This window comes from Mucilaginibacter rubeus (assembly GCF_014643835.1).
Lineage (GTDB): Bacteria > Bacteroidota > Bacteroidia > Sphingobacteriales > Sphingobacteriaceae > Mucilaginibacter > Mucilaginibacter rubeus.
The window spans coordinates 57,672-173,014 of record NZ_BMKD01000006.1; the positions used below are offsets into that span (position 1 = coordinate 57,672).

89 protein-coding genes and 1 tRNA gene (2 of these 90 cut by a window edge) are annotated in these 115,343 nt (G+C 42.5%); 37 read left to right on the plus strand and 53 right to left on the minus strand.

What is annotated here, in order from left to right:
- Positions 1–443: the start of an RICIN domain-containing protein gene (locus IEX80_RS19260; protein ID WP_090533168.1), read on the minus strand. It extends 1,030 nt beyond the left edge of the window; 443 of the gene's 1,473 nt are visible here — the first part of the coding sequence; the start codon lies at positions 441–443; its stop codon lies beyond the left edge, outside the window.
- 846 nt (positions 444–1,289) lie between these two features.
- Here IEX80_RS19260 and IEX80_RS19265 point away from each other — a divergent pair.
- Positions 1,290–5,405 (plus strand): hybrid sensor histidine kinase/response regulator transcription factor, encoded by a 4,116-nt coding sequence (locus IEX80_RS19265; protein ID WP_188833823.1) that lies wholly within the window; start codon positions 1,290–1,292, stop codon positions 5,403–5,405.
- Between the two features lie 454 nt (positions 5,406–5,859).
- Here the strand turns inward: IEX80_RS19265 and IEX80_RS19270 are convergent, their stop codons facing one another.
- From IEX80_RS19270 to IEX80_RS19290, 5 genes are all read right to left on the minus strand, one after another.
- Entirely contained in the window at positions 5,860–7,458 is a 1,599-nt protein-coding gene (locus IEX80_RS19270; protein WP_188833824.1) for a RagB/SusD family nutrient uptake outer membrane protein, read from the minus strand.
- Positions 7,459–7,482: 24 nt separating this feature from the next.
- Positions 7,483–10,635, minus strand: coding sequence for a SusC/RagA family TonB-linked outer membrane protein (locus IEX80_RS19275; RefSeq protein ID WP_188833825.1), 3,153 nt, complete (start codon positions 10,633–10,635; stop codon positions 7,483–7,485).
- A gap of 795 nt (positions 10,636–11,430) precedes the next feature.
- Positions 11,431–13,809 (minus strand): glycoside hydrolase family 127 protein, encoded by a 2,379-nt coding sequence (locus IEX80_RS19280; protein ID WP_229701682.1) that lies wholly within the window; start codon positions 13,807–13,809, stop codon positions 11,431–11,433.
- Between the two features lie 165 nt (positions 13,810–13,974).
- On the minus strand, positions 13,975–15,669 hold the full coding sequence (locus IEX80_RS19285; RefSeq protein WP_188833826.1) for a cellulase family glycosylhydrolase: 1,695 nt from the start codon (positions 15,667–15,669) through the stop codon (positions 13,975–13,977).
- Positions 15,670–16,447: 778 nt separating this feature from the next.
- Positions 16,448–18,031: a GH39 family glycosyl hydrolase gene (locus IEX80_RS19290; protein WP_176628655.1), complete on the minus strand. Its 1,584-nt coding sequence runs from the start codon at positions 18,029–18,031 to the stop codon at positions 16,448–16,450.
- Between the two features lie 817 nt (positions 18,032–18,848).
- Between IEX80_RS19290 and IEX80_RS19295 the strand changes: the two genes are divergently transcribed.
- The 4 genes from IEX80_RS19295 to IEX80_RS19310 all read left to right on the plus strand — a co-directional run bounded on the left by IEX80_RS19295 (position 18,849) and on the right by IEX80_RS19310 (position 26,724).
- On the plus strand, positions 18,849–22,010 hold the full coding sequence (locus IEX80_RS19295; RefSeq protein ID WP_188833827.1) for a SusC/RagA family TonB-linked outer membrane protein: 3,162 nt from the start codon (positions 18,849–18,851) through the stop codon (positions 22,008–22,010).
- An 11-nt stretch (positions 22,011–22,021) separates the two neighbouring features.
- The gene (locus tag IEX80_RS19300; RefSeq protein ID WP_188833828.1) at positions 22,022–23,638 is read left to right on the plus strand and encodes a RagB/SusD family nutrient uptake outer membrane protein; all 1,617 of its coding nucleotides are present in this window, start codon (positions 22,022–22,024) and stop codon (positions 23,636–23,638) included.
- Between the two features lie 34 nt (positions 23,639–23,672).
- Positions 23,673–24,881, plus strand: coding sequence for a glycan-binding surface protein (locus tag IEX80_RS19305; RefSeq protein WP_090533186.1), 1,209 nt, complete (start codon positions 23,673–23,675; stop codon positions 24,879–24,881).
- A 376-nt stretch (positions 24,882–25,257) separates the two neighbouring features.
- The gene (locus IEX80_RS19310; RefSeq protein ID WP_188833829.1) at positions 25,258–26,724 is read left to right on the plus strand and encodes a cellulase family glycosylhydrolase; all 1,467 of its coding nucleotides are present in this window, start codon (positions 25,258–25,260) and stop codon (positions 26,722–26,724) included.
- Positions 26,725–26,813: 89 nt separating this feature from the next.
- Here the strand turns inward: IEX80_RS19310 and IEX80_RS19315 are convergent, their stop codons facing one another.
- From IEX80_RS19315 to IEX80_RS19360, 10 genes are all read right to left on the minus strand, one after another.
- The gene (locus IEX80_RS19315; RefSeq protein WP_188833830.1) at positions 26,814–27,203 is read right to left on the minus strand and encodes a nuclear transport factor 2 family protein; all 390 of its coding nucleotides are present in this window, start codon (positions 27,201–27,203) and stop codon (positions 26,814–26,816) included.
- Positions 27,204–27,215: 12 nt separating this feature from the next.
- The gene (locus IEX80_RS19320) at positions 27,216–28,055 is read right to left on the minus strand and encodes an MBL fold metallo-hydrolase (protein ID WP_188833831.1); all 840 of its coding nucleotides are present in this window, start codon (positions 28,053–28,055) and stop codon (positions 27,216–27,218) included.
- A gap of 104 nt (positions 28,056–28,159) precedes the next feature.
- Positions 28,160–28,741, minus strand: coding sequence for a Crp/Fnr family transcriptional regulator (locus IEX80_RS19325; RefSeq protein WP_090533193.1), 582 nt, complete (start codon positions 28,739–28,741; stop codon positions 28,160–28,162).
- A gap of 334 nt (positions 28,742–29,075) precedes the next feature.
- Positions 29,076–30,587 carry an alpha-L-fucosidase gene (locus IEX80_RS19330; protein WP_229701683.1) on the minus strand — a complete coding sequence of 504 codons (1,512 nt, stop codon included), beginning with the start codon at positions 30,585–30,587 and terminating at the stop codon, positions 29,076–29,078.
- A gap of 32 nt (positions 30,588–30,619) precedes the next feature.
- Positions 30,620–32,656 (minus strand): beta-galactosidase, encoded by a 2,037-nt coding sequence (locus IEX80_RS19335; protein ID WP_229701684.1) that lies wholly within the window; start codon positions 32,654–32,656, stop codon positions 30,620–30,622.
- A gap of 85 nt (positions 32,657–32,741) precedes the next feature.
- On the minus strand, positions 32,742–35,150 hold the full coding sequence (locus IEX80_RS19340; RefSeq protein WP_188833832.1) for a glycoside hydrolase family 2 TIM barrel-domain containing protein: 2,409 nt from the start codon (positions 35,148–35,150) through the stop codon (positions 32,742–32,744).
- A 22-nt stretch (positions 35,151–35,172) separates the two neighbouring features.
- Positions 35,173–37,329, minus strand: a complete 2,157-nt coding sequence (locus tag IEX80_RS19345; RefSeq protein ID WP_188833833.1) for a glycoside hydrolase family 3 C-terminal domain-containing protein — start codon at positions 37,327–37,329, stop codon at positions 35,173–35,175.
- A 32-nt stretch (positions 37,330–37,361) separates the two neighbouring features.
- Entirely contained in the window at positions 37,362–40,229 is a 2,868-nt protein-coding gene (galA, locus tag IEX80_RS19350; RefSeq protein WP_188833834.1) for a beta-galactosidase GalA, read from the minus strand.
- Between the two features lie 70 nt (positions 40,230–40,299).
- Complete coding sequence (locus IEX80_RS19355; protein ID WP_188833835.1) at positions 40,300–41,505, minus strand: glycoside hydrolase family 5 protein; 1,206 nt, start codon at positions 41,503–41,505, stop codon at positions 40,300–40,302.
- Between the two features lie 427 nt (positions 41,506–41,932).
- Positions 41,933–46,087, minus strand: a complete 4,155-nt coding sequence (locus tag IEX80_RS19360) for a hybrid sensor histidine kinase/response regulator transcription factor (protein ID WP_188833836.1) — start codon at positions 46,085–46,087, stop codon at positions 41,933–41,935.
- A gap of 270 nt (positions 46,088–46,357) precedes the next feature.
- Between IEX80_RS19360 and IEX80_RS19365 the strand changes: the two genes are divergently transcribed.
- From IEX80_RS19365 to IEX80_RS19390, 6 genes are all read left to right on the plus strand, one after another.
- On the plus strand, positions 46,358–47,245 hold the full coding sequence (locus tag IEX80_RS19365; protein WP_090533203.1) for a helix-turn-helix domain-containing protein: 888 nt from the start codon (positions 46,358–46,360) through the stop codon (positions 47,243–47,245).
- Between the two features lie 489 nt (positions 47,246–47,734).
- Complete coding sequence (locus IEX80_RS19370; RefSeq protein WP_188833837.1) at positions 47,735–49,381, plus strand: alpha-L-fucosidase; 1,647 nt, start codon at positions 47,735–47,737, stop codon at positions 49,379–49,381.
- Positions 49,382–49,386: 5 nt separating this feature from the next.
- Complete coding sequence (locus tag IEX80_RS27830) at positions 49,387–51,339, plus strand: glycoside hydrolase family 97 protein (RefSeq protein ID WP_229701685.1); 1,953 nt, start codon at positions 49,387–49,389, stop codon at positions 51,337–51,339.
- A gap of 53 nt (positions 51,340–51,392) precedes the next feature.
- A complete protein-coding gene (fucP, locus tag IEX80_RS19380) occupies positions 51,393–52,661 on the plus strand; it encodes an L-fucose:H+ symporter permease (RefSeq protein WP_188833838.1) in 1,269 nt (422 codons plus the stop codon).
- A gap of 18 nt (positions 52,662–52,679) precedes the next feature.
- Complete coding sequence (locus IEX80_RS19385; protein WP_188833839.1) at positions 52,680–53,696, plus strand: aldo/keto reductase; 1,017 nt, start codon at positions 52,680–52,682, stop codon at positions 53,694–53,696.
- Positions 53,697–53,711: 15 nt separating this feature from the next.
- On the plus strand, positions 53,712–54,047 hold the full coding sequence (locus IEX80_RS19390; RefSeq protein ID WP_176628643.1) for an L-rhamnose mutarotase: 336 nt from the start codon (positions 53,712–53,714) through the stop codon (positions 54,045–54,047).
- Positions 54,048–54,290: 243 nt separating this feature from the next.
- On the opposite strand, the gene IEX80_RS19395 is transcribed toward IEX80_RS19390, so the two are convergent.
- The gene (locus IEX80_RS19395) at positions 54,291–55,268 is read right to left on the minus strand and encodes a glycoside hydrolase family 43 protein (RefSeq protein ID WP_188833840.1); all 978 of its coding nucleotides are present in this window, start codon (positions 55,266–55,268) and stop codon (positions 54,291–54,293) included.
- Between the two features lie 196 nt (positions 55,269–55,464).
- On the opposite strand from IEX80_RS19395, the gene IEX80_RS19400 reads away from it, so the two are divergent.
- From IEX80_RS19400 to hemN, 4 genes are all read left to right on the plus strand, one after another.
- Positions 55,465–56,652, plus strand: coding sequence for a PAS domain-containing sensor histidine kinase (locus IEX80_RS19400; protein ID WP_188833841.1), 1,188 nt, complete (start codon positions 55,465–55,467; stop codon positions 56,650–56,652).
- Positions 56,649–57,701, plus strand: coding sequence for a response regulator (locus IEX80_RS19405; RefSeq protein WP_188833842.1), 1,053 nt, complete (start codon positions 56,649–56,651; stop codon positions 57,699–57,701). Before IEX80_RS19400 ends, IEX80_RS19405 begins: the two co-directional genes overlap by 4 nt.
- A gap of 82 nt (positions 57,702–57,783) precedes the next feature.
- Positions 57,784–58,821, plus strand: a complete 1,038-nt coding sequence (locus IEX80_RS19410) for a 2-hydroxyacid dehydrogenase (RefSeq protein WP_188833843.1) — start codon at positions 57,784–57,786, stop codon at positions 58,819–58,821.
- Between the two features lie 5 nt (positions 58,822–58,826).
- Positions 58,827–60,194 carry an oxygen-independent coproporphyrinogen III oxidase gene (hemN, locus tag IEX80_RS19415; RefSeq protein WP_188833844.1) on the plus strand — a complete coding sequence of 456 codons (1,368 nt, stop codon included), beginning with the start codon at positions 58,827–58,829 and terminating at the stop codon, positions 60,192–60,194.
- 65 nt (positions 60,195–60,259) lie between these two features.
- Here the strand turns inward: hemN and IEX80_RS19420 are convergent, their stop codons facing one another.
- From IEX80_RS19420 to IEX80_RS19470, 11 genes are all read right to left on the minus strand, one after another.
- Positions 60,260–62,035 (minus strand): hypothetical protein, encoded by a 1,776-nt coding sequence (locus tag IEX80_RS19420; protein WP_188833845.1) that lies wholly within the window; start codon positions 62,033–62,035, stop codon positions 60,260–60,262.
- Between the two features lie 62 nt (positions 62,036–62,097).
- Positions 62,098–62,784, minus strand: a complete 687-nt coding sequence (locus tag IEX80_RS19425) for a sulfite exporter TauE/SafE family protein (protein ID WP_188833846.1) — start codon at positions 62,782–62,784, stop codon at positions 62,098–62,100.
- Positions 62,781–63,200: a FixH family protein gene (locus IEX80_RS19430; RefSeq protein WP_188833847.1), complete on the minus strand. Its 420-nt coding sequence runs from the start codon at positions 63,198–63,200 to the stop codon at positions 62,781–62,783. The genes IEX80_RS19425 and IEX80_RS19430 overlap by 4 nt, the downstream gene beginning before the upstream one ends.
- Positions 63,201–63,204: 4 nt before the next feature.
- A complete protein-coding gene (gene ccoG / locus IEX80_RS19435; RefSeq protein ID WP_188833848.1) occupies positions 63,205–64,578 on the minus strand; it encodes a cytochrome c oxidase accessory protein CcoG in 1,374 nt (457 codons plus the stop codon).
- Between the two features lie 5 nt (positions 64,579–64,583).
- Entirely contained in the window at positions 64,584–65,492 is a 909-nt protein-coding gene (locus IEX80_RS19440) for a cbb3-type cytochrome c oxidase N-terminal domain-containing protein (RefSeq protein WP_176628636.1), read from the minus strand.
- Positions 65,489–65,680, minus strand: coding sequence for a hypothetical protein (locus tag IEX80_RS19445; RefSeq protein ID WP_091170095.1), 192 nt, complete (start codon positions 65,678–65,680; stop codon positions 65,489–65,491). Before IEX80_RS19445 ends, IEX80_RS19440 begins: the two co-directional genes overlap by 4 nt.
- Before the next feature lie 8 nt (positions 65,681–65,688).
- A complete protein-coding gene (gene ccoN, locus IEX80_RS19450; protein WP_188833849.1) occupies positions 65,689–67,815 on the minus strand; it encodes a cytochrome-c oxidase, cbb3-type subunit I in 2,127 nt (708 codons plus the stop codon).
- 86 nt (positions 67,816–67,901) lie between these two features.
- A complete protein-coding gene (gene ccoS, locus IEX80_RS19455; protein WP_188833850.1) occupies positions 67,902–68,063 on the minus strand; it encodes a cbb3-type cytochrome oxidase assembly protein CcoS in 162 nt (53 codons plus the stop codon).
- Positions 68,060–70,444: a heavy metal translocating P-type ATPase gene (locus tag IEX80_RS19460; RefSeq protein WP_188833851.1), complete on the minus strand. Its 2,385-nt coding sequence runs from the start codon at positions 70,442–70,444 to the stop codon at positions 68,060–68,062. The genes ccoS and IEX80_RS19460 overlap by 4 nt, the downstream gene beginning before the upstream one ends.
- A gap of 158 nt (positions 70,445–70,602) precedes the next feature.
- Positions 70,603–71,481, minus strand: coding sequence for a universal stress protein (locus IEX80_RS19465; protein WP_188833852.1), 879 nt, complete (start codon positions 71,479–71,481; stop codon positions 70,603–70,605).
- 15 nt (positions 71,482–71,496) lie between these two features.
- A complete protein-coding gene (locus tag IEX80_RS19470; RefSeq protein WP_188833853.1) occupies positions 71,497–71,751 on the minus strand; it encodes a hypothetical protein in 255 nt (84 codons plus the stop codon).
- Positions 71,752–72,033: 282 nt separating this feature from the next.
- On the opposite strand from IEX80_RS19470, the gene queD reads away from it, so the two are divergent.
- The 3 genes from queD to IEX80_RS19485 all read left to right on the plus strand — a co-directional run bounded on the left by queD (position 72,034) and on the right by IEX80_RS19485 (position 74,555).
- Positions 72,034–72,390 (plus strand): 6-carboxytetrahydropterin synthase QueD, encoded by a 357-nt coding sequence (gene queD / locus IEX80_RS19475; protein WP_188833854.1) that lies wholly within the window; start codon positions 72,034–72,036, stop codon positions 72,388–72,390.
- 155 nt (positions 72,391–72,545) lie between these two features.
- Entirely contained in the window at positions 72,546–73,580 is a 1,035-nt protein-coding gene (adhP, locus tag IEX80_RS19480; RefSeq protein WP_188833855.1) for an alcohol dehydrogenase AdhP, read from the plus strand.
- A 285-nt stretch (positions 73,581–73,865) separates the two neighbouring features.
- Entirely contained in the window at positions 73,866–74,555 is a 690-nt protein-coding gene (locus IEX80_RS19485) for an OmpW/AlkL family protein (protein WP_090533247.1), read from the plus strand.
- A 108-nt stretch (positions 74,556–74,663) separates the two neighbouring features.
- Here IEX80_RS19485 and IEX80_RS19490 read toward each other — a convergent pair whose 3' ends face one another.
- From IEX80_RS19490 to IEX80_RS19500, 3 genes are read right to left on the minus strand one after another with little or no spacing between them, the layout of a single operon-like run.
- Complete coding sequence (locus IEX80_RS19490) at positions 74,664–74,867, minus strand: hypothetical protein (protein WP_139160044.1); 204 nt, start codon at positions 74,865–74,867, stop codon at positions 74,664–74,666.
- A complete protein-coding gene (locus tag IEX80_RS19495; RefSeq protein WP_090533251.1) occupies positions 74,845–75,159 on the minus strand; it encodes a hypothetical protein in 315 nt (104 codons plus the stop codon). The genes IEX80_RS19490 and IEX80_RS19495 overlap by 23 nt, the downstream gene beginning before the upstream one ends.
- 57 nt (positions 75,160–75,216) lie before the next feature.
- Positions 75,217–75,660, minus strand: coding sequence for an Hsp20/alpha crystallin family protein (locus tag IEX80_RS19500; protein ID WP_090533253.1), 444 nt, complete (start codon positions 75,658–75,660; stop codon positions 75,217–75,219).
- A 369-nt stretch (positions 75,661–76,029) separates the two neighbouring features.
- Between IEX80_RS19500 and IEX80_RS19505 the strand changes: the two genes are divergently transcribed.
- A complete protein-coding gene (locus tag IEX80_RS19505) occupies positions 76,030–76,515 on the plus strand; it encodes a hypothetical protein (protein ID WP_188833856.1) in 486 nt (161 codons plus the stop codon).
- Between the two features lie 36 nt (positions 76,516–76,551).
- On the opposite strand, the gene IEX80_RS19510 is transcribed toward IEX80_RS19505, so the two are convergent.
- A complete protein-coding gene (locus IEX80_RS19510; RefSeq protein ID WP_188833857.1) occupies positions 76,552–77,706 on the minus strand; it encodes an ankyrin repeat domain-containing protein in 1,155 nt (384 codons plus the stop codon).
- Between the two features lie 282 nt (positions 77,707–77,988).
- Between IEX80_RS19510 and IEX80_RS19515 the strand changes: the two genes are divergently transcribed.
- Together IEX80_RS19515 and IEX80_RS19520 are read left to right on the plus strand one after the other, a co-directional pair.
- Complete coding sequence (locus IEX80_RS19515; protein ID WP_188833858.1) at positions 77,989–79,287, plus strand: epoxide hydrolase family protein; 1,299 nt, start codon at positions 77,989–77,991, stop codon at positions 79,285–79,287.
- A gap of 74 nt (positions 79,288–79,361) precedes the next feature.
- Positions 79,362–79,772 carry a cupin domain-containing protein gene (locus IEX80_RS19520; RefSeq protein WP_176628627.1) on the plus strand — a complete coding sequence of 137 codons (411 nt, stop codon included), beginning with the start codon at positions 79,362–79,364 and terminating at the stop codon, positions 79,770–79,772.
- Between the two features lie 88 nt (positions 79,773–79,860).
- Here IEX80_RS19520 and IEX80_RS19525 read toward each other — a convergent pair whose 3' ends face one another.
- The 3 genes from IEX80_RS19525 to IEX80_RS19535 form a co-directional block, all read right to left on the minus strand.
- A complete protein-coding gene (locus tag IEX80_RS19525) occupies positions 79,861–83,499 on the minus strand; it encodes a family 78 glycoside hydrolase catalytic domain (protein WP_188833859.1) in 3,639 nt (1,212 codons plus the stop codon).
- A gap of 148 nt (positions 83,500–83,647) precedes the next feature.
- Complete coding sequence (locus IEX80_RS19530; RefSeq protein ID WP_229701686.1) at positions 83,648–84,724, minus strand: YncE family protein; 1,077 nt, start codon at positions 84,722–84,724, stop codon at positions 83,648–83,650.
- Between the two features lie 211 nt (positions 84,725–84,935).
- The gene (locus IEX80_RS19535; protein WP_188833860.1) at positions 84,936–85,583 is read right to left on the minus strand and encodes a sigma-70 family RNA polymerase sigma factor; all 648 of its coding nucleotides are present in this window, start codon (positions 85,581–85,583) and stop codon (positions 84,936–84,938) included.
- A gap of 118 nt (positions 85,584–85,701) precedes the next feature.
- Here IEX80_RS19535 and IEX80_RS19540 point away from each other — a divergent pair, with 118 nt between their 5' ends.
- From IEX80_RS19540 to IEX80_RS19550, 3 genes are all read left to right on the plus strand, one after another.
- Positions 85,702–86,073, plus strand: coding sequence for a hypothetical protein (locus IEX80_RS19540; RefSeq protein ID WP_188833861.1), 372 nt, complete (start codon positions 85,702–85,704; stop codon positions 86,071–86,073).
- 202 nt (positions 86,074–86,275) lie between these two features.
- Positions 86,276–86,662 (plus strand): VOC family protein, encoded by a 387-nt coding sequence (locus tag IEX80_RS19545; protein WP_188833862.1) that lies wholly within the window; start codon positions 86,276–86,278, stop codon positions 86,660–86,662.
- Positions 86,663–86,706: 44 nt separating this feature from the next.
- Complete coding sequence (locus tag IEX80_RS19550) at positions 86,707–86,952, plus strand: hypothetical protein (RefSeq protein WP_188833863.1); 246 nt, start codon at positions 86,707–86,709, stop codon at positions 86,950–86,952.
- A gap of 247 nt (positions 86,953–87,199) precedes the next feature.
- Here the strand turns inward: IEX80_RS19550 and IEX80_RS19555 are convergent.
- Positions 87,200–87,272: transfer RNA gene (locus IEX80_RS19555), tRNA-Gly, on the minus strand.
- Positions 87,273–87,585: 313 nt separating this feature from the next.
- On the opposite strand from IEX80_RS19555, the gene IEX80_RS19560 reads away from it, so the two are divergent.
- Positions 87,586–89,691, plus strand: coding sequence for an AAA family ATPase (locus IEX80_RS19560; RefSeq protein WP_188833864.1), 2,106 nt, complete (start codon positions 87,586–87,588; stop codon positions 89,689–89,691).
- Positions 89,692–89,700: 9 nt separating this feature from the next.
- Here the strand turns inward: IEX80_RS19560 and IEX80_RS19565 are convergent, their stop codons facing one another.
- Positions 89,701–89,922: a DUF6965 family protein gene (locus tag IEX80_RS19565; RefSeq protein WP_129570495.1), complete on the minus strand. Its 222-nt coding sequence runs from the start codon at positions 89,920–89,922 to the stop codon at positions 89,701–89,703.
- Positions 89,923–89,971: 49 nt separating this feature from the next.
- Positions 89,972–90,430: an SRPBCC family protein gene (locus IEX80_RS19570; RefSeq protein ID WP_218117307.1), complete on the minus strand. Its 459-nt coding sequence runs from the start codon at positions 90,428–90,430 to the stop codon at positions 89,972–89,974.
- A 218-nt stretch (positions 90,431–90,648) separates the two neighbouring features.
- Here IEX80_RS19570 and IEX80_RS19575 point away from each other — a divergent pair, with 218 nt between their 5' ends.
- Both IEX80_RS19575 and IEX80_RS19580 read left to right on the plus strand, forming a co-directional pair.
- A complete protein-coding gene (locus IEX80_RS19575) occupies positions 90,649–92,133 on the plus strand; it encodes a ligand-binding sensor domain-containing protein (protein ID WP_188833865.1) in 1,485 nt (494 codons plus the stop codon).
- A 328-nt stretch (positions 92,134–92,461) separates the two neighbouring features.
- Positions 92,462–93,262 (plus strand): SDR family NAD(P)-dependent oxidoreductase, encoded by an 801-nt coding sequence (locus IEX80_RS19580; protein WP_188833866.1) that lies wholly within the window; start codon positions 92,462–92,464, stop codon positions 93,260–93,262.
- Positions 93,263–93,340: 78 nt separating this feature from the next.
- Here IEX80_RS19580 and IEX80_RS19585 read toward each other — a convergent pair whose 3' ends face one another.
- The 3 genes from IEX80_RS19585 to IEX80_RS19595 form a co-directional block, all read right to left on the minus strand.
- Entirely contained in the window at positions 93,341–93,592 is a 252-nt protein-coding gene (locus IEX80_RS19585) for a hypothetical protein (RefSeq protein WP_188833867.1), read from the minus strand.
- Between the two features lie 45 nt (positions 93,593–93,637).
- Positions 93,638–93,814 (minus strand): hypothetical protein, encoded by a 177-nt coding sequence (locus IEX80_RS19590; RefSeq protein ID WP_188833868.1) that lies wholly within the window; start codon positions 93,812–93,814, stop codon positions 93,638–93,640.
- Between the two features lie 70 nt (positions 93,815–93,884).
- Entirely contained in the window at positions 93,885–94,823 is a 939-nt protein-coding gene (locus tag IEX80_RS19595; RefSeq protein ID WP_188833869.1) for a sugar phosphate isomerase/epimerase family protein, read from the minus strand.
- A 142-nt stretch (positions 94,824–94,965) separates the two neighbouring features.
- On the opposite strand from IEX80_RS19595, the gene IEX80_RS19600 reads away from it, so the two are divergent.
- Entirely contained in the window at positions 94,966–95,361 is a 396-nt protein-coding gene (locus tag IEX80_RS19600; RefSeq protein ID WP_188833870.1) for a hypothetical protein, read from the plus strand.
- 2 nt (positions 95,362–95,363) lie between these two features.
- On the opposite strand, the gene IEX80_RS19605 is transcribed toward IEX80_RS19600, so the two are convergent.
- The 3 genes from IEX80_RS19605 to IEX80_RS19615 are packed head-to-tail and all read right to left on the minus strand — an operon-like array spanning position 95,364 to position 96,272.
- Positions 95,364–95,603 (minus strand): VOC family protein, encoded by a 240-nt coding sequence (locus tag IEX80_RS19605; protein ID WP_188833871.1) that lies wholly within the window; start codon positions 95,601–95,603, stop codon positions 95,364–95,366.
- Complete coding sequence (locus IEX80_RS19610) at positions 95,603–95,779, minus strand: VOC family protein (protein ID WP_188833872.1); 177 nt, start codon at positions 95,777–95,779, stop codon at positions 95,603–95,605. The genes IEX80_RS19605 and IEX80_RS19610 overlap by 1 nt, the downstream gene beginning before the upstream one ends.
- Positions 95,769–96,272: a hypothetical protein gene (locus IEX80_RS19615; RefSeq protein WP_188833873.1), complete on the minus strand. Its 504-nt coding sequence runs from the start codon at positions 96,270–96,272 to the stop codon at positions 95,769–95,771. Before IEX80_RS19615 ends, IEX80_RS19610 begins: the two co-directional genes overlap by 11 nt.
- 204 nt (positions 96,273–96,476) lie before the next feature.
- Between IEX80_RS19615 and IEX80_RS19620 the strand changes: the two genes are divergently transcribed.
- Complete coding sequence (locus IEX80_RS19620; protein ID WP_188833874.1) at positions 96,477–96,794, plus strand: hypothetical protein; 318 nt, start codon at positions 96,477–96,479, stop codon at positions 96,792–96,794.
- A gap of 103 nt (positions 96,795–96,897) precedes the next feature.
- Positions 96,898–97,113 carry a YjbQ family protein gene (locus IEX80_RS19625; protein WP_188833875.1) on the plus strand — a complete coding sequence of 72 codons (216 nt, stop codon included), beginning with the start codon at positions 96,898–96,900 and terminating at the stop codon, positions 97,111–97,113.
- A gap of 47 nt (positions 97,114–97,160) precedes the next feature.
- On the opposite strand, the gene lysA is transcribed toward IEX80_RS19625, so the two are convergent.
- The 3 genes from lysA to IEX80_RS19640 form a co-directional block, all read right to left on the minus strand.
- Positions 97,161–98,330 carry a diaminopimelate decarboxylase gene (gene lysA / locus IEX80_RS19630; protein ID WP_188833876.1) on the minus strand — a complete coding sequence of 390 codons (1,170 nt, stop codon included), beginning with the start codon at positions 98,328–98,330 and terminating at the stop codon, positions 97,161–97,163.
- A 126-nt stretch (positions 98,331–98,456) separates the two neighbouring features.
- The gene (locus IEX80_RS19635; RefSeq protein WP_188833877.1) at positions 98,457–99,767 is read right to left on the minus strand and encodes an aspartate kinase; all 1,311 of its coding nucleotides are present in this window, start codon (positions 99,765–99,767) and stop codon (positions 98,457–98,459) included.
- A gap of 244 nt (positions 99,768–100,011) precedes the next feature.
- The gene (locus IEX80_RS19640; protein ID WP_090533299.1) at positions 100,012–101,142 is read right to left on the minus strand and encodes a glycosyltransferase family 2 protein; all 1,131 of its coding nucleotides are present in this window, start codon (positions 101,140–101,142) and stop codon (positions 100,012–100,014) included.
- Positions 101,143–101,227: 85 nt separating this feature from the next.
- On the opposite strand from IEX80_RS19640, the gene IEX80_RS19645 reads away from it, so the two are divergent.
- Both IEX80_RS19645 and IEX80_RS19650 read left to right on the plus strand, forming a co-directional pair.
- The gene (locus tag IEX80_RS19645; protein ID WP_090533301.1) at positions 101,228–102,211 is read left to right on the plus strand and encodes a sugar phosphate isomerase/epimerase family protein; all 984 of its coding nucleotides are present in this window, start codon (positions 101,228–101,230) and stop codon (positions 102,209–102,211) included.
- A gap of 181 nt (positions 102,212–102,392) precedes the next feature.
- Positions 102,393–102,830, plus strand: coding sequence for a DoxX family protein (locus IEX80_RS19650; protein ID WP_090533303.1), 438 nt, complete (start codon positions 102,393–102,395; stop codon positions 102,828–102,830).
- A gap of 113 nt (positions 102,831–102,943) precedes the next feature.
- On the opposite strand, the gene IEX80_RS19655 is transcribed toward IEX80_RS19650, so the two are convergent.
- The 5 genes from IEX80_RS19655 to IEX80_RS19675 form a co-directional block, all read right to left on the minus strand.
- Entirely contained in the window at positions 102,944–103,210 is a 267-nt protein-coding gene (locus tag IEX80_RS19655) for a UBP-type zinc finger domain-containing protein (protein WP_090533305.1), read from the minus strand.
- Between the two features lie 23 nt (positions 103,211–103,233).
- Positions 103,234–104,895, minus strand: coding sequence for a response regulator (locus IEX80_RS19660; RefSeq protein ID WP_188833878.1), 1,662 nt, complete (start codon positions 104,893–104,895; stop codon positions 103,234–103,236).
- Positions 104,896–104,948: 53 nt separating this feature from the next.
- The gene (locus tag IEX80_RS19665; protein WP_090533309.1) at positions 104,949–106,367 is read right to left on the minus strand and encodes an ATP-binding protein; all 1,419 of its coding nucleotides are present in this window, start codon (positions 106,365–106,367) and stop codon (positions 104,949–104,951) included.
- Positions 106,368–106,668: 301 nt separating this feature from the next.
- Positions 106,669–107,412 carry a LytR/AlgR family response regulator transcription factor gene (locus tag IEX80_RS19670; RefSeq protein ID WP_188833879.1) on the minus strand — a complete coding sequence of 248 codons (744 nt, stop codon included), beginning with the start codon at positions 107,410–107,412 and terminating at the stop codon, positions 106,669–106,671.
- A complete protein-coding gene (locus IEX80_RS19675) occupies positions 107,409–108,479 on the minus strand; it encodes a sensor histidine kinase (protein WP_188833880.1) in 1,071 nt (356 codons plus the stop codon). Before IEX80_RS19675 ends, IEX80_RS19670 begins: the two co-directional genes overlap by 4 nt.
- 284 nt (positions 108,480–108,763) lie before the next feature.
- Here IEX80_RS19675 and IEX80_RS19680 point away from each other — a divergent pair, with 284 nt between their 5' ends.
- From IEX80_RS19680 to IEX80_RS19700, 5 genes are all read left to right on the plus strand, one after another.
- On the plus strand, positions 108,764–111,613 hold the full coding sequence (locus IEX80_RS19680) for a TonB-dependent receptor (protein WP_090533314.1): 2,850 nt from the start codon (positions 108,764–108,766) through the stop codon (positions 111,611–111,613).
- A 446-nt stretch (positions 111,614–112,059) separates the two neighbouring features.
- A complete protein-coding gene (locus tag IEX80_RS19685) occupies positions 112,060–112,935 on the plus strand; it encodes an AraC family transcriptional regulator (protein WP_090533316.1) in 876 nt (291 codons plus the stop codon).
- Positions 112,936–113,150: 215 nt separating this feature from the next.
- The gene (locus IEX80_RS19690; RefSeq protein WP_090533318.1) at positions 113,151–113,702 is read left to right on the plus strand and encodes an RNA polymerase sigma factor; all 552 of its coding nucleotides are present in this window, start codon (positions 113,151–113,153) and stop codon (positions 113,700–113,702) included.
- A complete protein-coding gene (locus IEX80_RS19695; protein WP_188833881.1) occupies positions 113,683–113,955 on the plus strand; it encodes a hypothetical protein in 273 nt (90 codons plus the stop codon). Before IEX80_RS19690 ends, IEX80_RS19695 begins: the two co-directional genes overlap by 20 nt.
- 12 nt (positions 113,956–113,967) lie before the next feature.
- A complete protein-coding gene (locus IEX80_RS19700; RefSeq protein ID WP_188833882.1) occupies positions 113,968–114,663 on the plus strand; it encodes an ATP-dependent Clp protease proteolytic subunit in 696 nt (231 codons plus the stop codon).
- A gap of 55 nt (positions 114,664–114,718) precedes the next feature.
- Here the strand turns inward: IEX80_RS19700 and IEX80_RS19705 are convergent, their stop codons facing one another.
- Positions 114,719–115,343 carry the 3' portion of a creatininase family protein gene (locus IEX80_RS19705; RefSeq protein WP_188833883.1) on the minus strand. Its footprint extends 248 nt past the window's final position, so only the last 625 of its 873 coding nucleotides appear in the window; the start codon falls outside the window, past its right edge — the gene reads right to left on this strand; the stop codon is at positions 114,719–114,721.

Here is a 115,343-nt window from a genome sequence, read left to right on the forward strand (position 1 = left end):
TCAGGTACATGATGTACCCCAACCGGCCAGTAACAAAGTATTACTTTACAGCCGTTTGCCACAACCGCGTTAATTGCAGCCTGGTAAACCGGCCAATAAGTTGAGCTTGAGGCAGTCCAGGGGTTTATCGGCATCCTGATGGTGGTGCCGCCGCTTGTTTTAACGGCACTGGATATATTAGTGGCCAAAGTAGCAGCCTGCGTAGCGGTAAGCGATGTAGTCATACCACTGGGCAATACAACCCTCCCATCTCCCTCGTTTCCGTTAGGGTCGGCCCAGTTTATACCCCTGAAACCGTTTGTATTGGTGGTTGAAAGGGCAAATGATTGTTTTCCAAATTTTTGGCCTGATAGGTCAGCGCCTTTTTGAATAGGGTTTTTAGAACAGCCCATGGCCAGGGCTAACAGGCAGTATAGTGCCCCGGTAGTTAAGTTTTTTCTCATAATTTTATATCAGGTGTTAAATAAGTAGCTCTTTTGATCAATCGGTTTTAATTTTTAATTATGGCGGGGCCCTTCCCAGCGTTAATATGAAGTGAATTATATCGGTTACCAGTAACCTGACCGAATGCATGTTCGGGCACAAATCAAATATTATCATGGCAGATGTTTTGAACAATAGATTTTCTGCCGATAATTAACTGTCAATCACTGCGGCATGTAACCGTCAGTAATTTAATTAGCCATTAAAAATGGCTATACGTAATATCGGAGGATGAAAATCCGTGTTTATATGGTTGTCCTAAATTTCTTTTAAAAAGTAGGAATTGAAAAGGGGGTAAAGCCTCAATATTGGGGGGATAAAGTGGCATTTTATCAGGGTTTACTACAATAGCCCGGCTTTTAATTTGCTTTTTCGCCAATTCAACGAATGCCCTTTGCTCTTAATTATTGTTATAAATACAATTAATAATTATTTACATTTGGATGCCTTATAAACTTAGTGTTTCAGCATTATATGACAGGTTCTGCCAAAAGTTAAGCGAACTGACGAATCATTTTTCAATGAGTATTAAATGAGTTTTTGATGGTTACTGGCCCTGAGAGGAAAATTCATCAAATGAACATTTAATACCTGGATATTAGAAAATTATTTGCAGGCACATGCAGAACAGCCAACAAACTCTGTTTTTATATTGCTAAATTGTTGAAGGTTACAAGTGTATCAAGTACAATATTAAACGCATTAGCCTGCCTAAGCCAAGGCGGCGATAACTGGTTTATAGTGTAAAAAATGTTAGCGATGATACGGAGTGTTGTATTTGCCTAATTAAAAGTGATAACGGATCTATGCATAAAGTTGTCTTGTTTTTTCTGATTAATCTTCTGTTTGTCAGTGTTGTGAACGCGCAGGCTCCGGTAACTTTTCCAACTAACGATGCAAGGAATTTTGCATTAAAATCATATACCACTCATGATGGCCTGCCTTCTGAAAATGTAACAGTGGCACTTAAAGACAGCCGGGGGTATATGTGGATAGGGACGGATAACGGGCTTTGTAAGTTTGACGGCTACACTTTTGAAAGTTTAGTGAATATTCCCGGAAATACCGCGAGTATAAGTTCAAATTTTATCAGTGCGCTGGCCGAAGACAAGAACGGAAAGATATGGGTTGGCACCATGGACGGCTTAAACATTTTAGATCCCAATACCGAGAAGTTTGAACGATTTTATCATAGCGATAAGATCAAAGAGTCGGTAAGTAATAATAAGATTTTTTCGATCTGCTGCGACAAAGAAGGAACAATATGGATAGGTACGGATGATGGTTTTAATCAATACGTGTCAAATAAGCGATCTTTTGTTAGTTATAAACCCAATCAGAATGATCGATTTTCAATAAAAGGCAAGTCGGTAAATGCAATTGTTGAGGATGATAAAAAAAACTTGTGGCTGGGAAACTGGAATGGTGGATTAAATAAATTCGATAAGGTAAGTAAACATTTCAGCAATTATCCGCAGACTGAATCTCAGCTTAAAAAAAGCCCCAATGATATTTGGAGCCTTTTTTACGATCAAAAAAACGGTTGCATTTGGGTAGGTACTTATTGGAGCGGCCTTTTTTGTTTTAATCCTAAAAACCAGCAATATACCCGGTTTTCGAGTCACGATAATATCAACGTAGGAGCTTTTAGCATTGATAAGGCTAATGACTCCACTTTAGTTGTTGGAAGTAACGGCGGGTTCTATTTTATAAATAAGGGTAATGGTCAATGGCGAAAGATTGGCGATATTAATAGTACTGCGGATGGATATGTTTATAATGATGGGGCCGGTATTATGTGGCTTTGTGGCAAAGACGCCTTAACAAAAGTTGATTTTACACAATATAAATTCCGTTTCATCCCCTTATCAATCGCGCCCCGCGAAGCAAAAAGTATGTTATTGCAAGGCAATATGTTGTGGCTGGCTACCAACGAAGGGCTATATAAGTTTGATTTACCGAAAAAGACAACAAAGTTATTTCAACATACCAATGATCCCTCAAGTATCAGCAGTAACCAGGTTGGTAAAATATATTTGGATAATGAGGGGGTGCTATGGGCAGCAACCGAAAATGGGTTTGATAAATTTGACAGCAGCAATAATAGGTTTATCCATCATTTTCACCATTCGGCCCTGAGTAATTTTTTTAATGAAGATGTTTTCAGGGATATTCTTGAAGTAAGGCCTCTCGAATATTGGCTCGCCACAGATGCCGGTTTAAAGATTTACCATGAAGAAACACAGCAATTTAAACATTATTATAATGACGACAGGAACCCCAATTCAATTGCCAGTAACCATATTTATAATCTTTTAAAAGATAGCAAAGGCAATGTATGGATCGGAACAAGCGGAAACGGTGTTGATCGTTTTGATCCTAAAACCGGGATTTTTCACCACTATACTTATAATGATAAAATTGCAGGCAGCCTCAGTAATAATATTGTGCATTGCATATTTGAGGATAGCAAAAAGAACATCTGGATCTGCACAGCCGACGGATTAAACAAATATGCTCCGGAAACCGATTCTTTTATTGTTTATTCACGTAAAAACAGATTTGCAAGCAACGTTTTCAACAGTGTAGTTGAAGATGAGGTGGGAAATCTTTGGATCAATTCTGCCACGGGGGTATCAAAGTTTACACCCCAAACATTAGCCATAACTAACTTTGATGAGGGCGACGGCGTATTTTCGCATTCGCTTATTTACAAATCTGCAGATGGGCAAATTTATTTAGCGGGAAATTCAGGTGTCGTGGTATTCGATCCGTCAAAAATTAAATTGAACGATAAAATCCCACCGGTTTACTTTACCGATTTTCAGGTGTTTAATAAATCTGTAAAACCGGGTGCTGATTCACCGTTGAAAAGACCTGTTGGTACAGCAGATACTGCCTTTCTTAATTATGATCAAAATGTATTTTCAATTGAATTTGTTTCGCTGAATTATACTCATCCGGAAAAAAATAGTTATCGGTATAAACTGGAAGGCTTTGACGAAAAATGGAATTTTAACGGTAACCAGCGAAGGGCTACTTACACCAATCTTAATCCCGGAACTTATAAATTTAAAGTTATAGCAAGTAATAATGATGGTATCTGGAACAAGACACCCAAATCCCTAATCATCATTATTTCGCCGCCATGGTACCGTACCTGGTGGGCATATACAATTTATGCCATAATCATTGGCGGGGTAGTTTATCTGTATCTTTTATACCGGGACCGTCAGGCTAAATTAAAATATGAAATCCAGATAGCGCATTATGAAAGCGAAAAGGAAAAGGAGCTCAGCGAGCGAAAGCTCGCCTTCTTTACCAATATTTCGCATGAGTTCAGAACACCATTAACATTGATCATTAATCCTATTAAGGAACTTTTATATAATGAAAAGAAGACGGTAGATACCTCCAATTTAACCATCGTTTACAGGAACGCACGCCGGTTATTAGGTTTAGTAGATCAGTTGCTGCTTTTCAAAAAGGCCGAATCGGAATCTGATCAATTGAGGATAAGTAATGTTAATATAATCGATTTATGCAGGGAGGTTTATTTATGCTTTGTACATGAAGCAAAAAGAAAACACATTCAACTTGAATTCATATCACCAACCGATTGTTTGAATGTTTATATCGACCGGGAAAAAACAGAGATCGTGCTGTTTAATTTGCTCTCAAACGCGATGAAGTTCACTCCAAAACTCGGTATAATTCGCGTTTGTGCAGAGGAATTTGAACAGACAGTTTCAATAATCGTTGAGGATACCGGCTGCGGAATCCCACCTGAAGTTGGCGAAAGACTTTTTAGCCGGTTTTACCAGGTGTCTGATTTGGCCAGTACCTCAAACGGAGGGTTTGGCCTTGGGCTTTATCTTGTTAAAAATTTTGTAGAGCGCCAGGCCGGAACTGTTGAATATCACAGCGATGCAGGAAAAGGGACAGCTTTTACAATCACTTTAAAAAAAGGGAAAGCGCATTTAAAAGATCAGATCATCTCAGAACAGCCAACAGCTACTTCTGAGTTTTTAAAAGAGTTGATAGATTCTGAAACTACAGCCCATGATATAGTGCCCGCAGCAGAGCCGGGAGAGGAAGTAACAGCGTCTGACCTCAAAACACTGTTAATCATCGATGACCACGAGGATATGAGAGAGTATCTCCGTCAGATATTTAAAATTGAATATAATGTTCTTGTAGCGCCAAATGGTGAGGATGGAATCAAGATTATTAATGAGCAGTGGCCGGATATAGTCATATGCGATGTGATGATGCAGGGCATGACCGGGATAGAAGTTTGCGCCGCTATTAAAGAGAATATAACAACATCTCATGTTCCCGTGATCTTATTAACCGCCAGTGCATCAAATGAAATTAAATTAAAAGGTATTGAAGGGGGGGCCGACGATTATATTGGAAAACCTTTTGATAAAGATATCCTGAAAGCACGGGTTAGCGGGCTGCTTAAAACCCGAAATACACTTCAGCAATACTTTTATAATGAAATTACGCTGAACAATAACCCGCACACTATCTCTATCGAGTACAAAAGATTCCTGGATTCCTGTATCCGAATTGTGGAAGATCATATAACTGATCCCGATTTTAATCTGCAATCCTTAGCCTCCGAATTAAATATGTCTTATTCGGGGATCTACAAAAAAATCAAAATGATTTCAGGCCAGCCAGCTAATAGCTTCATAAGAGCTATCAGGTTAAGAAAAGCCGCGCAGCTATTTGTTCACAGCGATTTAAATATATTGGAAACCGCTTATGCTGTTGGAATAAAAGATATAAAATATTTTCGTGAGCAGTTTAAAAAGGTGTTTGATTTAAAACCATCTGAATACATCAAAAAATTCAGGAAGAATTTTAAAAACGCCATGGTTAATCAGGGGGCCGAAAGAAAAATAAACCTGTAATACCTGCCTTGTTTACCCTTTTTAAAAAAGTTAAACTTAATCTTAGCCAGTAGTTTATTGGCTATTTTAAACCTATCCCGGCTCATATGCGTTTGATTATACTTTACTTTTTTTGAAGAAGTATCGCGATAAAAGCCGCCCGGTAAACCGTTTCCCGACGGAAAAGCAAAACAATACTGCTTACTTAGTTCTATACGCTTTACAAGAAACGTGATGAATATTATGTGGTAAGGTTAGTGACAGGATTAGTGATGTTTTTGGCCTGTATCATGGTATTTATAAAAAGAGAAAGAAAAATTAAAGAAATCTTTCGCCAGGATTATGAAATAAGAGCAAGCTACAAAGCCTGCTCTTATTGGAATTTATGTTACTTAAAAGCTAAACCTATGGAAACGCCACCTATTAGTTCACGATCTGTATAGTTTAGTTGCAAACCAACTCCTTAATAGGCTTCTTAATTCCAGTCGCCTGAAATATCTTTTGCTATTGCAGAGTTGGCATTCTTTTCTGCCAACGGTATCGGGAACAACACATTTTTATCCTGGAAAGGTTGTGTGCCATCTTCAATTTGCCTTTCGGCGTTGATAGTTTGCTTGGCAATACCCCAGCGAATCAGGTCGAAATAACGAACTTGTTCTCCCGTTAGTTCCAATTGTCTTTCACGCATTAATATCCGCATTGCATCGGTTTGGCTGCCTAATGATGTATAAAGCGGCGCATTAACACTTGGCCTACTGCGTACCTGGTTAATTAAGGCCAAAGGTTTATCACCCGTATTGCCCTGCTGAATATAACTTTCGGCCAACATAAGCAATACATCAGCATAGCGGATCACCTGGCCGTTGATACCGCTTTGCGGGCCACCAAAGGTAGCTACCTTGTTATAATATTCGTACTTAAGCCATTCGTAACCTTTTGTAGCGAAAGGATAAGCTATCGGACCGGTTGCACATTGTTGGCAATACTGTGTCTGTCCGCCGCTTGCGGCATCGCCGTAAAAAGTAAAAGCAGCACGTGGGTCAACGTAATTAACCGATGGATTTTGCGGGTTAGGGTAAGTGAACGCTTTAACAGCTGTTGTAGTTACATAAACGTTGTTCCAATCATTAAAGCCATATGATTGAGCGCGAACGGTATGTGTTGCCTTACCGCCCCAGGTTTCCTGGCCCCCAAACATATAATACTGGTTACCAATCCCCCAATCTGTCCACTGCTGGTTCATCACCTGGAAAATAGTTTCAGGGTTCAAGGCAGGATTATCCTGGTTAGGATCGTCAAACAGGTTATTATAAACTGGCGCCAGTGCATAGGTGTAAGGTTGCTGCGTTAGCTTGGTAAGCTCAGTCTGTGCCTGGCCCCATTTTTTTTCATAAAGGTATGATTTACCCAGCAACGCCACTGCAGCGCCCTGCGTAGCACGGCCATAGCTGGTTGCAGGGTAAGATATTGGCAAACCCGCTTCGGCATCCTTCAAATCCTGTTCAATAAATGCCCATACATCTGCAACTGACGATCTCGGCATATTGATATCGGCAGGTGTTGGCAGGGGTAAATATTTAGTACGTAAAGGTACCCGTCCAAAACAATTAACCAGGTTAAAATAAGCATAAGCACGCAAAAATTTGGCTTCGGCAACATATTGCGCCTGGTCGGTCGTTTCTGCAGCATTAGCTGGCTTCCACACCTGTGCCCTGTCAATAACAACATTGGCCCGTGCAATTAACTGGTAAAATGCTGACCATGTGTTGTTCATTACGTCAAGGTCGGGGCCAAAATTATACTGGGCCACTTGCAAATAATCACCTAAAAGGGGTTGGTTGTTTTTAGCGTCATATCCAAGCAGGTCAAAAGTAGTATAATAATCACCAGACCAAAAACCTGTATGCAGCAAAGCGGCGTAAGTGGCTACAACAGCCTGGTTTATCGCAACATCGCTATTAAAATAAGTATCATAAGTGTATGCACTTTTGTTTGTCAGATTCAGATCTTTTTTGCAACCTATTGAGAACGCAAGAAGTGCTGTCATCAAAAGGAATTTTATATATTTTTTCATGTTTTTATTTTTAAAGAATGCCTTTTAAAATGCTACTTGTATCCCGAATAAAAATGTGCGCGGTTGCGGTACCTGGCCGTTATCAATATTGCGGTTAAAAATAGTATCGTTTGAATTGTTATCGCCATAAACTGTACTTAACTCAGGATCATATCCTTTATAACCGGTGATAGTAAAAAGATTTTCGGCGGCCACATATATACGCAGTTTGCTTAAAACAGAACCTGAAAACGATTGCAGTGCGGCTTTACTAAAGGAATAGCCAAGGGTTATGTTACGCGCACGCAAATAGGAGCCGTTATCGATAAAAAAGTCTGATGGCCTTAAATTTCCGGATCCGGTTGCATTTTGCCCGGCTCTTGGCAGGAGAGCGTTATCGCCAGGTTTCTCCCATCTGTTTAATATAGCTGTTGAGGCATTATGTCCTGTTCCGGCAAACTCCAAACTTGATCTTAAATTGTTTCCAATCTGAACTCCCTGTACGCCTGATAATACCACATTAAGATCAAAATTACGATAAGTGGCCCCAAGGTTAATACCATATATGAACTTTGGAATAGCACTTCCCAAAACTTGCTGGTCCTTGCTGTCAACAACTCCATCCCCATTCAAATCCTTGAATATAAAATCGCCCGGAAGCAACCCTGTTTGATAAACCGCGTTGGCATCGCCGGTTTTTTGCTGTGCCGTTTTATTCAGGGCGTCAATTTCGGCCTGGTTTTTAGCTACATGGCCAACCCTGTAACCATAAAATGAGCCGATAGGATAACCTGCCTGGGTTAGTGTGTAAATTGCTCCTGTTCCACCAACAATCGGTGTTGGCGATTGTGTACCTAATGATATTGTTTTGTTATTATTGTAAGCACCGTTTACACTTACATTATAACTAAAACCGTTTTGGGGCTTTGAACGGTAACCTAATTGAAATTCGAAACCTTTATTTTGGGCATCCGCCGCATTAACAATCTCGTTACTGTTTGATGTGTTTATACCCACACCCAAACTTGGCGGCAAAGGTATCGCTACTATAAGGCCGCTGCTTTTACGATTATAGTAATCGGCCGAGAAAGTTAACTGGTTATTCAGGAACGTAAGGTCGATACCCGCGTCGGTTTGGTCGGTTGTTTCCCAATGTAATAAAGGGTTGGCGATAGTTATTACAGTTGTACCGTTAACAAACTGTTCGGTCTGGCCAAACGAATAAACGAGGTTTCCCGGCGGCCCGTTAAAGGTAAATACGCTGGTATTTGTAAGGCCAAATCTGTTATTACCTGTGCGGCCCCATCCTACGCGCAGTTTACCATCATTGATAAATGGCAACGCCGACTTAACAAAATCCTCCTGGGCAAAACGCCACGCAAAACCGCCACCCGGAAAGTTACCATAACGGCTTAACGGGCCAAAGTTTGACGAACCATCGCGCCTGATACTACCCGAAAGAATGTACTTATCGTTAAACGAATAGATTAAACGGGCATAATAGGAAATAACGTTGCCAAATTGAGTGTAATAGCCCGATGAATTACCCTGCACGGTAAGCGTAGGCGCTACACCAATATCCCTTACAGCATCCGATAACATACCTGTGCCCAGCACGCTAAGGTATTTGGTACTCCCTGCATCAATATAACTGGTACCTGCAGTTAATGAAATATTATGTTTTCCGAAGCTGTGATTATATGACAAGTAATTTTCGATGGTATAATTAGAATAGTTATTTGACGCGCGACCTGCCTGCCTGGTGTATCCCAGGTTGTTGGAGGTAACATATGGTATCTGGTACGAATCGTTCACGCTGTTGCCATATACACCTGATACCTGCGAACGAAGAGTTAACCCGTTGATAATTTTCACCTCGCCAAATACCTGCGGAAATAAAACGAGGTCGTGGCTGCTTAAGGTTTGTACACCTAAAATCTGCAATGGGTTTACAGCATTGCTGTTATCATCAACGTTGGTAAGGATAGAGTAACCACCGGGGATAGACGCATCATAAACGGGCTGATACGGTGCATAACCAAGCGCGTTACCAATACTTGTTACCTGGCCTGCAGTTTTAGTATACCGTAAGTTCAAGGTTTGTCCAAAATGGAAACGACCCAGTTTTTCATCTAATACAAACCGGTTATTAAACCTTCTAAAATTATAATCTTTAACTACGGCTTGCTGCGTAACGTATCCTGCCGACATGTTATAAGTAACCTTGTCGCTCCCTCCGCTTACGCTCAGGTCGTTTTGAGTTGAAACGGATGTTTTAAAAATCTCTTTCTGCCAATTGGTCCTGTCAACTAATACATATGGCGTGTTTAGTTTTGCCGGCACCGGGTTGTTATTGGTCGCGTCTATATCTTTAAGGAGCTTCACGTAGTCGGCGGCACCCAGCAGATCAAGGTTTTTAGTGACGTTTGAAACACCCACCTGCGAATTAAATGTAATTTGAGTTGAACCCGCCTTACCTTTTTTGGTGGTGATGATCACAACGCCGTTTGCTGCAGCAACACCATATATTGCTGTGGAGGCAGCGTCTTTTAGTATGGTTATATTTTCAATATCCTGGGGGCTGATGGCGTTGAACAAATTGGCATCGCCCTGGATACCATCAATTACGTAAAGCGGACTAACATCGGTAAACGAGCCTGTACCGCGTACGATAATTTGAGCGCCCGAACCAGGCACACCGTTAGCCTGCATTACCTGAACCCCAGGTGCCTTGCCTATTAATAATTGAGCCGGACTTGTAGATGTGTTAGCCCCTGCGTCTTTAGCAGCTACCACATTTACCGAGCCTATCAGATCCTTTTTACGGGCGGTACCATAGCCAATTACTACTACTTCATTAAGGGCTTTACTATCACTTTGTAAATTTACATTCAGTACGGTTTTTCCATTTACTTTAATCTCTTGTTTTGTGTAACCAACAAAAGAAAATACAAGGGTAGCATCCCCTGTAACATTAAGCGAATAAGAGCCATCCGTCCGGGTAATAACTCCGTTTTCCTTTCCTTTCTCTGCAACTGTAACCCCGGGTAGCGGACTGTTATCATCGGCCGATTTTACGACGCCTTTAATGGTGACTGTTTGTGCCATTACGGGCAATGTGCTCATAAACACCAGCAGTAGCAGCAAGTGCCGTAATTTAGCTGCGCTTAGCAGCCTCGTAAAATTTGTAATTTTCATTTTCATAATTGGTTTTTGTTGTTAAGTAAAACTTTTATTTAACCACAATTAATTGTTAAATAAACACCAATATTAAAATACAATCGATTGCGAAAATATAGCAAGCATCTCCATCCTGATTGTAAGAAAATATTAAATGAGCTTTATGGTTTATATAATAAGTAATTCTGGCGTTCAAAAATACTTTGCGGAGTAGCGCCATTTGTTAAAAAATAGGTGTACAAATGTTTCAATTTGTATATTTTCATGTTCTTACCATGCATCGATAAGCGCATACCAATATTTGGTTGTTACCGGCATTTTGAATTATTGGTGTTCAAAAAACAATTGTTTGTATTAAGCGCTACTGGTTCCCAAGCTATGACGTTCGCATTGGAATAGTTTTGTTATTCAAGTTGTCATCATCCGAGTATGTTTATGCGGTAGAAAGGCAGCGTTCTAAGAATCGACAAGGTTGTTAAGGATTTGCTTAATGATACCTTATATGGTTGATTTGAGGTTCAACATTAATGACTATCATTTATCATTCATTGAAAATGAAGCGCGGTATTTGTTATCCCAAACCGATTCCACGGTTGCCTGGTAAAAGATTAAAAATTTTCTAAAAGTTTTACCAGACAGCCTGGTTTTAGAGGCAGGAATAATTTTGCGGTTAAACAGCGGTTTACTTCTGGAAAGGGCACAAAAAAGGGTCTTTTTGAGGCCCTGAATAGTATTTATATGTATCGAAAACATTTTACCACACAATAGTGAACCGATCCTGTTATTGCAACGACTTGGAATGGCTTTAAGCCCTCAATTATTCAAAAGTCGTATTTCATAAACAGGCCCGGCCATTGCACCCTTATCCGCCTGGAATTTTATCCGGAGACTTTGGTCTGCGTTGTATTTCAAATCTGCTGGCAAATCATATTCCACGGTATAGAAAGCGTCACGTTTACCATCCTTCAAGTCAACTCTGGCCAATTCCTGTTCATTGATAAGGATAGAAAACTTATGGTTCCTTTCAATTCCAAAATATGTGATACTAATTTTCTTTGCAGCTTTATTTTTATCGGTGAGCTTATAGCCGAACGAACCCGTTGCAGCCCTGAAGTGCCTATTGAAATTAACGCCGGCAAAAGAATTCTCTTTTTCCATGAAATGATCTGACTCAGGCTGTTGCTCACCCGGAGTTACCAAATCGATAGTATTGGCAGCCAGTTTTGCTTCCTTCATGTCCTCCTCCGCTAACTTAGCCTGCAATTCGTCAAAGCCTTTGGCCGATTCTTTTCGCCAGTACACTACATAACGGGCATCCTGTATCTTATAAAACGGCACCAGCTTCAGGTTTCGGTATTTAATCGGGTATATTAGTCGCCCGGCAGTAAAGGACATCGGTTTATTTTTATCACCAACTATCATGGGGGCATCATTAGCAGAATCGCTTACAAAAACCGGCATATCTGTAAGCTTATACAGGTTGCCCGCAGCAACATGGCCCATCCTGCTGTCATCGGCCTCACGGCCTTTTTGGGCAATTGTATCAATCACTGAAGCAAGCACGATCGGGCCATGCAATACGGCTTCATAATTGGAGCTGTCGGGAAGTTTCTCCGTCGTCGTCTGCATCGGTAATTGGACGGTGATGATATCTCCTTTCCGCCATTTTCTTTTTAACTGCGCATATGATGACGGCTGCGCTGTAACCTGAACAGGCCGGCCATTGATGTTAATTGAAAGTGCACCGGTTTTTACCCATGATGGATACCTGATGTTTATCCCGTATGCACTATTGCCAGTCTTCAAAATCTTCAGCGTAGTTGTTTCCTTGTCGGGGAACACGGTTTCCTGCTTAAGTTGCAAGCCCTTTTGCTTCCATATAAGCTGAGACGGAATAAACAGATTAACATATAGCTCGTTATCTGAATGGCTGTAGATCATTTCACCATACTTTGAATGATTTTCCATACCGGAGCCAACGCAACACCACATGCTTGTTTGTGGCTGGGAGTACACCCTGTAATGCCCGGGGCGCATCGGTGTAAAGTAAACAAAACCGCCCTTCTCCGGCCGCTGGGTTGTAAGGATATGATTATACAACGCCCGTTCGTAATAATCGATATAGGCAATATCCGGATCTGACCTGTACAGATCTTCGGTAAGCTTAAGCATGTTATAGGTATTGCATGTTTCGGGTCCTTCTACACTGGAGATCATGGTTGAGAAATCTGTAGCGGGGTTAAAATGTTCCCTTACGCTGTTACCACCTGTTGCTACCGACCGATGATGTACCACGGTTTGCCAAAAGAATACCGCAGCACAATTGTAGGCGGTATCACCGTTGTAATCAGCAATCCGCTTAAAACCTATCACTTTGGGGATCTGCGTATTTGCATGTAAATTATCCAGTTTATCCTGACCTTTTTCAAGCGGCTGAAGGAGAGCCTGGTGAGAGAAACTGTAGGCCGCGTCAAGGTATTTCTTTTCGCCGGTGATCCCGTATACATCTGCCAGTACCTCATTGACACCTCCGTGCTCATTCCCAAGCAGCTGCTGCATTTGTGACTGGCTAAGTGCAGTACTGATATTGTAAAACCAGTCTGCCAGTTTAATCAGCATGACTTTTGCTGTTTGATTATTTTCATACAGCCATGCATCGCGCAGCCCGGCAAATACTTTATGAATATTATAAAAAGGCACCCATTTCTTATTGAAATCTGTAAAATCACCCTTCATTACCTGGGGCCAAAGTTCGCGGCTTCCAGGCACGCCACCCAAATATCCGTCACCGTTTTTGTCCTGGCACAATTTAAGCTCATTGATCATGTAATCAAGGCGCTGGCGCATACGGTTATCACCGGTAGAAGCATACATCATAGCCAGGGCAGAAAGATAGTGGCCACCGATATGTCCATCCAGGCCCGAATTTTCCCAATTTGTATAACTTTTAGCTTTTTGTGGCAGCCCCGCCTCCCTCCTAAAAGGTGCAAGCAGGCGGTCGGGCTGCAGGGCAAGCATATAGTTGAGGTCTGTCTGCTCCTGTTCTTTAAAAATCCCCGGTAATAGCCTGACATCCTGTAGAGGAAAGCTTTTGACAACCTGCTTTTGTTGCGCCCACAGCAAAAACGGACTAAAAATCAATAAAAAAGCGATGCGTTTCATAATTGGGTTTTCATCGGCAAGATACATCATTAAGTGTTAAAACAACAATAAAAAGATAAAAGGCCTTCAAATCGCTAATTTGAAGGCCTTTACATTATTGTTCATTTTTAAATATCAACTACCGCTTATATCGCGGCGCATCTTTCATGCTTTTTGTGAAGAAAGAAAAAGATATAAGTTTTCTTAAGGGTTACATTATATTTTCACAAAGCCCCATTGCTGGTTACGCCCGCCAGAATAGGTCCATTGAACAGCAGCTACACCGTTATTAAGCGAAGCCCCGTTAACATCCAAAGCTTTCCCACTATTGGCATTGATGATTTTATAATATCCATTGTCTGTTAGCTGAATTGACCATTTTTGATTTGCGCCGCCATAGTAATCCCACAGGTCTACCTGTCCTCCGTCAGCTGTGTTCAAACCATAAACTTCGAGGCATTTTCCGGTTGCATGCATTGGAGTAAGCCTGTAATAACCGCCTCCCGCGTCTTCTACTTTAAATTGCTGGTTTGCCCCTGCTAAATAGTCCCACTGATCGGCCTGTGTTTGATTGGCAGTTCCCCAGCCCGCAAATTCCAGGGCTTTAAAACTGTTTCTGCTGTAAATCTGGTAAACCTGGCCAACCTGAATTATTGAAGAGGTATTATTTTGCGCTCCCTGCAAAATGGCGGCTAAACCTTGCTGATCGTAAACGCTGTTGTTCTGCCTGTTAAAAATCCGACCCGGATTGGTTGAGTCCGTACCACCTGAATCAAAATAAAATGGTTTTAATCCATATTGTAATGCCTGGTGGACAAAATAATTGAGGTAATAACCTCTGCTTGCAAGTTGCAGGTTTAACGCATCGCCGGTAAGACCTAATCTGCGGTTTACTGCATATTCTCCCAACATAACAGGAATGCCCTTATCAACAAACTTTGTTTTCATCAACGAAAGTTCTGAAGTCATATACGACTCTTCACCCCAGGTAGCATTTCGTGAAGCATCGGTTGTAGAATGATACCCGCTGCCCCAATAATAGAACATATTACCCCAGCTTGCATCCGATGTCAAAAAACAAAACTGAGCCGGATCATAATAATGTACTTCAACCATTAAACGGTTGCTTGCCGGATCAGTTGGAAGCGTATTCATCAAAGTGTTGGTGCCATCAATATTAGTACTTGGCCCTTGCACAAGCAGCACCCTGTAACTGTTATGCCCCCCGGTTGATCTGACCGCGTTAACAAATGTTTGATGATATGAAAGCAGCACACTCATCCCGGTAGCATCTGATACATTGGGTTCATTGGCGCTGGCAAAAATCACATGCTCGTCAAAACCACGCATTTGCGTGGCTATTTGCTCCCAAAAAGCTTTTTGTTTGGCGTTAACAGCGGCCTGTGCGGCGGTGGTACAATTGTTCTCCAGCCACCCGCCGTCCCAATGTATATTTAGTATCACATACAAACCGTCATTAACGCAATATTGAACAACCTGTTGCACCCTGTTGAGCCATGATTGCTGAATTTGCCCCGTGGTTTGGTTAGAATACTGATCCCAATCGCAGGGGATACGAACTGCGGTAAAACCAGCTTGCTTAACTTTATCAATAAGTGCCTGGGTTACCAAAGGGTTACCCCAGGCTGTTTCGCCGCCTGATGCTTCGAGTGTATTACCAATATTCCACCCCAATTGGAACTTTGCTGCAAGCTGGGCGGCAGTACTGCTTACCCCTGTTTGATCAGGCGCAAGAGGCGACGTATTGTAATTTGGATAACTGGTTATAGCCAATGTTTTAACTGCTTTGGAAACAGGCGGCTTAACAACCGGACTGGCAATTTGTTGCTTTTGGCAACGGGTAAGCAATAAAATCGCGGCTACCCCAAATAAATAGTTTAGTGTTCTCATATTTAAATATTAATTGATTCATAGCAAAAAAGAACAATTAAACAGTGCGCATAAACAAACGCTCTTTTAGCGATTGCGCTTCTGTTTTAAATCAGTTGCAGGTTATTTTTTGGTTAAAGCCACTCTTGGGCTATTGGTTTGGGAGCCAAATATATAGGCCGAAAAGGCCACAAAAGTGAATAAATAGGGTGCTAAATGTTTAATTTAAAAGAAAATACAGTGCTGGTGACTATAATCTTGAATACTATAGGTATAATCCAAGATAAAATGTAACGAAAATTATTATCAACTAAGATTAATGCCTTACTGAAGTAATTTAAACAAAACCAATTCGTTTTACTCCTTTAAGTTGTAAATAATATTAATTTAGTAATATCATTAATACCTCAACCTTCTTTAAATGATTAGCAAGATAGAAAGGACAGCCGCGACCATGTCTGTAGGCTCGCCGCTACAAAATTTCGAGTTTTATACTTCCATTACTTTATTAACGGCAGTGGTAATTTTTCAAATCAGGTCGTCAACGAAAAAAAAGAAGCCCTGAATATTATTTGAAGTACTCGTAAGATATTTATAACATATAGAGTAATAAATGTTGCTCACCAGCAGGCAAATAAATATGCGTGCAGCTTAATTGAACTGCCGAAAATGAAAAGAAGACTGTAAGAGGCTTAGCTTTGCAAATTAAATAACAACCCATACCAGGAATACATCAGCAGGTATACTCATTTAAAAGTATCACCTGCTGATGTATTAAAATGAGCTAACTGAAGGCTTACTAAAGTTTAACGATATTGATGAAAGCAACATCGTTTTCCCTGACAGGAAGATGCTTTAACACCTTACCTGATGCATTTACTGTAATATCCTCATGCCAGATGGCTGCACCACTATTTTCCTTTTTTAGCTTGTCAACCTGTGCTTTTGTCAGTTGATCAGGTTTATTGAAAGACAGGTACGTGGTGTATGGATCATTTACCTTATATCCCGTTTTATAGATTTCCATCCGATATTTGCCGCTGGGCATACCGGATATTACCAACTCAACCTCTCCTTTTGATTTAGCAGGTAGGTCGCGGACATAGTAAGCCTGGTTATTGACAGAATCAGGCAAAGTATAAGTGTAATCCCAAAGCAACACCTGAACATCCCCTTTTTTATTTTTACAAGCCCAGGAGGAGCTATCCTGATCTGTTATTTCCGTTTCACCCAATTTGTTTAAAAAAGAATAGGCAAAAAAAGCCGGCTTCTTTATCCCCTGAGTATTGAGTAAACCGAAACCTCCGTGGAATGGCGTAAACCGTGGTCCGGCTTCTTCAAAGATGTCAGTGAACGTCCAGTAAGACATGGAATTGGCTGCAGATCCGGTTTGCTTCAATTTTTCAAGTATATATGCAGCTTCGTGATAGCTATCGTGTATGGGATCTGACGGAGTATAAGATGAGCTCCATTCAGTATAATGTAACTCGAGGCCCGGAATTGTGGAGTTTTCTATTTGCTTGCGTGAATTCCGAACATCACCGCTAACGCTTCCTTTGTTTTTGTCAAGTACGGTACCGGTTGAACCGTATTCGTCCAAAAAGCCTTGTTTTACACCATAAGCATGGGTACTTATAAAATCAATAGGAACTGAATTTTTGCTGCAAAAATCTATCATGTCAGGTACCCATGCCGCACCGGCGGTAGCCGGCCCTCCTACTTTATAGGCTGGGTTTACACTTTTTATCGCTTTCGCACTGTATTGATACAATTTAAAATAGTCATCTTGCGAACCGGTCCAAAAACCATCTTTGAGGTTCGGCTCATTCCAAACTTCAAAATACCATTTTTTTACTTCGTCAATTCCATACCGCTCGGTAAAATGCCGGGTAAGGTTACGGATCAAACCTTCCCATTTACTATAGTCTTTCGGGGGTGTTACATTTCCTCTCCACCAAAAAATTGTTTTATTACCACTTGCCAGCGCTCCCGGCATAAACCCCAGTTCAACAAACGGTTTCATGCCTATACTTAAAATATAATCATATAAAGCGTCAACGTATTGGTAATTATATTCCGGCTTACCATTCCTGTCTTCCCGGTAAACAGCCATATCGTCTGTAAGCAGGCCATGCATCCTGATATATTTAAAACCACATTCCTTTTGTACAGTGGCCAATTGTTGCTGCCAGTCGGCCCGCAAGCCTTCATTTGCACGCCCTGCTCCTACACATAAATTAAATGACGTATTAAAACGTCCTTTTTCTTTTTTAAAATCGATGTTAATAACCCTTTTAGCTTGATTTGCTTTTTCCGGGCTGTTACCCTGAGCAAAAACGTTACTAAAAAACAGGCTTCCTAAAATAATGGGTAAGATTTTCATATTGATTTTTATATCTCTGTTTACAAGACTTGTCTGATAATTATTATATGGAATACAATATTGGTACGCAGCGATAAACGAAGCTAAGCAATATTATATCAGAGGCGGCAAATGTATATTGTACCACGCTCCTTATTGTTGGTAAATAGGGATACAAATGTTAATTTTCAAATGATTGAATCTGCAATAACCTGCGCCGGCTTTTTCAACAGGTTTTAAAGTTGGTATTATTCTCGCATTTGTTAGTACTTTCCGGCTATTTTACCTTCAAATTTAAATGCCGATAGCTGTTCTTAAACGCTTCACTTTTACTTTTTTTTTGAATATTGTCGGCTCTGCAATGGCATTTCGCCTTCTATCACTGACGGAAATAAGTTTAATCAACTCATAATCAATTAGTTAATTTCAATTAACATTTGTACCCCCATTTGTAAACAATCGATTGCGATTTGTCATCTAATTTCATCCTCCATAAAGCGGCATATCTTCTATACCGATGCCGTAGTCTGATGCCTGAACAAAGGGACAGATGAGATAACCAATTTTATAATAACCTAATTTAAACTAAGCATTATGCCAAAACGCGTACTTATTAATGCCTGTGCCATTCACGAGGCAGCCCATTAAAAAAATCAATTCAGGATTTATTGTAAATATCCCGTCCGCATTACATCGGTATACTTCTGTGTAAACATACCGATGCTGTCCCCGACTCCAGTTCCACAGCGTCAAATGTGAATATGACAGGATAAATCAATGTCCGAAACCAATCAAATAAACAAACCAAATAACCAAACAATTATGAACCCCAATTAACATGGAAAAAGATTTACGAAAAAGATTAAGACATGTAGTACTGCTGTTTACAACTTTGTTGTTGTTAAACCTTACAGGTTACGCACAAAGTGTTAAAATTACAGGTAAAATTACCAGTGCAGACAATAATCAGCCGCTGCCCGGTGTAACCATTAAAGTAAAGGATTCGCCAACAGGCACATTATCTGGTGCGGATGGCAGCTACAGTATCAATGCAAAAAATGGGGATGTGCTGATTTTTAGCTTTATAAGCTACAATTCCCAGCAAATATACGTAAGCTCATCTACAGTTATAAACGTAGCTCTCAAACCAGCAACCAGCGACTTGAACGAAGTTGTTGTAATTGGTTATGGTACCAGGAAAAGACATGACCTTACCGGTGCTATATCATCAGTAACAGCGGCAGACCTATTAAAAGCACAACCTACCACATTTGACCAGGCCTTACAGGGAAGGGTAGCGGGTGTAGTTGTACAACAGGTATCAGGCCAGCCCGGTGGTGATGTTAACGTGCAGATCCGCGGTTTGGGTGGTTTTACAGGTGCTCCTCCGCTATATGTAATCGACGGCGTACAGATCCCGCCGAATGGGCAATCGGCCATTCCCGGTAATGGCACCAACCCCTTATCCAGCATCAACCCTTCAGATATAGCTTCGATAGATGTGTTAAAAGATGCTTCAGCTACCGCTATTTATGGTTCGCAGGCATCTAACGGTGTGATAATTATCACCACTAAAAGAGGTACCGCGGGCCCGCCGCTTATTAGTTATGATGGCTACCAGGGCTGGCAGAAATTGCCGAAATATTATGATGTAATGGATTTAAGGCAGTATGCTACTTTCATGAACGAAAAATCGGCAATTATCGGTTATGACATGCGGCCGCAATTTGCAAATCCGCAATACCTGGGTGCTGGTACTAACTGGCAAAAAGCGCTGTTCCGTACAGCACCTATGCAAAACCATAATTTAGCCATCAGCGGTGGTGATAACAGGACAAAATATTATATATCAGGCACCTATTTTTCACAAACAGGGATAGCGTTAGGCTCCGATTTTAAAAGGACTTCGGTAAAAGCAAATATCGATAATAAAACCACCGATTGGTTAAAGGTTGGTATCAACTTGAATATGGCGCATGTGGCCGAAAATGTTACCACTTCCAATACAGGTGTGATCTTGCAGGCGCTTAATCAAACGCCCGACGTAGCTGTAAAAAATCCTGATGGCACATGGGGTGGTAATGATCCCAATATTTATGGTGCGGTGGGCACTAACCCGTTTGCGATAGCAACTATTGTAAAAGATTTTAAAAGCCGCTACCAGTTGTTTAGTAATGCCTATGCAGAAATCCAATTCACCAGGGATTTAACCTTGCGCAATGAGGTTGCCGGAAATTTTGACTTTGCAACTGAAGATTATTTTAACCCAAGCTATGTTATGGGCGCTTACACCAAGAGCAATAACAGTGGTACTGCTTCAAGCGCGCAAAATTTCTATAACTCAATCTCGAATTATTTAACCTACCAGCACACATTTGCAAAAAAATATTGGGTAAACGTAGTGGCCGGCCATGAAGCCCAGTTGCTTAAAAATAGCGGCATATCGGCTACCCGAACCAATTTTGCAAGTAATAACGTACAAACAATCAGCAGCGGCGACGCCACAACTGCAACCAATACCGGTGTTAAAGGACAAGGCGCTTTAGAGGCCTATTTTGGCAGGGCTAACTTTACTTATGACGACCGCTATTTGTTAACCGCAACCGTACGTCATGACGGTTCGTCGAAATTTGCTGAAGCCAACCGGTGGAATACCACATACTCAGGTGCCCTTGCCTGGAAGATTAACCACGAAAGCTTTCTTAAAAGTGTAAAAGCGATTAATGATCTTAAGCTTAGGCTCGGTTACGGATTGGTAAACAATCAAAATATTGCTGAATATGCTTATGGTTCAACTCTAAGTACAATATCCACCGGTTTATCGGGTAATTCGCAAATAACTACTACAACTGGTAACCCGAACATCAAGTGGGAAACTACAAAATCATATAACCTTGGTTTGGATGCAACTGTGTTAAACGGCAGGATCAGTTTAACGGCAGATGTTTATTACCGCAAAACCAACAACCTTTTGCTTAGCCTTACCTTACCGTATTATTCAGGCACATTTGCCGCCGGCGGATATTCACCCGGCGCAGTGCAGGCGCCATATGTAAACGTTGGCGCGGTGAGCAATAAGGGCTTCGAATTTTCACTTAATACACAAAATATCCGGTCAAAATATTTTAACTGGAGCACCAACATCAACTTTACCCGAAATATTAACAAAGTACTTGCATTGGTTGACGGCACCCCGGCAATCTACGGATCTGTTTCCAAAACTGTTGTTGGCCGTTCAATCGGCGAATTTTACGGATACCAGGTGCTGGGTATTTACAAAAACGCCGCCGACTTTGCAAAATACACCGCCTTGCCCCAAAATGGCAGCGGTCCTATACCTATAACGCCAGGCTCAGGTGGTGTTTGGGTAGGTGATGTTATTTTTAAAGACATTAACGGAGATGGTAAAATTGATGCAAACGATCAAACCTTTCTGGGCTCGCCCATGCCTAAATTTCAATTTGGCATCAATAACAGCTTTAGCTATAAAAATTTCGACCTGAATATTTTTATGGCCGGCAATTATGGCAATAAAGTTTATAACCAGTTAAAAGTTAACGGCGATAATCCAAATCAAAACTTTGGTTATTTCCCATCTGTGTTTAACTATGCAAAAATCGGGTTGATTAAATCGACCGGTTCAAGTTCGGATATTAATAACGTATACATTACAAACCCATCTACAAACATTACCCGTATTAGCCAGGCAAGCGGTAATGATAACCAGCGTTTCTCTGACAAATACATAGAAAACGGGTCGTTTTTAAAGTGCAAAAGCATCGCTTTAGGATATAGTTTTTCAAATAACCTTTTAAATAAGATTAAATTAAAATCATTGAGGGTATATGTCAACGTAACCAATGTGTTCACCATTACCAAATATACCGGCTACGATCCTGAGATTGGCTCATGGAACCCATTAGCAGCCGGTATCGATAATGGATATTACGCTCAGCCGCGTGTTTACACATTTGGCCTCAATTTATCCCTAAACAATTAAAATCAAGATTTATGAAACGTATTAAAACAAATATAGTCTTGCTGGTTATCGGTATCATTATGATAAGCAGCTGCAAAAAAGATTACCTTACCCGTCCCCCTCTAACCGGTATCACTACTGATAATTTTTATAAAAGCGGTTCGGATTTAAGATTGGCCACAGCTACACTTTACGCGCAGCCCTGGGCTACCTGGAATAACTTTCCATTGCTCGGTATCGGAGATATCATGAGTGGCAACATGTTACAGCCGTATAATGGCGATCTTGTTCAGCTTACTACCTTTTCCATCACGCCGCAAAACGGAACGCTAACATCGGCATGGCAAAGCTTTTTTAACGTTATAGCGCATTGCAATATCAATATTAAAGCCATTAATACCAAAATGCCCGATAGCGTAGCCGTAAAAAGTAAAACAGGCGCTCTTGGTGAAATCAGGTTTATACGTGCTACTTCTTATCTTTATCTTGCCCAGCTATGGGGCGCTGTGCCAATTATAGAAGATAACGACAAGTTGATAGCTAACCCATTGGTACCTCGCCATAAGCTTGAGGATGTATATAAGTTTATTATCAATGATTTAAGATATGCCGTTGCCAATTTACCGCGAACTGACCAGCCTGGCCGTGTTACTACGTGGTCGGCCCAGGGTATGCTGGCAAAAGTTTATTTAAGCAGAGCCGGTTTAAATCAAAAAGGCTCACGTAATCAGTCTGATCTGGACAGTGCTGCGTACTACGCCGGGAATGTTTGCAAAAGCAGCGGTTTAAGCCTTTTACCAAGCTACTACAATCTTTTCAGGACCCAGTATAATGACAATTCTGAATCACTATTTGCCTATCAGTGGGCGCCTGGCGTACCTTACGGGCAAGGTAATTCCATACAAGCCCAATTTGCACCAAGCGGCAGCATCGTTACAGGCGGGGGCGGCTGGGGCGGGGCGATTGGCCCAACAATAGATCTTGCAAACCAATATACTACTCAGGACTCGGTACGCCGTAAAGCCACATTTATGCTTACCGGCGACAAATACCGGGAGCTTAACGCGGCAGGCGGAGGTTACACGGCAACCGGCGTAAACGTCAAAAAACACATTGTTGGTACCGCCGCTGATAATAACTCACCAACTATGGACCTTTGGTCATCTATCGAGCATAATGCGGTATTACGCCTTGCCGATGTGTACTTAATTTATGCCGAAGCCCTATTAGGCAACAACGCATCTACAACAAACGCCGATGCATTACTTTACTTTAACCAGGTACGCAGCAGGGCCGGTGTTGATATTGTCACCGTCCTAACTCCTGATATTATCAGGAAAGAAAGACGGATTGAACTTGCATTCGAAGGCCAGTACTGGTTTGATCTTGTTCGTCTTTCTTATTACGATCCACAGGAAGCGATTAAGATACTTCATTTGCAAACTACCCCTACTGATAATCCGGATCCTAACAAGAGATATATACCCCGGTCACAATTTAGCTATGATCCGGCCACCGGAATTAAAACAGCTTCAAATAACAGCCTGATCATAACCCCGCCAAGCGCAAATACATTTACACTGCCTATACCGGCAAATGAGCAAACAGCAGATCCTAAGTTATTGGAGGCGCCTGTACCTTATTATTAGTAGTATTCTGAATCATTTGATAATTCTTAAAATCATGAAAAAATTAAATTATTATATCAAAAGCTGCCTGCTGGTTGCCCTGCTTGCTGCAGTGGTTTGTATGCAGTCTGGCTGCAAAAAGGATAATTCGTCATCATCAAAAGGGACCCCGGTAATTACCTCTATCCGTAATTATGTGGCCCATCCGGGCGATTCGCTTTTAAGCAGCGTGGGTACAGGCCAATGGATAGTTATTTCAGGTAAAAATTTAAAAGGTGCACTTGCTATCAATTTCGATGGCGTAAAAGGCTCGTTCAATGATGCCTGGTTTTCTGATACCAGCGCTATTGCCCTGATCCCGGCAGTTATCGCGTTCCCAACAATACCTTCAGATAAACTGAATACCATACAATACATAACCAATCACGGTCAAACCACGTTTTCGTTCCCTATTGTTCCCCCCGCCCCTACCATCTCGGGAATTTCTAATGAAGACGCTAATCCTGGTGATTCGGTTAAAATAAACGGCCTTAGCTTTTTCTTTGTTAAAAGTGTTAATTATGGCGGCATTGACATAACCAGCTATAAAGCATCAAATGACGGTACGTTCATCAGCCTGGCAGTACCTGCCGGCTTAACCAAAGGGCCGGTAACAGTATCCACCAAATCGGGGAAAGTTACGACTACTTACAATGTGCACGATTTTGTAACCGGTGTATTAAACAATTATGATAATATAAATAATTTTTCGTGGGGATCTGGTACATCCGATAATTCTGCCGGCTACCCTGGCAACACTGGCTATTATGGGATAATGAAAGCATCTAATGTTTCTGCGGGCGACGGAGCCTGGTGGACTGACGGTCATTCAATTAATATAAACCCGGCACAATGGGTGCCTAAAGCTAACTTAACAGATACCTTAAGCCATTATGCCGTAAAGTTTGAAATATCGGTGACTAAGCCATGGACAGACGGTTCAATCAAAATTCTAAAAGATTATGGAAGTTACACAGCGCTTTATCGCCCGTGGAATACAGCTTCCGGTTCAAAAGTCGCGTTTACTACAAAAGGCTGGCAAACAGTTACTATTCCGTTTTCAAGTTTTATAAACGACAAAGGTTTCCCTGCCGCAACACTTACAGATTTTCTTGGTTCAACCGGTGCTGGCGGCATCGAATTCCAATTTATCAATGACAGTTCAAACACAATCCAAACTTTTGAGGTGGCTATTGATAATATCAGGGTAGCAAGAATTAAATAAACGAGAGAGTTAGTTGATTATAAATGAATGCGCGGGGTCTTAACAGGCTCCGGCATTTTTTTAGCTGATGCCTGGATATAAAACTCTGAAAGCTGAGATACGGAGAAAACTCCGGTAAAGAATTTAATATAACTGTTCATAACCTGACAGCAGTTTAAATTAAAAAGTAAAAGTTAGTTGAATAAGTGAATGCCTGGGGTTGTAGCAGGGCCCCGGCATTTTTTAACGACATAAGCTAACAATGTTATGTGCGGTATGAAATTTAAAAACTGTTCCGCATACATCAAATGACCATATCATAATTGTTCCAATACTTACCTAACCCAATAATCGCATGCAAAAACAAACAAAGAATTTATTACCAACCAGTTAAAAAATGAAAAAAACATTTTTCTTAAAACCAGTATTTTTAATAGCAATCGTATTGATTTCGTTTTTTTCGTGTAAAAAAACGAATAATGCACCGCCGGAACTTACCGTAAACCAAACAGCAATAACTTTTACGCCCGAAGGCGGTACGCAGGATTTTTCTATTTCGTGTAATGCAACATGGAATATCGTTAATCCAGGCTCTACCTGGCTGCAGTTAAGCACTACCTCGGGCAACAGCGGCAGTATCGTCATTCATATCAAAACGTTATCAGAAAACGGTACAGGATCAACACGTTCCAGTACCTTGACCATAAACTCCTCAAACGGACAGGCACGAACCTTAAAAGTATCTCAAACATCTAACCTTTTTCCTAACTACAATACATCGCCAATAGCTCCTGATGCAACCGGGATGAGCAGTAACGCTGTTCAGCTTGCCGCGAAAATAAAATTGGGTTGGAATATCGGCAATACACTGGAAGCTTCTGGCGGCGAAACAGGCTGGGGCAATCCGCTAATCACTGAAGATTATGTAAAATTTGTAAAACAGCAAGGCTTTAATGCTATACGCCTTCCCTGCGCCTGGAACATGGGCCATTTAAGTAACCCGGCAACTGCGCAAATAGATCCAAACTGGATAAAAAGGGTTAAAGAAGTTGTAGGGTATTGCGTAAACAATGACATGTATGTGTTGCTTAACATCCATTGGGATGGTGGCTGGCTTGAAAATAACATTACCCAAGCCAAACAAGATTCAGTTAATGCTAAACAAAAGGCATTATGGGAACAAATTGCAACGGCCATGCGCGATTTTGACGAACATTTGATGTTTGCCAGCGCCAATGAGCCGGCAGCAGATGATGCCGCAGCAACAGCAATACTTTCTACCTATCATCAAACCTTTATTAATGCGGTTAGATCAACCGGTGGTAAAAACGCCTATCGTGTACTGGTGCTTCAGGGCCCTTCTACTAATATGGAGAAAACAAGTGCTTTTATGACCAATCTCCCGCAAGATCAGGTGACAAACAAACTGATGGTAGAGGTACATTACTACTCTCCATTTCAGTTCTGCTGCCTGTTGGACAATGATGCAAGCTGGGGTAAAATGTTTTATTATTGGGGCACAGGGCACCACTCGGCTATTGAACCTGAACGAAATGCCACCTGGGGCGAAGAAAGTGATGTCGATGCCTCATTCAACCTAATGAAAACAAACTTCGTTGATAAAGGGATTCCTGTTCTTTTAGGCGAATATGGTGCCTACAGGCGTGACAATACTGCGCATGTCCCTTTAGATTTACCGACACACGAGGATGCGGTAGACTATTGGAATTTTTATGTTACAAAACAAGCGAAAACACGTGGCATGCTGCCATTTTACTGGGATACAGGCGGTGCCCTGGATAGAAGAAATTATACCGTAAAAGATCAGCGGACGATAACCGCTATTAAGCAAGGCGCAAATTAAAAAAAACGCCCGGGGCTTCCACTGACCCCGGGTATTTTTTTGTCGCCATCTAATCAATAATGAACTCAACTGAGCTCATTATTGATTATTCATTTTGTTGCGTCATTAACCGTTTTACTATCTACAAATTGTTCAAAAGATATTATGCTGTCGTTTTCCAATTGCCATAGATGCGCCACGCGCGCTTTAAAAAATTTGTTTGTTTCTTTATAGGTGCCGCTATAGGTACCAAAGGCAACTACTTTATCGCCGTCAGCAACATAATCCTCCGGCGTAAACTTATAATCGATCCACTCGGTAGCCAGGCGGTAAAATACATTTTGGGCAATCGCTTCAAAACCTATATAAGTGCCGGCGAGAGGAAATCCCTCGGCCTCTGTCCAAACAGCATCAGATGCGAGAAATTTTTGAAGGTTTTTACCATTCTCTTCCGAAGATTTGCCTTCGTAAGTGCTCTTTACAATTTCAAGATTTGTCATTGCTTTTAATGTTTACCATTTCATTTCGCCTGTATTTACTTTAGCTCCAATCTGAAGTGCTATATCAAACTTAAGATCGGGATAATGGCTCTTTACAGCATCAACCAACTCCCCTGATGTTTTATTTGCTTTCAGGGCTTCTTCGTAAAATAAAAGGTAGTTTTTAGTGTGGGACACTGACGTAGTATCGAAAGCGGAATACTGATCAGTATGGGCAGGAATTACAATAGATGGTGCCAGAGCAGTAATCTTATCCAGGATAGCAATCCATTTACCTCGGGCATCGGGCGTTTGTGCGTCGGCTGTCCATAGGTTGAAATTGCTGCCAAAAATATTAATGCCCCCTATTACAGCTTTTATAGAAGGGATCCATACAAAAGATCTTGAAGAGAATTCCTCAAGTCCGTATATTTCAATTTTTTCGTCCTCCAGTTCAAATGAACTGTCCTTTAGCAATTGCGGCAATACCACATTTTTGGTAAGGGCATTGCCAAGGCGGCCTCCCCAAACGTCAAGCTTTTTTTGCGAGGTTGCTTTAATATGTTCAATAGTTGTATCATTTGCATAAACTGTGACTTCAGGAAAGTACCGTTTGAAGACCTCTAATCCAAAATAAAAGTCGGGATCGGCATAACTGATATAAATTAAAGATAATTTCTTACCCGAGCTTTTGATATGCTCCGCAACAACTTCCGCCTCGGCCAGGGTAAACTGGGCATCGATGAGTATTGCTTCCGTCTTCCCCGAAATAATTGTTGATGTTACGCCAAAACTGGTTTCTGCTGCAATAAATACATCAAGTGTAAGATTGCCTGATTGAAATTGTTTAAATTGCTGTGCCTGCGTTTCCATAGTTAAAAACCTTTTGTTAAACCTTATTGATTAATAGATTAAACAAAGGTACCCATGGTCAAAACGAAAAACATTGAACAAGTTCAACAAACGCAAAAAGACAGCTACTTCTCCTTTGCCAGTTTATTACGGATTTTGCTCAAAAACTCATGACTAATCCCCAGGTAGGCCGCTATTTGCCTGTTGGATAACCTATTGTATAAATCCGGATACTTTGCTAAAAAGTCCTGGTATCGTTTATCGGCCGTTTTACTCAAATTATCGATCATCCTGCGCTGCAAGGCTACATGCGTTTTCTGCGTCATGATACGGAACAGCTTCTCAATGGCAGGGAAATGCTCATAAGCGAGGTCCTTGTTTTTCCGGGAAATGACCAGGACTTCACTATCTTCCAAAGCTTCAATAAATAAATTTGACGGTTTTTGGTTAGAAAAACTGTCTATATCGGCAATCCACCAATCTTCGGGCGCAAAATAAAGAACTTGCTCAACACCTTTTGCGTCCACATGGTAAACACGGAAAAGTCCTTTCAGCACAAAACCTTCATGAGCACAAATTTGTCCTTCTGATAGAAAATAGCTTTTTTTCTTAAACAACCGGGGTTCAAAAAGATCATGAAACTGTTGCAGTTGATCTTCGCTGAGCGAAACGTGCCTGGCGATGTTATTACGCAGTAGTTGATTCATAGAATATAATTAATAACACAACACAGGAGAAAGCCAAGTCAAGCATATCATATAACAACCTTTATACACCTGATATTCACTTTTCTATCTTCAAATACGTTTCTTAAATTAACAAATCTTCTATTAATTTACAGATAACGCGGTTTGATTTTTATAAAATAAATATGGTAAAGAGCTGCTTATCGACTGCTTTTAATGTAGCGAAAATAGTAGATCGAAGTTTATCATTGCAGGAATTGCACGCAGCTTCCTTTTAGTCTCCAGAAAAAGACAGGCCCTTCTGTTGAAGCAGAAGGGCCTGTCTTTTAATTTATTTATCTTAAGCCGATTTCCCTTAATCAGCAAGCTCAATCCTAAAACCTGATACCTTCCAGGCGGGCAAGTTTACGGGCTTTTTGATAACAAGTGCATCCGCTACCTGCTGCCATTGTATTTTTTCTTTGCTGCCTAAAAGTTTCACGGAGCGTATTTTTTTGATGTTTATTACCGACGATTTACCAAGCGATTTGATTCGAATATCCGCGGTGGGGGTGTCAAGCAGAAATGCATATAACTTATTGCCATTGCTGGTGAAACGGATATCTTCAGCAGTGTATTTCATCCGGTCTTCATTAAAGTTATCGGATTTAACTTTCACTGCGTTTTCCGGGCGTTCTCCAAATTTTTTCCATGGTCGTGATCCGTAGATCCCTTCGCCATTAGCAGCCGTCCATTTGCCTATCTCATCAAGTGTATTCAACATATCGGGCTCTAAATCCCCCTCGGGTGTTTGCACAATGTTTATCAGCAGGTTACCATTTTTACTTACTATGTCTACCAGCATTCTTATAATATCAGTTCCGCTTTTGTAGGTTTGGCCGGTACGATAAAACCAATCACCTATAGAAGTATCCGTTTGCCATGGATACGGGCTGATTGAATCCTGAACGCCCCGTTCAAGATCCTGTACCCACATACCCTGCGAAGGTTGCTTGCAATTATACACAGCGGTGAGCTGCCCATTGTTGTAGGCGACATTTCCGTTGTAAAAATTAGCTAGCATGTCACGGCCAATATCCCCAAACGGGAAGCCGCCATCTGAATAAAGCAGGTCGGGGTGATAAGTATCTACCAGTTCTTTAATAGATTTATACCAGGTACGCTGCCATTCAGGATCTGTAGTATACCAGCCGCGATCATCGGCTTTCGCTTTCGGGTGATATAAGTCAGCATAAGCTGGATCATTCGCATCGTATGGAACACCCTTGTAAGCGCCGGAGGTATCGGCATTATGTGAAGGCTGGTACCAGGTATAGCTTGCGCCCAAATGCTCCGACACGCCAAATTTAAGACCGTTCTTCTTAGCCTCCTTCTGCCAAATGCCAACCACATCTTTATGGGGGCCTATTTGTACGGCATTCCACCGGTGCAGTGAAGAGTTCCATAAAAAGAAATTATCATGATGAGTGCCCATGCTAACAAAATATTTTGCCCCGGCTTTTTTATATAGCGCCATCAATTTCGCCGGATCCCATTTTTCAGCCTTCCATAATGGTATGATGTCTTTATAACCAAACTTTGACGGATGCCCGTAATGTGCAACGTGATATTTATTTTGTTCGCTGCCCTGAATATACATGTTACGGGCATACCAATCACCCTGGCGGGGCACGGCTTGCGGCCCCCAATGCGCCCAGATACCAAACTTGGCATCTCTGAACCACGCAGGATACTGGTATTGTTTAAAAGAAGTATCCGAAGGCTTGAACGGGCCATTGTTAACGGACAGCTCTTGTCCGCGCAGCATCAACGACATCCCGGACAGGACGAAGCTAAGCGCGAAAATCTTTTTAAGGTTAGTTATCATTTTTTCAGGTATTTATATGTAAACAGAAAAATCTATCGCAGTTCGATAAATTCGGGCTCATACGGCGCAAGCGAAAAACTTCCGGCATAGTCTTTATCAAACAATATACTTTTAGATGCGTGTTTGGGGTCGATAGTCTGCGGCTTACCGGTTAAATTTAAATAAAGTATATGCTTACTGTCAATAAATCTCGCCATAACCCCTTCCGGTACTTCAGGGCCTTGCTTCAATGAAAACGAATCAGTAAGGCTATCAATTAAAGGATCTATTAATGCGGATTTAGCCGGGAGCCCAAGGTATATAGCAGTGCCCTTGCCATATTTGTTTGTAGTTATAACCGGGTAGCTTTTATCTAAACTGGTTATGCTGCCAAGCACTTTTGCACCCTGCGGATGAATGACATCAAAACGGGCTGATTCAGTTTTAATGTTCTTAGAACCGAAACCAACCTCTATATCCTTGTTTTTAAAATTTTTTGGCGAGATCTCGTTAAAATTTTCGGTTTCTTCATACCCGGAAACACGGATACCGAAAACATCGCTTAACAAACCCGGATGAGTTGCAGAAAAAACCTTTCCTGTTTCATTTGTAACCGCGGAGTTGGCCGTCATGATGACAGTGCTGCCGTTATAAATAAACTCCCTGATCTTTCTTGCGGTTACTGTGTCCATAACCGTAACACCCGGGATTACCAATAATTTATAGTTTAGCGGGCTTTTGGTAATTTCAACCACCCGCGTATCTATGTTCTTTCTAAAAAAAACATTAAAGCATTCGGCTAACTGTGCATCGTGCCTTTCGGGAAAGGCGCTGCTTGCTATTTGGCTTGGGAAAGAAAATGCCAAACCCACATCTGCCTTAACTTTATAAGGAAAAAACCTTTCAATTTTCTTAAACTCGGAAGCTATCTGTTTGTATTCGTCATATTTCCGGTTTACTCCGCCGTCCCAGTCCATCATGCCTTCCAGGTATTGCTCTTCACCGCCATGCATACTTTGCCAGGTCCAGCCGCAAACCATCTGGTTGCCGTACATCAAAGTGGCATAAGCTGATTTTCTGATGGAATTTGGAACCGCGGTCATTGTTGTAAATTCCGTACACCAAAATGGATTTGTACTCTCAAACTGAATCCTGGCGATTCCAAATGAGGCATCCATCAATCCGTAATTATTCACCAACGAGTTTCCAGGGTAAAAACCGCAGCCTTCTCGTGTCATTTTTCCTGAATAAGCAATTTGTGAATAATCAAAATAACGCTTATCGCTGTAATACCACGCGTTTGTATTAACGAATGCTTTGGGGGCATTAGTGTTCACTTTATCAATCACCTTCAGCAGAAATTCATTGATCTCATCTGATTCAAACCGGCGAAAATCCAACACTCTTTCCGGCGGCCCGCTGACATTGCCCGATGCCGGTAAGCCAACCTCATCAAACTCATTAATTTTTCGCGACCAACGCTGACCTGCCCATGCAATATTCAATTGCGCTATGGTTTTATATTTCTGTTTCAACCATTCAATAAACCGTAACCGGGCCTGTTCCGAATAAGATATCGGCCCGTCTCCCGACTCGTTATCAATGCCAAAAGCAAGCAAGGCAGGGTGATGACCATACCTCTTTGAAAGCACATCGGTATATCTTACAGCATACTTTTGATATTCAGGGTCGCCAATATCCTCCATATACCGGTGGTTAGGATATAACCTGTTGCCCGAGGCATCGGTGACATTTATGGAAGGAATTTTATGCTGCAACCAGATGGGGGCCGGACGTATGGCGATATCCAAAATTACCTTGATACTGGCTTTATCCATCAAATCCATTACGGTATCGAACCATTTGAAATCAAAGTTCCCTTCAGAAGGTTCGTAGCTATCCCAAGCCAAATGCCCCATTCTTACAACCCTGAAACCGGCGTTCTTCATCAGTTGAATATCACTTTTCCATTTTTCTATATTCTTATCATCATGCGGGTGATAGTTGGTTCCAACAAACAGTTGCTGAGCGTTTAACCGTAAGGTAAATAGCAGCAAAAGCAGAATTGGAATGTATTTCATTCTTCTCATATTATATTAATTTTAGCCACAATATAGCCGGGCATTCATGTTAACTCTTTTTATAACCTCCTATTTGTTGCACATTTCCACCGGGTCAATGTGTGAGTGCTTTAACAGTTATGGTTGCTTCGGATAAACTTGCCGAACTAACGGTAAGCTTAATATCGCCGGCATTATGAGTGCTCCTGATTACCACCATGGCCCGGCCATGCCAGGCTTTGCGCGAATTGCCTATATATGGGTCAGTGTCCTTGACATTCGCATTATCCACTCCGGTTATTACACCAGGCCCTTCAATTTTAAATTGAAGTCGATCTGATGCGTTTGGTTGTAGTACGCCATCCTTATCAGTGATTTCAATTGAAACATAGGATAGGTCCTGCCCATTCGGCAATAGCTGCTTACGGTCGGCAATGAGCCTGACCTTAGCAGCGGAGCCTGAAGTTTGCAGCGTAGTTGATTCAATTTCTTTATCATTTTCAACGCCCACTGCTTTGAGGGTCCCTGGCGTATAGGGTACTGAGAAAGTAGCTTTAAATTCCTGATTTACTGTTGTAGGCTTCTCCTCAAGAAGTTTGTCATTGAAGTAAAGCCTTACTTTGGGATATTTTGAATATACGTCTACGTCTAATTTTCTGCCCTCAAAGCCTGGCCATGTCCAGCTTTCCCAGGTAGGCCATACAGACCACCAGGTTTCTTTGATTTCCAGCGGTTCGGGCTTTGGCTCGCGGACAGCCATGTACAGCTTTTCCTTATCGTTGTACAACATGCTGCGGTAGTGCGAAATCGGTTTTCTCCATCCGGTTAAATCTATATCTCCGCAATACGCACCATGCCATGGAAAAAAATCATTTTCCCAATGTTCTCCTGGCACATCGCCCGAATAATACCATCGGCCAATTCCCGATTCGCCTAAATAATCTATCGCTGTCCATACAAAATCGCCAATAATATAATTGTTGTTTTGTACCAGCTTCCAATTGGCAAAAGCATCTCGCGGGTATGATTCGGTCTGAAAAATAACACGGGAGGGCACCCTTTTATGATCTGCGGGAGCACCTTGAAGTTGGTAATTATAGCCGCAAACATCATGAGCTGCCATAAGCGGATCTAAAGATTCCCAGTCATTGCCCCACTTTACAATTGCCGATGTTACCGGTCGTGTGCTATCTATACCTTTAACAATACCTGCAAGCATTTTAGCGGTCACAACAGCCTCTGGCTTGTTTCTCTCAACCACTTCATTACCTATACTCCACATAAAAATTGAAGGATGGTTCCTATCGCGCAGCACCATTGTTTCCAGGTCGCGTTTCGACCATTTATCAAAATATACAGAATAGTCGTGTTTGTTTTTACCAACTCTCCAGCCATCGAAAGCCTCATCAATAACTAATAAACCTAACCTGTCGCAAGCTTCTAAAAAAGCTTCGGACGGTGGATTATGAGATGTACGCACAGCGTTGAAACCGGCAGCTTTCATTAACTCAACTTTACGTTCCTCGGCCCGGTCAAAAGCAGCGGCACCAAGGCACCCGTTGTCATGATGGACACATCCGCCGCTAATCTTCACAGTTTTACCATTAAGCTGGAAACCTTTTTCCGGCGTAAACTTTATTGAGCGGATGCCCAAAGTGGTCTTTGTCTCATCTATTTTTTTATCACCTTTTAATACCTGGATTTGAGCCTGATATAAATAAGGGGTTTCCGGTGTCCATAATAATGGCTTCGATACTTTTATAATTTGAGTAACCTCTTTTTCGCCGTGTGCCGGTAACTCTACCTTTGTTGTATTATTTCCCGCATCTTTAAAGCTTACGGATAGCAGCCGGGTGTTAACAGCGATGCGCTGCGGAAAGCCGGTTTCGTTTTTTATCGTAGCCTTAACCTGTACCGAAGCCTGCTTTGAAGAGACTTCGGGTGTTGTAATGGCTACTCCCCAATCGGCTAAGTGTAAGGGATTGGTAACGTCAAGCCACACATGGCGGTAGATTCCTGAACCACTATACCATCTGCTGTTTACTTGCTGTGAATTATCCACACGTACGGCTATCACATTCTCTTTGTTAAAATCCAGGTAAGGCGAAAGATCATACCTAAATGACGAATAACCATAAGGCCGGATACCAAGGGATTTACCATTGATAAACACCTCCGAATTCATGTAAACGCCCTCAAAATAAACGAAAATGCTTTTTCCTTTCCATTCAGGAGCTACCTTGAACGTTTTTCTGTACCAGCCAATGCCCGTCGGGAAATAACCGCCCGCACCTCCCGTTGGATTTTTGGGGCTTACGCTCCCTTCAATGCTCCAATCATGCGGCAAGTCAAGGTTACGCCAGGCATTATCATTAAAATCCCGTAACCGTGCCAATGAATCGTCACCCAGGTTAAATTTCCAATTGTAATCAAACAATTGTTTTCGCCCGGAGCCAACCGAAGATTGGGCAAAACTTAGAACACTATAAGCCAAAAGCAAGGTGGCTATTGTTATTCTTTTCATAAAAGTGGTATGCTTAACACAGTTATTTAACTGCAATTTTTGTTTTAAGAATGATATTACGGGATGAATTACCTAACTCAAGAACGTATTCGCCGGCTTCTGTGTTCCAGCCTTTTTTTGCTTCATCATAAAATGCCAGATCTCCAGTTTTAACCTGCATTTCTATCGTCTTTGTTTCGCCGGCCTTTAAAAATATCTTTTTAAATGCTTTGAGCTCTTTTTCAGGGCGCTGTACCGAACAAACCGGGTCATTCACATACAGCTGCACAACTTCGGCACCATTTCTTCCTCCTGTATTTTTGATCGTAAACTTCGCATGGATCGTTTCGTCTTTTTTATAAATTGATTTATCTGTGGAAAGTTTGCTGACAGAAAAATCGGTATAAGAAAGGCCATAACCAAATGGGAACAGCGGCACTATATTTTTTGTATCATACCAACGATAACCAACCAATATTCCCTCCTTATATTCGGCTGTGAGATTATTGCCCGGATAGGTATTTAAATTAAACGCCGGCGAATCATTTAACGAAGCCGGGAAGGTAAATGGAAGCTTACCCGATGGGTTTATAGTCCCTTTTAACACATCGGCGAGCGCATTGCCGGCTTCTGAGCCATTAAACCATGACCAAACAATGGTGTGATTTGATTTTTTGATTTCGTTCAGGTCAAATGGCGCACCAGCCATTACTACAATAATGGTATTGGGATTAACGGCACTTACGGCGTTAACCAAAGCCTGCTCGCCAAAAGGCAGTTCCAGGCTTTTGCGATCATGGGCTTCACTTTCGTATTCACGGTTTGAACCAATACACAAAATGACAACATCACTGCTTTTAGCAAGTGCTATGGCTTCATTAATCAGGTCCTGATCGGGTTTATTATAGTCACCATTTTGTTCAGCAGTTTTACTCGCCTGGTACTTTGCCCTGTAACCCTGTGCAAACCCGATATCGGCGGTTTTACCGAACCTTGACTTTATACCTTCTAATGCGGTAACCTCATGTTTTGCTTTTACACCCGCACCATATCCCCCCAAAGCGAAAGTACGTACGGCATTATCCCCTATAACTGCTATGCGTTTGATCTCACTTGTTTTTAACGGCAATAATTGTTTATCGTTTTTCAACAGAACTATGGATTCTGAGGCGATCTCATACGCCGCCTTAGCGTGCTCCGGGGTTGAGATAGATCCTTTTGGATGGTTGGTACTCATAGATGTATGGTACATGAGCCATAAAATCCTGCCCACTTTATCGTCAATAGTTTTTACTGAAACCTGCCCGGCTTTAACAGCGGCAAGCAATGGTTTAGCCAGATACCATTGATCATAAGGTCCGCTCGAACCCATTTCAATATCAAGGCCATTGTTTGCTGCCGCCACAGTATGATGCGTGCCTGCCCAGTCAGACATAACTACGCCTTTAAAGCCCCAGTCTCCTTTTAAAACTTTGTTTAATAAATACCCATTTTCAGAACACCAATAACCATTTAACTTATTATAAGCCGACATAACGGTATAAGCATTGCCCTGCTGAACGGCAGCTTTAAAAGCAGGGAAATAGATTTCCTGCAAAGCCCTTTCATCAACCATTGTATTTACACTATCGCGGTTAAGCTCCTGATTATTGGCGGCAAAATGTTTAATACAGGCCGCCACATGCTGACTTTGAATCCCTTTTACCGATTGAATGGCCAATTGGCTATTTAAATAGGGGTCTTCTGAGTAATATTCATAAGTACGGCCGCAAATGGGCATCCTACAGATGTTAAACGCAGGCGCAAGCATCACATTTTTTTTACGGGCATTCGCTTCCTCTCCTATTACCACGCCATATTTATTGGCCATTACAGGGTTCCAGGTAGCTGCTATTGCCGAGCCATTGGGTAAAAACGTAGCAGAATCGGTTGTCCAATTGGCCGAAGCCCAGTCAAAGCGTTTTATTTCCTCGCGCACACCTAATGGCCCGTCGTCACAGGTCAATTCAGGGATACCTAAACGCGGCACACCTGCCGAAGAAAATAAAGCGTTGCCGTGCAACATTTCTATTTTCTCTTCAAGTGTCATCTTTTTGATGATACTATTGATCTTTAATTTAAGGGCTGCATCGTTTTTGTTTTGTGCAGATACACTACCAAACAAAAAAAGCGCGATAATACAGGTAATTATATATTTCATAAGCATTATTTCTTTAAATTCTTTGTTTAACATTATTTATCAGCAGCTGTAATTTCAATAGCCGACTGCTTTAACCCCGGCGAAGTTGCCTTTAAAACTATAGTGCCCGGCTGCCCGGTTGACTGGACAATAACCTGGGCATAACCGCTAAAAAGTTTTCGCTTATATTGCTCTGCAGGGTAAACCAATTGGATAAGGCCGGGATCGGTATTAACGCTCGCCCAGATGTTTGCTTTAAGCAAGGGGGTAGCTACAATTGCGATGGTATTGTTGCCGGGGTGCAGTAATGAAGCATCCAGTTTAAATTCGGTGTTCCCATCGCCTGCTTTGATTCCGTGCCCTATTTCCTTACCATTGATGTAGATGTTTTGAACTTTGCCGACATTTTTGCTAAATAAGGTAGCGGTAGCGGTTGCCGTATCAGCAGGCATGGTAAAACCAGCCCGGTAAACTATGGCTTTCACTCTTCGGCCAAATTCATCGTCCCGGGTATCTTTAAAAGCATTTTGCCAGCTGCTATCGTTATAATCCGCTGCAACCTCGGCCTTCGCGTTTAAATCGTCGACAAATTTCTCTTTGAAAGCGCCTATATTAATAAGGTCTATCCGTTCTAAATATTGATCCGCCTCCAGCGATGTTGGATCGCCGTTGCCCACCCCTATGATTTTGCCGGGGCCTGTAATTGAAAAGCTCAGCTCATTTTGGGCGGTTGGCACCCGCAGGTTGTTTTTGTCATCGGCCTGCACTGTAATTATGGCAATATCTTTTTTATCGGCCTTAATCGCTTTGCGGTCCACTGTTAACTTAACCTGATTTGGCATAAGGGTAGTTTTAACAATATCGTTATCGACTTTAATGCCTTTTTTGTAACCTACAGCTTCCAGCGTTCCGGGCTCATATTTTACCTGCCATTCCAGGTGCCCGTTTAGCTCCATAGTTTTTTTACCGAGGCTTTTTTTGTTTAAAAAAAGCTCCACCTCGTCACAATTGCTGTACGCGCACACCCGTATTTCCTGGCCTTCTTTACCTTGCCAGTTCCAGTGCGGCAATAGGTGCACCACTGTCTCGTTCGTCCACCATGATTTTAAATAATAGTAATCGTCCTTTGGAAAACCGCAGGCATCAACCATTCCAAAATATGATCCTACTGAGGGCCATCCAAACGGTGTTGGCTCACCCCTGTAATCAAAACCGGTCCAGATGAACATGCCGGCCAGATATGGGCGCGAGGCATAATGTTTCCAGCCTTGTTCCAGGCTATAAAAAAAGTCGTTTTGTTTTCTGTCATATGCCGCAAGCTGGTGCTTGTCCATATCATCCTCGTAAATCCCCCTCGAGGCAACTGTCGAGCCCTCTTCGGTACCCCAGCTAAATTGATTCGGATATTTTTTATGTTGCTCATCGGTATTTTTGGTAGCAACGTAGTTATAGCCGAGCACATCTATTACCGTTGAGATCCCGGAGCCGATGCCGCCGCTTATAGCCGCGGTGATGTAACGTGTTGAATCAACCGATTTGGCAAAAGCCTGCATAGTGGCTGCTATCCGCGCCCCGGTAATGTTACCTTCAATACCCCATTCTTCATTCCCTATCGACCAACTGATGATGCTGGGATGGTTACGGTCGCGCAGGATCATCCTTTTCAGGTCATTTAGTTGAGTGGATGCCACACCCATTAAGCGGTTTTCATCGATAACCAGCATCCCTAACCTGTCGCACGCGTCAAGTAATTCGGGCGTTGGCGGGTTATGCGAACAGCGATAGGCATTACAGCCCATGCCTTTTAAAGTCCTGATTCTGAAATCCTGTAAAGCATCGGGCATTGCTGCACCAACGCCGGCATGGTCCTGATGATTGTTTGTTCCCTGTATTTTTACGTGTTTGCCATTTAGAAAAAAACCCTCGTTAGCGTCAAACCTTATGGTTCGGATCCCGAAAGTTGTTACGTAACTGTCTATGATACTTCCATTCTCTTCAACTGTAGTAATCAGCTTATGCAAATAGGGTGTTTCTAATGACCAGAGTTTTGGATTGTTAACCGTCAAAATATTTTTAATATCCTGCGATGCGAAAGGCTTCAACGTAAGCCCGGTAGTCGTTTTCGTCGCAAGGGCTTTGCCACTATCATCAATAATTGTTTGAGTTATATTAAAACTTCTTGTTTTTTTGTCGTCATTGTTGATGGTAGCCGTTGCCGTAACATCGGCCACATTGCTTTTTACCGCTGTAGTAACGAACGTTCCATCGGGCACGATGTGAACCTGGTTTGTTTTGTTAAGCCACACATGGCGATAGATGCCCGCGCCTTCATAAAACCAACCTTCTTCCATAGTTACATCCGCACGTACGGCTATAACGTTGTTGCCGCCATAGTTTAAATATTCTGAAATATTATATTCAAAGCGATTATAGCCGCTGGGTTCGGTGCCTAAGTAATGTCCGTTTACCCAAACTATACTATTTCGGAAAACGCCATCAAACGCTATGGATATACGCTTACCAAGGTCGGAAGCCGGTATAGCAAAGGTTTTGCGGTACCAGCCCACGCTTGCCTCGGGGAAGTTACGGCCAATAGCTTTCGATCCGTGACTGAAACTGCCTTTCGGGCTAAATGGCTGTTCAACTGCCCAATCATGCGGAAGGTCGATCTTACGCCAGCCCCTGTCGTCAAATTCTGCCGATGCGGCGCCATCGCCATAACCAGTTTTGGCCAAATAGGAGAACCCGCCGGTCCCGTTATAAAAATCTTTAGAAACATCGTATGCATGCCCCAAAGCAAAGCGCCAGTCATTATCAATAGATAAATGTTCGCGTTTTGAAGCTATTTCAGGGGATTGGGCTATAGTTTTCCCTGTAGCGAACACTAAAATCAAAAAATACAAAAAGTAGGTTGGTTTCATTTTTTTAAACAAGGTTTGGTATAAGACGCTTGCATGGCAATCAGCGGATTTATTATCATTGCAAAAATTGTTACTTGGCCCCTGCTATAAGGGCATTAATTGTGCGTTGATCAAGTACTTTATTATTTCGTCTGTCCAGGGCAATACCTATATCCCAAAAAAATGGCTTAAGGCCGTTGGCTATAGCTTGTTGTGTTGTAAACTTTATCCAATAATCTACAGCATCATTGTGTACCGCCAAATCTTTAGGGGCAGTTCGTCTGTAAGCGCCATATTCTCCCATCACAACAGGGATTCCTTTATCAACGAATTTTGTTTTCATGAGTTGGAATGTGCTCTTAACCTCAGCCTCTTCTCCATAAGTTGGGTTTCTCGCAGAATCCGATAATGAGTGGTGCCCGTTCCCCCAATAATAAAACATGCGGCCCCATGGTTCATCTTTTTCCATAAGGCAAAAATTAAAGGGAGAATAATAATGTACCTCAACCATTAACCGGCCTTTTACCTGATCGGTTGGCAGAGATGTCATAAAATGACTTGTTTTTTCCATGTTAGTAGATGGGCCCTGCAGTATCAATACACGGTAGGCGTTTTTACCACCGGTTGACCTAACCGCGTTAATAAAAGTTTGATGATAGGTAGCAAGTATTGCTGTTGCCGCGGCATCATCTGCAGCCGGCTCATTAGCGCTGGCAAACATCAAATGTTCGTCAAAATCGCGCATTGCTGTTGCAATTTGTTCCCAAAACGCTTTTTGTTTAGCGTTAACAGAATCCTGTTTTGCCGGGGTAATATTATTTTCAAGCCAACCGCCATCCCAGTGAATATTGAGCAACACATACATATCGTTTTTTACACAATATTGTACTACCTGTTTTACGCGGTTTAACCAGGCGTCCTGTATTTTGGCAGTTTTTTTATCTGAATATTGATCCCAGGCGCAAGGGATACGAATAGCATTAAACCCGCTCCGCTTAACCAGTTTGATATAATCTTCTGTAATTAAAGGATTGCCCCAGCCGGTTTCGCCGCCGGGCGCTTCCATTGTGTTGCCGATGTTCCAGCCTAATTTGATGTTTGCTGCCTGTTGCACGGCAGTGTTATCCATTCCCGTTTTATCGGGAGCCTTGGGCGAAATATTGTATGAGGGATAAATTGTTTTGACAACGGCTGTGTCATTTATTATTTTTTTAGGAACATAACAAAAAGCGGCCTTGAGCGGCGAAGCAATCGAAAAAATAGCAGCAGTACACCAAAGTATACGTTTTAACATCATAGTAAATTAAGCAGGTTTGAAAATTGGCTTAAGCAATGCCAAACTTTAATTGCGTTTTACAATAAAGAAACATTGAATTACGCTGCTAATCTAAATGCCGGGGTGCAATCGATTGTTCACAAATGGGGACACAAATGTTAAAACCACATACTGTACTTATTTACAGCATGTTAAAGTAGATTCACACCCAATAATCGGTCATAACTGAAACAGATGTTGTACTAAATTTAACAAAAAGACCCCAAAAGCATCAAGTTAAACCAATAGCAAAATCAGGTAAATCGTTTTAAAAAATAATAAATGCGATTTCGCACACAACTAAAGCTAAACCAGCCCTCTTCTTTGGAAAGGGTTTAGGTGAGGCCATAAGCGGCAAATTTTAAAAGCGATTTCCTTACGGTAAAACCGGCTGAAGGCTTATAAAACGCTATTTGTTCTTGTTGCTGACATACGCAGATGGAAGGCAATTAAATTCGGCCTTAAAGCATCGTACGAAGTACTTTTGGCTTTTAAAGCCTACTTTGTAAGAGATCTGTGATATAGTTAATTGTGAATTCTCAAGCAACTGTGCGGCACGTTTGAGGCGGATGGTACGGATCAGATCTACGGGAGATTTTCCTGTTAAAGCCAACGCTCTTTTGTACAGGGTTACGCGGCTCACAAATAATTCGCTGCTCAATTCCTCTACCGAGAATTCGGCATTGTCAATGTTTTTTTCGATTATTTGTACCGCTTTTTTTATAAACGCTTCATCAAGTGATTCGGTTTCTACTTCAGTTGGGGTAACGTCAAGCTGCTTTTGATAAGTTTTACGCATATCTTGCTGCATGGCCAATATGTTCTTTAATTTAGAAGTCAGAATCTCGAAATTAAAAGGCTTGGTCAGGTAATCATTGGCGCCGGTTTCAAGCCCTTCCAATTGCTGTTCTTCATCTGTAACAGCCGTAAGCAACACAACCGGTATATGTGATGTACGTTTATCGTTTCGTATTTTCCGGCATAAATCAATGCCATTCATTTCCGGCATGCTGATATCGCTGACTACCAGGTTAGGGTGAAGGGCCAGGGTTTTTTGCCATCCTTCCTTTCCATTGGCAGCCTCGATAATGTTGAAAGTATCATTTAAATTGTCTTTCAAATAAAAACGGAAATCCTCATTATCTTCAACCAGTAAAACAGAAAGCTTCTTAATTGAATTGCTGCCTCCCGCCTGCACCCAATCGGGGTTTTCGGATACTGCTGTCCGGGGGAAATCAGGTTCATTTATCGATACTTCTTCCTCTGTCACTAAATCAACAGGTAAAAGTATAGTAAAATAACTGCCCTGGCCGGGTTCACTTTGCACTGATATTTCACCGTTGTGCAGCTTTACAAATTCTTTGGTTATTGACAGCCCTATACCACTACCCTGGTTAACCATAGAGCCCGGCACCTCGTTTTGAAAAAAGCGCTCAAAAATTCTGTCCTGCTTATCTAACGGAATTCCAATACCCGTATCAATAACCTTTATCTCAAGCTGTCGCTCTTCAGGCGCTTTTTCAACCATCGCCAGTAAAACACTTATATGCCCGCCATCAGGTGTAAACTTAAAAGCATTGGAAAGCAGGTTGAAAATGATGCGTTCGATTTTATCGTGGTCAAAGTTGATAATCAGGTTTTGAATTTCCGAATCGAATACCAGCCTGATATGTTTTTTCTCAGCAACATCCGAGAACGAATAAACCATTTCCTTAATAAAATTGATAATATCACCACTCCGTGCATGCAGCCTAAGTTCCTGCACCTCCATTTTCCTGAAATCAAGCAACTGATTTACCATATTTAGTAACCGTTTGGCATTGCGGTTAATTAATTGCAACTGATTTCTCTGCTCTTCGGCCTCGGTTTGCTTTAAAATCTTATCAACAGGCGCCATTATCAATGATAAAGGGGTCCGGAATTCATGGCTTACATTGGTGAAGAACTTAATTTTCATCATATCAAGTTCATGCATACGCCTGGCCTCCTGCCGCTCATTTTCAATTAACAATTTAGCCTCGCGTTTCTCCTTTTCGATTTCAAACTGCCTTCTTATTTTTTGAATTCCGCGCCGGCGCATAAAAAATAGGATCCCAAATAAAAGTAATATATAAATAAAATAAGCTATTGTCGATTTCCAGAACGGGGGCAATACCTTAATTTTTAATGTGATATAATCAGGGTCCCACCGCCCTTCCTGGCTAATCGCCCTTACTTTAAAAGTATAATCGCCCCCATCAAGGTTGGTGTAGGTGGCTTTTCTCGTAGCATTATCGGCATCAATCCAATCCTTATCAAAGCCTTCCAACATATACTGATGTTTTACTTTGTTGGGATTAAAGAAATTAAGTGCGGCAAACTCAATGGTAAACACATTTTCATTGTGTGTCAGCGTCAGCTCGCGGGTAGCCGAAATAGCTTTTGACAATACCACATGTCCGTTAACTTCCTCATTGGCTTTGATACTTTTATTATACAGAAAGAAATCAGTAAAAGTTAGTTTAGGCTTGTTAATATTGGCATGTATGGCTAACGGGTCGAAAATATTGAAACCATGCCCGCCGCCAAATATGAGTTCGCCCTTGCGGGTTTTGAGCCCTGCCTGGTCATTAAATTCCCGGCCCTGCAAACCATCCGTTTCATCAAAATTCTCAAACCTGAAAGCGTAAGCAGCCTTTTGGGCAATAAGCGTTACTCTGCTTAAACCATTAGCAGTGCTCAACCACATCCTTCCTTTATTATCCTCCAATATTTGTAATATGGCATTATCTGGTAACCCGTTTTGCTTCGTTAACGATGTGAACTTATTGGTTTCGGGGTTAAGAATGCTTAATCCGTAGCGTGTAGCTATCCAGATCAAGCCGCGCCCGTCCTGGTTAATGCAGTTGATAGTATTACTAATCAAACTATTTGCATCATCTTTATTTATGCTGTAATGGATAAACCTGCCTGTATTTTTTAAAATCACATCGATACCAAAGTATCCTCCAACCCAAATATTGCCTTTGCGGTCTTCAAACAGAGCAGAAACGTAAAGACACCTGATATCTGTTTGTTTAAAGGGACGGGAAAATTTCTTTTTTTCTCTGTCAAATATCTGGAGCCCGGCTGCAAATGTCCCTATCCATAACGTATGTGATGAATCTTCGAAAATACTCATCACCCGGTTATCGGCAAGGCTCCCGGCTATCTTATCGTCATGTTTATAGTGGGTAAACGTTTGTCCGTCAAAGCAATCCAGGCCGCCAAAATATGTCCCTATCCACAATTTTTGATCATGGTCGACACATAAACTGACAATAATATCATTGCTGAGACTGTTTGCATTTCCTGGTTCATACTTATATTGTTTAAAGCTGCCGGTTTCACGGTTAAAATAAATCAATCCTCCTCCATTTGTACCAATCCAAATGTTCCCATTTTTATCTTCAACAAACTTGTTAGCATCTTCGAAACCCAAACTTTTATGGTCTGAGGCGAAGTGCCTGTACAATGGGAACCGGATAATATTTTTGTGATAATAACTTACTCCTTCTTTAAAGGTGCCTGCCCACATAATACCCGAATCGTCTTTATAAAGGTTGATAACGCTGTTTTGACTTAATGATTTGGCATCATCTTCCCTGTTCAATAAATAGGTAAATGTGAAAGTTTTTTTATCTAACAAATTTATACCGCCATGGTCGGTCGCTATCCATATTAACCCGTCATCAGCCTGGATAATGTTGCTGATGATATAAGATTTTAATTTGAGCCCCGAAGGTTCGTTAGCGATAGGCCTGAACGCCCTGCTTGAGGGACTGTAATAATACGCGTTGGCGTAAAAACCAGGTGTGTAAAACCATAAATCGTTATCCTTATCAACAGTAATGGCGTAATATGCATCTTTACTATTAACAGCTTTATTAAAAATATCTGTGCGGTAGGAAATTTTATTTTGACTGATATCAAACTTTTCAACCATTCCGTTACGGTATACCAACCAAAGGTTGCCGGCAGCATCCTGAGTTATGTCTGAAATGAGATTTGAATATAATGATACGCTTGAACGGTCGTGATAATACCGACGGGTTGTTTTGTTGACTCCATTATACCTGTAAAGACCGGAATCCGGGCACAAAAGCCAAAACTCGCCCTTACCACCGTGAATTATTTTAGATACGTTAGGATATCCAGGAACCTTTAACGAGCTCGTCATTACCGACATATCACTGTCAAACTGCTCCGTTTCCGGATTATAAAAACAATATCCTCCGCGGGTTGACACCCATAATTTTTTGCCGGGTCCTTCAAAAATACCGCTTACAAAATCATCGTTAAGTGACTTTTTATTATTAGCGTCGTGCTTGAATATTTTAAAACTATAGCCGTCATAACGGTTAAGGCCTGACGCGGTCCCAAACCACATAAAACCTTCAGAATCTTTAAAAATGCAGTTAACCTGGTTGTGAGACAAGCCATTGCTTCTGTTGAGCTGCGAAAACTGGTATTTGCCATTTTGCGCAAAAGCAACACGAAACGTCAACAACAATATAAGCACGCTTAGTGATAATTTATATCTCATAGCTTAGGAGTATTCATAAAAATAATCAATAAAAGACAGTGTTTGGTAAATATCGAATTTTAATATGCAAAGCAAGCCTGTTAATGCCTGGTATTAATGCAAAGTTTTGAGATATTCCTTCTTTATATTGGTTGATTCAAACCTACAGTAAGCCGCCATCTAAAAACTTAATTAAAATGGACTTTTTGTTGTAAAAATCCGACTTTACTATATTTGAGATATTCATATGCATTTAGGGATATCAATGCAATTTGCATATTTGTGATTCAGATGATCAAAAGAAATTTAAAACATACTTTCTCGCTCCTCAACGTTGACTATGTGAAGCTCAACTCCAAATGGAATTACAGGAATGTGATCAGTCCTTACTACCGTATTTATTATATAGATGATGGAGAAGGTGAAGTATCAGATGCCGCCAGTTCGTTAAAGCTTGAACCAGGCTATCTATACATCATTCCAAGTTTCACGCTATGTAACTTAGGGTGCAGTGATTATCTGGGCCAGTATTTTGTTCAGTTTTTTGAGGATTCGATAGATGGAAGTTCGCTTTTCGCTAACCACAGGGTTATATTGAGAACAAGGGCCACCGAAATGGATATCAACCTTTTTAACAGACTGCTTGAAATTAACCCGGGTAGAGGAATTAACCGGTCAGACAATCCCAAGGTATATGAAAAAGATATCTACTATAAGGAATATCAGGAACTTAATAATCAACAAAACACTTCCGTGTACCTGGAAACCCAAGGTATCCTGATGATGTTAACCGCAAAATTCCTTAACCCACAATTATTTAAGCATCCAGAACATAAATCTATACCCGTTAAAATTGCAGAAACCTTAAATTATATCCTTGTTAATTTACACATGGATCTAACTGTGAACCTGCTGGCTTCCCGGGCAAATCAAAATGTCGATTATTTTTCAAGGCAGTTTAAGCAGCACACAGGAACCAGGCCGTTGAATTATATAAATGAAAAACGAATTGAACGTGCACAATATTTGATGGCAACAAGCAGAATGGCTTACTCAGAGATTTGCACACAAACCGGGTTTGATAACCTTTCTTATTTTTCCAAAACTTTCAAAAAGCTAACCGGTATGTCGCCCAGCGAATATAAAAAACAGATGTACCAGGTTGGCTTCAATCATTAGTATCCTTATGCTTATCATTGTCGCTTTTTTCACCAATAATGCTGCAAATTGAGAATAGCATGGTCTGAAACAGCCAATGCTTCCATTTTTACAATCCTGTTCCCAAGCTTTCTTTCACTACGCATCCTGACATGGCGTAAACAAACGCTTAATTTCCATTATTTGATAATCCTCAATAAATAAGCTATTTATAGTCAAACCTGAAAGATAATTTGATTTAAGTAGCATCCGATCCTTTTATCAATCTTAACTTCAATTGTAATATTAACCGCTCAAAAGTCGGTTTTGTATAAAAAAAAGTCCCATTAGGTCAACTATTTAAATATTATTTCAAAGAAATTTGATTGATGATCAATTACTGACCGACGTAAACTGAATTGCTCATCAACCAATTATAAATAACGATATATAGAAATTTACTTAAAGGCCTGGCTACTCGTTGCACAGCTGATCCAGACAGGTACTTTTTCAAAACTTCCAAACTCAATTATGAAAAGAAGAACATTAATAAAAGGCATGGCCACGGGGCTCTCGTCTTTGTATTTGTCAAAGGCTTTTGGCAGCAGTTTGCTGCAAACTAATTCAAACGCCGCAATTGCTTCGGGGCCTTTTAAACCCAGTTGGGATTCATTGACTCAGTACCAGGTGCCGGACTGGTTTCGCGACGCAAAGTTTGGGATGTGGGCGCATTGGGGCCCACAATGCCAGCCGGAACGTGGCGACTGGTATGCACGCGGCATGTACCAGGAAGGCAGCGACCAGTATAAATATCATGTTCAAAAATATGGGCATCCTTCCAAATTTGGTTTTAAAGACGTTATTAACGAATGGAAAGCCGAAAATTGGAACCCTGATGAATTGGTTGGCCTATATAAAAAAGCCGGCGCCAAATATTTTATGGCACTGGCCAATCACCATGATAATTTTGACCTTTATGACAGCAAATACCAAAGCTGGAACTCTACTAAACTTGGCCCTAAAAAAGACCTGATAGGCGGCTGGGCCAAAGCAGCTAAAGAGCATGGTTTGCCTTTTGGCGTAACCGTACACGCTTCCCACCCCTGGACCTGGTATGAGGTTGCCCAACGTGCGGATAAAACCGGCCCGTTGGCAGGCGTACCTTATGACGGCAAACTTACCAAAGCTGATGGCGCAGGTAAATGGTGGAACGGCTATGACCCACAGGAATTATATGCACAAAACCATCCTTTAAGTAAGGATAGCTTTGATAACAACAGTATGGGCAGCCATTGGGACTGGGGCAACGGCGCAAGCGTGCCCAGCAAGGCTTATTGTGATAAGTTTCTGAACCGCACCATTGAACTGATAGACAAATACGGCCCAGAACTGATTTATTTTGATGACACAGCCCTGCCCCTTTGGCCGGTAAGCGACGCCGGTTTAAAAATAGCGGCGCATATGTACAATACCAGCATTAAAAAGCATGGAAAACTGCAGGCCGCACTATTTGCTAAAGTATTGAATGAGCAGCAGCGTAAATGCATGATATGGGATATAGAACGTGGCCAAAGTAACCAGATAGAACCTTTACCATGGCAAACCGATACCTGTATTGGCGGCTGGCATTATGACCGGCGGATATTTGATAATAAGGGCTACAAAAGTGCCAAAACAGTGGTACATACCCTGGTTGATATTGTAAGTAAAAACGGTAACCTGCTTTTAAACGTTCCATTACGGGGAGACGGAAGTATCGATAGTGAAGAACGTGCAGTTGTTGAGGGCATAGGTGCCTGGATGCAGGTTAACAGCGAGGCTATTTATGGTACCCGCCCCTGGACTGTATTTGGAGAAGGCCCGGCGACAGATTCGGCTGCCCCCATCAACGCGCAGGGCTTTAATGAAGGCAAAGGCAAACCATTCGGAGCCGAAGATATCAGGTTTACTGTAAAAGGCAAAACCCTTTATGCTGCCATGCTGGGTTGGCCAACCGGGAATGAAGCCATTGTTAAAAAGTTAGCAAAAGGCAATGAAGCAGGCAATGTAAGCAGTGTAAGCTTGCTCGGAAACGGCAAGTTGAGTTTTGAGCAGACTGAGGCCGGTCTTAAAGTAAAATTACCTGAGCAGGCGCCCGGTAAAGATGCGTTTGTTTTAAAAATAGAAGGAGCTGTTTAATTTATATGATGAACCTGAAAACTTGTTACGCCCTGATCACTGCCGTTTCACTGGCAGTTCCCTCTTTGGCGCAAACTTTTAAGCTGGTATCGCCGGATAAAAAAACCGTTGTGGAAATAAACAACACCAGCAACCTGCAATATGCTGTTTCCAGCAATAGTTTAACAATCGTCCACCCGTCATCACTCGGTTTCGAGTTTAAAGATGAACCGGCTCTCGGAACCGGCATGGACGTAACCAGCCATGTGGAGCATTCTGTTAATCAAACGTGGGCGCCAATAGTAAAAGCTAAACACAGCATTGTAACCGACCATTACAATGAATTGGAATTATCACTGGTAGAAAAATCGGCACCAATGCGCCGCATGAACATATGGTTCAGGGCTTATAACGATGGTGTTGCATTTCGCTACCAGTTGTTCGGGGCTGATAAAATCGGCGACCGGCAAATAGTAAAGGAGCTAACCACTTTTAACTTACCGGCAAAAGCAAAAACCTGGGTTGCAGACTATGGCAGTTATACATCTTCACAGGAAACTGAATTTCAACCGAAAAACCTAAACCATATCACAGAAAAAACAATTGCGGGCTTACCTTTGCTGGTAGAATTAGATCAGCATCATTATGCGGCTTTTACTGAAGCCAATATTGATAACTATCCGGGATTTTATATAGGATCCTCAAAAACTGACACTGGTGCTACCGACAAAATCAGCCTGATCACCAAGCTATCGCCCTTGCCCGGTGAAAATGAGAATGGTGTTAAAGTACGCTTCACTAATAATTTGTTTACACCCTGGCGTGTAGTGATGCTGGCAGGTTCGCCTGGTAAATTAATTGAATCAGAACTGATACAAAACCTGAACCCGCCTAACGTATTAAAAGATCCCAGCTGGATCAAACCAGGCATGAGCGCCTGGGATAACTGGTGGAGCGAAGACGTAAAAGTAGACATGCTGACCATTAAAAAGTATATAGACCTGGCCTCGAAAGAGCGTTGGCCTTACATGCTTATTGACTGGCAATGGTATGGGCCATTTAACAAGCCGGAAGCAGATATTACCAAAGTGGCCCCGCAATTAAATATGCCCGAGATTTTAGCCTATGCTAAAGCCAAAAAGGTTAAATGCTGGCTTTGGTTATATAGCTCGGATGTTAACCGGAATGACAATTTTGAAAAAGCGTTTCCGATTTACGAAAAATGGGGCATTGCAGGTATAAAAATTGACTTCATGGACCGCGATGACCAGCAAATGGTGAACTGGTACCGTCGTATCATCCAAACGGCTGCAAAATATCATTTGATGGTTGATTTTCATGGTGCATTTAAACCCGACGGCATCGAGCGGACCTATCCCAACATGGTAACCAGGGAAGGAGTTTTGGGAGAAGAATATTCAAAATTTTCGACCAGGATAACAGCCGGGCATAATACCACACTCCCATTCACACGTATGCTGGCCGGGCCAATGGATTATACTCCCGGCGGATTCCTGAATGTAAAGAAAAGCGATTTCAGAAAGGGAAGCCCTACCCAGGTAATGAACAGCCGATGTGCCGAGCTGGCAAAATTCGTGATCTACGAAAGTCCGTTTATGGTTTATTGCGATGCGCCTGAAAACATTTTGGGCAAGCCCGGAGCCGATTTTTTAACCAATATACCAACCGTTTGGGATGATACGAAGGTGCTTGGCGGTTACCCGGGCCAATATGTCATTATTGCCAAAAGAAGCGGGAAAGACTGGTATATCGGCGCGATGACAAACGATTCTGAAAGAACTGTACAATTGAAAATGGATTTTTTACCGGCGGGTAACTACACGTTATCATCATGGGGCGATGTGTTATCATCTCCTCAAGAACTAACCCGGTCTGAAAAAAAGATATCGGCTAATTCCGTGATCAACGTCCATATGGATACAGCAGGAGGATGGGCAGCTAAAATAACTGCCCAGTAATTAATTGAGAACCTTTAATCCGGCATACAAAAGTTTAATACAATGATCAGATCATGACCAAGAATAAAACTCTTTTCCCATTTATATTAATAACCAGCTTATTCTTTTTATGGGGCTTCGCGCATAACCTCGACCCGATATTGATACCGCACTTAAAGAAGTCGTTTACGCTTACCACAGTGCAGGCTACGCTTGTAGATTCTGCGGTATTTATTGCCTATTTTTTGATGGCTTTACCGGCAGGTTTCATCATGAAAAAATACGGCTACAAAACAGGTATTATCACAGGGCTGCTAATTTTCGCGTTTGGTTCCTATTTATTTATACCGGCGGCTAATACACAGCAGTACACATTTTTCCTTGTAGCTTTGTTTATCATTGCCTGCGGGTTAACCATCTTAGAAACTGCCGCCAATCCATATGCTTCTTCATTAGGAGATCCCGCAACTTCTACACAAAGGCTTAACTTTGCGCAATCATTTAACGGGCTGGCTGCCACCCTCGCACCTATAATTGGCGGACATATTATACTGACAAAAGGTTATACTCCGGCACAATTAAGCGCAATGACAGACCAGGGCCGTAAACTGGCGCTGGCCGCCGAAGCTTCATCAGTAAAAACACCCTATTTTATATTAGGCAGTGTATTGGTGTTTATTGCCATACTTTTTGCGTTTACACGGCTGCCAAGGATCCAACAGCATGAAGGATATACAGCCAGCAAAAACATTTTCCATGCCTTGAAGCACCGTCATTTGGCCTGGGGTGTGGCTGCCCAATTCTTCTATGTTGGCGCGCAAGTTTGTGTATTTAGTTTGTTTATTCTTTATGCGACAAAATCTGCCAGACTTACGGAGGTGCAAACGACCTACTATCTCAGTTTGTGCGGCGCTGCATTTCTAATAGGCAGGTTTATTGGTACTTTCCTGATGAGGTATTATAGCTCGGCTGTTTTACTTGCAGTTTATGCGGGTATCAACATTTTGCTATCCGCAATCGCCATTTTTGGTCACGGCATGATCACGGTTTACACAGTAATTGGGATCTGTTTCTTCATGTCCATTATGTTTCCAACCATTTTCGCGTTGGGTATAAAAGATCTGAAGGCAGATACGGAATTTGGCAGCAGCCTGATCATTATGTCTATCGTTGGTGGTGCTGTATTGCCAAGGATATTCGGTTATATCAGCGATGTAACCGGCAATATTCAAAATGGTTATGTGGTACCGTTGGTATGCTTTGCGGTAGTGGCCCTTTTTGGATTAAAAGGACATCGTGTAAAAGTGGGGCCGGAAAATGTACCGGTTTCAACTATCCTTTAACAATTCTCCATTTTCAATATGCAGGAAATTAATTTACCTAAAGTAATTTTTGGAACCAGTGGATTAGGAAATTTATATGTAGCACTTCCAGATGATGTTAAATGTGCTATTGTTGCCGAAAGTATCAGGCATTCTCCTAAACCGGCTGTATTTGACTCGGCAGGGAAATACGGCGCGGGGCTCGCGCTCGAATCGTTGGGAAAGGCTTTGGCAATACTAAATGTCTCCCCATCGGAGGTACTGATCAGTAATAAATTGGGCTGGCTGCGTACAGCGTTAAAAAGCCGCGAACCTACTTTTGAACCAGGTGTTTGGCGCGACCTGAAATATGACGCCGTTCAGCGAATAAGTTATGAAGGCATCCTGGAATGTTATGAACAGGGAAATGAGTTGCTGGGCAATTATCGTGCAGAACTGGTTTCTGTACATGACCCCGATGAGTACCTAAATGCAGCAAAAGATAAACAGGAACAAGCACAACGCTATCGGGACATATTGGAAGCCTACCGTGCGCTGAATGAATTGAAACTGAATGGCAAAGTAAAAGGTATTGGTGTAGGTTCGAAAGACTGGCGGATCATCAAAAAGATAACGCAGGATGTAAAATTGGATTGGGTAATGATTGCCAATAGCATGACAATTCATAGCCATCCGCCAGAATTAATTGAATTTATGCAGGAGCTTGAAAAGCAAGGAACTTTGATCATTAATTCCGCCGTTTTTAACGGCGGCTTTTTAACCGGGTCTGATTATTATAACTATCGGTTAACTGATCCGGTAAAAGACAAACATTTACATCGTTGGCGAGAGTTGTTTTATGGCTTATGTGCAAATTATAAAATAAAACCGGCGGATGCCTGCGTGGCTTTTGGGTTAAATGCTCCAGGCGTTAAAAGTATCGCCCTGAATACCACAAATCCCGACAGGGTTGCACAAAATGTTTCGCTGGCTTCATTAAAGATCCCAACACAATTTTGGAAAGAAATGAAAGAATATGGCTTAGTTGACGAATCATACGCTTCCGCTTATCTGTAAAAATTAAATATCACTATGAAAAGATACTGTTTGGCCCTCGATTTAAAGGACGATCCGCAACTGATAGCGGAATATGAACATTGGCATAAGGCTGAAAATAGCTGGCCGGAAATACGCAAAAGCATACTGGACGCGGAAATTCTTGATATGCAGATCTATCGCACGGGAAACCGGTTGTTTATGATCATGGAAACGAGCGACCATTTTGAGTCGAAGAAAAAAGAAGAAATGGACGCGCTAAATCCTAAAGTACAGGAATGGGAGCAACTCATGTGGCTATTTCAACAACCACTACCCTGGGCAAAAGAAGGAGAAAAATGGGTGATCATGAAACAGATTTTTCAACTTTAAGAACGGATGATATACGGATAATATTGCGAAGAAACAGGGCTGAACGATTCATTGCGCAACGCTCAACCGTCAACATAAGATACTGATTTTAAATAAATTAAAAAAATAACACAACTTCAAATTTCGGGCATACAACGGGAAAGACACAAATCATAGCGGTCTTTCCCGTTTTCAGCTATCGGGTTACTTAGTATTTATGATTTTCGGCTAAGGACTAAACACCAATTTATCGTCAGCACCACATCAGTTAATTATTTTCACTTCGCCGTTAATTACCTCGAATGGTATCCATAAATAACCGGATTTCTCCAGGTCAAGTTTGTTCCACAAATCTCCCATGAAGATAAAATTTGAAGGTTTTCCGTTTATCGGCAAAACATAATTTCCCTGTGCAAAGAATGTTTGTTCTGCATTAGCACCGCTGCAGGGGTTGCCTATCTCAGTCCACGGCCCCATTATACTATCAGCAGTTGCGTAAGATGCCGCATTGGGGCTCCAACCTGAGCATCCCGAAGTGATCAGGAAATATTTGCCGTTATTTTTGAAAAGTGCCGGGCTTTCGCGGTTTCTGTCGATCAGAATCCGGGTGTAATGTTCCGTTGGCTTCAAATAATCATCTTTCAGCTGGCAAACATGCATAGTGTTGTTACCTTCGGACGAATAAACAACGTAGGCTTTCCCATCGGTATCCTTAAAAAGTGTCATGTCACGCAGCATTTGGTTGTTTGGTTTGATACTGCCCAGGTATGTGTATGGCCCCCCGGGCGAATCGCTTATGGCAATACCGGCCTTTGAATCCTGGTAATCATTTCTGTCATTATGGAACCACATCACAAATTTTTTGGTTTTCTCATTGTAAAGCACCTTGGGCCGTTCAATTACCCTGCCAGTATCCAGATCATTTGACGGGTCACCTGTCACAGATCTTAATGCAGTTCCCAGATTTTTCCAATGTTTCAGATCCGTCGACGAATAACATGACACCCCGCCTGCAGGAACCCGGTAATCTTCCCAGCTTTGCCCGGGGACCAGCCAGGTTTTGCCTTTTTTAATTTCGCCAAACAGGTAATATACCTCATTATAATAAAGTACCCCTGCCCCATGAGCATTAATCTGATTTCCATCAGTGTCCTTAAAGTCTCCGCCCGAAATCATATTTTGCGACCGTGCCTGGTTATTGAAAAATATTGATAAGATCAGGATCAGTACTGTATACTTCATATATTTTGTTTTCTATTTAACAGATCGAATAGCGTTTAAAAATAGGTAAAAAAAAAGGATGGTTACTCTACACTCAACCGTCCTTTTACTTTGCGCCTCACTATAAAAAGTGATTGTGATCACTTTTTATAGTGAGGCGCATCATATTGAAGACTAAATTCATTCGTGATCTTTGTCATTAAACAAGGAAACGCTGATGGAGAATGCCGCGCTGCTAAAAGCAATTATTGAAAATGCCATAGACGGCATTATTACCATAAACAGCCACGGAATTATCGAATCTATTAATCCGGCAGCATGTAATCTGTTTCAATACAGCCCCGGCGAAGTAATTGGTAAAAATGTATCTGTTTTAATGCCCCCGCCCGATAAAGATCTGCACGATGGTTATATAAACCGTTATCAAAACACGGGCAAGGCGCACATTATAGGTTTTGGCCGCGAAGTTAAGGGTTTAAAAAAAAATGGCTCCGTATTCCCTTTCCGCCTGGGAGTAAGTGAAGTGCAGCTTTCAGGCCGAAAAGTCTATACCGGTTTTATCCATGACCTCACACGCGAAAAGGAAGCAGAAGAAAGATTAAAGGAGTACGCCGTCCATTTAGAAGAGCTGGTGGAGGAGCGTACAATTTCTTTAAAGCACTCGGTAACCGAACTGCTGCAGGCTAAAGAAGAGGTTAGCCTGTCATTAGAGAAAGAAAAAGAACTTGGACAGATGAAAAGCCGTTTTGTATCAATGGCCTCGCATGAATTCAGGACCCCGTTGAGCAGTATCCAGTTATCGGCCATCCTTGTTGAAAAATATGCGCAGGAGTTTAGCAATCCTAACATCAGCAAACACATCGCCAAAATAAAAACATCAGTAGGTAACCTTACGGGTATCCTGAATGATTTCCTGTCGCTCGAAAAACTTGAAGCCGGTAAGGTCGAGCCTGTATTTACCGAATTTAACCTGGTAAAATTTGGTGAGGAAATAACAGAAGAAATGCAACTGGTAGCCAAACAAAACCAAAATATCATTTATCAGCATACAGGTACTACCAGTGTTTTTAGATTGGATCCGGCACTATTAAAAAACTGCATCATTAACCTGATCAGCAACGCCATCAAATACTCGGGCGAAAATACCTTTATTGAATTTAACACGGAGGTAGCCAGCGATCAGTTGGTTGTTGTGGTTAAGGATAATGGTATAGGCATCCCTGAAAGTGACCAGAAGCACTTGTTTGAAGCTTTTTTCAGGGCGCATAATACAGGCAATATATCAGGTACAGGTCTCGGCCTTAATATAGTGGCGCGCTACGTTGGCCTGATCAACGGCACGGTGCAATTTGAAAGCAAAGTTAATTACGGAACATCATTCACGCTCACATTTTCGCAATCATGAAAAAAAGTATCCTCATTATTGAAGACAATACCGATATAAGAGAAAGCACCGCCGAAATACTGGAGCTTTCCGGCTACCTGGTATTACAGGCCGGTAACGGTAAAATTGGTGTGGACTTAGCTATAAAGCATAAACCCGACCTTATTTTGTGCGATATCATGATGCCCGAACTTGACGGGTATGGCGTATTATTCATGCTCAGCAAATCGCCCGAAACGGATAATATACCCTTTATATTTTTAACCGCAAAAGCCGAAAGGGTTGACTTTAGAAAAGGCATGGAAATGGGTGCCGATGATTATCTTACCAAACCTTTTGACGATATAGAATTGCTTAATGCCATTGATAGCAGGTTGAGCAAAAAAGAAAAACAACAGGCATTTTTTAGCAGGTCGCTGCAAAAAATAGAGCACCTGGCCATCAATTCGCGCAACGGTGCTGCCGAGTTAACCGCACTGATAGCCAGTCGAAAAATAAGGCAGATAAGAAAAAAACAAGTATTATTTTACGACGGCGATAGCCCGCAGGGAATTTACCTGGTAATGGAAGGCAGCATAAAAACGTTTAAACTGGCCGAAGACGGCAGGGAACTGATGACCGGCTTATACAAAGCCGACGACTACCTTGGCGTACATGCCCTGCTGCTTGATGATGCTTATGGCGAAACTGCCGAAGCAACCGAAGACGCGGCAATATGCCTGCTGCCGAAAGATACCGTTTTAACCATGCTTGACCGATATCCCGATGTTGGCCGGCAATTTTTGAAAATACTGTCAAACAATATCAAAGAAAAGGAAGAACAGCTAATCGAGCTGGCCTACCATTCAGTAAGGAAACGGCTGGCGCAGGTATTGGTAAGGCTGAACAAGCAAAACGGTGAAAAACATGAATTTAAAATATCAAGGGAAGAAATGGCATCAATGGCCGGTATGGCTACCGAAACGGTAAGCCGTACGCTTTCCGATTTTAAAGAGGAAGGCCTGATAGAAAAGAAAGGTGCAACCATCAATATAACAGACCTCAACAAGCTCGTAAAAATGAGAAACTGACAAAGGTCATTTTTTTCACTGACCGCACTCATGGTTTTGCCGGTGCCATCCGGGTAGTTTTGTTTAATATAAATGTGCACAGATGAAAGTTGTAGCTTACAGTATCAAGGCGTTCGAAAAGGAATTTTTGGCCAGAGCGAACCAAAAAAAACATGATATTACCCTTATCTCTAACCCGCTAAATTCTGAAACCGCGGTTTATGCCGAAGGTAAGGAAGCGGTGGTTGTTTTTACCAATGACGATGTATCTGCCTATGTTATCAACCAACTGGCCGATCTTGGCGTTAAATATATTGCTACCCGTTCGGTTGGTACAGATCATATAGATAAAGAAACAGCAGCTTTGCGCAACATAAAACTGGCCAATGTACCTGAATACTCGCCGCAGGCTATTGCCGAACATACCGTTGCCATGGCACTTGCCCTGAACAGGCATTTAACCGAATCAAATGCCCATAGCCACCTGTTTGATTTCAGGCTGAATGGCCTCATGGGGTTTAATTTATCAGGCAAAACAGTTGGCATTATTGGCCTGGGACATACCGGGCAGGCGGTTGCTGCTATCTTTAATGGCTTTGGCTGTCGTGTTATTGGCTATGATCCGATCGTCAAATCAAACTTGCCAGGAGTTGAACAAGTGTCTATGAATGACCTGCTTGCTACCGCCGATATCATTTCATTACATGCCCCCCTCAGCCCTGAAAACTACCATATGATCAATAATGACACCCTTGCTTTGATGAAAGATGGAGTCATGCTCCTGAATACTTCGCGGGGAGGGTTAATTGATACTGAAGCGGCATTACAGGCCCTTGAAATCGGCAAAATAGGCTATTTAGGACTCGACGTTTATGAAAAAGAAAAAGGCCTCTTTTTTGAGCAGCATCAACATGATACCGATAAGGACCCATTGCTTGAAAAACTGATGACCTTTAAAAATGTCCTCATCACCCCCCATCAGGCTTTTTTAACCAGTGAGGCATTACAGCAAATTGCTAATCAAACCATAAAAAATCTTGATCAGTGGCAGGCTAAAAAGTGCGTTGGAAATGCGTGTGTGTGTGCAAAAAACTGCAAAGCGACCGGTGAGCTATCAACGGTTGATACTACCAAAGCTTAATATTTATGAAAATCCCTCAGCACCTTATTGATAAATACAACGTTGCTGCTCCCCGTTATACCAGTTACCCTACGGTACCTTATTGGAACACTGAAAACTTCGACGAAGAGGAATGGCGAAAGTCAGTATCGCTTTCTTTTAAGGAAAGTAACGATCGTGACGGGATCAGCCTGTATATTCACCTTCCATTTTGCGAAAGCCTGTGTACCTATTGCGGTTGTAACACCCGCATCACCAAAAACCACCGGGTAGAAGAGCCATACATTAAAGCTGTTTTGATGGAATGGGCTATGTACCTCAATACCTTTGAAAGCAAACCCGTCATCAGGGAAATACACCTTGGGGGCGGCACACCTACATTTTTTAAACCCGAACACCTGGCCATACTGATCAATGGTATATTAAATTCATCAACTATCCACCCCCGGGCCGAGTTTAGCTTTGAGGCGCACCCCGCTAACACAACTGTTGATCATTTACAGGTTTTATACAATCTTGGTTTCAGGAGGATAAGCCTCGGCATTCAGGATTTTGATCCCAGGGTTCAGTTTATCATTAACCGGATCCAGAGTTTTGAACTGGTAAAACTGGTTACCCAGCAGGCACGACGGATCGGGTACACATCCGTTAACTTCGATCTGATATATGGCCTCCCGCTTCAAACCATCAACGGGCTAAAGGATACCATTGCCCAGGTGGCGAAATTAATGCCCGATAGGATCGCTTTTTACAGTTATGCCCATGTACCCTGGATAAAACCCGGCCAGCGCCGTTTTACCGAAAATGACCTGCCCGATGCCAATGAAAAAAGGGCTTTGTATGAATGCGGACGCGAATTATTTACAGCATTGGGTTATCATGAAATTGGTATGGACCATTTCGCCTTGCCAACGGATAGCCTTTACTTAGCTGAACAAAATGGTACGCTGCACCGTAATTTCATGGGTTACACCCATCAATATACCCAATTAATGATTGGTTTGGGCGTATCCTCCATAAGCGATAGCTGGTATGCCTTTGCCCAAAATGTAAAAAAAGTAGAGGAATACCTGCAATTAGTAAATGCCGGCCAGCTACCGGTATTTAAAGGACATATGCTTACGGCCGATGATCTGAGCATTCGCAGGCATATTTTGAATATCATGTGTAACGGCAAAACCTGCTGGAACCTGCACACTGAAGCAAGTGAAGCTTTTTTAGAAGGACTGGAGCGCATGCGCCAATTTGAACAGGACGGACTGGCTGAGCTAAATTCATGGTGTATTACTGTTACCCCCATGGGTAAACGCTTTTTACGCAACATATGTATGGCGCTTGATGCCCGCCTATGGGCCGACAAGCCCGCCACGCAGTTATTCAGCATGACGGGATAAGGCTTTGACCAACACCAATTATCAGTTAAACAAAGAAACCGGGAATCGATCCCGGTTTCTTTGTTTTAGATATTTAGCAATTGCAGTTTCTCTTCTGATGAGAGCAGATCCTTCAGCATCCGCTCCAGGTAATCCTGGGTTTGGTTGCTTATTTGTGGGATCAATTCTTTATAGTATGTGATACCCTGCTGTAATTGGTCTTTAAATTTGATCAGGTATTTTCCTTTCTTTTCGTTGAGGTTTGCTACATAGCCCGAAATGTCCTTTTTCAGGTAATCGATATAAAGGTTTAACTCATTGATAAACATGTTAGGGCGGGTTGCTGCCTCAAGCAGGTTGAAGCGCCCATAAATGTGGCCAACCATATCATCAAGCGTATACACTCCCGAAAAGAAGGCGATATTCGGTCCAGGACAAATGGTTACCGCCTTGTTTTCCCGGGCTTTCAGGATATCGTTTTTGATATAAGCGGATGCACAGAGCCCTTCGCATAAGCAAACCTTTTCGGTAACAGCATCTATTTGCTTTTGAATTTCAGCTGCCGGAAGCTCACTGTGTTTTAGCTGCTTTATTTTCAAATGCTGGTACTCACGTGATGCTGTGCAAATGGGATGTTCGGTAAACTCGGTATTTGATACTAAATATTTTTTATTGCAGGGACTGCCCGGCCTGCCATTTGCTATCCTGCTAAGTCTTTGCTCTTCGCCCGAGCTTTTGCTGAAGTTATTGAACAGGATACCCAGCGGCGATGACGAGCTTACATAAAAATCATCATGGCCGGCGCCTGCCAATTGTTGTAGCGTATGTTCATCAACGTTGGTGGCTTCGGGTACCAGCAGGAACGGACTGCCCCAACCGGTAGCATCCATCTGATAATGCTCCCGCAAAAAAACATCTTCCTGCATAGTGCCTATCCCACCTTGTACGCTGATCTTTTGCGCCGGGTTGGTCTCTGTAAAACCCCTTTCGGCAAGTGCCGGTTGATAAAGGGCAAGCAGTTCGTGCATCATGTGTTCCCGTTTCAGTTTAAACTCTTCCAGGATCGGCCCGAGCAGCAGGCCATCAGTAGCAAAAGCATGCCCGCCGCAATTCAGGCCCGATTCAATTCTGAATTCTGATACCCACAGCCCCTTCTTTGCTAAAAACTTTGCCTGGATCAGCGCCGAACGAAAATCGCTCACCTTTAAAACGATCCGTTTACGGAGCTCGTTATTGCCGTCAGGATAAAAACACTTAAAAGTTTCCAGGTAACTGTACAGCCTCGGGTTCATTCCCGCCGAAAGTACTACTGATGAATTCAGCTCGCTCTCAGCAAAGCCTTTTAAAGCAGCAAGGGCGTCGGTATGGGTATCGCCGGTATAATTGCCGTCCGCATCAAAGTTCATTTTATCAACTTTGGCCATGATATTTACATCAATAGCGCCTTTGTTCATTCTGGCGCGCAAAAGATCTTGAAAGATCTGTTTACGTTCCCCCTCAGGATACTCGTTCATCAGTTCGTAACCCTGCTTTAAAGGCGAAGCCTCCGGTAGCAGGTTAAAGTAACGGTCGATGTCCATTCCCTGGTTAAATGGCATTTGTTTAAGTTCTTCAAACTGCTTATTTACCAGCTCGTTTAATAAATTAAGATAGGCCATAATCCGTTTTGAACGGCTGTCGGGCCCATTTTTTAAAATAGGCGTAAATGGCAAACCATTTTGAGTTGAGTGATACTGCCGCATACGCTCAACGAGTTCATCATCAACAATTGAAACAACGGACGAGATACCGTACCGGGCCACTTTTAGCGGTGTATCAACAGAGTATCCCAAACCTAAAACAGGTATATGAAAGCTGTGCATATAATTAATTTAATATTATGTATTTAGAATAAACCAGGAGGCTCATCAATGTACCTCCGGTGTTACTTACAAATAACAGTTCCGCTGGCCGATGGCGGACTCAGATAAGGAATATCAAGCGCGAGCCCACGTAATAAAAACCAGGCGCCAAGGCATAGCATAAAATAGGGAACCACCCTGTTCATCTTTCTTCGGACGCCCTGGTTAACAAATCCACTGCCAACAGTGACCGCCAGCATTAAAGGCAGGGTACCTAAACCAAACCAAACCATATATTGCACGGAAGCACCCACTGATGAAGTGTTTACCGCACCGATGAGCGCCAGGTAAACAAAACCGCAGGGTAAAAAGCCATTCAGCAAGCCTATGGCTAAATGGCCGGCCCGATGCTGTAACGCATAAGTAAGCAACGCATTAAAAGGCTTCAGCAGCCAGTTACCAGTACTTTTGTTACTAATTTTCAACTTCCACAATCTTGAACCGGCCGCCAGCAGGATCAGTATCCCGCTAATGATGCTTACCCCCTGCTGCAAACCTGAAAGCCATAATTGCTTACCGATGAGCCCGGTTATTAACCCGAGGGTTGCGTAACTTATAGTACGCCCAAGGTTATATACCAACTTATCCCACAAGAGCAGCCAAAAGCTACTGTGGTTAATGGGGATAGCGAAGGCGAGCGGGCCGCACATTCCTATACAGTGAACACTACCGAATAAGCCTATAAAAAAAGCGATTTGACTGGGGCTCATGGTATAAATATTTCTTTGGTATACAGGTATTTTTTGCCGTTGTTTTCCCAATTAAAAACCAGTTGCCACCTACCTGGCTTTACATCAGTCAGAGGGATATTCACATTCCCCGCCAGGTTGCTCTGCAGATTGATATGTTTGTCCATTTTGCCGTCGTCCGGGCGCTTTAAATCTACTGCTCCCTTTACCGGGCCTGCAAACTTTACTAAAAGGATATTGTTATTAATGCTGATTGATGGCTGTGCTTTATCGTTAAGCACTTGCTTCTCTTTATCATAATCGGCATTAAACGCAAGCCCTTTTTCGTAATAATGCGAATCGACATCGTCGGGCTGCCTGAACATGGCAACGCCCATGGCTACAATGTAACTCATAAAAGCCAGCATGCCTATTACTATTCCTTTTCCCCAGTTCATATGCTTAATCATTTGTGGGTGCTATAAAATTTGTTTTAACAGATTGAACCACCTTGCCGCCAAGCAACAGGTTCAGTTTAATGGTAGTTTTGGCGGCATGTATTTTTGATGCAGGGAGCATGACAAAAAACACCGTTTTAGCCGATCCGCCCTTTGCAACCGGTCCGGGCGCCTGGATATAACTGATCTTAACAGCCGGATCATCCGCCCCTATCCTGATCGCTCTATCCTGATTGGTTTTATTAATGATTTCGGCATTATAAATATTACTGATGTAGCCGCCTGGCTGTTGCTGATAAAGCATTCCCGCACTGCGCATAACGGTGATATCCATATCGCTCCGGCTGAAAATAAAATAACCAAGTACAGCTACCAGCACGGTTATTACCGCGGTATATCCCATCATGCGCCCGGTAAACGAGGGCTTTTCTTTCAGCCTGATCATATTTTCGGAGAAGTAACCAATCAGGTTGCGGGGCTTTCCTATCTTGTCCATTACCTGGTCGCAGGCATCTATGCAGGCGGTACAGTTGATACATTCAATTTGAGTTCCTTTACGAATATCAATACCTGTAGGACAAACAGCAACGCACAGGCTGCAATCAACGCAATCGCCTTTCAGGTTAAAGGGGTCCGCGTTACGGCTTAACTTGCCCCGTGGTTCGCCACGCACATCGTCATAAGCTACTACTAAAGTGTGCTCATCAATCAATACACTTTGTAAACGCCCGTAAGGGCATATCAATGTGCAAACCAACTCACGTACCTGACTGTAAATCAAATAAAATACAATGGTGAATACCCATATACTGATAAAACCAACCCAGTGGGCTGTAACAGGCTCAACAATAATTTTAACAAGGCTTTCGCTGCCGATGATATAAGCAAGGAAAGTGTTGGCGATCAGAAAGGAGACCAATACAAACAAAGCATGCTTGGCTGTTTTTTTGATAATTTTTTCCCGTGTCCAGGCACCGGCGTCAAGCTTTTTACGCTTATTGGCATCCCCTTCTATCCAAATCTCTATCTTTCTGAAAACCATTTCCATAAATATGGTTTGAGGGCAAATCCAACCGCAGAAAATACGACCGAAAGCAATAGTAAATATTACCACGCAAACCAAAAAAACAAGTGAAGCCAGCATAAACAGAAAAATATCCTGCGGCCAAAACACCTGCCCCAGCAGTACAAATTGCCGGTCTATCACATTGAGCAGCAACAATGGCTGGCCATTGATTCGTAAAAACGGCCCTAAAAAAAAGAAAACGAGATAAAAATAACTTAACCAGCTTCTCCATTTATAAAACCTGCCTTTACGTACAAGCGGATACATCCACTGCCTTTTCCCGTTTTCTTTTGCCGCCAGTAAACCGTCCATAATCGTTATATTTTTGCTATCGTTTTGCCTTTTGCCGCAACGTCATCTGCATCTTTTTCGCCCTGCGGTTCTTTAGGATTGGCCGGATTGCTGCCATGCAATGATTTTATATAGTTTGCCACATCCGAGATTTGCTTGGGCGATAACTGTTTCTCCCAATTGGGCATCCCTTTGGCCTGTACGCCGTATTTTATGGTTTTAAATACATCATTGATCTTACCGCCGTGCAGCCAGTAATCATCGGTAAGGTTAGGGCCAACTACCCCTTGCGCGTGATCGCCATGACAAGGAACGCAGCTTTGTTTAAAAACCGCCTGCCCTGAGGCCAGTACAGCCTGATCGGTAACGAGTTTAACTGTGGTTTCGTCAACCCGGTTAGCGGCCTTGCTCAGGTATTCTTTTTTGGCAATGTCTGCCTGGGCCATCTCCGTTTTATATTCATCATATTGCAACTGCCCAACACCAAATACATGATAAATGAGTATGTAACCAATTGCAAAAATAATGGTGATATAAAACAGGTAGCTGAACCAGCCTGGAATAGGATTATTAAGCTCCTGAATACCGTCATAATCATGTGCTATGATCAGCTCCTTTTCTTCAGACATCGGTCTTAGCGACAGTAATTTGTTCCAAACCTCCGTTTTAGGCTTTTTAACTTTTTTGGCGGGTTTCATCTCCGCTATGATCTGCTCTTCTGTATACCCCTGCGCCCGGAGCGTTATTTTTGTCAATACCCTAAGCGCCCTGAGCAACACCAGCATTGCTACAATAAACAATGCCAGCATGGCTATAATTGCTCCATACCCTATCTCGTTCATCAAATCGCCCGGTATCAGGCTGTCATCGGCGGCCATTGCCGGATGTAACGGTATCATCAATACAAGTAAAATTAACAGGCGGCGGTATTTCATAAGTTGTAAGAATTAAGGGATTCACCATGACTATCCTTCAAAGGCAGATTACGCATATGGTCTACATGCTGTTTCCTGAGCCTGAAAAGCAGGATAGCTACTACAATAAAAAATACGAGGAAGATCCCCAGAGAAAATAACAGGTAACCCTGGGCACCCGAAATGTGTTCTGTAAATTGCTTAAACATTGCTTTTGTTATTTAGCGGCGGTTTTGCTTGCTTTGATATCGGTACCCAAACGTTGCAGGTAAGCTATCAAGGCTACTATTTCTTTATTGTTTTTAACCTTTATATGATCGTTATACAGGTTATCGGCAATTTCTTTTTCCTGTTTACTAAGATCGTTGTTGGCTATTTTTTCATATCCTTCGGGATATGGGACGCCCAGTGTGCGCATGGCCTTTATTTTGGCGGCTGTGGTAGCCGTATCAAGATTTTGGGTTAACAGCCAATCATAATTTGGCATAATACTCCCCGGCGACATGAGGCGCGGGTCCATCAGGTGGTTATAGTGCCAGGCATTACCATATTTGCCGCCCTCGCGTGCCAGGTCGGGCCCGGTACGTTTTGATCCCCATAAAAACGGGTGATCATAAACAAATTCACCAGCCTTGCTGTATTCGCCATAGCGCTCGGTTTCTGAGCGGAAAGGCCTTACCGTTTGTGAGTGGCAGTTTGAGCAGCCCTCTCTGATATAAAGGTCACGTCCCTGCAACTCAAGTGGAGTATAAGGTTTTACCGCTGCTATAGTTGGGATATTTGATGATATAGTTAGCGTTGGCATCAACTCAATAAAAGTACCTACCAGTATAACCAGCAATGCGGCTATCATCATTTGTATTGGGCGGCGTTCCAATACCCGGTGCCATGTTTCTTCATGCCCGGTTGTGCTTAAAGCGGGCAACGGCATAGCCTGGGCAGGCTCATTTGCAACGAGTTTGCCCTGCAGCGCGGTGCGGCAAAGGTTATAAGCCATTACAATAACACCCAGCAGGTATAATCCACCGCCTACAGAACGCATAACGTGCATAGGCAATATGCGCATGGTGGTTTCCAAAAATGCCGGATATTTCAGAATTCCTTCGGGTGTAAACTCTTTAAGCATTAAACCCTGGGTAAAACCGGCCCAATACATTGGCACGGCGTAAAACAGGATCCCGAGCGTGCCTATCCAAAAATGGAACGAGGCCATCTTCTTTGAATATAACTGCGTTTTATAAATACGCGGAATAAGCCAGTAAAGGATGGCAAAGGTTAAAAAGCCGTTCCAGCCCAAAGCGCCAACGTGTACGTGAGCAATTATCCAATCGGTAAAGTGGCCTATGGCGTTCACCTGTTTCAATGAAAGCATAGGACCTTCAAACGTGGCCATACCGTAAGCAGTTAAGCCAACTACCATAAACTTCAGGATCACATCATCGCGAACTTTATCCCAGGCCCCTCGCAAGGTGAGCAAGCCATTGATCATGCCGCCCCAGCTTGGTGCTAACAGCATAATAGAAAAGGCCACACCTAATGACTGCGCCCAACCGGGTAGCGTAGTGTATAGTAAATGGTGCGGGCCGGCCCAGATATATATAAAAATGAGCGCCCAAAAGTGCAGAATACTTAATTTATAGGAATAGATAGGCCTGTTGGCCATTTTGGGCAAAAAGTAATACATCATGCCCAGGTATGGGGTGGTCAGGAAAAATGCCACCGCATTGTGGCCATACCACCATTGTACCAATGCATCCTGTACGCCGGCATATACCATGTAGCTTTTAAAGGCTGATACCGGCAGTTCAAATGAATTTACAATGTGCAATACGGCTATGGTGACAAAGGTGGCTATGTAAAACCATATGGCCACATATAAATGCCGTTCGCGGCGTTTAAATATGGTACCAAACATATTAATGCCGAACACAACCCAGATAAGGGTAATGGCAATATCTATTGGCCATTCAAGTTCGGCATATTCATGCGAGGTGGTTAAACCTAAGGGCAACGTAATAACAGCCGAAACAATGATGAGCTGCCAGCCCCAAAAGTGAATTTGACTAAGAGCATCGCTAAACATCCGCGCTTTTAACAGCCGCTGTAATGAATAGTAAACACCCATAAAAATAGCGTTACCCACAAAAGCGAAGATCACCGCATTGGTGTGTAAGGGCCTGATGCGGCCAAATGTAGTGTATTGGTTGCCCATGTTCATCCCCGGGCTATACAATTGTATGGCTACGATGAGGCCTACGGTCATCCCAATTATACCCCAGATCACCGTGGCGATACCAAAATTCCGGACGATCTTGTTGTCATAGTAAAAATTTTCGGGCTGCATATGATATTAAATAATTTAATGGTGTAAAAGTATTGAGAGGCTGCCGCCGACAGAATGATGACGGTTTGCCTGAATAATGACATTGGTCATTTTTTATCTTTATCGGCCGGTTCATCATCCAGCAGGATCCTTACCGATGGGGTATACAGATCATCATGCTGGCCGTTACGCTGCGCCCAAAAAAAAGCGCCTAAAAACACGAGTGCAAGCAGCACGCTGCACCCGATCAGGAAATAAATAATGTTCATGATAATTTTCTTTTTTTAGCGGCGAGGTGTGTTGCTATGCTTGTGAACGAAATGATGGTTGCAGTACTTAAAGGCATCAATATGGCCGCTATAAGCGGTGAAAGCCTGCCGCTTACAGCATAGCTTAATCCTAATAGGTTATAGCAAAGCGATATAAAAAACGAGATGTGGATAATGGTGATACTATCCTTTGATAATTTAAGAAATGCGGGCAGCAACCTGAGCGAACGCCCATCTAAAATAGCATCGCTGCCGGGCGAAAAATTGTTAACGTTATCCGTAATAGCTATCCCCAAATCACTTTGTTTTAAAGCACCCGAATCATTCAAGCCATCACCTATCATCATTACCTTTTTACCGGCCAGCTGTAAAGCCTTTATAAAATCAAGCTTTTGCTGCGGCGATTGGTTAAACAGCATATATCCCTCCCCCTTAAAATAAGGCAGTAAATTTTTCCGCTCCCGGTCCTGGTCGCCTGATAACAAGTAAATTTTATAATCCGCGGCCAGCCGCGCAATATCTTCAAGCCCTTCGCGATACTTGTTAACAAAGCTGAAATAACCGGCGTATCGCCCGTTAATCATCAGGTGTACTTCGGTTGATTTTGCGATGTCTACTCCTCCTGTTAAAAACGACTGGCTGCCCACCTGAACATTATGCCCATCAACCCAGGCAGTGATACCTTTTCCGGCTATTTCCCGGTAATTACTTACCCGAAGTTTTTCTGCGCCCTTGAGGTAATCGCAAATCTGAACGCTTAAGGGATGCGCCGAATTACTGCAAATGCTGTATATGAGTTGTTCATCGTAACTGCTTAGCTGCGCATTGTTGCTTACACCGTTTTCGCCGCCAATAGTAATGGTGCCGGTTTTATCTAAAACGATGGTATTGATACGGGCCAGCTGTTCAACAACGGCGGTGTTTTTGAGGTAGAAAAAATTACGATCAAAAACGCTGAGCGCCGCCGACATAGTGAACGGAGTACTTAAGGCCAGTGCACAGGGGCAGGCAACAATCAACACAGCTGTAAATGCCGAAAAAGCACGGTAAACATCGACCGGCAGCCAAAAAACTAATGAACCCAATGCAATCACCAGTAAAACAATGCTGAAATACTTACTTACCTTTTGGTTAAAGGTTTGCATCCGGTTGTCCTGGCTACGGCTAAAAGCTTCATTGTTCCACAATTGGGTAAGGTAGCTTTGTGATACTGGTTTAATTACCTCCAATTCAATAGCTTCGCCCATTTGCCGGCCACCGGCATAAACCACTTCGCCCCAAACCTTTGTCACGGGAGCTGATTCGCCGGTAACAAAGCTAAAATCAATCCGCGCTTCGCCATTTAGTAATATCGCATCGGCCGGAATAATCTCATTACTACGAATGCGGATCCGCTGACCTACTTTCAGGGCTGATAAGGGCAGCGGCTTTTCGATACCGTTCTCAACAATCTGTACGGCAACAGGGAAAAACGAACGGTAGTCACGCTCAAAAGAGATATGGTAATAGGTTTTTCGCTGAACAAATTTACCTACCAGTAAAAAAAACACCAGCCCACAAAGCGTATCGGCAAACCCAGCCCCCGCATGGGTTAGTACCTCAATCAGCGTACGCAAAAAAAGCACGGCTATGCCCAGCGCCAGCGGAAAATCGATATTCAATATCTTATTACGCAGATTTGTGTAGGCCGATTGGAAATATTCCCTACCGCAGTAAAAAACAACCGGCAACGAAAACAGCACGTTCAACCAGCCAAAAAAATGCCTGAAAGTTTGCTCATATTCCGACAATCCCAAATACTCGGGAAAACTAAGCAGCATCACATTTCCAAAACAAAACCCAGCTACTGCTATCTTTTTTACAAGATTATCGCCAGCACCGGTTTGTTGTTTTTTAATAACATCCTGGAGGTTAATAAGTGGCTCATAGCCGATATCAACCAACAGCTCCACAACCTGCCTTAAACTTATCTCCCTGTTATTAAAGCGCAGGTTTACCTGTTTCTTTAAAAAGTCAATCCGGCTGTAATAAATGGCAGGGTTAAACCTATGTAACTGCTCAAGCAGCCAAATACAGGAGCTGCAATGGATATAAGGAATATAAAGCGTTAGTATAGTAATATTTTCGTCTGTAAAATCAACCAGGTCGGCCATGATCGAAGGATCATCAAGGTATTCAAATCGCTTTTCCACAAGGGTCCGGGTTGCGCCGGGGTGTTCATTATAACTGTAGTAGTTACATAACCCACTATTGGATAGCACTTTATAAACACCTTTACAGCCAGCACAGCAAAAATCTTTGCCATCTAATACATAATGATCTTTATCACAATCATTACCACAGTGGTAACAGGTAGTTTGGGTAAGTATATTTACAGCCATTGATGATCTATTTATAAGATCAAAAATGGCTGTAATCCGGCACCTGAAAAATGATGGCTGTTGGATGGAAAAGTGATGAGTATCATTTTTCACAGCTAAAAAACAAAGAGTAACACGCGTTACTATGTGATCTTATACGCTCCCTCCCATCTCCTGTTTTAGAAATGCAACGGCGGAAGCCCTTCAGGCAACACCAGCAGAGGTATTTCAATATGATGCGAAAGTTTTTTAGTATAACTGATACCAAACAAACGCTCAAGGGGATTAACTTTACGGTGTACCATCACCAGCATATCGATCACTCCGTGTTCGCTGAGCCAATCGAGCCCGCGCATTATACCCGTACCTTTAATGTGCCTGTAATAAATTTTAGGATAGTTGGCTTTACAGGTAACTTCATTTAAAAAAGCTTCTGCCTCCTTTTTTTCATCACCTGTTTCATATTTCTCGTCGGTTACATGGGCTATCAATAGCTCTGCATTAAAATAACGTGCCAGGCTTGCCACCGAATGGATCATTTCTATATCGCTGTTGTTCAAATCGGTAGCGAAAGCTATTTTGGTTACAGGGTGATATTTTGCTTGCGATGGGATGAGTAAAACCGGAAAGGCGGCATCGCTGATCATATCCTGCGTGTTGCTGCCCAAAAAAAATCTGCTCATAGCCCCCGCTCCCGACATGCCCATAACAACCATTACGCTCTTTTCTTCATCTATTTTGCCTGTTACTACATCAATTACCTCGCCTACGTCACAACAGGTATTAATAACACTATGGCCCGCACCCGCTTTGGCGTAAGGAGTTTCCTGTTGTAAGGTTACAGAAAGTTGTTCCAATTCCTTATCTGCATCTGCTTTGAGCGATGTATAATCCTCTAAAGGCCAGGCTACCTGCGCTGCCATGGGCGTTTCTGAAGGTATTTTAATGGCATGACATAATATCAAGCCCGCTTTTATATTTTGCGCAAGGTTTATAGCATAGCTCGCGGCGTTTTTTGCAGGTTCCGAAAAATCGGTGGGTACTAAAATAGTTTTCATGGCTTAAAGGATTGATTAATGGATATGATTAATGTTTTCTATGATTCGTTCGATATTGTATAGCTGGCTCTCAACTCGGTTATCAAGGTTATATATGCCGTAATATTTAACCGGCTGCCCGTCAATAATAACCGCTGTATAACTATCATTTTTTTGCAGGTGTATTCTAAAAACAACAGGTATTTTATCGCTTTCAAGTGTTTTCATAACATCGTTCCTGACGATGTAAAGTTGCAGCACAGCGGGTGTTAAAATAGTGACGATTGTCATTTATCAATCTGATTGTCAACATCTATAAAACAACATCTAACCCCAAAAACCAATAATAAGAAACTATTTGCCGCGTAAAAAACTTGTACCGCATTGTGAACTTAAGGATACGGGTAAGTACTTCGAAAATCATTGCTGCCGGTATAGTAAATATAACCCGGAGATATTTTAACCAATGCGCGAGTGATTTCAATCAACGAATAAAGAAATACAGATCATTTTATCAGAGTACTCTCCGCGCTTCTTTTGCCCGCAAACTAAAAACCGCAAAAAGCGTATTATATGATCATTTACAAAAGCTTCACTTTCGATTCTGCACATTTTTTACCCAACGTTCCGCCGCACCACAAATGCAGGAACATACATGGCCATACCTACCATTTAACAGTTTATTTTGAAGGCGAGGTAACAACACCCGAAGGATGGGTGCTTGACTTCGCCCTGATCAAAAACGCGGTTAAACCAATGGTTGATCAGTTGGACCATACCATTCTGAACGAGGTCCCTGGTTTGGAAAACCCCACGGCCGAAAACCTGGCCGTATGGATCTGGAACAGCATAACAGGAAAATTGGATGGGCTTACTAAAATTGAATTGAAAGAAACGCCGACATCCGGCGTAATTTATGAAGGAAAATAGCGTAGTTATCTATCCCATCTTGTATTTTCATGCAATCTCCCTCAGGTTGAATGTGCCATATCATAACAGCAGGTGATTTTGATCACTATTTAAGCGGCTAAATTCCGCAAGCTTTGTATTAATAAAAAAATCATTAGTCATAAGCCATTGAAAATATGATACCTAAAAAAATGAAAGCCGCCGTAGTGCACGAATTTGGCCAGCCTTTGCAAATAGAAGAAATGCCGGTACGCGAACCGGGCCGGCACGAGATACTGGTTAAAGTAATAGCCAGTGGTGTTTGCCATACCGACCTGCACGCGGCAGACGGCGACTGGCCGGTTAAACCCAAAATGCCGCTGATTCCCGGCCATGAGGCTATTGGTTATGTAGTAGCGCTTGGCCCTGATGTTAAAGGCCTGAAGGAAGGTGATATTGTGGGTGTACCCTGGCTGTACAGCGCCTGTGGATGCTGCGAATTTTGTATTACGGGTTGGGAAACCTTATGTAACGACCAGCGAAATGGCGGCTATAGCGTTGACGGCGGTTATGCAGAATATGTGGTGGCCGATTCCCGTTATGTTGGGCATTTCCCGGCAGGCTCGGATTGTACCGCGATGGCACCGATCATTTGCGCAGGTGTTACCGTTTACAAAGGCCTTAAAGAAACGGAAACCAAACCCGGCGAATGGGTAGCTATTTCCGGCATAGGTGGCCTTGGGCACTTAGCTGTACAATATGCCAAAGCCATGGGCATGCATGTTGCGGCTATTGATGTAGACGATACAAAACTGGAATTAGCTAAAAACCTTGGCGCCGAGTTAACAGTTAATGCCAGAACTACCGACCCTGGCGCGTTTTTACAAAAAGAAACAGGGGGGATGCATGGCGTGTTGGTTACCGCTGTATCACCCATCGCGTTTAAACAAGGCATATCCGCGTTAAGAAGAAAAGGGACTATCGCGCTGAATGGATTACCGCCCGGTAGTTTCGACCTCCCCATATTTGAAACCGTGTTGAACCGCTATACCATCAGGGGATCAATTGTAGGCACTCGTAAAGATCTGCAGGAAGCTATCGAGTTCGCCGTGGAAGGAAAAGTTAAAGCCACCATACATACCGCGAAGTTAGAAGACATCAATACAGTTTTGGCCGACCTGAAAAATGGTAAGGTAGACGGCCGGGTTGTACTTGAAATAGCTAAACCCTAATCTGCAAATAACAAAAACTTTTACCGCAGGCCGGATCAAACTGCTCATTGACGCAATATACCGTACCTAAGCGCCTCCTCAAACTAAGTTACAATAAAAAGATCCGCTCCCTGGGCGGATCTTTTTATTGCGGGCAACGTCAGCATTATACTCGTTTCCGGGTTGCTATCCGGTAATAAACCGGGTAAACGTGAAATGATAAGTATCATGAGAACAACTGTTTCCTGTCAGGCAAAATTTATCACCTGCGGGATACATTTGACCCATAATTTAATACAAATCATTATGAAAAAGATTTTCTTTACTACCGTAATCTTATTTTTATTAAACGGGATAACCGCTTTCGCTCAGCAAAAAAATGAATGGGACATCCGCATCAGGGCAATTGGGGTTATCCCCCAGGAAAGCGCGGCGATAGGCGTCATCGGCGGAGATATAAACATTTCCAATACTGTTGTTCCCGAGCTCGATTTCACCTACTTTTTTGCCAAAAATTTTTCTGCAGAATTAATCCTGGCGACAACAAAACACCAGGTAAAAACAAAAGGCTCCAACCTGAGTGCTATTGGTGCCGGCTCTTCGGCCGATGTTGATCTCGGTAAAGTATGGTTGCTTCCGCCTACGCTTACTTTGCAATATCATTTGCCCACAGGTACCCTTTTTAAACCCTATATCGGCGCGGGGCTTAACTACACTATTTTTTACAATGCCGATAAAGGTCCAACCGTAGGCGGCATTGATTACAACAACAGTTTTGCTTTTGCAACTCAGTTGGGTGCTGATTTCGATATCAGTAAAAAAGTATTCTTGAATATTGATCTGAAGAAAATATTTCTCTCTACCGATGTAAAGGTTGATGCATCCAATTTAACGCCTGCGGGCAAACCCGAACTTGCGCCGGTTTTGAAAAACATACCGGCTGATGTAAAAATCAGGCCATGGATCATCGGCGTAGGTATGGGTTACCGTTTTTAATCCCTTATAGCAAGGGATACCCTGCGAAAGCCTGGTGTATGAAGACCACACCCAATCAAGAAAGAAATACGATTTCACGAAGCTAAGGGCAGAACAACTGTCTTATTATTATATCGCCCAGTCATCGCTGTCTGTTTTGTTTATACGAAAAAGAATGCCCGATATCCAAAGCAAGGCGCCGGTGAGCAATAATTTCTGATTCATTTCGGGCAAGCGGTGACCTGGGCTGGTTAACCATAAAAACAATTCTGTCAATAACACCAGTATCGTGAGCATACCGATGAGCATTTCACTCCATTGTTGCCTGTCCATATCCGTTAAATTCTGTGAGGTTTTTCTGCCGGAAGATACCCCGGACAATCAATTTGATATTGCAGGTTAGCTCCTCAAGAGTACAGGATATCGACTTAATTTTTACCGGGATTTCACCCGTCGTTTCCATCAGGTCGATATGAAGTAAATCGGAGCCCGAATGTTCTCTGCCCTTAAAGCTGTCAAAAAGCAGGTCGGCGAAATTTCGGTCATTACCTAAAAAATACTGTCCATAACTATCAAATCCTGCCGGTGTTCTAACGCTCAGCAAAATATAAAACCCGAGTTCCATAGCTATAAATTAAAGGCTCCTGCTTTAACAGGAGCCTCATTTAAAAAACTAATCCACTTATTTAATTTCAATTTGCCTGCGTATAGCCTTAGCTTCTTCGCGTTTAGCAATATCGATCTTCAGGACGCCGTCTGTATAAGACGCCTCAATATTTTCGGCATTGGCGCTGTCGGGCAACGTAAACGAACGTACAAATGAACTGTAACTATACTCACGTTTACTGTAATTTTTTTGAACGTCGCTGCTTTCGTTTTGTCGTTCTACCGAAATGTGCAGCACATTGCGGTCAAGGTTAATTTTGAAATCTTCTTTTTTCAGGCCGGGCGCAGCCAGTTCAACATGATAATGATCCTCGGTTTCGCTGATGTTAGCTGCTGGAACGCGCGCTACCAGGCGGTCATTGAAAAAAGAATCGTTTAAGATTGATTCAAAAACATCATTAAATGACGGTAATAACGAACTGTTATTCTTTTTGTCGGCATTAAATTTAACCAATGTCATAGGTCTTCCTCCTTAAATAAATTAATGATTAAAACTTATATTAATTAAACCGGTTCATTCAATTCAAAGCTAATGCCAGTGTAATAAATACTTGAGATCACTGAAAAAATTTCACAAAAAATGCTTTTTTTTCAGTTCGACCTGACAAATATTCAATATGCCATTGCTTTTTAACATTCGTATTAAAGCAAAGCAATAATGGTTGATATTTTTACGACGTGTACCGCTTTGTTCAAGCTAAAAAAGCATTGGTAGAATCGCGGCCAATTACCCCCCTCCGTTCTTTGGGGCCTAAAACAATAACTATTTTATTTTGGTTTAAATCATAAAGTACAAATCATGGTGCCTATCAGGTTAATAACAGATGATGTGAGCAGAAGAATCACTTATTTTTATTCCAAACCCTTTTATACCAGTTTTGGATTGATGTTTAATCTTTGCTTTGGAGCACCCTTAATAGTCTTTTTTGGCAGCATGGGCGGCTGGATAATATTTGTACCATTGTTGCTGGCCTGGGCTGGCATTTTTTACCTGATCCTTTCCGTTAAATCAAAAAAGATCAAAAAGGCCAAAGAGGTTTATGAATTCGGTTATGAAACAACTATCTATTTTCAGGGGATAGATTATAATTACAGCGTACAGGTAAACGGAGCGCCGCAACCGGTGATCCTCCTCCGCATAAACAGCGAAACTATCAGGGTTAAAACATTTAACCAGCGCGTGATCAGGGCATTTGACGTTCCCGTTCAAAAGGCTTATATGATGGATAAATACCCGGATATCATACTGCCTGAAAATCTTTTTTCGATGAATATGGCTAACCCATCGACTAAATTAAGATCGATTGACATGTAGGAAAATTGCCATGCAAGCTCCTTTCATAGGGTCAGGCTATGTTTCAGCTCTTTTTTCATCGATATAAATTTGCCAGTCATCCTTAATAACTGCACCCGAGGCTATCAGTATTTCCATGATTTCCAGGTGGCCCGGCCTCCGGCTGTTGTACAGCGCCCAAAGCGTGGAGCCCAATACAGTGCCCCCGTATCCATTCAATGCTTCCATGTCTGCGCCTTCGTTCAGCAGCATCTTTACCAATTCTACCTGCCCCCCGTAGGCCGCCGAATGGAGTGGCGTGGTATTGTCCCAAACGGTGCGCACGCCGCAGCCGTGGTTCAGTAAAAATTCAACTACCGGGCGATGACCGCAAACACAAGCCCAGATCAGGCAGCCATCGCGCTTCGCAGCCATGCTTTTATTAATAAGTTCTCCCTGTTCATTAAAATAAGATTTAACCTTTTCCAGGTCGCCAATACCACCGGCACCTTCCAATTCAACTTCCGCGCCTTTGGAAGCAAGATAACGGACAGGTTCATAACGGCCATTATGCAGACAGGCCAGGATCAGGTTGCCATCGGTATAATCCGCAGCTACCGCATGATTGGGGTCGGCACCATGCCTGATCAGGATATCCATCAGCTCTTCCTGTATTCCTTTGATAACCGGGTGCACACTGGTGGCAACAAGTCCGAGTGTAGATGTTCCCCGGTACATATCGCCCCAGGCATCAACTTCTGCGCCTGCGTCTAAAATTATAGCCGCAATTTCCACGGCATTTTGTGGTGTTTTCTGGCGCCATGCTTCAAAGCCATTTGCACCAACATAATTTAACAATGTGCTGTGATGATTGCGCCGCGAACGCTCATTTATCAGGCCTGGCCTTTGTGCCAGCAGCTTTTTGAGCGTATCCGCATCTCCGGCAGCTATAGCGTCGGCGGCCTGCTCAAATTGCTGCAAGGACGGATTTGTTGATAACCCGGTTTTAAATTTTTCATAATCTGCCCAGCTATCAAAATAGTTTGCATGAGATATAATTAACCGGGCATTCTCCTCGGGGCTATTTTCCGGTTGATAACCCGTATCCCCAAACCACTGCGACAACTGTGACCTATCGCCATAATTCAGTATAAAATCAGCCAGGGTAGTAACATTGCCATCGCGGGATGCCTGGCCTGCTATACTCTTTTGGGTTATAGATATGTCAGTCATGATTTTATTCGTTAAAACTTCATTTTTTTAGAAGTATAAAACTGGCAATCTTAAAGCCTGATTTAAGTGATTTATATATTGGCAATTGTTTATCAAATATACATTAGTCAAATCTTGTTAGCTATTCTTTTTCGGCCGGTAAGCGGTCATTTTCTCCTCCTTAACCTGATTTTTGCATCCGTTAATGTCTGTCTGAAGGATTAGTTAGTCCGCTTCACCATAAAGGAGCTTCATAACGGATAGCTACTGCTGTAGTTTTACCAAAAATTAGAAACTCAAACAATGAAAACTGTAAAAAACCTTCTTGTAAGTACCAGTATTGCAGGAACCTTTCTGGTGCAGGGCACAACCGGCTATGCGCAAACTGGAACTCCTGCCGAAGTACAATCCAATGAAGCCATTCGCCCTTTCAAGGTTTATATTCCTCAAAAAGAACTCACTGATCTTAAACGCCGCATAGCAGCAACGCGCTGGCCAGATCATGAAACCGTTGCCGACCGTTCACAAGGTGCTCAGCTTGAAAAGCTACAGGAACTTGTTAATTATTGGGGCAAGGGCTACGATTGGCGCAAAGCTGAAGAAAAACTAAATGCTTTGCCACAATTTACAACTACAATTGATGGCGTTAACATCCACTTTATTCATGTACGCTCACCATACAAAAATGCATTGCCGCTCATTATTTCACATGGCTGGCCTGGTTCTGTGTTTGAATTACTTAAGATCATTGGCCCGCTTACTAATCCGACCGCATTTGGAGGCCGGGCAGAAGATGCTTTTGATGTAGTGATCCCATCCCTACCGGGTTATGGCTTCTCTGGCAAACCAACCGAAGCTGGCTGGGGCCCAGAGCGCATTGCCCGCGTATGGGATGTGCTTATGAAACGACTTGGATACACCCATTACGCGGCACAAGGCGGCGATTGGGGCGCAGTTATCACCGAAGCAATGGGCAGGCAGGCGCCGGCAGGTTTGGCAGGCATTCACCTCAATTTACCGGCCACAATACCTGTTGAAGTAGATGCGGCGCTTACCACCGGCAGCCCCGCTCCTGCCGGACTTTCAGGTAAAGAACTTGATGTATTTAATGCCTTAAGCAAATACAGAAAAACAGGCGCCGCTGCATACAACGTAATAATGACTGCCAGGCCACAGGCCATTGGCTATGGCTTAACAGATTCACCTGCCGGCCTTGCAGCCTGGTTACTAATTCATCCCGGTTTTTCACAATGGACTTATGATGATGACCCAGACAAATACCCAACAAAAGATGAAGTACTCGACGACTTTACTTTGTACTGGCTTACAAACAGCAGTACTTCTGCAGCGCGCCTTTATTGGGAAAATGCCGGACGCGGACCCATAAGCGCCACTGCGCAAAAAACCACCGAGATCAAATTGCCGGTAGCTATTACCGTGTTTCCGGAAGATGTTTATCGCGCTCCCGAAACCTGGGCCCGGCGTGCATACCCTAACCTTACTTATTTTCATGAGGTTGACAAGGGTGGTCACTTCGCAGCGTGGGAACAACCACAATTATTTACTGAAGAGTTGCGTGCAGCATTCAAACAACTGCGTTAATTTACTTTAGGGTAATGGAGTAATCACATTGCCTGCTTTTAAATAAATTACAAACAACTAAATTCAAAAAAAACATGAAAACTAATAAAAACAAATTGGCTACTGCCATTATTATCACAGCTCTTGCAGTACTTACACTTCCATCATCTGTCCTGGCTCAGCAAACGGTAACTGGTCGCACGGAGTTACAGCGACATGACCTTAGTGTTCCTGGCCGCGAAATGGTGCAGATCCGTGTAGATATTGAAAAAGGGAAGGCTTATCCTGAGCATAAACACCCCGGCGAAGAAATTATTTATGTACTTGAAGGGTTACTGGAATACCAGGTAGCAGGCCAACAACCGGTAACACTTAAAGCAGGCGATGTTTTGTTCATTCCTTACGGAACCGTGCATTCGGTAAAAAATGTGGGTACTACTAAGGCGAGTGAGCTTGCCACCTATATTGTTGAAAAAGATAAACCACTTGTTACATTGATCAAGTAAGGTCCATTATAGATTTTGGAAGTATCGATCCCCAATCTCATCAATAATCATTGCGATCAATACTTCCAAAATTGCTTCGGGCACAGCTTTATAAGCTTGATTTAAACCGGTAAGCTCCCGGCATCAAACGATAAATTGCTTTCTTTCCTTCAAACCTGATAAAGCTGATACCCTTTGCCCTCGCCACAGGCTTACCGCCTTCTGTTATCCCTTTAACAGTACTTGCCGGAAGAAACAATGTAGCTGTGGTATTCGCCGGAACAGTTGCATCATAGGTCAATGTTTTACCGCTTACGGACCAGCTACTGTTTATCCGTCCATAAGGCGAATCATAAGATCCTTTAGCCCAGCTCATCTCCCCGGTCGGGTCAGGTTCAGGCTGCAAAATAAATTTCTTAAAACCAGGTTCATCACGCTGAATCCCGATAGAATAAGCAATCATCCATTGACCAACAGCACCAAATGAATAGTGGTTAAAAGAATTCATGCTGTTATTACCGCCAAAGCCGTTTTCTACAGTATACCCGTTCAGCCTTTCCCAGATAGTTGTAGCGCCTTGATTAATAGCATACAGCCACGATGGATAATGCTCGTTCTGCAACATTTTATAAGCAAGGTCCGAGTGCCCGTTATCTGAAAGGGCTTTACTGATCGCGCCCGTACCTACAAATCCGGTCATGAGGGAATAAGACGGACGGACGATCCCCTGATCATCTTTATTCTCGTGTTCAACGGCAGCCTCAAGGTTCTTTGCCATATAACTGATATTTTCGTTGCTAAATACGCCAAGTGCCAAACCTGTTGCATAGGCCGTTTGCGTATCCGAAACTTTAAACTCTTTTTTGCCGGGCTCGCCAAACATCCCACCACCAACAACACCTACGGCTTTTTTATCAGCGTTAACAAATGTTTTGTTGAAGAAGGCTTTTCGCTCTTCATATTTTTTCCTGAATTTCTCAGCATCATCTTTCTTTCCTAAAATGCCAGCCACCTTTGCCATAATGCCCAAATCATAAACATGATAAGCCGTAACCGGGAAAGCAGTGCCAAGCTGCATATACTGTGGCCCAAGCCAATCGCCCAACACACCGTCCGTACTGAAGCCGGTTTTAGGATCAATGGTTGAGTCGATGTAATCCATATACCTGCTCATTGCTTCATAATGTTCGGCAAGTAATGATACATCATTATATTGCTGATAAGTTTCCCATGCAACGGTAATGCCTGCGCTTCCCCAAATCACACCACCAAAGCCACCGCCAACTGGTGCTATATCGGTAAATCGCCCTTGCTCAGTTTGCAAATCACGCATGGCCAGCATATGCCTGCGCAGAAACTGATCGGCATTGGATACATAGGTTGCAGTACGTGAAAATATACTGATATCGCCCGACCAACCCATCCGCTCATTCCTTTGCGGGCAATCGGTTGGTATGGTGAGGAAGTTATCGATATTTGACCACGTTAGGTTGGACCATAGTTTGTTCACCTTTGGATTGGAGGTAGTGTAATCGGCAGTGAGTTTTTTTACGGAACTTATAACCAAGCCCTGTACATCCTCTAACGGCAGCGGCTTGTCAATGCCGGTAATTTCGATATATTGATAACCATGCGATGTAAAATGCGGTTGGATCACCTGATCGCCATCCTTCATGATATAGAGATCCTGACTTAAAGCTGCACGGTAATTTTCGGTCATGATCATACCTACATTTTTACCAGACTCCTTCAGGTTGGGATACAGGATTTCGGCATAACGCAAGGTCAGTTTTTTTCCGGCGATACCATTTTTGATGCTGATCTTGGGCACACCTACAAAATTCTGTCCCATGTCATATACATAAACACCTTTTCTAACTTCCCTCACTCCTTTTGCAGTAAGGGTTTTATAAATTCCTGCCGATGTTCCGATCTGCCCGATTATCGAAATATGATCAAAATCCAGCGGGATCTTTTTCCCGAAATAGTCGACGTCATCCCCCGTATATGTTGTTCCTTTTAGAGATACTTCCTGCGCTTTTTGCCAGTTGTGATCATCATAAGCTACCGTGTTCCAGTCTTTAATTGCAACTTCCTTTGTGGCATCGTCAACCTCGCCCATATCCAGACTGCTGTAAACAACAGGGCCATCGTTAAAATATTTCCAGTTTTTGTTATTGGTTTTGATCACTTCCTCCGAACCATCGGTATAAGTAATAACCAGTTTGGCTAATAAGGATTGCCTGTCGCCAAAATGGTTCCAAACAGATCCGTAGCTTAACAACCCACTCCACCAGCCTTCACCAAGCATAGCTCCGATAGCGTTTTTACCTTTGGCTATCATATTGGTAACATCATAGGTTTGATAAAGATGAGTTTTGTTGTATTGTGTAAGGCCGGGGTTGTAATAATCGTTACCTACCCGTTTACCATTAAGATAAATTTCATAGATGCCTCTTGCAGTGACATAAAGCCTTGCTTTCGAAATAGCTTTATTCGCACTAAACACCGACCGCAGCATGGGCATAGCGTTATGACTGGGATCGGCAAGGATAAATGCGCCTGCACTTCCGCCATCTACCTCATATTTCCCATCTTTTATAACTAAACCGGATGAAGGGGTAATAACAGCTTCTTTAAAAATCCCTTTGTAATTATGTTCTTCGGGCTTTTCGCTGAATAAATTGTTGCGCGGCGACCTGAAATTGGAAACCGTCAGCTCAGAAAATTCGGCTTTCTGACCTTTATCTACAGAAAAACCTATCTCCCCAAGCATTCCAAAAGAGATTACATCATGGAGGCCAAGCGGATTAAGTGTTATCACGGCGTCGCGGTTTGCAGGCACAGGCTGGGCTATAGCAGTTGCATCTTTCTCATCGGCTAAAAATATTTTATTATCATCAACAGTGAATGTAAGTGTACCAAGCTCATTATTGATCAATATGGAGTGCTGTTTGTTCTTATTACCGTTGCCAATCAGGTCGGTTTTTATTGGAAAGCTTTTAAATACTTTACCCAATGTATCTTTTTCCGAATACCCTGCTCTGTATACGTTGATCCGTGCATTGCCTCCCTGATCCAGCCCTGAAATATCCACCTCCACTTTAAAATAAGATTGGTTCTTTTTATTGGCAAGCTGAAAAATGTTCCTGTTACTATCCATCAGCCGTGGGTCATTAGCGGCAAAAATCAGGCTTGCCCTGGAGCTCCCTGGCGCGATAGCCACTTTATATTTCAGGTTATACAGCGGCAGGTAATGTGCATAAAGCACCAGGTCATTATCTCCTCCCCCTATCCATTGCGCGCCATCCCAGGCCGACATTCCCGTGTCCATGAGCCCCATTTCAAACCAGGAGCCCGAGGAAGAAACACCGCCTGCCTGATCCCAAACATTTACCGTCCAGCTATAGCGGGTTGCGGCTTTAAGCGGCGAGCCTGCGTAAACCACAGCTAAGGCTGTTCCACTTTTTATTCTGGTGCTATTCCATACCACTTTTCCCTGTGTATCTTTTACGATGATCTGATAAGCAACCTGGTTATAGCCTCTCGATCCTTCAGGGGCCAGCATTTGCCAGCTAAACCGGGGCAGTTTAACATCAATCCCAATAGGATGATCTGTATACTCCACCTGCAGGTTAACTATCCTGGTCCCTTTTACAGCACCGTAAAGGTTAATTTGTATAAATGAAAATAACAGTAATAAAATCAGGATAGCCGGTTTAGTTATCGGGGCAGGATTTTTTGTCATAATTGGGTTTACAGTAAAAATAATTGGTAAAGCAATATGCTAATAAAATGATACTTAACTGTCCCTTACTTACCCCTTTGATTGCAAATACTTTTTTATAGGACTAAAAGCAGAATACGAAGCTTAAAGCTAATAAATTATCACGGCATCAACGCATCAACGCCCAGGCCAAACCATCAGCCCCGCGAATATCAATATGCCCGGTCACTTCTAATTTATTAAGGTCGATCACTGCCACATAATTATCACCAGTGCAGCCGATAAATGCACGTGATCCGTCGTCGTTTACCAGAATCCCTGCCGCCCCATGGCCTGTATTTATACGTTTTATTTCCTGATGCGAAGTAGCATCAAAAACGAACAAGTCGCCGGTACGAAGACTGGTAACCAATACACGTTTGCCATCAGGCGTAAATTTAAGCCGGTTGGCACCTGCCACCTTTGCATCAATTGTGGCAGTTACCTTTTTGGCCGCGATATCGACGATTGAAATATTGCCATCCTCAGCACCTGCAGTCCACAATTCGCGCCCATTGGGTGATACGTCAAAACCCTCAGAACCTTTAGCTACCGGGACAACAGTTTGTACCCAGTCATGGCGTGCCGGAGGTGCAAAACCGCCCGGAGGCCCCATTGGCTTCAGCAAACTATCCTCCAAAATGCTTACCGTTGCTGAAGATACATTTGTGGTAAACACCTTTTTCCCATCATCGGTTACATAGATCATGTGCGTTCTATCCTGGCCTGTTCCCATGGCCCAGTCAAATTTGCCGGTTGCAGGATCATAGCGGCCAACAGCTTTAGCGCCTTCGGCCGAGAACCAAACTTTTCCTCCTGCAAATGTTAATCCATGCGGCCCCATCAATGGTTTGGTATCAATGGCGGGCAGCGCTTTTTGCGCCACAAGATCAATTACGCTCAGCTCGTGCAGGCTTCCTCCACCGTAGATGGAAACATAAGCCGTCTTTCCATCGGCTGAGGCAATAACTTCATGAGGATCGGATCCCACAGGAATACGCGCGATAACCTTTAAAGTCACCGGATTGATGATCGCCAAATTATGATCGCTTTTTGAAAGTGCAAGTAAAACCCGCGAGGGTGTGGCCTGCGCTGAACATTTGTTTGAAATAAAAACCATCGGAATCCATAATATGCTTACGACGAGTAATTTGACCATGTCAAATCTCATCGCTTTAAAATTGGGGGCGAATGCAGTTTTATTCATGCGATTTGTTAATTGAAGGGCGGTTTATAATTCGTTTAAAAGTAACGAAGCCGATCATTAGAGTGATCTCTCCTTAAAACAAATATACTGATCACAGCTTTGCTACCTCTGCCGGTGGCAAACAAATCGACGAAGACCAGATTGTTATCTATCGCGGTTTGTTTTTAATAGATTAACTATAATAACACCCAAATTTCTGATAACATTATTATCAACCTGCATTGATTTTATGCATCACATAATTAACGATCACATCACAACGAGTAAGGTTAAATTCCAGAAGTTCTCCGGGCTGCCAATAACTATTTAACTCGGTGCGTAACATTTCTTTGGCCCGGTTCAATCTTATTTTAACATTAGACTCCCCTATTTCCAGCGCTTCCATTGTTTCATTAGTGGTCATTCCCTGTATCTCCCTCATTACAAATACCAACCTGTATTTTTCAGGGAGCGTTAATACCGCCTTTTCTAAAATAGCTTTTAATTCTTTGTTCATAAGATTATCTAAAGGTGTTTCAGGTTGGTGATCAATGCGAATATGTTCCGTAAGTGTTTTTTCTAATTGAGCTTTCCTCTTTTTGTGCAACAGGCTCTCGTTAATCAGGATCCGGATTAGCCAGGTGCTAAAACTCGATTGATATTTGAAATTAGACAACTGGCGATAGGCGTTTAGGTAGGCCGTTTGCATAATGTCTTCAGCCTCCTTATCGTCGTTAATGATGGACATGCTGATCCTATACAATCTTTCGTTGAATTTGCGCATTAGTTTTTCGTACAAATGCTTTTCGCCATTAACTACTCGTTTTACAATCTCCTCGTCACTGAAAGTATCTGTCATTTGATCGGCAGGTAGGTTCATAAAATCTGATTTATATAATAGAGTACTGTACAGCTAAAGGGTTACAGATTACCTCTAATTAAACTTTGTAACCCTTTGTTCAAAGGCAATCTCTAATGGATATTAATTCAAAATAAACATGGAAGATCAAACTAAAAACACTCAAACTCTTTTAAAGTTTACTTATGGCTTAGTGCCTGTTGTAGCGGGAGCCGACAAATTCACCAACCTATTGACTGATTGGTCACATTATCTCAATCCAACAATTAAGGCCATGCTTCCTTTCGGCGAACATGTATTTATGATGATTGTTGGCATAATTGAAATTGTGGCCGGAATATTAGTGCTTTTTAATCCGCAAAAAGGAGCTTATCTTGTTAGTGCCTGGTTAGTATTAATTGCATTGAGTTTATTGGCAAGCGGAACCTATTTAGATGTGGCTGTGCGTGACATTGTAATGGCAATCGGTGCCTTCTCATTAGCAAAACTATCTACTACAGTCAAAAATTAACATCATAAGCACTTTACTGTGTTGTACAATTATTTATAACGGGCCATAAAGGACATTGCGATGCAAATCTGTCGGATAAGACTTATATCCGACAGACTTATTTATATATTCACATTATTCAGGAAGGAGAAACATATTTCACATATTGCCAATCCAGTACCTGCTTCATATATTTATATCTGTAGTCTTGTAAAATCAACTTATGAATCAGCCACATATAGCCGGCATTGCTCCATTCTTCATTGTACGCAATGTCACAACGGCAATATCCTTTTATCTGGAGAAACTCGGTTTTGATACCGTTTTCCAGGAGCCGGATCATGATCCGTTTTTTGCTATTGTACAGCGGGATGGGGCAACGATCTTCCTGAAATCTGTAGGCGAGGACCCGCTTCCGAACTACAAGCAAGCCCCGGATGCCCGGTGGGACGCGTATGTTAGTGTACCTGACCCGGATACGCTGTCCGCAGAGTTTATATCGCGCGGTGTTAGTTTCACTGTACCGTTACAAAATGCTCCTGATGGCTTGCGCGGCTTTGAATTGGCAGATGCTGATGGTTATATTTTATTTTTCGGTCATCCCCGTTGATAGAGATAGTTACTAAAGGGGTATACTTTTTGCAAAGGTATAGCATGGATCAAAATTATTTACTAAACTCCGTAGGTGGGGTCGAGGTTATCTTAATTCCCGGTTCAGGTAGTAGCGTCTGCGTTTTCGAACCGGAAACGCAAACCAGTGCGGGTTCGTCCCAACTATTGCGGGCCACAATACTGGATAAAGAACTGGTTTTCCAGCCCACTGGCAATAATATTATTTCAGAAGATGAGCTATTAAAAGTTATCCGCTGGTACAGTTACCGCAAAACTTTCCTGAAATAACACGGGAGTTTTACAGATAAACCAACTTTTATACTTGCCCATAAGCCCAGTTGGCGTATACAAACTTTCCCGAACCGGGGAAGAATTAACCCTGCCATGACGCTGCCTCGGCCAACCCTCACTATCTATCTTCATTGTATTGATATTGTTACAGATAGGCTTTTACTAAAATTATTCCTTCATCGGGTAGTTGAATAGATGATTAGAGGTATAAAAAAGCCTCTCCCTGGATAGGGAAAGGCGTAAGAGCGAAAGACGAGATTCGAACTCGCGACCCCGACCTTGGCAAGGTCGTGCTCTACCAACTGAGCTACTTTCGCATTGGTGGCCGCAAATATATAACTTCCACCAGGTGCTGGCAAAATATTTTTAAAAATTTTGCAAATTAAATTTAACATACTTTTAATCAAATACTTACACCCGTCGCCAGACCTATTATAGTTTGTAATTAATGTCCGTGTAAGAAACAGGCACTTAAAAAAAGGCAAAGAAGGTAATTAATTTATCCTTTTGGGTGTGTTTTATTTAAAGTCGTTTTCTGATATGTTGACAAACAGTTTCCAGCACTATCGCACCTAATTATTAAATTTGAAGATAATTTCCTGATCCGGGGAGCGATAATATAACAAGTGTATGGTGTTGGAGTCTTTTCATGAACTCGTCCTTAAATTTATTGAAAATACTAACCGGCCGATATTTTTAACAGGTAAGGCAGGCACCGGTAAAACCACTTTTCTCCGCTGGATCAGGGCAAACGTTACCAAAAATCTGGCGGTTGTAGCCCCTACCGCAGTAGCGGCTATTAACGCCGGCGGCGTAACCATTCATTCTTTTTTCCAGGTGCCTTTCGGGCCGCAGGTGCCTGTAACCGATTATAACAATCACAGCACCCTGCTCAGGCAGGTAAGCCTCGAAAAATCAAACATATTAAAATGCCTCGATCTGCTCATTATTGATGAGATCAGTATGGTACGCGCCGATACCCTTGATTATATTGATACTGTATTGCGCCAGGTTAAAGGATCGGCGCGACCTTTTGGCGGTGTACAGTTATTGATGATCGGCGACTTGTTTCAGCTCCCCCCTGTTTATGAAAAAGACTGGCCGGTACTCAGAAACTTTTACAAAGGGCCTTATTTTTTTGATAGCCTTGCATTCCAAAAATTTCCGGTGTTAACATTTGAACTTACACAGGTTTACCGCCAAAAAGATCCGGTATTTGTGGAGATCCTGAACAGTATTCGCAATGGCTACGCCAACAACGAAATACTGAACAAGCTTAACGCACATTATAACCCTAATCTGAATGCCAACTGGCTTAAAGATTATGTAACCCTATCTACCCATAACCAACTTGTTAACGAAATTAACCAGCAGCGTTTAATGGAGCTTGATGGTGAAGCCCACACTTTTAAAGCCACCGTAACCGGCGATTTCCCCAAAGATGCCTACCCCGCCGAAGATGAGCTTGTTTTGAAAGTTGGGGCACAAGTAATGTTCATTAAAAATGACAGCTCTGGTAAAAAGCAATATTATAACGGCCGCACGGGGCGCATCGTTGCAATGGGACCGGGTAATATTCGCCTTAGTTTCCTTGACGACGGTACCGAGTATGAAGTGATCCCAGAAACCTGGCAAAACGTAAAATATGCATTGGCCGAAAATGAGCAGAAAGTAAATGAACAAAATAACGGTTCGTTTAGCCAATATCCGCTTAGGCTGGCCTGGGCCATCACCATACACAAAAGCCAGGGACTTACATTTGAAAAAGCGGTTATTGATGTCGACGCCGCCTTTGCTTTCGGGCAAGCTTATGTTGCGCTAAGCCGTTGCCGTTCGCTTGAGGGCATGATCCTGAAATCGCCGGTACGCCCCGAAAATATCCGCACCGATCGAGAGATCATCAGCTTTATGCAAAATGCAGCTATCTCCATACCCGATGAAAATCTGCTGGAAAGTACTATCCGGCAAATAGCCCTGGAAGAAATGAAGGACATCTTCGATTTTTCGATGCTCACGGGTGCATGGAGGCAGCTTAAAACCATCATGCTAAACAGCGCGATTAAAAATAGCCCCTTATCCGAACATATCAGCAAAACCGATCACAGCTGGGAAACTGAAATTAAAACTATTGGCGACCGTTTTATCAGGAAGGAACTGGGCGCTTTACCCGATGATCAGCTTATCTGGACCAATGCCCCGTTTATAAGCAGGCTAAAAAATGCTGCTAACTATTTTCTGCCTAAATTAAATACTTTTTCGGAGGCTATTAACAGTTTTTATACTGTCATAAATAACACCAACCCTCCTGCCGAGTTTTACGACAGCTTAAATCACTTATTGGTTAACCTGAAAGCAAAAACGGCAGCATTTGTACGTCTGCCCATTGCCACATCGGGCAGGGACGTTTTATCATCAGTACAGGAGGCCGGGATAAGTTACAAACCTGTATATAAAAACTGGAACCCTAAAGCGCTGCCAAAAGAGAAGGAAATTGTTAACCCCGAACTATACAAGCAATTACTCAACTGGCGTAAAGAAACCAGTCTCGAACGTAAAATCCCCGAACATACGCTGGTGTCTGAAAACATGCTGCGCGATATCACTGCTAAGCTACCACGGTCATTAAACCAGCTTTCGCAATTAAAAAGTTTTGGTGATGCAAAAGCAACAGACCTGGGCGAACCCATTCTAAAAATGATCAGGAGTTATTTAGGCGAAAACGACTTATTTTCCTAAACAGAACATCTAAAACCTCGGAATTTCCGGGCCGTTATATGGATTTTCGAGGGCATTTTTGATCCTCATTAACTGGTATTGGTGACGCCAATTATCAGGATAGTTTTTCATGTTCTTCAATAATTGTTTAACAAAATCGGCAACATGGAGCTGAGTTGTAGCGCGATCTAACCTTAATTCCTGGGGTAATGTAACATTAGTAAAGTATTCACTCAATTCTTCGTAGCTCATAGTGCAAAAGTAAAAGATTTTAGTGTATCTGTGCTAAAAACTCCTGCTGTTACTTTCCTTGCGGGAATTTATCTTCCATCAAATTTAAATGGATCCCGTACTCCAGCCAGGCTTTCAATCCATCTAATACCGTTGTGAAACCTCCTGTAGAATCTTTGATAGCAGCAATTAATTCATCTCCCGTTTGATTGAACCCATAATTCTGAATCTCTACATAGGTAGCATCCCCGCCCATAGGTTTAAAATTAAAATCAACAGTTGTAGCAGGCGATCCCCATTCAACGGTGATCAATTCGTTTTCTTTAATAACTATCGGAACCACTACCGATGATACACCATACATTTCCCATGACCAGATAACTTGTTTTCCGGTTTCCAGTTTACCTGTTGATTGGGTAAACCAAAATTGCGTGGTAACATACGGATCAATAAAAGCGTTAAACACTTCAGCAACAGGCTTGCGAATCAGCATTTGCGCTTCGGCGCTCTTTGATTTTTCAACTTTCATATTAATTAAATATTAAAGGACCTAAAATGTAATAAATCCGTGCTCCAGGATAATTAGTTTTAAAATAACATTTATCATATTTTAAATGTTTTATAGCAGGCAAGTCAAATGCAAACTGCTTCATATTATCCTCATTTAGGATTTGTATCTTTGTTTAACATTATTTAACTATCATTCGCTTGGAGTTTCGGGTTTGCTTTCTTTTATTTATAAGCGTAATGCTGGCATTGTTATCCCCAACTAAAATCCGCAGAGTTTTATTTATCTGCCTGTTTATCTTTATTTTACCATCGGCCCTGTTTGCACAAAATCTTTTTTTGCAAAAGGTTGAGATGTGCAATATCACCAATTATTGCATGGACTGCGGCGATCCCAAGGCCAGTTGCGACCAGCTTGCCATTGATTTTGTTTCTGCGAGGATCAATAACCGTTATCTGCTAAAAGAAGCTACGGGTTCCATAACGTTCCAGGTTTTGGTGGATGAACGGGGTTTTAGCTGCGTGCTTAGCCATAATGATGCGAGCAAAAGCGCCCTCACCAACGAGTTGATCACCTACCTGAACGGTTGTATCTGGAAGCCGGCCAAGGTAGATGGCAAGCCGGTGGCCTCATCTGTAAATGTGATCTTTCGCTTTATAAGCGGCGGCGTTTATGGCCAGGTTCAGAGGTTGGATCTTGCCGAAATGAAACCACCCGGCGACCCAACCATTTACAATAAAACTTTCACCTACACCAATCCATCATTAAAAAACTACGACTTTACGGTATGGACAAAATATAACTCGCCCCTGGTTGATAACATCGCCAAATCAGCTGCTATGGATCAATCGGATCTGTTATGGTATGCTACCGAAAAAGGAATGACCCGCTTTGAGGGAACAACGTTTATCCCGGTTAATGAATATAATTCGCCATTCCCGTCAGATGCAAACATAAAGGAAGTCACCATCGACAGGGATAATAATAAATGGGTTTATTACGATAATAAAATATTTATGTACGGCAGTGGCGGCTGGCAGCTGTTTGATTTTAAGCAATTTTTGGCAGGTGGGGTTAACCAGGTGCTGAACAGCCGCAATGGCGAATTACTTTTCACCACCCAAAACGGTCTTGTTGTAAAAAGGAAAGATAAAGTAGTAGTAATAAACAAAAAATCGATGCCTGAAATGCCCTCAAGCAATGTGCTTTTTGCTTATGTAGATAGTCAAAAACGGCTTTGGATAGGTACGTCAAAAGGCACCATCATGATTGATAAAAGCGTTATCACCTCATTTAACAGCCTTAACAACACTCCGCTGAAAAATGCCAGTATTTCGGGCGCGGTGGAGGATGAAAAAGGAAATGTTTACTTCTCACTGGTTGATTGTAATAAACAAACAGGTGAAAATGATAGTGACAAAGAAGGTATAGCCGTACTAAAGTTTAATGGCAACTGGCTGCATTATAATGATAAAAACTCGGGCATGCCTGCTAACCATGTTAATACCATGTTGTATGATAAGTTTGAGCATGTTTTGTGGCTGGGTATAGACGAATCGGGCATTGCCAGGTTTGACTTGAATAGTGGTTGGGAAAATTACCACAACAACAATTCGCCGCTCCCTGGTTTTACTATTTACCAGATTGTACAAGATTCAAAAGGTATTATTTATGCCACCACTGCTAATGGTTTGTTAAGGATCAGGAAAAAGACGGGAGCTTAACATTAAGCAACTGTATATTATCAAAATGGCCTGAAGCTTATAAATAAGCCGTTTACGTTTGTTTGCTGATTGCCATCAGATTCCCTTTTAGCAAACGTTAATATGGCAAGCAATCAAACACAATCTAACCTAATCAAAGGATATAACTCAATAGTCTCTATTGGGTCTTAAATTTACCTGGTAAGTTCATCTATGTTTAATTTGGCATATTCCTTTTCTTGTCCCACCCCCGTAATTGTCATCTTTCCCCTTCCCTCAAACATCATTTACAATTAGTTTTGTTATGTAGCCGGTGTTTTTAAAACTATCTTTAAATAAAACTACAATCATGATGCTCCAAAATAAAAACGCGGTAATTTACGGTGCTGGCGGTTCATTAGGCGGTGCTGTTGCAAAGGCACTGGCCGGCGCCGGCGCGCGCGTATTTCTAACCGGACCTAACCCCGGGTCAATTAGAAAGATATTCGATGAAATTATTGCTGCAGGGGGATTGGCTGAAATAGCAATTGTAGATGCATTTGACGAAAAAGCAATTGATCGGCATTTACAGCAAGTGGTAAGCAGCGCAGGGACGATTGATATCTCGTTTAACGCCGTTGGAGTTGACGTTGTGCAGAATGTACCGCTTACCGAAATATCAGCCGAAGACTTTGTAAAGCCCATTACCCTTACTATGCAAACCCGTTTCATGACCGCTATTGCAGCAGGCAAAGTAATGATGAAACAAAAATCAGGAGTAATTTTATCGCTTACAGCTACGCCGGGAGGTATAGGCTATCCTCACACAGGTGGCTTTGGCCCCGCTTGCAGCAGTGTTGAAAGTTTTTCGCGCACACTGGCATCCGAATTGGGTGCTTACGGCATCCGCGTGGTTAATATCCGATCGGGAGGCTCGCGCGATTCGCGCGTGTTCAAAAACGCAATTGACGCCATGCCCGATGTTATGGACCCTATCCTCAAAAAAATGGAAGCTGATACCATGCTCAAAAAACTACCATTAATGGCCGATATTGCTAATACCGCGGTTTTTCTGGCATCGGATCTGGCTGGCCAGATTACAGGCGTTACCATTGATGTAACCGGAGGTACAACTGCAGCATTAAATTACAGAGTAAACAGGCTTGATTAAACGGGTTTAGGAAAGAAACGCCATTAATTGATCCCAAAAAAGACAAGCATAAAAATCAGGTCGGGGCATTACAGTTAACTACTTTCCGCCCATAAATCCTATCGATTTTGCCGGGACCTGTTTCGTTACTACGCCTTCAATGTAAAGCTGACCATCCTTAATTTTATAATCGAGGGCACGTTCATCAACTTTATAGTCATCATCGTTAAAAAGGTCCTTCAATTTGCTCAGCAATTCTTTGCGATCAAATACCGGGCTGATACTTAACTGATCGTCAACCGGGGCAAGTATAATGCCATCTGCTCTGTATGAAAATATTTTAGATTCCATTTGATAAAGATAGGCTTATATGCCGAACATCAACAAAGCGATCTCCTATGATTTTCGCCGGTAAACCTTGTGCTTTGCAAAGCCTTTGCCGCTTTGATAAATCCCGTTTATAGGTTGTGTTTGTTTAAGCTTATCAGCCGATGTATCGTTAAAGCCATGTTTTGCTATTCCGCTATAGGCGGCAGGAATCCATTCCAACTTTAGTTTACAGGAGTTATCCATAGCTATATTCAAATAAATATAAATTTACAAAACAAGAAGCATTCATATCACGGACAAACCATACAATAGTTTATGCCAGCGCATCGGCAGCAAATTGGCGACAAATTTTCACCTCCTTTACCGCGTCTGACCCTTCAGGGATTTTATACTCCAGCTCAATGGTGGCCGGGAATTTATAGTGGTTATTTTTAAGCAGTTGCAGTACTTCTTTTATCGGAGTATCGCCCTGTCCCCAGGGTTGGTTGGGACCGTCATGAAACTTACGATCTTTGATGTGCATGCTGATTATACGGTCATGATATTTTTCAATAAAGGGAACCGGGCTGCTGCTGGTACCCGCTACATAATGGCCGATATCCAAATTAATTCCGTTATACTTTGACTGGGCCAGGGCCGCGTCCCAAAGGGTTGGCGTGGCCTGGGTGTGGGCATGGTAGCCAACCATCATTTTATGTTTGGCGGCTATATCACCAAGGCGTTTGGTTTGAACCTCATCAGGCAACTCAACAGTTACGTGATTTACACCCAAAGCTTTCCCTGCATTAAAGGCATAATCAATTTCGGCATCGCTGTTTTTAGTACCGAGGGCATTCGGTTTCCAGGCATAAATATTGATCCCGGCATCATGGTACATCTTCCTGATCTCCTTAAATTTATCCATTGGAGCCGAGACACGCCATTCGGCTATCTTTTTTCCAAATGTAGCCCAGTCTTCGCCGGTTTCATGTTTAGGGGCGCCGGCATACATTTCGGCGGCATCGCCCATAAGTTCAATGGCGTTAATATTACAGTCGATACAGTACTTCAGTAAATCTTCAATTGTGCCCGGCATGCTCCGGAATGAGTACGTGATCACGCCTATTTGTACGCCATTGATAAGCGAGTTGGGTTTATCAACCCTGCCTGAAACCACGCCGGCGAATGATGATTTTGAAAATGCTAAAAGCCCCGCTGCGGCAAGTGCGCTGCTGCCAATAAACCTGCGCCTTGATAAGTTATGCTGCTTCATAAATTTTATAGGAAATACATTGGTTTACACCAAAGTTATCAATTAATTGATGCCTGCAAATTGTGTATTGAAAGTGTTACTAACAAAGTTAATTTGTAGCGTTTTGCCTGGTATTAACGTAAAGTATTATAAACCTTATGCTATGAAAAAGCTGTTTTTATTTGGCGTGCTCGCCGTTTTATCAGGCTGTAAAAAAGACAATACCCCTAATAATGATCAGTTGATTGGCAGGTGGGAGTACCGCGGCACCAGTTGTTATTGCGAACCTCCTAAAGATCCCAATTCGATAAAGGCAGGCAACGGCAACATTATTGTTTTTACCGCCAGTGCCTACAAACGATTTAAAAAAGACACCCTGATAAACAGCGGCACTTACCGTACCCGTAAATATGACAATGCACATGAGCAGATCATGTATGACAATGATACCTCGAGCAACAGCACCACATTTTTCAGGATAGAAGGCAAAATACTCACTTTCTACGGAACAGTTCCCCTTGCAGCAGACGGGCCGGAATCTCACTATGAGCGGTTATAATATTATTGTACAGGCCAGTGGAAGCACAACTGATATCCATCCGGATCAAGCAGATAAATGGCTTTCCAGCCATAACCTGTAATTTGAGGTTGTTTAAGGTGCATGCCCTTACTTAATAAATAGCTATATAGCATATCAATGTCGGGGTGGCCGAAATAAAGTGAAGTATCGGCATGGGCAGAAACACGCTGTTCATTGGGCTCGAAAGGGCGGCCTGGCTTTTCGTACGCGGTGTTGAGCATTAGTTTATACCATTAAGTTTCAATAAAACCCAATCAACATCATCTCCTTCGCCCGATGCCTGCACTATTTCAAAACCCAGCACATCGCGGTAAAATCCTAAGGCCACGGGCATATCAAAAACCTGAAGCAAGGGGGCTATGCCCTGTATTTGTTTTGTGGTAGTGCTATCGCTCATAATCTCCTTCTAATAATTCTAATAAAAAAGATTTACAGCTATTACTTTCCGAGTTGAAGCCATATATCATAATAAGATAAATGAATACCAACATACCAAATGGAGTTATTGATAAGGGATCAAACCTATCAGACATTGAAGAATGTATCCAACCGCCAAAACCCGCGACCATTAAAAAAGCAGCCATTCCAATGATAATATATTCTATTTCCTGGTGCATAGCCATGGTTATATAAAGACAACTTCCCGTTTCCGCAAACTCCACGCGCCCCTTTATCAAAGGTATAAACGAATTCCGGCCAACAACTACGGGTTCAATTTTAAACTCACTAATATTTACATACCCTTTAAAAGGAGTGGGATACCTGTTGGTTAATTGTTCAAAGAAACTTCCTGTGAAAGCAGGGCTTACTTGTTCTGTCAATCTTAATCTTACCTCTTCGGGGTTGAGCGGACTTATAATGGAAAATTTTTCATATGGCCACCAATTCATAACTAACAGATATTTACGTTAAAAGTACCAATGCGGCTCATCAAAACCTATTTAAATAATAGATACCCCTGCACGAAAACGAACAATAAATGTATCATAACGATGCACATTATCGCATTAAAAACAATAGCAATTAATTGAATATCAATATCATAAATACATGGCACTTAATTTGAGTTCATAACAAAGATTACTGTATATATCATGAGACACGGCAAACAACTGGAAAGGCGTACTTTTAACCAGGACCGTTTTGAAATACTTATTAAGCGGCAAAAAAACGGTATAGCCACCTTTAACGAGCTCACCGAATTGGATGAGATCGTAAACCGTGATCCTGAGATCCGTGAAATTGTTTTGGAGGAAATGCAGGATGCCGATACCCCAAATCCTCCGAACGATGATCAAATTCAAATGGTTGAAAAACCGGTCAGGAAAAGTTTCATCGAAAAGATAAAGGCGTTCATTAATCGCCTGTTCACAGTTGAAAGCGATGATCTGAATCCCGCCATCGCTGCATAGGCAATGTAAACCTGTAAACAATTTTTAATTGGCACACCATTCAAAACAAAACGGAACAATCTTTATAGATATGTTCGCAACACTGTTATGAAGCAAACTATTTATGAAAATATTTCAGCAAATGCTTCAGCTAAGGGAGCGCAAAAGAAGCTCCCATCTTGTGACAGCCGAAGTAATGAATACACTGCCTCAAATACAAGAGTTAAAAACCGGTATTTGCCAGGTATTTATTCAGCATACTTCGGCATCATTAACCATTAATGAAAATGCCGACCCAACCGTTATTTTATGCAGATTAAAATTATATGGCCGTTGTTGAAGCTGGTACCTATGTACAGCTAAGACTTGGCTACAGGTTCAGATAGCTTATTCAGAATAAACGCTGCCAACCCTGTCGCGCAGGTTATAGCCTGATGCCATCACCTCACCATAAGCGCCAGCGGTACGTACAGCTATCAGGTCGCCGCGGAATGACTCGGGCAGGCTCACATCCCTCTGAAAACAATCCGTGCTTTCACATATCGGCCCAACAACGTCATACTTTAAACTTTCGGACTTTCCGGCTTCCGAACTTTCCGACTTCCGGCTTAAATTCTCTATCTGGTGATAAGCCTGATAAAGCATCGGACGAATCAGCTCGGTCATGCCGGCGTCAAGGATCAGGAAGTTCTTTTTCTGCCCGTTTTTAACATACAATACACGCGATATAAGCGACGCACTTTGGGCTACCAGTGCACGGCCAAGCTCAAAATGAACTTCTTGCCCCGGCTTAACGTTCAGGAAGTTTTTAAACACCTGGAAGTAGGCTTCAAAATCGGCTATGTTGTTATCCGGGCTGTAATAATCAACCCCGAGGCCACCGCCGGTATTAAGCACTTTTATCGGGAAGCCACGATCTTCAAACCAATCCTGCATTTCATTAATGCGGGTACACAGGTTTTTGTAAACTTCAAGGTCGGTAATTTGTGAACCAATATGGAAGTGGATACCTAAAAATTGCAGGTTATCACATTTGCGCAAAGCAGTGGCAACATCAGGTAATTGCCAGGTATTGATGCCGAACTTGTTTTCATCAAGTCCGGTGGTGATGAAATGGTGAGTATGTGCATCAACATTCGGGTTAATGCGGATAGCCACGCCAGCTTTTTTGTTTTTTGCTTTAGCAAGGCCATCAATAATGAAAAGCTCCTGAATGGATTCGACATTGAAGCAGAAGATATCCGCATCAAGGGCCAGGTTTATTTCACGGTCTGATTTGCCTACACCTGCAAATACAACTTTGCTTTTATCAAAGCCATGATCAATAGCTGCCCGAACTTCATTACCGCTCACGCAATCGGCGCCAAAGCCATAGGTTTGTATGGTGTCAATGACTTTTGGGTTAAAGTTGGCCTTCATGGCATAATGCACATGGAAACCATGCTTTGCAGATGCATCGCGGCAGGCACTCAGGGTATTTTTAAGCACCTCGAGATCGTAGTAATAAAACGGAGTTTCTAAGCCGTTGAATTTATCTATAGTTTTACTTGTGAACATGGGTAATATTTCATCAAATCATGCTGAACTATTGCATATCAGGGATTGCTTCGTTCCTCGCGATGACGTTTTAAATTAAAAATTTCAAATAAGGTAATTCCGAAATCGAAAATCCGATATCCGGAATTAAAACAGCCTGTTGTGTAAACTCCTTAAAGTCTCAACCTTATCCTCTGTTTTTACCAGCAACGACAGGTTGTGATCGCTGCCGCCGTATGATATCATCCTTAACGGGATATGTTTAACTGCTTCCAGTACCCGGGCCGCATAGCCATGTTTTTCAGCCCCAAAATCACCTACCACGCAAATGATGGTATGGTTCACGTCTATCTCAACCGAGCCGTATGCATTCAGCTCTTTAGTGATATCCCCCAAATAAGTAGTGTCATCGATAGTTACCGAAACCGCTACTTCCGATGTGGTGATCATATCGATAGATGTTTTATAGCGTTCAAACACTTCAAATACCTTACGCAGGAAGCCATGGGCCAAAAGCATTCTGCTCGATTGGATCTTGATAGCTGTAATGGCATCTTTAGCGGCGATGGATTTGATCTTATCCTTTTCGCTGGTGATAGTGATCAGGGTACCTTTTGCCTGCGGATCCATGGTATTCAATAAACGAACGGGGATCTTATATTTTTGGGCAGGGAAAACACTTTGCGGGTGCAGGATCTTAGCGCCAAAATAAGCTAGCTCTGCAGCTTCATCAAACGATAGCTGAGCAATAGGCTGTGTACCTTTTACAATCCGCGGGTCGTTATTGTGCATGCCGTCGATATCTGTCCAGATCTGGACTTCCTCGCTGCGGATGCCGGCACCAATCAATGAAGCGGTATAATCGCTGCCGCCGCGGCGCAGGTTATCTATCTCGCCATAAGCATTGCGGCAAATATATCCCTGGGTAATAAACAAGTTTACTTCGGGGTGCTTATCAAGCAGCGGGAGCAGGTTTTCGGTAATATGATCAACAATGGGCTCATTATCCTCATCTATCTTCATAAAATCCAGGGCAGGCAGCAATACCGATGGGATACCTATCTCCTTTAAATAAACATGATAGAGGGTAGTTGAAAGCAGTTCGCCCTGTGCAACGATGATCTTATCTTCAATATGGGTGAAAAGATCATTCGCCAGGTTGCTGAGCAACGAAAAATGGTAGTCGATAACCTCTTTGCCCTGGGCTAAAAATTCGGGTTTCGCAAACAATTCCTTAATAAAAATTTCGTACTTATCCTTTAGGATAGTAATAAGCTGCACTGCCTTCTTCTTATCGCCGGCGAGATATGCTTGTCCAATTTCTACGAGGCTGTTTGTTGTGCCTGACACTGCCGATAGCACCACTACCTGGCGCTCGGCCGGGTTAATGATATCAAGCAGCGCTTTCATCCGGGCGGGGCTACCTACTGATGTCCCACCAAATTTTAAAACTTTCATTTTTATGTTGCTGTTAACCGTATATGATCGGTGTTCCTGAACATCATTTTACTGATATTCAAGCACCAATATTTGAGGCGCTAAAAATAGTGTTTTAAAACGCTTTAATGTAATGTGATTGGAATTTAAATTTGACGGGCATATCGCTTCTGAGTTTTGAAATTCGTTGGGCTTTGATTGAGAAATGACATCTCCGTTCCGTCATTCGGTATAAAATGTCGGGATCGTAATAAACCCAATTTTATCACTTTCCCCTCAACATATCAAGCGAGTAAAAACTCTCGCGCCAGTAAATGCCGCCCTGTACAACTGTTATTATTGATGCTTTTAAAAAATGCCAGGCCAGAAATAGCCCCGAAAAGGGTATCATGAATGCATACCACCACTTATTTGGTGGCACTATCATCATATAAATAATATGGGATACCAGCATAATAGCAGCCATGATGCGGATACCTGCAGTGCCGAAAATAAACATCAACGGCATGGGCAGAGCTACTGTTAATAACATATTCAGCACGTTAATAATGGCTTGCACAAGATTATAGTTGGCAACAGCAAATGAGTTTTTCTGCACACCGCGCCCAAGCTCACCAAGATTTTTATACCATTCCAGGCAAACGTAACCCTTACCGGCTAAAACATCCTGCCGTAAACCTTCTTTTTTTATCAATTGACCAAGTTGAAGATCATCATCCGGGCGCAGTTTTATGCGTACATGCGTGCCAATTTTTTCATAAGCTGTACGTCTGACCAAATTGAAAGCCCCTATGCCCGACGATGCTTTTGATTTCGGTTTTTTTGCCTCCCATGGTTTCATGGCAATCATGAGCATAATGCTTAATGTGGCAAATACACTGTTTAAAATTGACGACCGGGAGATCAACTCAGGTAACATGGTTAAATGATCAACCTCGTGCTTAACGGCATAACCGACAGCCTTGTTAATAGCATCAGGATGAAAAACGATATCAGCATCGGCAAAAAGCATCCATTCCTCAGTACTGCTAAGGTAACCCTGGTAAAGTGCGTTGTTTTTACCAAGCCATCCGTCGGGTAAAGTGTCTATCGTAGTTACCTGAAGCTTTGGATAGTGTAAGCTAAAATCTTTCAGGATGTCGGTGGTACGGTCGGTTGAGCGGTCGTTCACTACAATAAGGCGATGGTTAGGATAATTGATATGGCAAACGCTTTGCAAGGCTTTTTCAAGGTCTTCCTCCTCGTTTCGCACAGCTATAATGATGGCAAGGGGTGGGGGATTATCCATCACAGGTTGTCGGCTTACCTGTTTAATTTGTTTAAAGCCGATAAGCAGATAAAAGTTAAGCGCTAAAGTGGATACAAACAGTATTACGCTGTACCAGAATAATATCATGATAAATAGGTTTGGATAAAGGTGGGCAAAATCAGGAAATAATCACAACAAAAAATGGCATATTGCATTACCAATTTTAACACCTATGAAAAACATCAGCCGCAAAAAATTTATTGCTTCGGCCGCAATAGCTGCTGCCGGTTTACCTTTTGGTTTAAGTGCTTTGGCTAAGCAATCACCCTTAAATACTGACGTTGCCACAGGTAACCCCTCTGCGGGTGAAAAAATAAAAGTGAGCATATTTTCCAAACATATGCACTGGCTTAATTATGCCGATATGGCCGCTTTAACGGTACAGCTTGGTTTTGACGGAATTGACCTTACTGTAAGGCCCGATGGCCACGTGCTGCCCGAACGTGTTGCCGATGACCTGCCTAAAGCGGTTGAAGCTATTGAAAAAGCCGGGCTCAAGGTTTATACCATAGTAACCAATATTAAAACTGCTGATGAAAAATACGCCGAACCGATCCTGAAAACAGCATCGGCATTGGGCATTAAATATTATCGTACCGCCTGGTTTAATTATGATAAGGCTACCAGTGTACCGGCCAATATCAGGGCTATCAATAAGCAACTGGCCGGTCTTGCCCAGCTCAACAAAAGGTATGGCATGCACGGCGGCTATCAAAACCACTCCGGCGACTTGTTTGGAGCATCACAATGGGATTTATGGCTGAGCCTTGAAGGGCTTGATCCTAATAACATCGGTTGTCAGTACGATGTAAGGCATGCAACAACTGAAGGTGCCGATACCTGGCCTGTTACACTTGACCTGTTGAAGGCTTATTCCAAAACAATCAATGTAAAAGATTTTTACTGGGAGAAAAAGGGCGACAAATGGCGGGTGAAAAGTGTGCCATTAGGCGAGGGTATGGTTGATTATAAAAAATACTTCAGCCTGCTAAAACAATACAATATCAATGGCCCCATGAGCCTGCACTGCGAATATCCCTTAGGCGGGGCAGAGGATGGTAAACGTGAGCTGACTATTAGTAAGGATGAGTTTTCGGCCGCTTTAAAAAAGGATTTGACCAGATTGCGTGGATGGCTGGCAGAGTATGACCTGTAGGTCTCGTTCAACGCATTACAGGTTTAAGTATCCGCGCTTCAACCTGTCATTTTTTTTACTCCCCTAAAACTTGTTTTATAACAAATTTGTTACTAAATTTAATAACAGCATGCCCGTCGCTTGATCTCCCTGATCGCCCCGGGTTGCTCATAACCAATTATTAAACTAAAAGGAGGGCTTTATGAATCTGGTTCATAAAATTGAACACTGGGGCGACACTCATCACCCTAAAGTTTTGGATATTGTGCGTATTGTTCTTGGCGTATTTTTATTAGTGAAAGGCATAACTTTTATGGAAAATACATCATACCTGCGAGGTATTATTACCGATCAGGATGTTATTAACGTATCGCCAGATATGCTGATGATCCTGGTATACTATGTATCATTTGCCCACATGGTTGGTGGTATACTCATAGCCATGGGTATATTAACCCGTTTGGGCTGCATTATTCAGATCCCTATATTGGTGGGCGCAGTATTTTTAACAGGGATTTTCCAGGAACCTATCAATACCATGTTATGGCCATCAATTACAGCTCTGGCTCTGCTTATACTATTTACCATTTTAGGCTCCGGTCCATGGTCATTGGATAAAGTACTGTCGTTTAAGGGATAATGGAGAGATAAGAAATCAAGAGCCAGGAAAGGAATTTCTTTTAACTAACACCAAAACTGTAAAACTCCCAATTTGGGACTTAAAACTTCGAACTCAAAACTTCCGACTTCCAATTAATATCCTTTAACGGCTTCATCTACATAACACCATAGCCAGCGCTCACCTGGTTCGGCAGATATAACTACGGGATGGCCTGTAGCGTGGAAATGCTTAGTCATATGCGTATTGGGTGAACTATCGCAGCAAAGCGTAACGCCGCAGGTTTGGCAGGTACGCAGGTGCAGCCATGAACCGTGATGTTTTATGCATTCCTCACAAACGTAGCCTTTGGGCTCGGTTATGCTTTCAACAGCTTCGATGTGGGCACAGGTTTCTTCCATAGGTGTATGTAGTGATTAATAATTTAAACTTCGGCAAGATATTTATGTACGAAACTTATAGCCATTGAGCCTTCGCCTACGGCAGATGCCACGCGGTTCATAGCCCCGGCACGCACATCGCCGGCTGCAAATATACCCGGGCAACTGGTTTCTAACAGGAACGGATCACGTTTAAGCTTCCAAACTTTGTTAAAGTTCTCGTAACTGCGCAACTCCCGGCCGGTTTCAATAAAGTCTTTATTATTTTTAATGATGTCCAGCTTTATCCAGTCGGTATACGGCTTGGCACCAATAAATATATATAATGCGTTAGCAGTTTTAACTTCGCTTTCCTTGGTTTTGCAGTTTTGTATCGTAAGCTTTTCAAGGCAGTTAGTGCCTTCGGCCTCAATTACCTCGGTATTTGGCATAACCTTTATATTGGGCGTATCGGCAATCTGGTTGATCAGGTAGGCAGACATGGTTGCCGTCAAATCATCCCTGCGGATAATAATATGCACGTTTTTTGCAAATTTGGAAAGGTACATAGCTGCCTGTCCGGCCGAGTTACCTCCGCCAATTACAAACACCTCTTTACCTGTACATGCCGAAGCTTCGGTAGTAGCCGCGCCATAGTAAATGCCGGCTCCGGTAAAGTTATCAACGCCTTTAACTTCCAGTTTACGGTAATCAACACCGGTAGTAATTACTACTGTACGGCTGATGATCTCGGGCCCGTCATCCAAAATAATGGTTTTGTAGCCATCTTTTTGTTTGATATCGCTTACAGATTGGGGTGATAAAAATTCGGCGCCTAAACGCATAGCCTGACTTATGGCGCGACGGGTAAGATCGGCGCCGCTTAAACCTGCCGGGAAACCCAGATAATTTTCAATACGGGAGCTGGTACCGGCCTGTCCGCCCGGTGCTTTACGCTCAATCAATAAAGTTTTTAAGCCTTCTGATGAACCATATACGGCAGCAGCCAACCCTGCAGGGCCGGCACCAATGATCACCACGTCATAAACATCAGTGAGCTGGGTTGGATTTTTACCCATTTTATCGGCAATGTCCCTGATGGTTGGTTTTGTTAAACAACTGCCATCCTCAAATATCACCATCGGCAAATCATCGGTTGTGCGGTTATTGATGGTAAGCAAACTGGCCGAATCGATATTTTTTTCAATATCAAACCAACGGTAAGGGATCAGGTTACCGGCTAAAAAATCTTTTATAACGTGCGATTGAGGCGAAAACTGGTAGCCAACGAGCTTCATACCCACAAATTCGGGTATGTAGTGGCTATGCCAGTCATCGAGCAAGTCATTTATTACAGGATAAAGTTTTTCCTCTGGCGGGTTCCAGGGCTTCATCAGGTAATAATCAAGCTGTACATCGTTAATGGCTTTAATGGCGGCATCAGTATCGGAGTAGGCGGTAAGCAGTACCCGTTTAGCCTCGGGGAATACTTTTTTTGCCTTCTCCAAAAATTTAACGCCTTCCATTTCGGGCATGCGCTGGTCGCACAAAAATAAGGCGACCACCTCCGAACTGTTTTTCAGTTCGATAAGGGTATCATATGCCTCATTTGCCGATGTTGTGCTTAGTATTTTATATTCTTTGCCATACTGCGACTTTAAATCGCGGCTTATTGACCGCAGTACCTGCGGATCATCATCTATGGAAAATATTATCGGACGGCTCATAGGGTAAATATGCAGGCAAATTAACTAATATTTTTGGTAAAATCAGTTTTTTGCTAACCATTTATCGGGAAGCAAACTATAAACTCGGTATGCCCGGGTCTTGATTTTACCTTTATTGAACCGCGGTGCTGCTTCACAATACGCTGCACCACTTCAAGGCCCATACCAGTGCCTTTGCCCATTTCTTTTGTGGTAAAGAACGGATCGTAGATCTGGCTGATATTATCTTCGGGTATACCGGGCCCATCATCAATGATTCTTACTTCAACAAAGTCGTTATCTTTTTTTGTGCGGATGGTAAGTGTGCCTCTCTCATTTATTTCCATGGCATCAAGGGCATTATCAACCAGGTTGGTCCAAACCTGGTTAAGTTCGCCGATAAGCGCTTTCACTTCGGGCAGGGTTTCATCAAACTCTTCAATTACGGTAATATTTTCCTTCCTGATCTTGTAACCCAACATGGTAATCGTGTTACGGATCCCTACGTGGATATCGGCATACTGCTTATCCTGCGCGCGATCCATATGGGTAAATGTTTTAACGGAACTTACCAATTCGGCAATACGTCGTGCAGACTCCTGGATATCTTCAATCATCTTTTCGCCCATAAGCTTGGCACTAAGCCAGCCCATAATGATTGGTACCGCATGTTCTGGAATGTGCGATTTTAGTGCCTCCAGATTTTCGGTAGTAAAGCTAAAGTCAACAAAGCTTTCGGCTATATCATAGGCATCCTCAACACCGTTATCTTCCAGCCATTCTGATATTTCGTCTTCAAGTTGGGTGCGCTGTTTTAGTGTAAGGCGGGTATAGCATTCCTTTTTATTCAGGATCCTGAAAAGTTCGTCTGTCAAACCATCAACCTGCTCATCACTCGCCCTTATGGCAAACATATTTTTTAGGTGGGCAGGCACCATACGCAGGTGTTTTCTTAATGACAGCGAGTCGCGCACAATGGCCGATGCCGGGTTATTAAGCTCATGCGCTAAACCGGCAGATAGCTTACCTAAAGCCATCATTTTATCATTTTGCTGCTGCATGGCCGTAAAATCGCGTACGCGGGTAGTCATGATATGTACCAGCGCCTGCGTAAGCTCAAAATGGTTCCGAATCATCTCCATGATTTCGGCTGTAGGGTAACTCAACACCGTCAGTTCGCCAACAGCCTGGGCATAGCCTTTGGCTATGAGACCGCGGGAATAGGGCATATAACCCGTGATACTTCCTTTTTCAACCATGGTATAGTCGCGACGCGAACCCTGCTGCATCATAAAGAAGCGCATGTTGCCTTCTATTATAAAATGTGGGCCTGTAAGATCCTGCCCCGGCTCCATTAGGTATTCACCATCTTCAAATGTTAAGATCTCACTTTTATCAATCAGCCATTGCAGCTGATCGTCGGGTATATTGGCCAAAGCTTCAAAAGCTTTTAAGTCTGATACGCTTACCTGTAGTTCACTTACCTTTTGCATAATTTAAAAGTAGGGAATATTATTTAATGATGTAAAAATGAGGCAAAAAATTGCAATTAGGTGAACCTGTGCAGGATGGATTTTGTTTGTCTGTACCAGGATTTTGTCTGAACCGGGATTTAGGGGATTATTGGATTCCCTGGATTCGTGTCCTCATGAAACGCTTTGTTAATATGGAAAGTTGATGGCTTTGAAGGCGATCGTGGAGACACGATCGCAGGGGCAGAATATCGAATGGCTCGGTTAATCTTCAGGCAGCATTCAAAAATCCAGTAATCAGGAAAATCCTATAAATCCGGGTTCAATTCCATTTGCTCAAAAATACCCCGAAGGCTTCTTTATACTGATCCCCAACGGTAATGTTCACTTTACCTATCTGTAAAGCGTTGCGGGTAATGGAGTTGATTTTATTGAGCGATACAATGAATGAACGATGTACACGCATAAAACGTTTGGATGGCAGTTTTTCTTCCAAAGCTTTTAAACTGGTGAGGGAAAGCAATGGTTTTTCCTTATCCTGAAGATAGATTTTTACATAATCTTTCAAACCTTCAATGTACAAGATGTCATTAAGAGCGATCCTTACTAACTGGTATTCTATCTTTAAAAACAAGTACTCTTCCTCTTCGGGTTCAGCGGCAATTACGGTTGCAGGGCTGTTCGAGCGGTTCACCAGTTCAAAATAATTCAGGGCTTTGTTTGAAGCATGCAAAAATTCTTCATAGTTAAAGGGTTTGAGCAGGTAATCGAGAGCATCAACCCGGTAGCCTTCAATAGCAAACTGGTTGTAGGCGGTGGTAAAAATAATGCGGGGTTTAGTTGCTCCGCGGCTGTCAAGCACCCGGGCCAGCTCCATGCCATTAAGGTTAGGCATTTGGATGTCCAAAAAAATAAGATCAACCTTTTGATCCTGCAAGCCGACAAGCGCCTCTACGGCACTGCTATAACGGCCAATCAGTTTCAGGAAGGGGGTTTGCTCGATAAAAGCACAAACCAGGCCCAGCGCAAGCGGCTCATCATCAATCGCTATGCAGTTAATTATCATGACAGGTTAAGGGTTAAGTGAACAGTATAGATATTGGCGGTTACATCCTCAGTAATATCCAGTTTATATTTTCCTGCATAGAGCAAATCAAGCCGGCGAATGGTATTGGTTAAACCGATACCTTTATTTTCGCCAATGTTTAGGTTATGATCTTTATAGATGCCATTCTCTACCTTTAACTCCAGCTGGTTATCATGCTGATCGATATTGATGTGGATAGCACTCGGCTCTGTAGCGCTGATGCCGTGTTTAAAGGCGTTTTCTACAAAAGGTAAAAAAATCATTGGGGCAACGGTTACATCATTGGTATGCGCCGGCGGAGTAAAAATAACGGTTACTTTTTCGGTAAGGCGCAACTCCATAAGACTGATGTAATCTTTGATAAAAGCTATTTCCTGGCTTAATAATGCAGTGCCATGTTGTGTATCATATAACACATATCGCATCATGCGCGAAAGCTGGTGCAGCGCCTTGCGCGATGTTTCGGCGTTAACATGGGTAAGCGCATAAATGTTATTAAGCGTATTGAAAAAGAAATGCGGGTTAATCTGGGCTTTCAGAAAAGATAATTCAGAACTGATCTTGTCCTGCTCCAGGGCCTGGCGCAGGCGGATATCCATCTGCCATTTTTGGATAGCCGTAATACTGGTGCTGATCCCTAAAACCAACGCCACTATAACGGTACCAAAAATATCCCAGCCGCCGCGGTCTTTTGGTTTTGGCGGGCGGTGCTGCCGGTGAAAAACCGCCTCCATGTGCTCATGCATATGCAGCGCTTTATCGGCCCAATTGTTAAGTAATAGAAAAACTATTACTACACCTACAACGGCTATAAAGTACATGCCGGTGCGGTCATGCAACAAAAATCGCGGAACAAGTAATTTGCTGTTAAAGTAATAGGCAGCAACCAGTATAAAAAAAGTAACCGCCTGTTTGATCCAAAACTGGTACGGAAATTCAACATTCCAGGTAAGCGGCTGGTAAAAGAACAACAGCAGTCCAAACACCACCCATATTAAGATATGAATGAGGACGGTAATGGTATTGCTTTTTGATTTAAGGCTCATTTAGGGGATTTACGCTACGGTGCACGGCAAATAAATTTACAGATATAATTCAGCAATATTACAAATCAATAAGACTATAAGACAATTATAATCGCCCGGGAGGCAAAAATCACCGATGAACGCTTTGATCTGATCTTTAAAGACTTCTATCAACCTTTCGTAGGATAACAGTCAGTGTTTATAGGCAAAAAGCTGTATCCCGTCTATACATAAACAACGCCCGTCTATTCCCTTTTTTTCACTAAAAATAATGCTATTGTTTTGGGGCTGTTAATCAGCATAAAATGAAAATCCTATACTCCTTGGCAGTAATTATTGCCTTAGCGTTTATCAAACCGTTTAACGCAAAAGCCGACCCTGGCCGTACGGTTAAAGGTGTCGTAAAAGACTCTACCGGTTACGTGGTTGCGGGTACGAGCGTAAAAATGCTTACCGGTACCGACAGCACTACCGTTATTACGGGTGCCGATGGTACCTTTACATTTAACAATGTGACAGTAAGCCAGTTTAGTTTAGTTTTTAGCTCGATAGGTTATGAACCACTCAGGCGCAGGTTTGTGTTGGCTAATGATAATAAGCCGGCTAATTTGCCGCCGGTTATCCTGAAAATAGAAACTACGATGTTAAAAACCGTAGTTATTGCGGATGTGAACCCGGTAAAGCTTAAGGAAGATACCATTGAATTTAACGCCGATGCTTACAAAGTACGCGATAATGCCCCTGTTGAAGATGTGATTAAAAAACTGCCTGGTATGGATGTTGATAAAGATGGCAATATTACCGCCCAGGGCAAAAGTGTAACCAAGGTGCGTGTTAATGGAAAGGATTTTTTTGGAGGCGACGTTAAAACAGCTACAAAAAACCTGCCTGCCGATATCGTACAAAATATCCAGATCATAGATGATTATGGCGATCAGGCAAATCTTACCGGTGTAAAAATCGGCGAACCGGATAAGGTACTGAACATAACTATTAAGCAAAATAAAAACTATGGTTACTTTGGGCAGGCCAGCATAGGTGGCGGGCGGGATGCTATTCCCGGTGTCTCAAGCGATAAGGAGAGCAACAGGCATGTGGCTTCGGCCAATGTGTTTAGCTTTAATGGCAACAGACAGCTGGCTTTTTTGGGTAACCTTAACAACACCAATACCAATCTGTTTAGTTTTGGAGGTGGTGGTCCAAGAGGTGGCGGACCGGGTGGCCCTCCGGGATCAAACAGCAGCTCATCAAACGGGATCACTACAGCACGTTCGTTCGGGTTCAATTATCGCGATAGCTGGGGCAAAAAAATTACCGCTTATGGCAGTTACAGTTTTGCCGATAATTCGGTGAACACCATCAGCAGCACTATTCAAAATAATCTTTCGTCAACCAATCCCAGTACCAATACGCAAACCAATAACCAGCAAGACGAAAAGCTGAACCACCGGATTAATTTCAACATTGAGTATAAACCCGATACCGTAAACTATATAAAGATTACCCCAACATATGCTTACGCCAGCACCAATACTACATCCGACGCAACCAGTTTACTGCTCAGAAATTCGGAAACGGTATCAAATTATAGCCTCGCAAACCTCAGTAAATCAACCGAGCCCAATTATGGTGTTAATGTGTTGCTTAACCACAGGTTTAACAGTCACGGGCGCAACTTCAGTGTAAATGTTGGGGCAGGCAGCTATACCATTAACAAATATCAAAACCCGGTTTACACTTATATTGACGGGGCCCGCAACGCACCTTTAAACCAGTTCATCAATACTGATAGCCGTACCGATAGTGTGGGGACTACGGTATCATACATGGAACCTATCAGCAAAAAAGGATACCTGGAGCTTAACTACGCTTACCATTACTCCTACACCACTGCCGACAGGGCCACCGATACCCTGGCCGATGATGGAAATATCAACCGATACGATTTGTTAAGCAATAACTATAATTCGACCTTTGTTACCAACAGGTTCGGGCTTAACTATCGTTTTATCGACAAAAAATACAATTATACCCTGGGCCTGGTAGCGCAACCTACGCTATTAAAAGGATCGTCGATAGTTGATGGCACACCATTTACTACTAATAACAATACGTTTAATTGGGCGCCTACTGCAAGGTTCATTTATAACTTTTCGCGCAGTCAGTCACTTAGTTTAAACTATAATGGCAGCAGCAACCAGCCTACTTATACCGAGTTGCAGCCGGTTACCGATTTTAGTAACGCATCATACCCGGTACAAGGTAACCCCGATCTGAAACCGGAGTTCAACAACACGCTGTCGTTAAAATACAATAAATTCAATTTTGAAAGCGGGAACGTGTTTTTCAGTAACCTGTCGTTCATTAAAACAGATAATAAGATAGTAGCCAACACCATTACCTACCCCAGAAATTATGCACCAAACAGTAAACTTGCGGGAAGTATCTTAACCCAATATTTAAATGCCGATGGCTATTATTCGGCCCAGGGGTTTTACGTGTTCGCCAAGCCATGGCAAAAAAGAAAATATAATTTATTCATGATCGGTAACATTTCGTACAATAACAACGTCTCATATATTAGTAACGTTGACTCTGCTACCTATAACATGACAACCGAAAAGAATATAGCCAAAAATTTGGTATTATCTCAAGGCGCGCGCTTTAGGGTAAGCATTACCGACGTTATTGATGCCGAAGCAAGCACTACTTACAGCGTTAACACCTCAAGCAATTCTATCAAACAGGCAAATGTTAACAGTAACTTCCAAACGCTTAATCTTGGCCTTAATGGCAAAAGCTATTTTAAAGACTGGACCCTGAGCTATGATTATTCAAAAATGATCTACTATGGTTATACGGGCGCTACCAATCCTAATATATTGAATACCTATGTTGAGCGTCGCTTTTTGAAAGGCAATGCCGGTACGTTACGCTTTTCGGTGATGGATGTGTTTAATGAAAATACCGGGTATACTACCACTCAGAACGGCAGCTATATCACTCAAACCAACAGTAATCGTTTGGGGCGTTACTACTTGTTAACCTTTACGCTTAAGCTACAGAAATTTGCCGGCAAAAGGCCAACCATGGAGCGTGGCGGACCGGGTGCTCCACCTCCGGGCGGCGGCCCCGGCGGACCGCCGCCATTTTAAAGAACAGCAAAGGTTCATAAAATATTAAAAACCTTCCCATCCCTGAGAACGATGGTGAGTTCAGATCAAAAAGCATGATGATCTGAGATTTAGTTGATGTTATCATCAGATAACTGCAGGGCGTTCCGGGGTGAGATACGGGACGCCCCTTTTTTATTAATTATACGTTAATGCACTTATTTAGGTTTCGATTTTTGGCTTAAACCAATTTATTATTCAATCAATCTGAATATCAACGCAGTAGTATGAGATATTATTCTCATTTTTTTTATTATTTAATTAAACTACACAAACCAAAGATTAAACTTTTATGTGTTAATTTACCTGGACCGTTTTTGCGGGGGTACTTCGTAGCCCGAATATTTGTTAATTTAGCCCTTTATAAAAAATAAGCTTTTTTTACAGTTTTTAATTACATTTAACCCATTATTTGTAAATAAAACTGAATGAAGCCGCTTTTACTTAAAGTTTCTGCCGATCCTGCGCATTCCTTTAGCGTAAGGCATGATGTATCACCGGATATCAATAACCGCTGGCACTGCCATCCCGAATTGGAGCTGATTTATTTCATCAAAGGTGGCGGAACGCAATTTATAGGCGATAGTATTAAGCAGTTTGAAGACGGCGATATGGTGTTGGTTGGATCAAACCTGCCTCATTACTGGCGCTTTGACGACATGTACTTTAATAATGGCAACGAACAGGTGCCGGTTGATACCATCGTGGTACATTTTTGCGAAAACTTTTGGGGCGATCAGTTTCTTCAGCTTCCAGAAAACAAGCTAATAAAAGTATTGCTTGAACGTTCAAAACGTGGCTTGCAAATAACAGGTGAAATAAAAAAGCAGGTGGCCTCTATTTTAGCCACTATGCTTAATACTGATGGTGCCGAAAGGATCATCATGCTGCTCAAAGCATTGAATACCATAGCGGGCAGTTCACCGCTTAATTATCTAACTTCTATAGGTTTTAAGTACGATCATAATGAATCGGAAAGCGACAGGCTCAATAATATTTATGAATACTCGGTACGTAACTTCCGCAAAAAGATTTACCTGGAAGAAATTGCCGATATAGCCGGTGTGAGCGCGAACTCGTTTTGCCGGTACTTTAAATCAAAAACCCGCAAAACCTACTCACAGTTTGTGATCGAAATAAAGGTAGGCTATGCCTGCAAACTCCTCATTGAAAATAAGCTCAACATCAAGCAGCTTTGTTACGACAGCGGCTTCAATAATTTCTCCACTTTTCACAAGCATTTTAAACAGGTAACAGGTAAAAGCCCACTCATGTACCAAAAGGAGTTTACGAAGAAAACATAATTTTTTGCTATCCCCGAGTGGTTTTAATTGTATTGAAAATAACTCGGGATGGGCTGACCTTTAGAAAAAAGGCAGTTCATGACAGGGCAGCAGCCCCTTCAATATCCTTTTCCATAAGGCTGAAAATAATTCTATTATCCTATCCTGGGAATAATTTTCTAAATTCACGGTGATATATCTCTCGTTTTGCGCACTTACTATTAAACGCACTGATCATGACACATGAGATAGTTTTTGATAAACCGGCCGCCCGAAGGGAAAAACTCATTACGAAGCTTTACCAAAGCGCTTTCCCAACAGTGGCTAAATATGTAAGCAAAATGGGCGGCTCTTTTGATGACGCGAAAGATATTTTTCAGGATGCCCTTGTTATTTATTATGAAAAGACGTTAAACGGTGATCTGTCACCGCATAACGGTGAAAAGGCTTACCTGCTGGGTATTGCCAAACATCTTTGGCTCAAAAAGTTTAAGGGTGACCGCCATAACCTGTCGCTTGATAATTGTACCAAAGGTTTTGATGTTACAGATGAAACTGAAGATCAGCCATCGGCAGTTAAACTAATGAGATACCTGGAAACGGCGGGTAAAAAATGCATGGAGTTGCTAAGCGCTTTTTATTATCATAAGCTGCCCATGAAGGATCTCGCGGATTTGTTTGGCTACGCGGGTGAGCGATCAGCTACTGTGCAGAAGTATAAATGCATTGAAAAGGTAAGGGAAACAGTTAAAGAACAATCACTGGCCTATGAGGACTTCATTGAATGAGATCAAGGAAATTGACGATCATGTGCTTGGGCAAACTGCGCCTGATGAGGCACTGCTGTTCGATGCCAAACTGATCATCAACCCTGGCCTTAAGTATAAGGTGATGCGGCATAAACAAACTCTGGCCCTTGTGCAGCAATATGGCCATAACAGCCTTAAGGCCGAAATTGAAACCGTACATCAAAAGCTATTCAGCCTGCCTGAGCATGTGGGTTTCAGGCAAAAGATCATGCGTTTGTTCAATAAACGCTAAACATTAAATTTTATGAATATCAATCAAAATGAGTTCCGCAAATATGCGGTAAGGCATCGCCGTGTCCAAAGTTTACATATTGACAGGTTTATTGCGCAGGTAAATAACAGCCAAATAAGGATGGGCATGACGCCCTATATTATGGAAGAGCGGCAGCTCAATATCTCGCAAATGGATGTTTTTTCGAGACTGATGATGGACAGGATCATTTTTCTGGGCACTGCGATAGATGAGCAGGTGGCTAACATCATCCAGGCGCAATTGCTTTTCCTGCAATCGGCCGATGCCAAAAAGGATATCCAGATCTATATCAATTCACCGGGCGGTTCGGTGTATGCCGGACTGGGGATTTATGATACCATGCAGTTTATATCGCCCGATGTGGCTACTATCTGTACCGGTATGGCTGCCTCAATGGCTTCGACATTACTTTGCGCCGGCGCCAACGGCAAACGGGCCGCGTTGCCGCACTCACGGGTGATGCTGCACCAGCCATCAGGCGGAGCGCAGGGGCAGGAATCGGACATTGAAATTGCTGCCCGGCAGATCTCTAAAATGAAACGAGAACTGTATGAGATCACAGCCAAACACAGCGGGCAAAGCTACGACAGGGTTTATGAAGTATCTGACAGGGACTACTGGATGATAGCTAAAGAAGCGAAAGCTTTTGGTATGATAGACGAGGTTTTGGGAGCGAAGGAGGATTGATTAGCATATTGAAGACTTACGAAGTTTAATTGCTTCGTAAGTCTGGCTATTTAGATCACTTATTTAACGCATCTACCTTATCAAAAAACTCATTTTGCAATTTGATGGTACTGGTATCGGCCTTAATCGCTTTAAGCGCTTGTATAAAACTGGCTATTTCATGCTCTGCTATAAATTTGCCAAATTCAGGTGTAGCTTTAGCCCCTTCACCTGCATAGTGGTTAGGATAAGCGGCATACCACCATATAGGTGTATAAATATTAGCCAGGTTTAAACGGCGCTGATTATCGCCTGATTGTGATGCTGCCCGGTCCATCTTCATCAGATCTGGGCGATAGTAAAGCATCGACGCGGTTTCACTTTCGCCGGCATGCTGATCACCTTCAATAGCTGATTTATGCATTTTGCGGTATTGATCTGTGTATTCCTTATCTGCACTGTGCGGGTTATAAAAATATACTGCATAGCTGTGACGTTTGTTGAGCAGAGATTGCATAAAGAACTGGATAAACTCGGGATTGCCGCCATGGCCGTTCAGTATTACTATTTTATCAAACCCGTTTCGCGCAATTTCATCGCAGGTAGCTTCCAGTAAATCCCAGATCACTTTGCTTGGCAGCGCAAACGTTCCGGGCTGATGGCGGGCCTCATTGATCTGCCCATAAAAATAATCAGGAAAT

What these genes read in the sequence shown, in the direction of transcription:
- IEX80_RS19265 (WP_188833823.1), top strand. Translation starts at nt 1,290, where the DNA reads ATGCATAAAGTTGTCTTGTTTTTTCTGATTAATCTTCTGTTTGTCAGT.
- IEX80_RS19270 (WP_188833824.1), bottom strand. Translation starts at nt 7,458, where the DNA reads ATGAAAAAATATATAAAATTCCTTTTGATGACAGCACTTCTTGCGTTC.
- IEX80_RS19275 (WP_188833825.1), bottom strand. Translation starts at nt 10,635, where the DNA reads ATGAAAATTACAAATTTTACGAGGCTGCTAAGCGCAGCTAAATTACGG.
- IEX80_RS19280 (WP_229701682.1), bottom strand. Translation starts at nt 13,809, where the DNA reads ATGATGTATCTTGCCGATGAAAACCCAATTATGAAACGCATCGCTTTT.
- IEX80_RS19285 (WP_188833826.1), bottom strand. Translation starts at nt 15,669, where the DNA reads ATGAGAACACTAAACTATTTATTTGGGGTAGCCGCGATTTTATTGCTT.
- IEX80_RS19290 (WP_176628655.1), bottom strand. Translation starts at nt 18,031, where the DNA reads ATGAAAATCTTACCCATTATTTTAGGAAGCCTGTTTTTTAGTAACGTT.
- IEX80_RS19295 (WP_188833827.1), top strand. Translation starts at nt 18,849, where the DNA reads ATGGAAAAAGATTTACGAAAAAGATTAAGACATGTAGTACTGCTGTTT.
- IEX80_RS19300 (WP_188833828.1), top strand. Translation starts at nt 22,022, where the DNA reads ATGAAACGTATTAAAACAAATATAGTCTTGCTGGTTATCGGTATCATT.
- IEX80_RS19305 (WP_090533186.1), top strand. Translation starts at nt 23,673, where the DNA reads ATGAAAAAATTAAATTATTATATCAAAAGCTGCCTGCTGGTTGCCCTG.
- IEX80_RS19310 (WP_188833829.1), top strand. Translation starts at nt 25,258, where the DNA reads ATGAAAAAAACATTTTTCTTAAAACCAGTATTTTTAATAGCAATCGTA.
- IEX80_RS19315 (WP_188833830.1), bottom strand. Translation starts at nt 27,203, where the DNA reads ATGACAAATCTTGAAATTGTAAAGAGCACTTACGAAGGCAAATCTTCG.
- IEX80_RS19320 (WP_188833831.1), bottom strand. Translation starts at nt 28,055, where the DNA reads ATGGAAACGCAGGCACAGCAATTTAAACAATTTCAATCAGGCAATCTT.
- IEX80_RS19325 (WP_090533193.1), bottom strand. Translation starts at nt 28,741, where the DNA reads ATGAATCAACTACTGCGTAATAACATCGCCAGGCACGTTTCGCTCAGC.
- IEX80_RS19330 (WP_229701683.1), bottom strand. Translation starts at nt 30,587, where the DNA reads ATGATAACTAACCTTAAAAAGATTTTCGCGCTTAGCTTCGTCCTGTCC.
- IEX80_RS19335 (WP_229701684.1), bottom strand. Translation starts at nt 32,656, where the DNA reads ATGAGAAGAATGAAATACATTCCAATTCTGCTTTTGCTGCTATTTACC.
- IEX80_RS19340 (WP_188833832.1), bottom strand. Translation starts at nt 35,150, where the DNA reads ATGAAAAGAATAACAATAGCCACCTTGCTTTTGGCTTATAGTGTTCTA.
- IEX80_RS19345 (WP_188833833.1), bottom strand. Translation starts at nt 37,329, where the DNA reads ATGAAATATATAATTACCTGTATTATCGCGCTTTTTTTGTTTGGTAGT.
- galA (WP_188833834.1), bottom strand. Translation starts at nt 40,229, where the DNA reads ATGAAACCAACCTACTTTTTGTATTTTTTGATTTTAGTGTTCGCTACA.
- IEX80_RS19355 (WP_188833835.1), bottom strand. Translation starts at nt 41,505, where the DNA reads ATGATGTTAAAACGTATACTTTGGTGTACTGCTGCTATTTTTTCGATT.
- IEX80_RS19360 (WP_188833836.1), bottom strand. Translation starts at nt 46,087, where the DNA reads ATGAGATATAAATTATCACTAAGCGTGCTTATATTGTTGTTGACGTTT.
- IEX80_RS19365 (WP_090533203.1), top strand. Translation starts at nt 46,358, where the DNA reads ATGATCAAAAGAAATTTAAAACATACTTTCTCGCTCCTCAACGTTGAC.
- IEX80_RS19370 (WP_188833837.1), top strand. Translation starts at nt 47,735, where the DNA reads ATGAAAAGAAGAACATTAATAAAAGGCATGGCCACGGGGCTCTCGTCT.
- IEX80_RS27830 (WP_229701685.1), top strand. Translation starts at nt 49,387, where the DNA reads ATGATGAACCTGAAAACTTGTTACGCCCTGATCACTGCCGTTTCACTG.
- fucP (WP_188833838.1), top strand. Translation starts at nt 51,393, where the DNA reads ATGACCAAGAATAAAACTCTTTTCCCATTTATATTAATAACCAGCTTA.
- IEX80_RS19385 (WP_188833839.1), top strand. Translation starts at nt 52,680, where the DNA reads ATGCAGGAAATTAATTTACCTAAAGTAATTTTTGGAACCAGTGGATTA.
- IEX80_RS19390 (WP_176628643.1), top strand. Translation starts at nt 53,712, where the DNA reads ATGAAAAGATACTGTTTGGCCCTCGATTTAAAGGACGATCCGCAACTG.
- IEX80_RS19395 (WP_188833840.1), bottom strand. Translation starts at nt 55,268, where the DNA reads ATGAAGTATACAGTACTGATCCTGATCTTATCAATATTTTTCAATAAC.
- IEX80_RS19400 (WP_188833841.1), top strand. Translation starts at nt 55,465, where the DNA reads ATGGAGAATGCCGCGCTGCTAAAAGCAATTATTGAAAATGCCATAGAC.
- IEX80_RS19405 (WP_188833842.1), top strand. Translation starts at nt 56,649, where the DNA reads ATGAAAAAAAGTATCCTCATTATTGAAGACAATACCGATATAAGAGAA.
- IEX80_RS19410 (WP_188833843.1), top strand. Translation starts at nt 57,784, where the DNA reads ATGAAAGTTGTAGCTTACAGTATCAAGGCGTTCGAAAAGGAATTTTTG.
- hemN (WP_188833844.1), top strand. Translation starts at nt 58,827, where the DNA reads ATGAAAATCCCTCAGCACCTTATTGATAAATACAACGTTGCTGCTCCC.
- IEX80_RS19420 (WP_188833845.1), bottom strand. Translation starts at nt 62,035, where the DNA reads ATGCACAGCTTTCATATACCTGTTTTAGGTTTGGGATACTCTGTTGAT.
- IEX80_RS19425 (WP_188833846.1), bottom strand. Translation starts at nt 62,784, where the DNA reads ATGAGCCCCAGTCAAATCGCTTTTTTTATAGGCTTATTCGGTAGTGTT.
- IEX80_RS19430 (WP_188833847.1), bottom strand. Translation starts at nt 63,200, where the DNA reads ATGAACTGGGGAAAAGGAATAGTAATAGGCATGCTGGCTTTTATGAGT.
- ccoG (WP_188833848.1), bottom strand. Translation starts at nt 64,578, where the DNA reads ATGGACGGTTTACTGGCGGCAAAAGAAAACGGGAAAAGGCAGTGGATG.
- IEX80_RS19440 (WP_176628636.1), bottom strand. Translation starts at nt 65,492, where the DNA reads ATGAAATACCGCCGCCTGTTAATTTTACTTGTATTGATGATACCGTTA.
- IEX80_RS19445 (WP_091170095.1), bottom strand. Translation starts at nt 65,680, where the DNA reads ATGTTTAAGCAATTTACAGAACACATTTCGGGTGCCCAGGGTTACCTG.
- ccoN (WP_188833849.1), bottom strand. Translation starts at nt 67,815, where the DNA reads ATGCAGCCCGAAAATTTTTACTATGACAACAAGATCGTCCGGAATTTT.
- ccoS (WP_188833850.1), bottom strand. Translation starts at nt 68,063, where the DNA reads ATGAACATTATTTATTTCCTGATCGGGTGCAGCGTGCTGCTTGCACTC.
- IEX80_RS19460 (WP_188833851.1), bottom strand. Translation starts at nt 70,444, where the DNA reads ATGGCTGTAAATATACTTACCCAAACTACCTGTTACCACTGTGGTAAT.
- IEX80_RS19465 (WP_188833852.1), bottom strand. Translation starts at nt 71,481, where the DNA reads ATGAAAACTATTTTAGTACCCACCGATTTTTCGGAACCTGCAAAAAAC.
- IEX80_RS19470 (WP_188833853.1), bottom strand. Translation starts at nt 71,751, where the DNA reads ATGACAATCGTCACTATTTTAACACCCGCTGTGCTGCAACTTTACATC.
- queD (WP_188833854.1), top strand. Translation starts at nt 72,034, where the DNA reads ATGATCATTTACAAAAGCTTCACTTTCGATTCTGCACATTTTTTACCC.
- adhP (WP_188833855.1), top strand. Translation starts at nt 72,546, where the DNA reads ATGATACCTAAAAAAATGAAAGCCGCCGTAGTGCACGAATTTGGCCAG.
- IEX80_RS19485 (WP_090533247.1), top strand. Translation starts at nt 73,866, where the DNA reads ATGAAAAAGATTTTCTTTACTACCGTAATCTTATTTTTATTAAACGGG.
- IEX80_RS19490 (WP_139160044.1), bottom strand. Translation starts at nt 74,867, where the DNA reads ATGGACAGGCAACAATGGAGTGAAATGCTCATCGGTATGCTCACGATA.
- IEX80_RS19495 (WP_090533251.1), bottom strand. Translation starts at nt 75,159, where the DNA reads ATGGAACTCGGGTTTTATATTTTGCTGAGCGTTAGAACACCGGCAGGA.
- IEX80_RS19500 (WP_090533253.1), bottom strand. Translation starts at nt 75,660, where the DNA reads ATGACATTGGTTAAATTTAATGCCGACAAAAAGAATAACAGTTCGTTA.
- IEX80_RS19510 (WP_188833857.1), bottom strand. Translation starts at nt 77,706, where the DNA reads ATGACTGACATATCTATAACCCAAAAGAGTATAGCAGGCCAGGCATCC.
- IEX80_RS19515 (WP_188833858.1), top strand. Translation starts at nt 77,989, where the DNA reads ATGAAAACTGTAAAAAACCTTCTTGTAAGTACCAGTATTGCAGGAACC.
- IEX80_RS19520 (WP_176628627.1), top strand. Translation starts at nt 79,362, where the DNA reads ATGAAAACTAATAAAAACAAATTGGCTACTGCCATTATTATCACAGCT.
- IEX80_RS19525 (WP_188833859.1), bottom strand. Translation starts at nt 83,499, where the DNA reads ATGACAAAAAATCCTGCCCCGATAACTAAACCGGCTATCCTGATTTTA.
- IEX80_RS19530 (WP_229701686.1), bottom strand. Translation starts at nt 84,724, where the DNA reads ATGAATAAAACTGCATTCGCCCCCAATTTTAAAGCGATGAGATTTGAC.
- IEX80_RS19535 (WP_188833860.1), bottom strand. Translation starts at nt 85,583, where the DNA reads ATGAACCTACCTGCCGATCAAATGACAGATACTTTCAGTGACGAGGAG.
- IEX80_RS19540 (WP_188833861.1), top strand. Translation starts at nt 85,702, where the DNA reads ATGGAAGATCAAACTAAAAACACTCAAACTCTTTTAAAGTTTACTTAT.
- IEX80_RS19545 (WP_188833862.1), top strand. Translation starts at nt 86,276, where the DNA reads ATGAATCAGCCACATATAGCCGGCATTGCTCCATTCTTCATTGTACGC.
- IEX80_RS19550 (WP_188833863.1), top strand. Translation starts at nt 86,707, where the DNA reads ATGGATCAAAATTATTTACTAAACTCCGTAGGTGGGGTCGAGGTTATC.
- IEX80_RS19560 (WP_188833864.1), top strand. Translation starts at nt 87,586, where the DNA reads ATGGTGTTGGAGTCTTTTCATGAACTCGTCCTTAAATTTATTGAAAAT.
- IEX80_RS19565 (WP_129570495.1), bottom strand. Translation starts at nt 89,922, where the DNA reads ATGAGCTACGAAGAATTGAGTGAATACTTTACTAATGTTACATTACCC.
- IEX80_RS19570 (WP_218117307.1), bottom strand. Translation starts at nt 90,430, where the DNA reads ATGAAAGTTGAAAAATCAAAGAGCGCCGAAGCGCAAATGCTGATTCGC.
- IEX80_RS19575 (WP_188833865.1), top strand. Translation starts at nt 90,649, where the DNA reads ATGCTGGCATTGTTATCCCCAACTAAAATCCGCAGAGTTTTATTTATC.
- IEX80_RS19580 (WP_188833866.1), top strand. Translation starts at nt 92,462, where the DNA reads ATGATGCTCCAAAATAAAAACGCGGTAATTTACGGTGCTGGCGGTTCA.
- IEX80_RS19585 (WP_188833867.1), bottom strand. Translation starts at nt 93,592, where the DNA reads ATGGAATCTAAAATATTTTCATACAGAGCAGATGGCATTATACTTGCC.
- IEX80_RS19590 (WP_188833868.1), bottom strand. Translation starts at nt 93,814, where the DNA reads ATGGATAACTCCTGTAAACTAAAGTTGGAATGGATTCCTGCCGCCTAT.
- IEX80_RS19595 (WP_188833869.1), bottom strand. Translation starts at nt 94,823, where the DNA reads ATGAAGCAGCATAACTTATCAAGGCGCAGGTTTATTGGCAGCAGCGCA.
- IEX80_RS19600 (WP_188833870.1), top strand. Translation starts at nt 94,966, where the DNA reads ATGAAAAAGCTGTTTTTATTTGGCGTGCTCGCCGTTTTATCAGGCTGT.
- IEX80_RS19605 (WP_188833871.1), bottom strand. Translation starts at nt 95,603, where the DNA reads ATGCTCAACACCGCGTACGAAAAGCCAGGCCGCCCTTTCGAGCCCAAT.
- IEX80_RS19610 (WP_188833872.1), bottom strand. Translation starts at nt 95,779, where the DNA reads ATGAGCGATAGCACTACCACAAAACAAATACAGGGCATAGCCCCCTTG.
- IEX80_RS19615 (WP_188833873.1), bottom strand. Translation starts at nt 96,272, where the DNA reads ATGAATTGGTGGCCATATGAAAAATTTTCCATTATAAGTCCGCTCAAC.
- IEX80_RS19620 (WP_188833874.1), top strand. Translation starts at nt 96,477, where the DNA reads ATGAGACACGGCAAACAACTGGAAAGGCGTACTTTTAACCAGGACCGT.
- IEX80_RS19625 (WP_188833875.1), top strand. Translation starts at nt 96,898, where the DNA reads ATGAAAATATTTCAGCAAATGCTTCAGCTAAGGGAGCGCAAAAGAAGC.
- lysA (WP_188833876.1), bottom strand. Translation starts at nt 98,330, where the DNA reads ATGTTCACAAGTAAAACTATAGATAAATTCAACGGCTTAGAAACTCCG.
- IEX80_RS19635 (WP_188833877.1), bottom strand. Translation starts at nt 99,767, where the DNA reads ATGAAAGTTTTAAAATTTGGTGGGACATCAGTAGGTAGCCCCGCCCGG.
- IEX80_RS19640 (WP_090533299.1), bottom strand. Translation starts at nt 101,142, where the DNA reads ATGATATTATTCTGGTACAGCGTAATACTGTTTGTATCCACTTTAGCG.
- IEX80_RS19645 (WP_090533301.1), top strand. Translation starts at nt 101,228, where the DNA reads ATGAAAAACATCAGCCGCAAAAAATTTATTGCTTCGGCCGCAATAGCT.
- IEX80_RS19650 (WP_090533303.1), top strand. Translation starts at nt 102,393, where the DNA reads ATGAATCTGGTTCATAAAATTGAACACTGGGGCGACACTCATCACCCT.
- IEX80_RS19655 (WP_090533305.1), bottom strand. Translation starts at nt 103,210, where the DNA reads ATGGAAGAAACCTGTGCCCACATCGAAGCTGTTGAAAGCATAACCGAG.
- IEX80_RS19660 (WP_188833878.1), bottom strand. Translation starts at nt 104,895, where the DNA reads ATGAGCCGTCCGATAATATTTTCCATAGATGATGATCCGCAGGTACTG.
- IEX80_RS19665 (WP_090533309.1), bottom strand. Translation starts at nt 106,367, where the DNA reads ATGCAAAAGGTAAGTGAACTACAGGTAAGCGTATCAGACTTAAAAGCT.
- IEX80_RS19670 (WP_188833879.1), bottom strand. Translation starts at nt 107,412, where the DNA reads ATGATAATTAACTGCATAGCGATTGATGATGAGCCGCTTGCGCTGGGC.
- IEX80_RS19675 (WP_188833880.1), bottom strand. Translation starts at nt 108,479, where the DNA reads ATGAGCCTTAAATCAAAAAGCAATACCATTACCGTCCTCATTCATATC.
- IEX80_RS19680 (WP_090533314.1), top strand. Translation starts at nt 108,764, where the DNA reads ATGAAAATCCTATACTCCTTGGCAGTAATTATTGCCTTAGCGTTTATC.
- IEX80_RS19685 (WP_090533316.1), top strand. Translation starts at nt 112,060, where the DNA reads ATGAAGCCGCTTTTACTTAAAGTTTCTGCCGATCCTGCGCATTCCTTT.
- IEX80_RS19690 (WP_090533318.1), top strand. Translation starts at nt 113,151, where the DNA reads ATGACACATGAGATAGTTTTTGATAAACCGGCCGCCCGAAGGGAAAAA.
- IEX80_RS19695 (WP_188833881.1), top strand. Translation starts at nt 113,683, where the DNA reads ATGAGGACTTCATTGAATGAGATCAAGGAAATTGACGATCATGTGCTT.
- IEX80_RS19700 (WP_188833882.1), top strand. Translation starts at nt 113,968, where the DNA reads ATGAATATCAATCAAAATGAGTTCCGCAAATATGCGGTAAGGCATCGC.